A 115343-nucleotide genomic window follows, 5' to 3' on the forward strand; every position below is an offset into this window, starting at 1 on the left:
TCTTGGGGTGGTGGACGCTGATCAAGTAAAAGCAAAACTAAAATTTGATCCTAAAGGGCTTTTAAACCCCGGTAAATTAGAGGGTTGGTCAATAAAAGAACAATTTAATATTTAACCATTGTGCTTATTTGCAAATTTAATAAATTCAGCTACTAAATAAATAGAACCTGTTAAAACAGGATGATTAGTTGGCCACTTCTTAAGGGTAAATAAATACTCAATTGCAAATTCAAATTTTTCAAACTCAATTATTTTTTGAGAGTCAATTTCTTTAATATGAGGTAGATCCTTTAATTGCCAACTAGGGTGGTTTGGGACTGGCACAAGTAATAATGAATCATTTTTCTCAAGAAGTGTTTTTAATATTGAGTACATATCTTTTTGTCTTTGGACACCTAAAATCCAATAAATTCCTTCTTCTTCATTTTGCCAATTGCTTCGCTCGATTGAGAGTGCTTTTGCCGCTGGATAATTATGAGCACAATCTACAAGAATTTTTTTGTTTGAATAATTTATTATTTCTAACCTTCCATTCCAAGTTGTTTTTTTAAGACCTTCAGATATATATTTTTCTTTAATATTAAATCCAAATTTATTGAGAGCTTCAATTGCTCCAACGGCGACGGAAGCATTTTGTCTTTGGAAAATTCCTTTTAAACCAAGCTCATAGCTTTTTGAAATTGAATCCTTCCAGATAATTTCTGCTCCAACCTCTTCCACTTTTTTGTTAATTAAATTTTCAACTTTACTGTTTTGAAAGCATGAGATAACAATTGAGTTTTTTTCAATAACGGCTAATTTTTCCTTGGCAATTTTCTCAATCGTATCTCCAAGAAATTCTTTATGGTCTAAGCCAATATTCCCAATAGCAATTATTGGTCTTAATTTATGGGCTGTTGTCGCGTCTAATCGTCCTCCTAATCCAGCTTCAAGAATGAGTAATTCAACTTTTTTATCGTCAAAAAAATTCAGTGCGCAACAAATAATTTTTTCAAAAGGAGTTAATTCATATTTCGCAAAATTTTCTTCAATCAATGTATAGATTTTTTCAAAATCAGTTTTGTTAATATTTTTTTTATTAACCCTAATCCTCTCACATACATCAAAAAGATGCGGAGAAGTAGTTACTCCAAAAATTTTTTTTGATTCAAAAAGTATACTTTCTAAATATGCTGCGATTGAACCTTTCCCATTGGTTCCAATAATTTGTATTGCAGGTATATTTTTGCAAGGATTGCCTAGTTCTTGAAGTGCTTTTTTAATTCTAGATAAACCTAACTTGATATTATCCCTTTCATTTTTGGGTGACATTAATTCAAAAAATTTTAAATTTGCATTTTTCAAAATTAAAATCTTTATAATTTATCAAAAATTGAATTTAGCTTATCTAAAAGAATATTAATTTCTCTTCGAGATATAACTAGTGGTGGAACAATCCTTACAACATTTCCTCCTGCAGGAACTACTAGTAAGCCTTTATCAAAAGCTTCTAATGTAATTATTTTTGCATCAGCATAATTTTCATTGATAACAAGACCTTGTATTAAACCTAGTCCTCTTTTACCTCTAATAATATTTGGAAATTTTTTTGACAATTCTTCAAACCCAGCTCTTAATTGTTGCCCTCTTAGATAAACATTATGGATAAGATTTCTTCTATTTATTTCTTCCAATACAGTTAAGGCAGCTTTACAGGCGAATGGGTTCCCTCCAAAAGTGCTTGCATGATCTCCTGGAGTAAAAATGTTAGCTTTTTCTTTTACTAGTAATGCTCCAATTGCATGGCCCCCTCCTAATCCTTTGGCGAGGGTGAATCCATCAGGTTCAATTCCTAAATTCTCATAACCCCACATTTTTCCAGTTCGACCTACCCCACTTTGGACCTCATCTAAAATGAGAAGAGAATTATATTTATTACATATATCTCTTAGTTTTTTAAAAAATATTTTACTTCCTGGAATTACCCCCCCCTCTCCTTGTATTGGTTCAACTAATACACCTGAAATCTTTTGACCATTATTTTTACAATCTTCAAATAATTTTTTTACTGAATCAAAATTGTTAAATTCAAAAAACTTAAACCCTTTTATCATAGGTTCGAAACCTTGCTGATATTTGGGCTGACCAGTCGCACTCAAGGCTGCCAAAGTTCTACCATGAAAGCTGGATTTTGCCGCTAGAATAATAGACTCTTTACCCTCATTTGTTGTATTCCCAAATTTCTTAATTAATTTAATAGCTGATTCATTTGCTTCTGCGCCACTATTGCAGAAAAAAACGCTTTCGGCACAACTCATATTCGTTAGAGTTCGGCTTAATTGTTCTTGTTCTTCAATGTGGTAGAGATTTGATATGTGTTGAATCTTTTTTAGTTGCGTTGATAGCCTCCTTCTTAAAACTCTGTCGCTATGACCGAGGCTACAAGTCGCTATACCTGCAACTGCATCAAGATACTTTTTACCTTTTTTATCCCATAGCCAACAGCCTTTTCCTTTTTTAAAAGATATATCGAATCGACTATAGGTATCCATCAAAGTGGGAGCGGTCGGACTTGAACCGACATACCCGAAGGTGCCGCATTTTGAGTGCGGTGCGTCTACCAATTCCACCACGCTCCCAAGGCTTTTGAAAAATAATGAACTTTTCTATTATAACAAAAATCATTTTATTGACTATGCGCTTGGTAATGGAAGATCCACAAAATCTCGCTAGTTATTTTTTAAAATCTATTAGATTCATATTTATTGGATTTACTGATAAGAATAAGATAAAAATGAAAATGTAAACACTATTGATACATTATTGCGACTAAAAGCAAATGAAAGTCTTTTTTTTTAAGAAGTTTGCTTCATAATTAGTAATATTATGTTATGATAAATTTATATTTAAAAAGAACAATGTCTAAGACTCAAGCAAAAAAATTATCTTTAAAATTTGCACCTTATCTATTTATTGCGGTAACTGTTTTGACAGCATTTGGGTCTAATAATGGGATTTGGGTATGAATGGATATAAATTTAGTGGTTTAAATAAATTATGGTCTAGTCGCTTTTTAGTGTTGTTCTTACTTTTTTTAGGCTGTATTTCACTTATCAATATTGCTTACGTTTAGGTTAATTTACTGAGTTTAAAAGAATTTAATTGTTGTAAATTAAGCTGCTTTTACTTTTGAGATAGCTTCTGATCTAGGGTCAAGTATAATTTCATTCGCTTTAAAATTACTTTTACTTGTCTCTCTAATAATTTCGATACCTAATTTTTTTAGTTTTAATTCAAAATTTTCATAACCTCTATCTAAATGTTCTAATCCGTAGATCTTACTACTACCTTTTGCGATTATTCCTGCAATTATTAATGCGGCTGATGACCTTAAATCCGAGCCAAATAGATCCATTCCATTTATTTTTCTAACACCTTTGATGTGAGCGACGTTTTTGTTGAGTTTTATATTTGCCCCCATTTTATTAAGAAAATTAATATGATTCATTCTGTTTTCGAAAATTGTTTCAGTTATCTTTGATTCACCCTTGGCAATAGTCATCAAAACTGTAAATGGTGCCTGCAAATCAGTGGGAAATCCTGGGAAGGGTGCTGTGTCAATATCTACTCCATTAATCTCTTTACCCTTGATTGTTATTGAATTACCATTAATTGTTATTTTACTCCCACTCTCTTTAAGTTTTTTCGTTACCGCTTCAAGATGAATAGGAATCACAGGAGAAATTGTTATGGAAGAGAAAGTTGCGGCGGCAGCTATTAGAAAAGTTCCAGCCTCTATTCTGTCTGGAATTACTTTATGAGTACAACCACCAAGTTTATTAACACCATCAATAATTATTGTTTCTTTACCAGAATCGTAAATTTTTGCTCCCATTTTATTGAGCATTTGGCATAAATCCTGAATTTCAGGTTCTCTTGCAGCATTCTCAATAGTAGTTCTTCCCTCTGCTAATGATGCAGCCATTATTAAAGTTTCAGTTGCGCCAACACTAGGGCACTTTAATTTTATATGGGCACCATTTAATTTATTTTTCCTACCTTTTATTTTTGCTTTGACAATTTTTTCTTCAATAATTATTTCGGCTCCAAGTGCTTTAAGCCCATTTATGTGCTCAACTATTGGTCTTGAACCAATATCGCACCCTCCAGGCAAAGGGACTTTAGCCTTTCCAAATTTAGTTAATAGTGGACCTATACAAAAGAAACTAGCTCTTAGTCCATTAAAAAGTTCATCTGGAAGTTCCTTGAAAGAAATATTTTTCGAATCTATCTCTAATTTATTTTTTTCAAATAATAAATCAACTCCTAAATTTTTAAGGATATTCTCCATCTTTTCAATATCAGTAAGACGAGGAACATTTTCAAGAATTATTTTTTCATTAGTTAGCAATGATGCGGCCAATAATACTAATGCAGAATTCTTTGCACCACTTATTTCAACTGTTCCATTTAATTTACCTTGACCAACAACATTTAAGTTTTGCGATTCAGAATATGATTTATTTCTGCTTTCCCAAATCATTAATACTTAATTTTTTATTAGATTCATGATGACAAAATAAGAATACTTAGTCTACCCCATGTAACGTGGGGAATATTAATAAAAAATAAAAAATTTGTTTATTAAAAAAGCAAATAAACTTTTAAAAGTTATTGATCAAAACTTTTACGGAATTAAAATGTAGTTGATAACAAATTTTCAAATTACTCATAGAAAATACTTTTTTAAAAATAACTAGTAAAAACAATAATCTAGTTAAAAGATTTAGATCATTTAAAAGTGGATCGTCCCCAAAAGATCAAAACTTTTTTTGCATAGAGGGTACACATCTTATTGAAGAATTGTTGAAGTCTGGAAAAAATCCCTCTAAAATTTTAGTTACCGAAAAATGGCTAAAAAAGAATCAAAATCTAAGCAAAAAATTTAATCAGTCATTAATAAATACTGTCTCAGAGGATGTTTTGGCATCTGCGATTTCAACAATTAATCCAGATGGTATAGCAGCCTTGGTAGAGATTTCAGCAATTCCTAATTATCAATTTAATAGAAAAGATGATTTTGTTCTTGTTCTCGACAGGATTCAAGATCCAGGGAATATGGGTAATCTTTTTAGAACTGCTTTAGCTGCTGGTGTTGATGCAATTTTTTTAGCTGGTGGTGCGCACCCATTAGGCCAAAAGGTGTTAAGGGCATCTTCTGGTGCGGTTTTTCATTTGCCGTTTTTAAGATTTGATGGAACTGAAGAAGAAATATTAAAAACTTTATTAAATTCTTTATATGAATTGTCAAATCTTGGATTTAAGATTTTTTCTACTAGTAGCCATAATGAAAGTTCAAAAAACTCTTCAAAACCTTATTGGGAAATTGATTGGACTAAGTCCACTGCATTAATTTTGGGTAATGAGGGTCGAGGTATTCATAAAAAAATTCAAGAAGCTTTTAATGAAACAATTACAATTCCGCATAGTAAGCTTGTAGAATCTTTGAATGTGGCTTGTGTTGCAGTTCCGTTATTACTAGAACGAAAAAGAGTCGCATACACCTCTAATAAATAAATAAAAAAGTGACTGATTCAAGTTTTGATTTTGATTTAATCGTAATAGGAGCAGGATATGGAGGTTTTGATGCCGCTAAACATGCTGCTGGTAAGGGACTAAAAGTCGCAATTGTAGAATCTTCTGATATGGGAGGTACTTGTGTTAACAAGGGTTGTGTCCCCTCTAAAGCTCTTTTGGCTGCAAGTGGAAAAGTCAGAGAAATAGCTGATTATGAACATTTAGCTAAATTTGGTATTCATGCTTCCCCAGTAAGGTTCGAGAGATCAAAAATTGCAGATCATGCAAATAATTTAGTTTTAAATGTTAGAGAAAATTTGACGAAAACTCTTAAAAGAAGTGGAGTTGAAATTATTTTGGGCATTGGCAGAATTGAAGGAAATCAAAAAGTAGGTGTAAGAGATAAAAACGGAATTGATAAAATTTTCACATGTAAGAATATTGTTATAGCGACTGGTTCTTCGCCTTTTGTTCCTCGTGGAATAACTTTGGATAATAGGACTGTCTTTACTAGTGATGATGCGGTTAAACTTGAATGGCTTCCAAGATGGATAGCTATTATTGGAAGCGGATATATAGGATTAGAATTTGCTGATGTTTATACCGCGCTTGGTTGTGAAGTTACCATGATCGAGGCTTTGGAAAATATTATGCCAACATTTGATCCTGATATCACAAAAATTGCAAAGAAGAACCTTATTCAAGCAAGAGATATAGACACGAAATCAAATGTCTTTGCGACAAAAATAACACCTGGATGTCCTGTAAAAATAGAACTCACAGATGCTAAATCTAAGGAAGTTGTAGAAACTTTAGAAGTTGACGCTGTTCTAGTGGCAACTGGCAGAAGTCCTAATAGTAATAACTTAAATCTTGAGTCGGTTGGGATCGAAACAGTAAGAGGTTTTATTCCTATAGATGATCAAATGAGAGTTAAGAATAGTGATGAAATAATACCTAATATTTGGGCTGTTGGAGATGTAACAGGCAAACTAATGCTTGCTCATACAGCTGCAGCGCAAGGAACTATTGCTGTTGATAATATTTGCGGTGGTAACGTCGAAATTAACTATAAAAGTATCCCTGCGGCAACCTTTACTCATCCTGAGATAAGTTCAGTTGGTCTTTCTGAAGCCGAAGCTAAGGAGTTATCTGCGAAAGAAAATTTTAATTTGGGAGTTGTTAAAAGTTTCTTCAAGGCTAATTCAAAAGCGTTGGCTGAATTGGAGAGTGATGGATTATTAAAGTTGATTTTCAATAAAGATAATGGGAAAGTTTTAGGTGCTCATATTTACGGGTTACATGCAGCTGATTTGATTCAAGAAATTTCGAACGCTATTTCAAGGAACCAAGATGTAATTGAATTATCTAAAGAAGTTCATACTCATCCTACTCTTAGTGAAGTAGTTGAGGTCGCATATAAACAAGCGGCTTCTCAAATAAAATAATATCTAAAATTAATGGAGATAAGACGCAGGCCACCAAATCCAACTGTAAGGGTAGAAAATTTAGAATATGCTGTGCCTCATAGAGAAGCACAAGCAAAAAACATTCTGGAAGAAATTGTATGGCACAAGGATATCGAAATTAAGAATTTTAAAAAAATAGTTTCATTAGAAGATCTAATAAAAAAGATTGAAATACTTCCTGCACCTAAAGATTTTTATAAAAATATCTTGGGGTCAAAAATAAAACCAGGAGTAATTGCTGAAATAAAAAAAGCTAGTCCGAGTAAAGGAGTTATAAGAAAAGATTTTAATCCTGAAGATATAGCAATTCGTTATGAAAGATCAGGTGCATCATGTATCTCAGTACTTACTGATAAAAAATTTTTTCAAGGGAGTTATGAAATACTCGAAACTGTAAGGAAATCAACTAATCTTCCTCTACTCTGCAAAGATTTTATTATTTCTGCTTATCAGATTTATAAAGCAAGGGTATCTGGTGCTGATGCAATATTATTAATCGCTGCGATTTTAAGTGATGACGATTTAATTTATCTCAAGAAAATAGCTGATAATTTAAAGATGAGCGTCCTTGTTGAAGTCCATAATGATGATGAATTAGAAAGGATCCTAAAGTTAAAATCTTTTAATTTGATTGGAATAAATAATAGAGACTTAAAGACTTTTAAAACGGATTTAAAAACATCAATAGAATTGATGAATATTTATGCAGATATATTTCTAAAACAAAATATTCTTCCGATTAGTGAATCAGGAATTAATTGTGCCGAAGATTTAGATTCGCTTAGATCTATTGGAATAAAGGGAGTATTAATTGGTGAAACTTTTATGAGAGAAAGTAATATTGAAAAATCTTTCAAGAAATTATTTAACTCAATTTAATTTTGACTTCGAATCGTGCTATAAAATTGAGTAGACAAAGTTGTATTGAATATATATGCAGGCTGTAATTTTAACAGGTATTGTTGCAGGATTTGTGCATGTTGTTAGTGGTGCTGATCATCTAATCGCAATGGCACCAGCAGCGATTAATAATCCCCAGAAAGCTCTTAAAAATAGTTTCTCATGGGGTTTAGGACACTCCTCAGGTGTTCTCTTGTTAGCTTTCCTTGCGATTTTTATTAAGGATATTACGCCATTAAACAAATTTTCCAATATTGCCGAATTCCTAGTTGGAATTTCTCTTCTAATTGTTGGAGTATTTGCTATTAAAAATTCTTTTAAATTAAGTATCCATTCTCATTCCCATAAGCATGAGAATGGAATTGCCCATCGTCACTTTCATTTTCATGTTAAAGAACAAAAAAATAATAATAAACACTCACATGCTTTAACAGGTTTAGGCTTGCTTCACGGTATAGCTGGAGGTTCGCATTTTCTTGCAGTTCTTCCTGCTTTAGCATTACCTTTAACAAGTGCTTGCTTATATTTAATTTCATATTTGATTGGTTCACTAACAAGTATGAATCTTTTTACTTGTTTAATAGCTTTTACCACCTTTAAAGCAAGTCAAAAATTTATTAAAAGATTAATAGCTGTAGCAGGAGGGCTTTCTTTTTCTTTGGGATTATTTTGGATTCAAAGAAGTGCTTCTGTTTTTTTGAATTAAAAAATTTTTTAATTTAGGAATAATTAATTTAGAGGTGACTATTCCAATTATTTTTTCATTATTGATTAATCCAAATTTATTACTATCTTCGCTAAATTCAATATTATCTCCAAGAACCTCAATATTATTTTGATTCACTGTATTTATCCTTTTTATTAGGTTTTTATTTTTAAGTGGATGATTAAAAATAACTATTTGTCGATTTTTTAGTATTGATTTATTTTTTTTATATTTTTTAAAAAATACAATATCCCCTTCTTTTAGGTAAGGTAACATCGATTCACCACTAATAATGGCTGTTTTTCTTAAACCTAAAAAAAATAAAATAAAATCAAAAAAACTTTTGAAAATAATTCTGATTAACTAGCTTTTACAAAAGCGTCTGATCTTCCTTTTGAAGCCCAGAAAATATTATGAATCTTTTCGACATAACTCATGAGTTCTTCAGCTTGAGCTAAGTCAATATTAACTTTGCATGCACTGCATAATTTGGCGGCCTTCCAAATGGTTTCATGTAAGTCTGGATAAGTTTCTAAGTGAACTGGTTTAAAGTAATCTGTCCACAAAATTAGAATTTCTTTCTTTGTTTCTTTTGCTTGCTCTTCTTTAACTGCAACATATCTAGAAAATGTATTACTGTATGTAGCCCACTCTGCTGAATCAGTGCTTGAAGGAGCTTCTAGTGCAATAAGTTTTTTTGTCATTGATAAAACTGCTTCAGCAGCAACTCTTGTTGATGCTGGATCGTAAACACCACAGGGGCCGTCACAGTGAGCATGGACTGGCATTGGGGATTTTTTATCTAGAAAAGAATTGATGAATTTAATTAGCATTTCAAATATTTGGAGTTGTATACATTTTACTTGGAGATTTACTAAATTGAAAAGTCTTAGATAATTTTCTTACTTAATTTAACTGACTTTTAATAATTCAACTTCAAATATCAATGTTGCATTTGCAGGAATCACATTTCCTGCTCCTCTTGAGCCATATCCAAGCTCTGGAGGAATTGTTAATTTTCTTTTTCCTCCAACCTTCATGCCTGCGACTCCCTCGTCCCAACCTTTTATTACTCGTCCAGCCCCCAAGGGGAAGGAGAATGGTGCTCTACCGATACTTGTATCAAATTGTGTTCCGTCTTCTAGAGTACCTGTATAATTTACAGTAACTGTTTGGCCAGCTCTGGCTTCATCACCTTCACCAATAAAGATGTCTGCAATAATTAGACCACTTTCTGTTGTTCTTGAATTATTGTCTGATTGTGTTTCGTCTGCCATAGCAAATAAAATAGGATTTGGATCTGATGGGTCTAATTCAAATAAATTATTATTTGAAACATTCGTTGATTGTACAACAGGTGCTTCTTGAGATAATTCATTTTCGGATTCAATAGCATTAACAATTTGAGGAGAATTAAATTGACTGAAAAGAGTTAATGAAACGCAAAAAACAAAAACTGCAAAGCTAATAAAAACTTCTTTCACTTAAATCTTGAAAACTACTAGATCCAATACTACAGAATAAAGGTACAATAAATGGATGATTTTAAATTTAATTTCTAAAAATTTAGATTGTTAATTCCAAATCAAATCAAAAGTTTAAGACAATATTTATATCCGTGTTTAGGTGGCATATCTGGGGGTATTTCTGTTGCAACTAATTTTTGGCTGATTCTTATGCCGATATCTTTATTTATTTTATGGAAAGGCAGTGAAAGAAGAATAGCAAATTTTTGGTGGGGGTTTTTCTATATTTTTATAAGTCATTCATGGCTTTATGATCTTCATCCATTAACATGGCTAGGTTTTTCATGGCTTTCAAGTTTAGCAATTAGCATTTCAATATTATTAGTTTGTTCTTTTTTAGGTGGGCTTTTAGTTTATTTATGGGGGCTTGTAGTTGAAATAATTCTCTGGAGAGAAGATGTTTTTAAAATGAATATTATACCCTTAATCGTAAAAGTATTTTTTTTATCTTTAACTTGGGGTATTGGTGAATTATTACTTTCTCAAACACCTTTTTTTTGGATAGGTATAGGAGAGAGCCTTGTCCCAGGTGATATTTATCTTGCTGGTTTGTCAAGATGGATTGGTGCAAGTGGCTTATGCGTATTACAAATATTTATTGGATTTTGGATTTTTTTAATTCACGGTAAATGGAGAAGAAAACTTAAATTTAAAAAAACATTAATTTTTGGACTTTTGGTTATTATTTTTTTACATTTATTTGGAGGTTTAACAACTCAAATAAAAAGAAATCATGAATATCCAGTGGCGATTTGGCAAACCAACATACCAACAAGAGAAAAATTAAAAATAGATGATGAATATATCAAAGAAAAAATATCTGTCGCTCAAAATTACGCTTTAGCAAATAAAGCAAAACTTCTTGTTGCTCCTGAAGGAACACTATCTAATAACTTTTATTTATCTAAAGGCATTAAGGTTAATACTCTGGCAGGAGGTTTCAGGAATTTCGATAATGAGTTAAGAAGTTCTTTACTCGGATTTCAAATTGGAGATAAATCTTTTACCTCTTTCATAGATAAAAATAGACTTGTTCCATTAGGTGAAAAAATACCTAGATTACTGAATAGTTTTTCAAGAGGATTATCTGCAGTAGGAGGAATTCAACCAGGCTCTGATTCAAGATTTTTTAATCCTAAATTTACACCCCCATTAGCAGTAGCTATCTGTTACGAAATTAGTGATGGAGTAAAAATAAGAAAGGCTTTCAATAGCGGTGCAAAACTAATAGTGACTGTAGCAAATTTAGATCCCTATCCAATTAAGCTGTATAATCAATTCCTATCTCTGTCTAGACTAAGAAGTATCGAAAATAAGAAAAATAATTTACTTGTATCAAACACAGGCCCTTCGGGGTTAGTTCAGGATGATGGAAAAATAATTCAAATGCTAGATTTAAATGTTGAGCAAAATGAAATAGTGTTCCCTAATTTTTCATCCGAAAAGACTTTCTACACAAAATTTGGAGATAAACCTATTTTGTTTTTGTTTATATTTTTTATGGGATTAAATATTTTTTGGAAAATTAATTAATTAGTCCACCCCCTAATAAAATTTCTCCTTTATAAAAAACTGCAGCTTGTCCTGGCGTTACCGAACTTTGACTTTCTTCAAAAACCAATTTAAATATTTTCGTTGGATTATCTGAATTTTTTAAGGGAATTAAAGTTCCTTTTACTGGATTACTTCTATACCTAATTTGTGCTTCTACTTCTATCTCTTGATTAGGTTCTTCGATTGAAACCCAGTTAACCTTATTAATTGTTGCTTCTTTTTTAAAAAGATCACTTTTATTTGCTACAAATACTACGTTTTTTTCTCTATCTAAACTCTTAACATATAGTGGTTCCGGCCAAGCAATACCCAAACCCTTCCTTTGACCGACTGTAAAGTGCTGGATACCATTATGAGTTCCCAGAACTTTTCCATTTACATGTATGATTTCTCCTTCTTTGGGTTCAATGTGCTTATCAATAAATCTCTGCATCGATCCATAGTGCTCAACCAAACATAGATCTTGACTTTCTGGTTTTTCTGCAGTCCTTAGGCCTAATCTCAGAGCTTCTTTTCTTGTCTCTTCTTTTTTCATTTCACCAAGAGGAAATTCTAATCTGCTTAGTACTTCTTGTGAAAGACTATAAAGAAAATAGCTTTGGTCTTTATTTTCATCAGCACCTCTGAGAAGAAGGAATTTCTTAAATTTCAAATCTGCGCAACTATGAATTTCAGCAGTAGATAATTTTTTAATCCTTGCGTAATGACCAGTCGCAATATGAGTAAACTCTTTTTTGTTTATTGCGTAATTAAGCATCTCTTCAAACTTCACGTTCTTGTTGCACATAGAACATGGAAGGGGAGTAAATCCTTTCTCATAGCTTTCAGTAGTTTTTTTTATTACTTCTTTTTCAAAAATTTCTCTTGAATCTATTATTTGATGATGAATTCCTAAATCTTCACAAAGGCCAGCAGCATCAACTAAACCTTCAGAACAACAAGAACCTTGTCCTTTCATTAACCATAGAGTTAGTCCTTCAACATTCCAGCCACTTTCAACAAGCAGAGCGGCTGTAAGTGAACTATCTACACCACCAGAAAGGCCTACAATGATGTTTTTATTCTTATTGGTTTTATTATTAGTAGAAAAACAGTTCTCTAATTTTTTATCCTTTTGTGTTTTTAACATGGAAGTTGAATTTTTGAACAGTACTTAGATTACTCAGTACTAATTATGAATGAAATTGGTTGGCCAACAATTGATTCAAAACATTTGATTGTTGATTCAAAGCAAATGTTGATACTAGAGAAAGAAATGTTTTCAGATGGGATGCCCCAAGAAGCACTTATGGAGAAAGCTGGGATCCAAATTAGTTTATGGCTACAAAAAAGGAAGCCTCTTCTTAAGCACGGAATAACTATCGCAATAGGTCCTGGACATAATGGTGGGGACGGCGCAGTAATAGCGAGAGAGCTTTTCTTGAAAGGATATTTAGTCAAGGTATGGTGCCCATTTCCTATTAAAAAAACATTAACAAATAAACACATTAATTATCTTACATCTATTGGTGTCACAAAATTAGTAGAGCCTCCTAATGCAGATGGTAAAGAGCTCTGGATTGATGCGGTTTTTGGCAATAATCAGATAAGAAAGGTTGATGAAAAATTAATTAAATTATTTAATCAAAAATTTCATAACAAGTCAGGCAAGATAGTAAGTATTGATGTTCCTACGGGATTATGTCCTAATAGGGGAAAGCCATTCTTTGATAATGCAGTAAAAGCAAACTTCACTTTAGTTATTGGTCTTAATAAGATTGGTTTAATTCAAGATACTGCGCTTCCTTTCATTGGAGAATTGCATCATATCGATATAGGTCTACATAGTAGTACCTTATCTAAGGTCGAAAAAAAATTTTTAAAAGTTACTTTTAAAGACTTAGCAAATCTAGATTTACCTTCTCTTCCAAAAAATTTCCATAAATACAGAAGAGGAAGAACACTACTAATTTCTGGAAGTCAAAAATATCCAGGAGCTGCATATTTGGCTTTAAGAGGGGCTATATCAAGTGGTGCAGGCTGTATCTCTGCGGTACTTCCTGAACAAGTTGCTACATCTATTTGGCAAGTTGCCCCAGAAATAGTTCTTAAAGGAGCTATGCAATCTAATCAAATGGGAAGTGCCTCTTTATTCAGTGCATTAAAGAATATTGATTTAAGTGCATATGATTCATTAGCAGTAGGCCCAGGGATAGGTATAGATAATGATGATTGGCAAAAATCACAGGATTACCTTATTGGTTTTGAGGGGTTATTGATTTTGGACGCCGATGCACTCAATAGAATTTCGGTATCTAAACTAGGATCAAAATTCTTCCTTGAGAGAAAATTCAAAACATGGATTACACCTCATAGCAAAGAATTTTTTAGGTTATTCCCACATATAAAATGTGAAACAAATGTTGGGTTAGCTCTAAAAGCGGCAAAAGAATTTAATATTAGTGTTTTATTGAAGGGGGCTAACAGCATAGTTGCTGACGATAATACAGCATGGCAACTTTTCGGAACCGATTCTCAGACAGCGAGAGCTGGGTTAGGTGATCTTTTACTTGGATTTGTTGCTGGTAGTGCTGCGATTGATTTAACATGTCATAAAAGTATAACAACTGATTTTCTTGCGAAATATGTACTTTTACATTCATTTGCCGCATCAAAGTGCAAAAAGGGGTCAAATGCATCTGCTATTGGAGATGCATTATCAAGATTGATGAGAAAAAGGAAAACGAGGCAAATATCTTGAAAGAAACAATTTAATAGAGTTATTTTTAGTTTTAAACACATAAACTTACAAATGTTACGTGAAATCTGAAGCGCGCATTAAATATTTGGCTATTTCTTCAAAAGTGTAGGAAAGTTTTAGTACCTCAATTTAGGTAAAAATATGGTTTCGTCTATCCCAGCGCAAGCTGAACCACAAAAGAGAAGAGGTAATGATCCAATAAGTTGGTATCTACAAAACATTGGTAGGGTTCCCCTCTTAACCCCTGCTGAGGAAATCGAATTGGGTAATCAAGTTCAAAAAATGATGGTCCTTACAGAAGATGGCCAAGTTAATGAAAAAATTAAAGAATTTACAACACAGCAAAAAAGAACAATAAAGATTGGAAGAAGAGCAAAAGAGAGAATGATGAAAGCTAATTTAAGATTAGTTGTTAGTGTTGCAAAAAAATACCAAGGTAAAGGTCTTGAACTTCTTGATCTTGTTCAAGAAGGATCTCTCGGTCTTGAGAGGGCTGTTGAAAAATTCGATCCTACAAGAGGATACAAGTTTTCCACGTATGCTTTTTGGTGGATTCGTCAGAGTATGACAAGAGCAATTGCTTGTCAATCACGAACTATTCGTTTGCCTGTACATTTAAGTGAAAGATTAGCATCTATAAGAAAAGTTAGTAGAGATTTAGCTCATAAACTTGGTGCTATGCCAAGCCGAATTGAGATTGCAGAAGCAATGGAAATTGATGTGGAAGAATTAGATTCTGTTTTAAGGCAAGCCTTATCAACAAGTAGTTTAGATGCTCCTGTTAATGGGGATGATGGCAGAAGCTTTTTAGGTGATTTGATCGCAGATAGTAATAACGAAGAGCCTTTAGATCAAGTTGAACAAAAAATGCATCAAGAACAACTTGGTAAGTGGTTAAGCCATCTAAGTGAACAAGAACAGCATGTAATTAAATTAAGGTTTGGACTTGATGCTAATGAGAGACATACCCTCGCTGAAATAGGAAGATTATTAGAAGTTTCTAGGGAGAGAGTGAGACAAGTTGAACTTAAGGCATTAAGAAAATTAAGAAATTTAACTAGAAAATTACCCAGTAGTATTTAACTAATCTTCCGCCCATATATATTTTGTTAACTCGTCAGAGGGAGGTTCAGGTGCTTCTAGAGCATTTTTAACGGATTCTGATATCTCCGAATCTATTTTCTTTTCAATATTTTTTAATTCTTCTTGCGTTGCAAATTTACCATCAATAATTTCTTGAGCTAATTTCTTAATAGGATCTCTTTTCCCCCAAAATTCCTTCTCCTTCTCAGACCTTAATTCATCAGGATCTGCAAGAGAATGGCCTCTATATCGATATGTTAAACATTCTAGAAGAGTCGGCCCCTCGCCTGCTCTTGCACGTTCAATTGCTCTTTGAGCCGCACCTCTAACTGCTAATACATCCATCCCATCAACTTCTTCACCATGCATTCCGAAAGCGGAGGCTTTTCTCCAGATTTCAGGATTGCTAGTCGCTCTATCATGCGCCATACCAATAGCCCATTTATTATTTTCAACAACAAAAATTATTGGTAATTTCCATAATTGGGCCATATTTAAACATTCAAAAAACTGTCCGTTATTGCATGTCCCATCTCCAAAGAATGCTGCAGTTACAGCGTCACTACTATTATTGCCAGCAACTTCCCTTTTGTATTTACTTGAGAAGGCCGATCCTAAAGCCACTGGAATACCTTCTCCAATAAAGGCATAACCTCCTAATAAGTGATGCTCTCTTGAAAATAAGTGCATAGATCCGCCTCGACCTTTACTACAACCTGTTGCTTTACCGAAAAGCTCACTCATCACTTCAAAAGAGGGAACACCTGCACTAAGTGCGTGGACATGATCGCGGTAGGTACTACAAAACCAATCGTGTTTTTTTTTCATTGCGCCAATTACACCTGTGCTAATTGCTTCTTGACCGTTATATAAATGAACGAAACCAAACATTTTCCCTCTGTAATACATCTCTGCACACTTATCTTCAAATCTGCGTCCAAGTATCATATCTTCATAAAGAAATAAACCGGTTTCTCGATCTAAATCCGCTTTTTTTGTATCTTGAAGATTTGAAATTCTCTCTACGTGTGTTTCCAAGAAAATACCTTAATGAAGTTTTGATTTGATAACATTCTAAGACGTGAAGGTCGATTTTCATGATTTTTTTTAAAAACTCTGTAAAGCCATATGAAAAAAATTTTTTAACTTGATAAAATTTATCTAAGAATTTTCAATAGGATAATTGTTTGGAACTTCCCTTAGATCATTTTCGTTTAATTGGCGTAAGCCCCTCTGCATCATCTGAGGAAATATTAAGAGCTTTTCAATTACGTTTAGATAAAACCCCTGATGAAGGGTTTACTTATGAAGTTTTAACCCAAAGATCAGAATTGCTTCGCTTAACTGCTGATTTGCTTACAGACCCAGAAAGCAGAAGAAAATACGAAAATATGCTTCTTAATGGAGCCTCAGGATTGGAGTTTCCTTCAAATAGAGAAGTGGCAGGATTGATTCTTCTTTGGGAATCAGGTTCCTCAAAAGAAGCTTTTAAAATTGCAAGAAAAGCCTTGCAGCCCCCACAAACCCCAGCTTTAGGAAGTAGTAGAGAAGCTGATTTAACTTTATTGGCTGCTTTAACTGCAAGAGACTCTGCAATTCAAGAACAACAACTTAGATCCTATTCAAATGCGGCAGACTTTTTACATGAGGGTATACAACTTCTGCAAAGAATGGGAAAGCTTGTTGAAATGAGGAAAAGTCTTGAGGAAGACTTGGTTTCTCTGCTCCCTTACAGAATCCTAGACTTACTTAGTCGGGATTTAAGTGATAAGGAGTCTCATAAAAAAGGTTTAAGTATGTTGGAAAATTTAATAATTAAGAGAGGTGGTTTGGAAGGTAGTAATAAATCTGAATATGGAAATTATCTAAATCAGCAAGAATTTGAAGTTTTTTTTCAACAAATTAAGCCATATTTAACTGTTCAAGAACAGATAGATCTGTTTCTTGAATTACAAAAAAGAGGATCATTTGAAGCCGGATTTTTAGCTTTTCTATCCTTGATAGCAATTGGTTTTTCTAGAAGAAAGCCAGAAAAATTATTTGAAGCAAGAAAAATTTTAAAAAAAATCAATTTACCAGGGCTTGATTCAATGCCTTTAAATGGTTGTTTAGATTTGTTATTAGCTGATATTGATCAAGCCTATGCAAGGTTTTTAAGTAGCACAGATGAAAACTTACAAAATTGGCTAAATGATTATCGGGGAGACAAATTAGAGGCGATATGTGTTTTTTGTAAAAACTGGTTAGAAAATGATGTTTTAGTGGGTTATCGTGATATTGACGTAAAAGAGGTGAATCTTGATTCATGGTTTGAAGATAGAGAAATTCAAGAATTTATCGAAAAATTAGAAAAAAAATCAAATAAAATTAGTATTAATTCAAGACTTTATAATCAAAATAATTCCATAAACGAATCTTATCAAAATTCAGAAGGGATAAAATCTTCGAAGAGAAAAGGATATGAAGATGAAAATAGTTTGCCTTGGCCTGGAGGTATTAAGGTACAAGATGAAACGCAGATTACTCAAGAAAATATCTTTGAGGAAAAAGCTCTCAAAACTAAATCATTAGATTTTTATAGTTACTTAATTGAAAAAATTGCAGAATTTAAGTTTAGTATTGGAGAATTTTTAGAAAACAAAGGAATTTTCAAGTCTCCATACTTTACTTATTTCTATGCTTTTTTGATTTTATTTGGGGTTGGTATAGGCATCGGACTGCTTAGAAATAGTTTAAATAAATCTAATCAAGACAATACAACGATAGTGAAACCATCAAAAATTGCAAATAAAGATAAAGAACTAATTAAAGAAAATATAGTTCAAGAAAATAAAAAAATAGCTTCAAATCAATCAAATCAAACTGAATCTATCAGTTCAGGTAAAGTCGAAAATATGTCCCTGCAGGTCATAGCAATTACCAAAGCTTCACCTTCAATAGAAGAAATAAAATATTTAATAGATACATGGTTATCAAATAAGAGCAATTATATGGCAGGGAAAAAAGAAATTAATCTTTCCAAAATTGTTAAAGATGGCCTGATAAAAAGGACTATTGATGAAAGGCAAAAAGATATACAAAAAGGTTTATATAAAGAAATTAGCTCAAGAATAGATAAGATAGTTTTGAAATCACAAACTTCTTCGAGAATAGTTGCTGAAGCTGAATTGGAATATAAAGAGAAAATTTTAAAAAACTCGGGTGAGTTAGTTAATGAGACTATAATAAATCCCTTAAAAGTTAAATACATATTAGGTTTTTCTAATAAATCATGGAAATTAGCTGATTTCGTAAGTGGCTTGTAATTATAAACTTCGGGATCATCTATAATAATTAAAAATACTTTTAAATAATGTTTGATGAACTATCATCACGCTTTGAAGACGCAGTAAAAGGTTTAAGAGGCGAAGCAAAGATTAGTGAAAACAATATCAATAGTGCCTTGAAAGAGGTGAAAAGAGCATTACTCGATGCGGATGTTAGTTTATCAGTAGTAAAAGATTTTATTTCAGATGTTAAAGATAAAGCTGTCGGTGAAGAGGTAGTAAGGGGTGTAAACCCAGGTCAAAAATTTATAGAAGTTGTAAATAAAGAGTTGATTAATATTATGGGGAATGAAAATTCTCCATTAGAAGAAAATGAAAATAGTCCTACCGTTATTTTAATGGCTGGACTTCAGGGAGCTGGTAAAACAACTGCAACAGGAAAATTAGGTCTTCACCTGAAGGAAAAAGATAAAAAAGTTCTTTTGGTTGCAGCAGATATTTATAGACCAGCAGCTGTTGATCAACTTAAAACACTAGGAAGTCAATACGACTTAGAAGTTTTTTCGGCCGAAGGAAAAAATTGTAAACCAGAAGAGATAGCAAAGGATGCACTGAATTATGCGAGTGAAAATAATTTTGATTCGATCATTATTGATACTGCAGGAAGATTGCAAATTGATGAATCAATGATGAGTGAAATGGTTCGAATAAAAGAAGTTTCTAATCCTGATGAGGTTTTGCTTGTTGTTGATTCAATGATTGGGCAAGAAGCTGCTGACTTGACAAAATCATTTCATGAAAAAGTAGGAATCTCTGGAGCGATACTAACCAAGTTGGATGGAGATTCAAGAGGAGGTGCCGCTTTATCAATAAGAAAAATAAGTGGCAAACCAATAAAATTTATTGGAGTAGGAGAAAAAATAGAGGCATTGCAACCATTCCATCCAGAGAGAATGGCTAGCAGAATCTTAGGTATGGGTGATGTATTGACACTTGTTGAAAAAGCCCAAAAAGAAGTAGAGCTTGCTGATGCAGAAGCAATGCAAAAGAAACTTCAAGAAGCAACATTTGATTTTAATGATTTTGTTAAGCAAATGAGATTAATTAAAAGGATGGGATCGCTTGGAGGGTTGATAAAACTAATTCCTGGAATGAATAAAATTGATGATGGGATGATTAAAAATGGAGAAGATCAACTAAAGAAAATAGAATCAATGATCTCTTCAATGACTCTCGAAGAGAAACAAAAACCAGAGGTTCTCGCAGCTCAGCCTTCAAGAAGACAAAGAATCGCTAAGGGGAGTGGCTATGAAGCAAAAGATGTTGATAAAGTGTTAGCTGATTTTCAAAGAATGAGAGGTTTCATGAAACAAATGGCAAATGGAGGAATGCCAGGAATGGGAGGAATGCCAGGAATGGGAGGAATGGGAGGAATGCCAGGAATGGGAGGAATGCCAGGAATGGGAGGAATGGGAGGAATGCCAGGAATGGGAGGAATGGGAGGAATGCCAGGAATGGGAGGAATGCCAGGAATGGGAGGAATGGGTAGTAATAAACCTATGAAGAAACAAAAAACTAATAAAAAGAAAAAAGGTTTTGCGGATTTATAGTTTCTAAATTCTTACCTTTAAATGATATTATTATTAAAAACTCACTAAATTTAAGATGATTAAATTGCGCCTTAAGCGCTTTGGTAAGAAAAAAGAGGCAAGTTTCAGAATTGTTGCATGCAATAGTACTTCCAGAAGAGATGGTAGACCTCTACAGGAATTAGGTTTTTATAACCCAAGAACTAAAGAAACTAGACTTGACACGGAGGCCTTAAGAACAAGACTTACACAAGGTGCTCAGCCAACTAATGTTGTTAGAACCTTACTAGAGAAAGGAGGATTATTGGAAAAAGTAGAGAGACCTTCTATTGCTATAGGTAAGGCAAAGTTAGAAAAGGAAAAATTAGCAAAGGCTAAAACTAAAGACGAAGAAGGTGATAGTAGTAAAGCTGAAAGCGAAAGTAATCAAGCAGAAAGCTAGTTCTTTGATAAATTTTTATTCTTATAAAATAACTAAATGAAGGAAGTTTCCAAAACTGGTCACTTCACAATAGATTTGCCAAGCTCTGATGCTGCTACAGCATTATCAGGACCTGGAAATTCCTTTTTAAAAAAGTTTGAGTCTTTAACGGGAGTCTCTTTAACTATAAGAGGCTTACAACTTGAGATGAACGGTGTCATATCTAAGATTGAGAGAGCGTCAGCATTAGTCGAGCTGACAAGACCAATATGGGAACAAGGTTTAGAAGTTCCTGAGGTAGATCTTAAAGCGGCTTTAAGTTCTTTAAATATAGGAGAGTCATCTTCACATGCTGAACTTGCCAAAAAAGTTCTTGCGCGTTCCAAAGAAGGGAGATATTTAAGACCAAGAACTATCAAGCAAAAAGAATATGTTGAATCAATTGAGAACTTTGATCTTACTTTTGCAATTGGTCCGGCTGGAACTGGTAAAACATTTTTAGCAACTGTTTGCGCAGCAAGACTATTGAACGAGAAAAAAATTGAAAAAATCATTCTAACCAGACCAGCTGTAGAAGCAGGAGAAAGTTTAGGATTTCTGCCTGGCGATCTGCAACAAAAAGTAGATCCATATTTAAGACCCTTGTTTGATTCTTTACATAGTATTTTTGGATTTGATAGAACAAATTCCTTAATTGATAAAGGAACTATTGAAGTGGCTCCTTTAGCATTCATGAGAGGCAGAACCTTAGATAAATCCTTAGTTATCTTAGATGAAGCGCAGAACACAACTTGTTCTCAAATGAGAATGTTTTTAACAAGATTAGGTGAAAGATCGAAAATGGTTGTAAATGGAGACATAACTCAAATCGATTTAAAAAAAGATCAGGAAAGTGGCCTTATCGAAGCCGCAAGGATATTCACTGAAACTGAAGGTATAAAATTTTGTTATTTGACTGTTGAAGATGTAGTACGTCATCCTTTAGTTCAGAAAATTATTGAGGCTTATAAATAACCGAATTACTCTGGAGATCCGTACCCTGAAATTTTAAAAATCAAGTAGAATAGAATCATAATTAATAAAAAAAATGCCAGCAAGTAGTAATTTCAATCAAGCTATTCGTGAAGCACAAAATAGCTCAATTATTGGGCCTAACGTTGTTCAAAAAGCTTTACCTTACGTTGGTGGAGGTATGGTTCTAACTTCTTTGGGTGTTCTAGCGGGTGTCTCACTCATAGCAACAAATCCTGGGCTTTTCCAACCTCTTTCAATTCTTGCTTTAATTGCGGAATTTATTTTGTTTTTTATTGCCACAAGCGCTGCAAATAATGCAAATAATACAAAAGCCTTACCTTTACTAACAGGATTTAGTTTATTAACAGGATTCACCTTAAGTGGAATAGTTGCTTTAGCAATAGGAACAATTGGGATTGGTTCTGTCGGAACAGCCGCCTTGGCTACAGGTATAACTTTTGTTATTGCCTCTTATACAGGCCAAAGGATGAGTGATAGCGTCGGCCAAGCACTTAGTGGGGTAGTTGGACTTGGGTTAATAGGACTTCTCATAGCAATGTTTGTTCAATTAATTGGTGGATTCTTCGCTCCTGGAGTTTTCGGAGGTTCAGGGCTTGAATTGATAATTGCAGGATTTGGTACTGTTTTGTTTGTTGCAATGTCTTTTGTAGATTTCTACATAATGCCTAGAAGATACAATGATGATCAATACCTGGCAGGAGCTTTAGGTATGTATCTAACTTATATAAATCTTTTCGTTTTTATATTAAGATTAATGATTGCCCTTCAAGGCGGTGGAAGAAGAGATTAAAAAACTTTTTCAATTCATATTACAAAGCGTAGAATTTTTTCTACGCTTTTTTATTGTGCGATATCAAGAAATTGTTTTTTTATAAAATCCTTCTGCTCTGAGTCATATTTTATCGAATTATCAAAACTATTTCCCATATTATCTAGGTCTCTAAGGAATTGATTAATAGTCTTCGTAACCAACTTTGTTTCTAGCAGTCTCAAAATAGCTTTACATCTATCTGAAATGTTTTCTGATGTTTTCTGATATTCATGATTATTATCTCTTCGATGAATAATAATTTGGGCGGAACTCATTATTAAATTTTTTACTATTATTTCCGCTACAGCATCCCCACCTTCGTTCAGTTTGAAAATTAGTGAAAAAGGAAGTTTATCTAACAATAAACAATTTTTATCTGATAAGGCGTATGCAAAAAATCCTCTTAGCCCATTTTTTTTCTTAATTAGTTCTGCAATCCTATCTGCTAAAACCTCTTCGCTAAGTAAATCTTCTCCCCACTCTTTACACCATTGTGCTGATATATTTATTGCCTGAGTAAAAGAAGCTTCTTTTAAATTTATGGTTTTTTTTTCCATTTTTGATCAGAATTTTATTATTGATGTATTAAAAGTCTTTGAACAATTATAGATCTGGGTTTGTAACTTTACTAGGAAGGCCAAATGTGGGTAAATCTACTTTAATAAATAAGTTGATTGGAGAAAAAATAACAATTACTTCTCCAATAGCACAAACTACTAGAAATAAATTAAAAGGAATACTTACTACAAACAATGGGCAAATAATTTTTGTCGATACACCAGGTGTTCATAAACCTCATCATCGTCTTGGAGAGATATTAGTAAAAAACGCAAAATCTGCAATTAATGGGGTTGATATGGTGATTTTTGTAATTGATTCAAGTGAAGAACCTGGCAGAGGTGATGAATATATATTGAACTTTTTAGTCGGAAATAAAACTGAGTTTATTGTTGCATTAAATAAGTGGGATTTGGTTAATAAAGAATTTAGGAATCAACGATTAGATCAATATAGAAGATTTTTTGGAGTTAATAGAAATTTTCAGATTGTAAGTGCTTCTAAAGGAGAAGGATGTTCTGAACTGGTAGATATGGTACTTAACTTTCTTCCGGAGGGGCCAAAACTTTATGAGGAAGAGACGATATGCGACCAACCATTAGATAACTTGTTGTCTGATTTAGTAAGGGAGCAGGTATTAATAAATACAAGAGAAGAAGTACCTCATAGCGTTGCAGTCAAGATAGAAAAGATAGAGGAAATGAAAAGAAAAAATGGAAAAAGTTTTACAGCTATTTTGGCTACCATTATCGTTGAAAGATCATCTCAAAAAGGTATTCTTATTGGAAAGAAAGGTTCAATGTTAAAAATTATTGGTCAGTCATCAAGATCAAATATGTCAACATTAATTGATGGTCCAGTTCATTTGGAGTTGTTTGTGAAAGTTGTTCCAAATTGGAGAAAAAAAGAATCAAGGCTTATTGAGTTTGGTTATGAGGAAGATTTCTAGATGAGTAGTTTCAATTTTGATGTAATTACATTATTCCCAAAAGCTTTTGAACTATTAAATAATTTAGGAGTTATAACAAAGGCTCTAGATAAGAATCTAATTAATGTGAAATTACATGATTTAAGAGGATTTGGCGAGGGTTCATATAGGCAAGTTGACGATAAGCCTTATGGAGGAGGAGCAGGAATGGTTTTGAAACCAGAACCTATTTTTAAGGCGTATGAATCAATTAAAAAGTCATCTAAAAGTAAAACTTTGTTGATGACCCCTCAGGGTAAAGTCTTAAAGCAGGAATATCTTACGAGATGGTCAGCTTTGGATCAAATTATCATTATTTGTGGTCAATATGAAGGTTTTGATGAAAGGATTAGATGTTTAGCTGATGAAGAGATATCGATAGGTGATTATGTGCTTTCAGGAGGTGAAATACCTGCTATCTCAGTAATTAATGGTTTGACTAGATTATTACCAGGGACTCTTGGTGATCCAGACTCCTTAGTGGATGAAAGTCATAATTCTTCTTTATTAGAATATCCTCACTACACGAGGCCATTAATTTTTAAGGATATGAAAGTACCAGATGTTTTAGTTAGTGGTAACCATGAAGAGATTAAATCCTGGAGAAGGCAAAAAAGTATTGAAAGAACATTGGAGAGAAGAAGTGATTTGATTTCAAATGAAAACTATAAAAAATCGCCACAAAGTAAGACAATAATAAAAGAGTCTAATCAATTTATGAATTTCAGAATAGGTAATGGATACGATATTCACAGACTAGTAAAGGATAGAGATTTAATTATTGGTGGTGTAAAATTGCACCATCCGGATAAATTAGGATTAGATGGTCATAGTGATGCTGATGTTTTAAGTCATTCAATAATGGATGCATTATTGGGCGCACTTTCTCTAGGCGATATTGGAAAGTATTTCCCACCATCTGATGAAAAGTGGAAAAATGCTAATAGCTTGTTGTTGTTATCAAAAGTAATTGAATTGATAAGACAAGATGGTTGGGAAATAAATAATATTGATAGTGTTCTTATAGCTGAAAGGCCAAAAATCATGTCGCATATTAAACTTATGAAAAAAAATATATCTGAAACCTTAAATATCAATGAGAATTTAATTGGGATTAAAGCAACCACGAATGAAAAAATGGGCCCAGAAGGAAGAGAAGAGGGTATAAGTTGCCATTCAGTAGTGCTATTGGAGAAAAAATGAAATTAAATTTAAATTTGAAAAAAAATTTCCAACGATTTTATTTAGCATTAATATGCTTAATAGTTTTAATTTTTCAGTCTGATATTCCTAACTTAAAAGCTCTTCCTATGGATAATTATCAAAGTGAAATGGTCATAGAGGAATTAAGACTTAAAGTCCCTGCCGATGCAAAAGCAACATGGTTGAATGCTGAAAAAGAAATATGGGAGCCATGGTTATCTTCTCAAGATGGTTTTTTAGGGAGACAATTGTTTTGGGATAAAGAAAAAGAAGAAGCTTTAATATTGGTAAATTGGAAAAGTAAAAAATTATGGAAAAATATACCAATGTCAGAAGTAAATATAGTCCAACAAAAATTTGAAGATAATGTTAAGACTGCTCTAAATGTAAAAGTAAATCCTTTTAAATTAATTTATGAGGGAGAATTAGATAAGCAAGGATGAATTCTGACATAAGATTTGATTTCCAAAGAAGAGAGAGGCTTGGACTCATTGAAGCCATTTGGGGTCAAGACAAGAGTATCGACCAATTAAAGAGATTATCTGAAAGCGTATTAAGTAAAAATGAGGTTGTTTTCATTACAAGGATTAATAGTGAAAAGGCTAATTATCTTTTAGATTTGTATGATGATTCACGATTCTATGAAGAAGCAAGATGCTTAATAATTGGGAAAAATCTGAATAAAATAAATACAAATAAAAAAGTTGCCATAATTTCAGGAGGCTCAAGTGATGTGCCTGTAACACTTGAAGCTCAATTGGCTCTTGAAATTTATGGAGTTAATTGTCAATCTTTTATAGATGTTGGAGTGGCAGGACTGCATCGATTAATCAGTCAGTTAGAAGAGATTAATAAATGTGATGTATTGATAGTTTGTGCTGGAATGGAGGGAGCTTTGGCAACTGTTGTTGGAGGATTGTTGGCACAACCGATAATTGCAGTACCTGTATCTGTCGGATATGGAGTTAGCAAAAATGGAGAAAGTGCTTTAAATAGTATGTTATCAAGCTGTTCGCCAGGTATTGCAGTTATGAATATAGATAATGGTTACGGAGCAGCAATGGCCGCTCTAAGAATTATTAATAGTTTTTCTTAAATATTTACTTTTTTTCGATTTCTAATAGGTTTTCTATCCATAAATTGAGTTGTTTTGAAAGCATTCCTTCCTCTCTCATTTTTATCGCTTTAATCACAACTTCAGTGTTTACCCACTCTGGAAATCTTTTAGGCATTTATGTTTATATTCAGTAATTTTAATTTGGTACAAATTTTTATAAAAACAAGACCTAAGTAACAAATTTAATCTTTTAAGTTTGATTTGGTTCCTAATCTGGATAATTCAGAAGAGGTATGTTCACTTTCTACATTTTTTAATCTTTCTATTAACTCAGAAAGATCTTTATGAGCTAACTCCCCATTTTGCTCCCATTTAAGAGATCTTGAATTATTATCAATTTTTTCTTTCATTGGTTTAAATGATTAATAAAAATATAAAACGAAAACAAAAAAAAATTGGTTAATGTTTCAAGCTTAAACTTAAAAAATTATGAAGATTTTTAATAAGTAAAGATTTTATCTCTTATCCACCCCCAACTATTGAAACGATTTCTAAATTATCACCATCTTTAAGTTTCACTGTTTCCCATTTTAATGAATTAATAATTAGATTATTTAACTCGACAACAATTGTGTTGGGTTTATATCCCATTAAATTTAGTGCCGTGGAAAGTAGAGCATTTCCTTGATCAAGTTCTAATTTTTTTTCTTCTCCGTTTACCTTAATTTTCATGAGATAACTTTTTTAAAATCATAATAGCGTCTCCTTTAGGATCTTCAGAATTCATTAATTGTGAAACTAGGGCAAATTTTTTAATGCCATTACTTTTTAGATATGAAATATTATTTGTCTTAATTCCTCCGATAGCAAACCAAGGAATGATTAAATCTTTTGTTAATGTTTTGATCTTTTCGATCCCTAAAGGTTTTTTATTTTTTTTCGTGGCGGTTTCAAATACTGGTCCTATTCCTATGTAATCACAACCATCTTTAAGAGCATTAGAAATATCAATTTCATTATTTGCGCTAATTCCAATTAATTTTGAATATCCTAATAATTTTCTCGCGGTTTTTAAATCTAAATCATCTTGACCCAAATGAACACCATCCGCATTTGATTGCAGAGCTATATCAACCCTATCGTTAACTATAAACAACGAATTATACCTTTTACATAGATTTTTAATCTGAATTGCTTGTTGAAGATGATCTTTATCAGTTCCAGTTTTAAATCTATATTGAATTATTTTTACTCCTGCAATTAATATTGCCTCAATAATTTCCAATAAGTTTTCCTTGTAATCTGTGATGACGTATAAATCATTTTCTTTTAATATTTTCTCCGATTTTTTATATTTACTTAATCTTAATAATTCAATTTCTAGAGTATAAATTTCATATCTGATTTCTGAAGCAATTTTTGAAAGCTCAAAATTATGTTGCCTTGAAAATTCTTCTATGACCCTTAGCGCTTCTTGAACTCTTCCTGCATTAGAACTTATTATTTGATCAGGCGAATTTCTTTTATTTTGTTCTTGATGAGTTAATCCTTTGCATTCGTCTTCAATAAAATTTCTTGATTGCTTATAGACTTCCAAATGATTCTTTCCTAAAATTTGCCTAAAATTTTTTATCCTCTTAACAAAATCATTTTCCCCTAACCCAAATCTAGCCCAATCTTCAAGAACTCTCAAGCCTTCTCTTGCTCTATCAAGATTCGCGTCGATAATTTGATATATTCGGAAATCTTTAGCTTCTTTACGATTGTAATTCTGCATTTGAAATTTATTTTTTGTCAGTTTTAAAAATTCTTAGGGCATTTTCTCTATCTTTTTTAATTTGATTAGAGAGTTGATCTATATTCTCGAATTGGATTTGAGATCTCAGTTTTTCAATTGGTTCAACAGATAAATTTAAACCATATAGATTAATATCTTTATCTATAAGATGGACTTCAACTGCAGATGGAAGTAAAGGATTTATTGTTGGTTGAGAGCCAAGATTCATAACAGATTCAATCTTTTGATTGGAATTTTCTATAGTTGTCCAAGCCGCGTAGACACCTTCTCCAGGTAAAAATTTTCTGCCATCTATTTCAAGATTAGCTGTGGGCCACCCTATATTTTTCCCAATACCTTTACCCTGAACAACCTTTCCTTTAAAACTATAAGGCCTATTAAGAATTTTGAACGAATTCTTAAGATCACTTTTCTGTAATAAATCTCTTATTCTGCTGCTACTGATTCTACCTTCTTTGTCTTCTAAAATCGGAGTAATTTTTAGCTTTATATCCATATCTTTAATCGTTTCTTTAATAGTATTTATATCTCCGCTTCTTCTAAACCCAAATTTAAAATTAGCACCTACAGAAATGCTTTTTGCTTGTAATTGATTTATTAAGATATCTCTTATGAACCTTTCTGCACTTAATTCGGATAGTTCCTTATTAAAAGGAATCATAACTAATTGTTTAATTCCTAGATCTTCAAGAATAGGTAGTTTTTCACCAGGGAGATCAAGTCTAAGGCGTGTTTCTTTATAAAGAACTTCTCTGGGATGAGGCCAGAAGCTAGCAATCGTGGGAGTATATTGATTTTCTTCAACAACACTTTTTATTAATTTTCTGTGGCCAGCATGTAGCCCATCAAAACTTCCAATAGCTATTGAAGTAGGATTCTTAATTTCAGATGGCGATATTAAAGAGATCAAAAGATTACGTGCAATTTTATGATTTTGATGGCAAATTTGAATAGATTATAGTTATTCAATCAAATGAATGTCTGACAAAATTGATTTTCAGTCGCTTTCATTTGGAATGCGGCGCATTGGATGGATACGCTTTTGGATTCAATCTATTTTAGGTGTTGTTGTCGCTGCTGTTTTGCTTTTTTCAAATGTTGTAAATAATAGCGAAGGACAGCTTGGCTTAACTCCTGGTCTATCACTTACAACAATATCCCTAATTTTACTACTTTTTAGTCTTTGGCAAGGTTGGTTAATAGTTAGAACTGGTAGGGCAATTGCAAGCAACGCAAGACCCTCCAGAGGGCAAACAAGCAAATTAATTAAAAGAGGTTTGGTTGTTGATTTATTAGGAATTTTGTTTGGATTAATTGGATATCAAGCACTCATGGGTGCCCTATTCATACAAGCATCCTCTCAAACAACGGGACAATTAATAACAGCGACTTCTGATATCCCAATAACCGGGCTTGAGATTTTATCTGTACTAAGTAATACACAAGTTATTGCTGCCCACTTCTTGGGACTTTGCTTCTCGTTATGGCTTTTAAGAAGGATTTACAAATGAATTGTTTATTTTAGGCAATAACTCTAGACCTCCTCTCCAAAATAAATCTGGCTCAACGGGTGTAAGAGATATTTTATTTTCTTGTATTTGAGATACGTCACTAGGCCAATTTCTTGGACCATAACCTTTTGATTTGAGGTCTAAAACCACCTCCCCAGCTAACCAATAATAATCGTCACCTCTTGGATCGGCTCTTTTAGAGAATTGATTTTTATATTTTCTGATTGATAATCTTGTCCAAGATAACTCTTTTATTTTGTTTTTCTCACAGGGAGGGATATTCAGGTTTAATAGTAGTGAAGATGGCCAACTATCTTCAAGTGCTTGTTCTGCAATATTCATTGCAATTTCTCCAGCAAATTCAAAATTCTTCCATTTAAAACTTGCAACACTTATTGCCATTGAGGGAACATTTTCTAAAGTACCCTCCATTGCTGCAGCGACAGTGCCTGAACAAAAAATATCTGTCCCTAAATTTGGTCCATGATTTATTCCAGATAGAAGCAGATCAGGTTTGCTATCTAGAAGTTCAGATAGCGCTAATTTAACGCAATCAGCAGGCGTTCCTGAACATCCCCAAGCTTTTATCCCTTCTCCAAATAATTCGTCCGCTCTTTCAACTCTTAAGGGAGATTGCAAAGTAAGTCCATGACCTGTAGCTGATCTTTCTTGGTTAGGACATACTACTGTTACCTTATTTCCTCTTTTTTGTGCAGATTTTGCTAATGCTCTTATCCCCTCTGCAAAAACACCATCATCATTACTAATTAATATGTTTAAAGGTTTCATTAATCATTAAATTTTAATTATGGACGATATTTAAGTAAGATAAAAATAATACTTATTTTTACTATATCAGTGAGTCAAATTGAATCATTAAGTCAAATTGAGGAAAAACTAAATAATCTTTCTCAAACAGCAAAAAATAATATAGATGATGCTAATACTCAAGAAGAACTTGATCAATTGAGAGTCTCACTTCTGGGAAAAAAAGGAGATTTATCCATTATCCTCAAAATAATGGGTCAACTATCTCCTACTGATAGACCAATTGTTGGTCAGAAGGCAAATTCAATTAAGACAAGCTTGCAAAATCTAATAACCAAAAGAAAAAATCAATTAAATATTGAAGCCTTAGATCAGCAGATTAAAAATGAAAAAATTGATGTAACAATCCCTTCAATTGGTACACTGCCTGGAAGTAAACATCCTTTAATTTCAACCCAAGATGAGATAATAGATATTTTTTGCGGTTTAGGTTATGCAGTTGAGAGCGGGCCCGAAATAGAGACTGATTTTTATAATTTTGAGTCCCTAAACATACCCAAAAATCATCCTGCGAGAGATATGCAGGATACTTTTTACTTAGATGAAAATCGACTCTTAAGGACCCATACTTCTCCTGTTCAAATAAGGTACTTAGAAAATCATCAGCCCCCAGTAAGAATTATCGCCCCTGGGAGAGTGTATAGAAGAGATGCTGTAGATTCTACTCACTCTCCCATATTTAATCAGGTTGAGGTTTTATGTATTGATCAAGACATTAACTTTAGTCATTTGAGAGGAACAATACTTACTTTCTTGAAGACGTTTTTTGGTGATATACCTGTAAGGTTTAGAGCTAGTTACTTTCCATTTACTGAGCCTTCAGCGGAAGTTGACGTGCAATGGAAAGGCAAATGGCTAGAAGTAATGGGTTGCGGAATGGTAGATCCCAAGGTCTTAGAAAAATTGGGAATAGATCCTGAGAAATGGACTGGATTTGCAGCAGGATTAGGAGTTGAGAGATTTTGTATGGTAAGACACCAGATTGATGATATTAGAAAATTTTATACAAATGATCTTAGATTTTTAGAGCAGTTCAAATAGAATCGAATTTTTAAATTAGGATTGTATAACAAATTAGTTTAAGATAGTCCTAGTTTTAATTTTTTGATTGGTACGTAAAGCAGGACTAATCGTTAATGACGGAAAAGATTTAGCTGTTCAAACTGCAACTTCTGTTCAAAAAAAATTGGAAAAATCCAATTTTGAAGTTGTAAGAGTAAGTAGCTCTGGAGGTATGGTTGGGTTTGCTAATCCTGATCAACACGTCCGGCCATTGGGATATGCAAATTGTGTCCCAGAAGGTTTTGATTCGTCAATAGAATTTGCTATTGTCCTTGGTGGAGATGGTACTGTCTTATCTGCTGCTAGACAAACAGCTCCTGCAAATATTCCTATCCTCACCATCAATACAGGACATTTAGGTTTTCTTGCTGAAGCTTATTTATCTAACTTAGATGAAGCAATTGATAAAATTATAAATGGAAATTGGGATATTGAGGAAAGAACTTGTTTTATAATTAGTGTAATGAGAAATGATCAGAGAAGATGGGAGTCTCTCTGTCTCAATGAGATGGCACTTCATAGGGAACCCCTTACAAGTATGTGTCATTTTGAGATTTCTATTGGTAGACATGCTCCTGTTGATATTTCAGCTGATGGGGTAATTTTATCTACTCCAACTGGCTCAACTGCATATTCTCTGAGTGCAGGAGGACCTGTCATAACCCCTGATTGTCCAGTTGTGCAACTCACTCCAATTGCGCCACATTCTCTAGCATCGAGAGCATTGGTCTTTAATGATTCAGAGCCAGTGACTGTTTTCCCAGCAACTCCAGAAAGATTAGTAATGGTTGTTGATGGAAATGCTGGTTGTTATATCTGGCCTGAAGATAGAGTTTTGATTAGAAAAAGTAAACACTCAGTAAAGTTTATTAGACTCGAAGATCATGAATTCTTCCAAGTTTTAAGGAATAAATTAGGTTGGGGATTGCCTCATGTGGCAAAACCTAATAAATAATAAATATTTCAATTTATTTTTTCCCTTTTAATAAAAAGACAGGATTGTTTGGTTCTAATCTAATTCCATCTGCAATACTTAAGCTTTTATAAGTCTGAATTAAATTTAAATTTGTTTTAAAATTTTTATCTTCTAATTCCTTTTTCAATTCCTCAATGGTTTGAATATCTATTATTGGGATAACGATAATATCTCCGATATGCATATCTTTGGCCAATTTATTAATAATTAGAAGTTTAGTTGTTTTATCACATCCTCCGATCACCAATCTATTAGGTTTTTTTATAGATCTAAGATTTTGTCTTTTAAGGATAGTGTTTATGTCTTCCTCTAGAATCAATTTTGGTTTAACTCCCAGCCTTTTTGAGTTTTCTAAAATTAATTGTTTCGAGCCAATTCTTTTATCGATACAAAATAAATCTAATTTAGATCTTAATTTTAATGACTCTAAACCAATTGACCCACATCCTGCACCTATATCCCAAATAACACCAGTTTCTGGGAGCTCTAGATCAGCTAAGATTTGAATGCGAACTTCCCTTTTGGTTAACAAGTTTGGCCTATCTTCAAATGTGTTAAAAAAAATGTCACTGATTCCAAAAAGCGGCAAATTACTTCTCGAATATTTATCTTTTGTTTTTGCAAGAACACCAATGTTCAAACTCGATATATTAGATGGAAAAGATTCTTTTAGATTCAATTTCCTTATATTTTCATTATCGAAACCTATCTCTTCACAAAGCCAAAAATCATAAACATCAATAAGATTTAGTTCAAATAAGTTTTTCTGGATAATTTCTAAACTTTTGTTATTTGAATCTGTAATTATGGCTAAACTTGCAGGCTTGGTTTTAAGTACCTCAACTAACTTAGTTGAATCTCTTCCATGCATACTTATACTGATTGTATTTTGCCAAGGTATCTTTAACTTACTAAATGCTAATTGAACGCAAGTATTTGAAGGGTAGAAACTTAGCTCATCTTTTGAAAAATTTTCAAGGAGAATTCTTCCAATTCCAAACCATAGAGGATCTCCTCTTGAAATTAAAATAACGTCAGTTTTTTGTTTTCTAAGCCAGTTAATGAGTTCGTCATTACTTTTGCTCTTAAAAAATACCTGCTTTTGTTTTAAATCATTTTCTTTCCATGATTTTATTTTTTCAAAATATGAATTAGGTACTGCGATGTTAACTGTTTTTATAAATAGATTTTGTAATTTAAAAGGTAAATCTTCAAATTTAAAAGAATTAATCCCTATTACATGAATTTTTCTATTAACTGCAATCATAAATACTTAAGTATGAGAACCTATTCTATTTGAATGTTTTATTAAAATATCCTATTATTATCTGAGTTATCAAAATGAAGTAATTGTCTGACAGGAGAAAGAGATTGCATGATTTATTATTAAATCTAATAAATAAGGACAGTGAATTCGAATTTATTGAAGAAGATTCTAACGATTTAACATCTAGCTATTCTGAGAAAGATACTTTGAATTTATCTCGAGTTATAGAAAAAAATCGTAAAATAATCAAAAGATACCAAGCAATTGTCCGAACGGCAGTAACTCTTGATGCACTAATGGATTCAGAAAATGAAGAAAATTACAAAATCAAATAAAAATATACTTTCAATATTATTATTAAAATTATTTTTAATCCTGTCCTTTATTTTTTATCCTTTAAAAGTTTTTGCAGAAATTGCAGAGACAGAAATTAATGGAGACTTGATAAGTGCTAGTAGTGAGTTTTTAAGGGATTTGGACTTTGAAACTTGGCAGTTGGTGGCTTATAAATCACCTCTTTTGGAAGACGAATTAATTTTAAGAGTTATAGGATATCCAGGAAATCTCAGGATTGATCATCCCACAGGTTTAAACGTTGAATCTGGAAGAAAACAGTGGTTATTAGAAGATAAAACATTACTTAATGTCGAATTGGCAAATGACGGCAGACAAGCCGCTGCAGAATTTGATCTTGATGAGCTTGTTCAAAATATTGATAAAAATAGACCATTAAGATTGTCCTTGTCGGGTGTATTTTCTGAGTTACCTGTTCCTCCTTTCGTTGTTAAAGAATGGAGATCACTGAAATGATTTTTAAACTAATATGTCTAAAAAAAATGTAAGCCATATAAAATGGATGAAAAGAGCTATTTGTTTAGCATCATTGGGAAAAAATACAACAAGCCCGAATCCCAAAGTGGGAGCTGTAATTCTCGATAAAAATGGAAAACTTATTTCAGAGGGATTCCATTTAAAAGCAGGAATGCCGCATGCGGAAGCAATGGCTTTTGAAAATTTAAAAGATGATCCTAGAGGTGGATCAATGTACGTCAATCTAGAGCCTTGTTGTCACCAAGGTAAAACTCCTCCTTGCGTAGATGCAGTTATTTCTTCAGGTATTAAATACATATATATATCTATCAAAGACCCTGATAAAAGAGTTTCGGGGAAAGGTATTGAGCTGCTTAAAGCAGCTGGGATTAAGGTTCATTTAGGAATATGTGAAAAAGAATCTTTAGATTTAAATAAGTCATTTATTCATAGGATTACTACTGAACGCACTTATGGAGTTTTAAAATGGGCAATGAGTATTGATGGACGGATAGCTCTTCAAAATGGACAAAGTAAATGGATAACAAACCAAGAATCCAGATCACTTGTTCATAAATATCGATCTGAATTTGATGCAATAATTATTGGTGGAAATACATTAAGAAAAGATTCGCCGATTTTGACTACTAGAGGTCATAAAAGTCCTGAACCATTAAGAGTTGTCTTCACTAAGACTTTAGATCTGCCAAAGAAATCAAATCTGTGGGATTGTAGTGTAGCTAAAACTCTAGTTGTCTATGATGCCTCCTCTGCAAATGAGCAATATCTTAATAGGATTCCAAAATGTGTTGAGGTTGAAAAGTTACCCTCAGATAACCCAGAATTACTCTCCAAATTATTAGCTAAAAGAGGATGTAATAAAGCTCTTTGGGAATGTGGACCTCTTTTGGCTACTTCAGCTATCAAAGCAAGTTGTATTCAGGAGATAAAGGCTTTTATCGCGCCAAACATTCTAGGAGGAGAAAACTCTATGAATCCACTTGGGGATTTTGAATTTAAAGATATGGATGAAGTTATTAAATTAAGAGATTCTGAGGTTACTTTTATTGGCAATGATATTTGCGTTCAGACTTATTTAAAAAATTAATTTTCACTTATGTAGTTAATGGGTTAAATTACCGTACGGTTCTCACCCAAAAAAATTAATGCAGATACGGAAGCTCTTTGTTTAGTTTATAATAAGTTCAAAATGCAAAAACTATGCCAATAAGACAAGACGATAATCAACCTAGTAAAAGATTTGGAATTATAAATATTATTTTGATAGGTGTCGGAGCATTACTTCTATTTAGTAGCCTTTTTCCTAATCAAAACATGCAAATACCGAGAGTCCCCTACTCTTTATTTATAGATCAGGTTAATGATGGAGAGGTCAAGAGAGCTTATATTACTCAAGAACAAATTAGATATGAACTTAAAGGAGCTGAAGAAGGTTCCCCATCTGTTTTAGCCACAACTCCAATCTTTGATATGGATCTTCCCCAAAGGTTAGAAAATAAAGGAGTAGAATTCGCTGCTGCGCCCCCTAAAAAACCTAACTTCTTCTCAACTATTCTAAGCTGGGTGGTACCTCCTTTGATATTCATCCTTGTTTTGCAATTCTTTGCAAGAAGAAGTATGGGAGGAGGAGGTGCTCAAGGTGCTTTAAGTTTTACCAAAAGTAAAGCAAAAGTTTATGTCCCAGATGACGAATCAAAAGTTACTTTCGCTGATGTTGCAGGAGTTGACGAGGCTAAAGATGAGTTAACAGAAATAGTTGATTTTTTAAAAAAACCTGAAAGATATACAGATATTGGAGCAAGAATTCCCAAAGGTGTTCTTTTGGTCGGTCCTCCTGGAACTGGAAAAACTCTTCTATCTAAAGCAGTTGCAGGCGAAGCAGAAGTTCCTTTCTTTATTATTTCTGGATCAGAATTTGTAGAACTTTTTGTAGGAGCTGGTGCTGCGAGAGTAAGAGACTTATTCGAACAGGCTAAGAAGAAAGCACCATGTATTATTTTTATTGATGAATTAGACGCAATTGGTAAAAGTCGTTCTGGTTCAATGGGGGTAGTTGGCGGTAATGATGAAAGAGAACAAACTTTAAACCAACTTCTCACGGAAATGGATGGATTTGCTTCTGCAGATAAGCCAGTTATAGTTCTTGCGGCAACCAACCAACCAGAAGTCTTAGATGCTGCTTTACTAAGGCCAGGAAGATTCGACAGACAAGTTTTGGTAGATAGACCTGATTTATCAGGAAGAAAAACAATTCTTGAAATATACACAAAAAAGGTAAAACTAGCAGAATCTATTGATTTAGAGTCTATAGCTCAAGCTACTAGTGGGTTTGCAGGTGCAGATCTAGCAAATATGGTTAATGAAGCGGCTTTGCTTGCTGCAAGAGCAAAAAGAAAAAGTGTTGAACAACAAGACCTTAGCGAAGCTATAGAGAGAGTTGTTGCTGGTCTTGAGAAAAAAAGTAGAGTACTTCAAGATGAAGAGAAGAAGGTTGTTGCGTACCATGAGGTTGGTCATGCAATTGTTGGACATCTTATGCCAGGAGGTTCGAAAGTTGCTAAAATTTCAATTGTCCCAAGGGGTATGAGTGCACTAGGTTATACACTACAACTTCCCACAGAAGAAAGATTTCTTAACTCTAAAGAGGAATTAAAAGGACAAATAGCAACACTTCTTGGGGGTAGATCAGCGGAAGAAGTGGTTTTTGGTAAAATCACAACTGGAGCTTCTAACGATCTCCAAAGAGCAACTGATATTGCGGAACAAATGGTTGGTACCTTTGGAATGAGCGAGATTTTAGGCCCTCTAGCCTATGATAAACAAGGAGGCGGGCAATTCTTAGGTAATGGGAATAACCCAAGACGATCAGTAAGTGATGCTACTGCTCAAGCTATAGACAAAGAAGTCAGGGATTTAGTAGATGATGCTCACGAGACAGCTTTAAATATTTTGAGGAATAATTTGCATTTATTAGAATCAATTTCTCAAAAAATACTCAAAGAAGAAGTCATAGAAGGTGAGGATCTTAAAAATCTCTTAGCTGAAAGTAAAATGCCTGCATAGTAGAATTTAACTCTTCTTAATTAAATTGATGCTAAAACCAAACAAGCTGGTTAATCCAAATTTTTTATCAAGTTTGGATGCCTCAACGGAAGAAGTTTTTTATTTATTGAGCCTTGCGGAAAAATTTAAAAATAAAGATCTTAATATTGAACTAAAAGATAAAGTTTTAGGTCTAATTTTTGATAAGTCTTCTACTAGAACCAGAGTTAGTTTTCAAGTTGCTATGTCAAGACTTGGTGGTACAACTATTGATTTAAATCCAACTACCTCTCAAATTGGTAGAGGCGAGCCCATAAAAGATACTGCAAGAGTTCTAAGCAGGTATTGTGACGTGATAGCGATAAGAACTTTTCAGCATTCAGATTTAGAAGAGTATGCGAAGTGGTCCTCTAAACCTGTTATAAATGCCCTCACCGATTTGGAACATCCTTGTCAAGCTTTGGCAGACTTTATGACAATTAAAGAGGAATTTATTGATCTTAGTAATGTAGTTTTAACATTTATTGGTGATGGTAATAATGTTGCAAATTCCCTTATTTTATGTGGAGCTTTAGTAGGAGCGGAAGTGAGAATTGCTTGCCCAAAAGGATACGAACCAAATAATGATGTTATAAAAAGAGCTTTAGAGATAAATAAAAATAAAAAAGATTCTTTAAAAATTATCAATGACCCTTATAAAGCTGTAATTGGATCAAATGTCTTGTACACAGACGTTTGGTCTTCAATGGGTGAAGAAAATCAGAAAGAAGAAAAAGATAAAGATTTTGAGGGCTTTACTATTAATCATGATTTATTGAAGAAAGCTACAAAAGATGCAATTGTTTTACATTGTCTTCCAGCGTATAGAGAAAAAGAAATAACGAGTGAAATATTTGAAAGTAAGAATAATCGTATTTTCGAACAAGCAGAAAATAGACTTCATATTCAACAAGCTCTATTGGCTTCCCTTCTTGCTTAGAACTTGCAAGTATTCTATTTAAAGGGTACAAATGTATTAGAGTACATATGTTCCTTGGTTAATTATTCAGACGAAAAACTTACTGAGGCTCAAAATGAGCTTTATCAGTGGATAAAAGATTATGTAAGTAATTTTAAGCATAGCCCTTCAATAAGGCAAATGATGAGCGCTATGGGTTTAAAATCACCAGCACCAATTCAAAGTAGGCTTAAACATCTGCAAGATAAGGGCTTTATTTCTTGGCAGGAAGGCAAAGCGAGGACTCTTAAATTAGTTGATGAGATTATTGAAGGTATTCCAATTAAAGGATCTGTAGCCGCAGGGGGGTTAATTGAAACCTTTTCAGATGTTCAAGAAAATCTTGACATTACAGAAGTCTTTAAGAAAAAGGATATTTTTGCACTTAATGTTAATGGAGATTCAATGATTGATGCATGTATAGCTGATGGAGATATGGTATTGATGGAACCTATAAGAGATTCTTATTCTATTAAAAATGGAACAATTGTAAGTGCGTTGGTTCCAGGCTTGGGTTCAACATTAAAGTACTTTTTTAAAAGGGGGGGTAAAGTATTTCTGGAGGCGGCTAATCCAGCTTATGAACCTATCGATATTACTAATATAGAAGAAATTCTCTTCCAAGGAAAACTTTTAGCAGTTTGGCGAAAAGTTTAGTTGACATTTTTTTACTTAATTCTAAGTTTTAATCTTTAGTCCTAATCTTTAAAAATACTATGGTGATTTTAAATTGTTAGGAAAAATATTTTGTGATTTAACTAAAGTAATAAATTTTTAGCTTTAAAACTTTCTTACTTTCTCAGTTAGTGAAAAGAGTAAAAATAATAGTTTTTTTTTGAAATACAAAATTTATTTTTAAATCTTCTCTAGTGATTCTTCAAAAATACTATTGTGTCTGAGAATCCATTTTTTTATATCAAAAAACTCAGTTGCTCTAATTCTTGATGCCTCTGACATATTTATTTTGTTTTCTATTATTTCTTTCATCCCATTTGAGATTTCATATTTTCCTGGTACTTTATTTTTTTTCCAATTTCCTGATACCTTTAGCCCTACTCCGGAATTTTTATCAACTAATTCTGGGGTGCCTCCGCTTTTTGAATATAAAATTGGCAATCCACAAGCCATTGCTTCTATCACTGCAGTAGGACAATTATCTTGATAAGACATGGTTATATATGCATCTGCCTGTTGGTAAATTTTAGGAGCATCTTTTTGTGTAAAGTTTTTTAGAAAATTAATATGTTCTGATAAATTAAGCTCATTTATTTTAGAAAATAAATATTTCTCATCTTCAATATATCCTGCAATTTTAAGACATATATTTTTGTTTTCCCTTAATGTTTCTTTCAAAGCATATAGAAGAGATGTAATACGATAATTACTTTTTTTCCTGATATTACCTGTAACTAAAAATGTGAAACGCGAATTATTAGAATCCTTCGTAGGAACAAAAAAGGATGTATCAACTGCATTATATAAAACTTCTCCTTTACCCATTCTTTTGCCGAGGAACTTTTCGGAAGTCCTTTTGCAGAAATATGATTGCCATAATACATAGTCAGCAAGGTGATATATTTTGGACATTCTAAGATTTTGTTTCTGCCAATCACCTTCAAACCATGCAGGATAAAAAACCCCATTTTGATTAAGAATCACAGGCAATGATTTCTTCTTGATTAAATTAATCGCGGAATTATTTAAGTAAATTGAATTTGATAAAAGGTAAATTATGTTGAAATTAAATCTATGTTCTGGGAAAAAATTATTTAATTTTTGTATTTTTACCATTGGTCCTCCTTTATCACCTTGCCTTGCTCCTGCGTAGAATAATTTAGGGTACTTTTTTGAAAAATTTATCAAGCAATTTAAAAATATTTGAAAAGTAATGTATCTTTTCCATAAAAAAATAGTTAGCTTTTTATGGAACTGCCTCTTTAAAATCTTTTTTAAAATAGTTGTATTGTCCAAAATTTATATTATACGATTTTCCTTATAAGGTTACTTATATTTTAGATCATAGGAAGTTTATATTAACCATCTATTTTGATTCTAATGTTTATAGATTTATTTAAGGGCGAAGAATATCTAATTCTCTTGGTAAAAAACCCTTCAAGTCAAAAAAGAAGCCATTATGATCGATAATTTCTTCCCAATCATTTTTTTCTAATTTAAGATATTCTTGATGTGCTACGGTGCAAATTACAACATTATATTTGATATTAATTGGTACTTCATTTGAGACTTTAATTCCATAAGTTTTCATGAATTCTTTGCAGTCAGCAAGAGGGTCTACAACTGTTAGGTTTGTTTTGTATTTTTGAAAATTTTTAATTATATCTATAACTTTTGTGTTTCTTATATCGGAACAATTCTCCTTAAAAGTTATTCCAAGAATAAGAATTTCAGCCTTGTCGATATTTATACCCCTTCTGAAGATTTCAAGTATTACTTGTTCAGTAACCCATTTACCCATATTGTCATTAATTTTTCTTCCGGCCAATACAATTTCTGGACAATAACCTAATAATTTGGCTTTATAAGTCAAATAATAAGGATCTACCCCTATACAATGTCCTCCTACTAAACCAGGTTTAAATGGAAGAAAATTCCATTTACTTGAAGCTGCATCAATAACATCTAAAGTATCTATTCCCATTAATTTGAAAATAATTGCAAATTCGTTTACTAAAGCAATATTTATATCTCTTTGAGTATTCTCAATAATTTTGGCTGCTTCAGCAACTCTAATACTATTGGCTTGATATATTCCTGCTTTAATTATTGACCCATAGAGATTTTTTATCCAATTTGAAGATTCAAGAGTATTACCGCTAGTGATTTTTTTGATATCTACTAAAGTATGTTTTTTGTCACCAGGATTTATTCTTTCAGGGCTGTATCCAAAAGCAAAGTCTAGGATATTTTCTTCGGAACCAATTTTTAGGTCTAACTGTTTTTTAATGATAGGAATACAAATTTCTTCTGTAGTCCCAGGAAAAACTGTACTCTCAAATATTATGATAGGTAATACTTTTTTTTCTTTTTTATTTAAATTGCGTTGCTTGATTTTTAATGCTTTACCAACAGTAAGGCACGCTTTCTTTAAGGGATCCAAATCAGGCTCTTTCAAATCATTAATTGGAGTTGGTACAGAAATAATAAATACATCGGCAGTTGATAGAGAGAATATATCTGAAGTCAAATCGTGGAATTTTATATTTGAAAGAACTTTATTAGAAATCTCATTTGTTTTATCAATTCCTTTCTTTAATTCCTCTAATCGATCTTGATTAATATCAAAACCTATTATTTTTCTATCTAGAAAGTCTCCAGTTATATAGCAGTCTTTTTTCTTGGCCAATTCAATTGCCAAAGGAAGCCCTACATAACCTAAGCCAATAACAGCTATTGTACATTTATTTTTATCAGGGAAATGGTTTAATTTTTTTTTATTAGACATTATAAAAATCTCTATACCATTTTATAAACTTCTTAATGCCCTCTCTAATTGGTGTATTAGGTTTGAAGTTTATCCATTCTTCTAATTTAGTAGAGTCAGATTCAGTAGCTGCTACATCTCCTTGTTGCATTGGGAGTAAAAGCTTTTTAGCTTTTATCCCTAATTCATCTTCAATAGCTTCTATGTATTCCATTAGCTTTGTAGGATTTGAGTTTCCGATATTAAAAATTTTATGTGGAGCCCAGCTATTAGAAGGGTTTGGGTCGCTGGTATTAAATGATTTATCGGCAGTCGCAGGCTTTTTCAGAAGTCTTATTAAACTTTCAACAATATCATCTATATATGTGAAATCTCTTATCATTTCACCTTTATTAAAAACTTTTATTGGTTCATTATTTATTATTGATTTTGTAAATAAAAAAAGTGCCATATCTGGCCTTCCCCATGGACCATATACTGTAAAAAATCTTAATCCAGTAGCAGGAATATTATAAAGATGGCTATATGCATGAGCCATTAGTTCATTCGATTTTTTTGTAGCTGCATAAAGACTAACTGGATGATCTACACTTAATCTCTCAGAGAACGGCATGTTAGTATTACCTCCATATACTGAGCTACTACTCGCATATAATAAATGTTCTACCTTTGTATGCCTACAGCCTTCAAGTATATGACTAAATCCAACAAGATTTGACTCAATATATTCAGATGGATTTTCAATGGAATATCTTACCCCCGCTTGAGCAGCTAAATTGACTACTTTTGTGGGTAAGAATTTTTTAAACATCTCATCTATCTTTAATTTATCTCGTAGATCACCTTTTATAAAGGTAAATTTAGTTCCTGTCTTTTTTGAATTAATTTCTAATTGCTTTAATCTTGCTTTTTTTAGAGTTGGATCATAATAAGAATTTAAATTGTCATAGCCCACTAGATTAATACCCTCTTCTAGAATCCTCTTACCTAGATGAAAACCAATAAAACCACCTACACCTGTAAGAAGAATCGTCATATTTATCTAATTAGGAAATATAATTCTAAACTCTTATAGTTATAAAACATAATTTGGTATTTATTTTTCACTTAATTCTTTAAGAGCAGGTAAATAAACTTTTTCCCAATGCATGTCTGCAACAACTTTCCAATCGGCTTTCATTACATCTGATCGAGCTTGCTTGATTAAATTATCTTTGGATTGATTACTTAGTATTTTAATACTTTTTTTAGCAATTTCTTCAGGTTCAAAACTTTGTACAAGAGCGCCATTTATATTATCTACTAAAAAATCACTTGCCATGCCGACATTTGTTGAGACCAATGGCACCCCACTTGCCATAGATTCAACAATTCCTTTTGGCCCACCCTCCTCTCTTGAGGAAATAATATAAAGATCTAATGCATGATAATAATCAACAATTTCTTCATAACAATTTAAAAAGATATGTTTAAATTTAATGCGTCTATCTTTTAATTGATTTTTAACGTAACCTCTCGCAGGTCCTGTCAAAAGAACTACTACAGGAAATTCTTTAGAAATCAAATCTACTGAATTTATAAATAAATCGGGCCCTTTTATATATTTTGGTAAGTTGCCATCTGACCAACCAATTCCATCTTTTTGAAATGATCCAATGACAATCTCATGATCTTTAAAACCCAGTTTTTTTCTAATTCTCTTTTTTTTTGTAATTGAAGGGACCGAAAATAAATTAGTATCAACGCCTATTGGTATGAGAGTTAATTTTGAATTTGGTATGCCCCAATTTTTTAATCTTTTCAAGATTAGGGTAGAGGCTGTAATAACTCTATATAAAGAATCTTTTGTTTCAATAAAGTCATCTAAATGTTTACTTGCAGTTGTGCCATCTTCATATTTTCCATGAAAGAATGAAACCACATATTTATTTCTAGTAGAAATGAATCCCGACCAGTCAACCCACATGTATTGTGATCCAAAGTGAATTACTTTCTTTTTGGAGTTAATTAACGGTATGTTGCTCAGTTCAATTAGGTTCTCTCCATATTTTTTATTAAGAGATTTTTTCATATAAATACCATCCCATTTAATGGACCAATTAGCTTTCTCTACAACAAAGTTAATTTTTGAATTATTTCTTTTTTTTGAATTAAATTTTCTTGATAAATAATGAAAAAAAAGTTTAAGAAAATTAAATATTTTTCTTATTGATTTATTCTTTCTTATTGTTTGAATATATATTTTCATATAAGTTTCTAACCGTAGGAATTAATTTTATTTTTTTTATATTCCATCACTAAAATTATAAATTATTTAATGAATAATAAAATAGCTTTTAGAAAATAATCTTTATTATGAAATACGACCATAATTATCTTCAAATCTTTCAATATCATCTTCACCTAAGTAAGACCCGCTTTGAACCTCTATAAGCTTTAGAGGTATTTTACCTGGATTAGATAATCTATGTTTAGATCCTAAAGGTATATAGGAGCTTTGATTTTCATGAAGAGTGATTTCCTTTTCATCAATTTCAACTTTTGCTGTTCCACTTACAACAATCCAGTGTTCAGATCTATGGTGATGCATTTGAAGTGAAAGCTTTTCCCCAGGTTTTACATTTATTAATTTGACTTGCCATCTTTCTTCATCAACAATAGATTCATAAAATCCCCATGGTCTATAAATCTTTTTGTGATCCTGACCTTCTGGTATGGATTCTTTCTTTAGAACTTCTACTATATTTTTTACTTCCTGAGACTCTTTCTTTCTCGCGACTAAAATAGCATCGCTGGTCTCAATAATAATTAAATCTTCAATTCCTAAAGTTGTAATTAATCTTTTTTCACTTCTTAAATAACAATTTCTAGTATTTTTTGCTAGTACATTCCCTTTAATTACATTTCCATGTTCGTCTTTTTGAGAGATTTCCCAAACTGAATTCCAACTTCCAATATCAGTCCATCCTGCATTAAGAGGTAGAACTGTCCCTAAATGAGTCTTTTCCATAACAGCAAAGTCTATTGAAATATTAGGACATTTAGAGAAATCATTTTTATTTAATCTTTGAAAATCTAAATCAAAAAGATTATCTTTTAAGGCATTACCACAATGTTCAATGATTTCAGGAGAATATAGTTTTATTTCATCTAGGATTGTTTTTGCATGAAATAAGAACATACCACTATTCCAAGTATATCTTTTATCAGTTATAAATTGTTTGGCTTTTTTAAAATCTGGTTTTTCTACAAAACAATCGATTTTCGAACCTAAATTTAAAGTATTATTTATTGGATTTTCAGATTTTATATAGCCATAACCTGTCTCAGGTGATTTGGGTACAATCCCAAATGCTACTAATCTTCTCTGATTTACATAATCTAATCCTGCTTCTATTACTTTTAAGAATTCTTTTGTATCTTCTATCATATGATCTGAGGATAAAATTAATAAGATTGGATTTTCTTCTAACTCAAGAGATTTTATTGCGGCTAAAGTAATTGCAGGTGCTGTATTTCTTCCAAATGGCTCAAGAATTATCGCCCTGGGTTTAATATTAATTTCTCTCATTTGTTCTGCAACTAGGAATCTATGTTCTTCGTTGCAAATTACTATAGGTTCTTTGGCTATATTTGAATTATTAATTCTCTCCTGAGTAAGTTGTAATAATGATTTATTTGAATTAGAGCTTAAAGATAAAAATTGTTTTGGAAAACTTTTCCTTGAAAGTGGCCATAACCTAGTTCCTGAACCACCACATAAAATAACAGGAATTATTGTATTACTAGTCATAAGTATATATTAATCTAATCAGGCATTTATATTTTATCTTATTTGTTCTATTTCTTATTTTTACACTATTTATTTATTAACTCAAATGATTTTAAAATTACTTTTTAAACTATTTAGTATTCTTTAGGTTTAATATTAATTAAAATTAATAATGAATTTTCTAAAATAAACTTACAAAAAGCTTTTATCAATAATGGCATTTTTTAAAGAATTATATGATGCTTATCGACAGGGATTAAACATCAATAAATATATTCAGCAAAAGAATAATCTATCATCAGACTCTAAAATTTCATCTTTGGAAGCAATATCATATAGTTATGACTTGCAAGCAGGATCATATACAAGATCATTCTATAAAGATTATGAAAGATCAAAAAAATTTGTTGAATATATAATTAAACATATTGAAGATCTTGATTTATTTAAAATTTTAAATAAAAAATCTAATGAGCTAACTATTTGTGACTTTGGGACTGGAGAGGCAACTAATTATTCTTTATTAATTAATTCTTTTCAAAAAAAAGGATTTGATGTAATGCCTTTCGGTATGGATATATCGTTATCACGATTATCTATAGCTATGCATCTTTTATCAATTGAATGTCAAAACAAAAATTCATCTTTTTTCCTAGGTGATTTGACCTCTATCCCATTGGCTGAGAATTCGTTAGATGTTAGTTTCACAATGCATGCAATTGAACCTAATTTAGGGAAAGAAGAAATTATTTTAAACGAGTTAATAAGAGTAACTAGAAATTTTATTGTATTAGCAGAACCAATTTATGAGACTGCTACTAAAGAACAAGCAACAAGAATGAGAGAATTTAATTATATAAAAAACTTAAAAACTAAACTTTATGAAAATAATTTAGTAGAAGTAATTCATGATTCTTTATTCCCTATCGAACTTGTATCAAATCCAAAAAATAGAACAACTTTATTAATAGCTAAGAAAAAGCAAACTCACTATTTAGATCTTAACCAAAGCAAAAATATATATAATTGTCCAATTGAAAAAATAAATTTAACAAAAACCAATAATTTTTGGATATCTAAATTAGGTTCATGTTATCCAGAAATTAACTCTATTCCTATACTTCTTTCTTCCAAAGCATTACCTTATTATCATGCAATAAAATTAATTTGAAAATTAATAGAGCCTTATTTATTTGAGAATATAATTTTAAAATAATCTTCATCTCATTGGTGCAGTCAATTTTAATTCAAATTATTATTTAAAAATAATGTTGTATTTTTTGGATTTTGTATTCTGATTAATTTGATAGATTAGCTATCTTGTAAACTACAAACCTATATCAGTCTTATAATTAGATTTTTGAACTTAATCTAATCTAATTTACTGATATAAGTTAAATAATAAGTGGAGCCAAGCGGATTTGAACCGCTGACCCCCTGCATGCCATGCAGGTGCTCTACCAACTGAGCTATGGCCCCAGACCTCGAAACGTCATTAATATTATCAATCTAGAAATTTTTCTCTTGACGTCTCTAGTTCTTATAGTACTTTATAGCGTTTGATTATTGAAATTTGCACCTTAAAATGCTTGAAGAGATTTACAAGTATCCGTATTATTTATTGAGCCGTTATCAAGAAATTCCTCACCTACTTAAAATTTAGATTGTTCATTAATGGATTATGAAAGGAATTAAAATAGATGGAAACTTTTGAAAAGAGTCTCTTTTAGATATTTTTTTGGCTAAAAAAGTCTAGTTTTTTTAGATATTTATTTTGTTGCTGAAAATAAAGATTACATTTGAGAGATTTAAAGAAACTTGCAAATCTAATTCTTGAGAGAAATACTAATTATCAAAAGCAATAGAATTATTTTGCTTTGGAAAAATTGAAATTATAAAAATTATTGAGCACGTTAAAAATCCTTTTATAATATCTGAATTATTTTCTTAATGATCTTTTGAAGAGAAATTCTGCCAACTCTAGATCAAAAGGATCATCAATGTTGATGACCTCTCTATTAATTAAGATAGCGTGGCAAGACTCATCTAAAATCGTTTTTTCTTCTATTAATTTTTTTCTTGTCAATGCATAACAAATACCATTTCTGTAAAAATAAGGAGGTATTTTTTGTCTTGGGACGTAAGAATTATCATTTGGTAAGTAGAACCCTATTTTCCCATCATTTTTAATTTCTAGAGCTTTTTGAGGTCTATAATGAGCGGGCATTAAACTGACTGTTGCAACTGCTGGGTAATCATTTTTTATTAATTCAGTAAGACATAACTCAATATCTTTTGGAACTCTAAGTGGACTTGTGGGCTCAAGCAAAATCGAGATATCAAATTTCTTTTTCAGAATCTTTTCAGAAGTTATCCATGCATGAGTCCACATATCAACAGATGAAGCATTATCGGTTCCAAGAATTTCGGGACGTATGAAAGGGACCTCTAATCCACAATCTCTAGCTTCAGAAGCCATTTCTTTATCATCAGTTGAGATGATGGAATAGTCTAAAAAAGGAAGAGCTTTGCAGATTTCTGAAGCATGTTTTATGAGAGATTTCCCAGAAATTTTCCTTAAATTTTTTCTCGGTATTCCTTTACTTCCTCCTCTTGCGGGAACAACCGCAAGAATACTTTTACCAAATAGTGTCATATTTTCATTTTATTATTAATTAGTAAAAATCTGATTGCATTTATATATTTATTTCTGAATATTATTCAAGTTCAGCTAGTACCGAATACGCTATAGGAAATGATGTATATTTTCTTACTTTATTGGTATAATTTTGTTTTAAAGATGACCAATATTTAGTTTTAATAATATTATTTAAGTTTTTAATTTCATGAATTAAATCATCAGGTAGGTCATATTGAATAACTTGATCTATGGTGTAAATAAGAGATTCAACTGGAGACTTTGAAGTATTCACCTCTATAACTTTGAAACCACTACTCTCGAGAGAATATCTAATTCCATCTGCTGTAAATCTTAAAAAGTCATCAGGTTGTTGGTGATTTTCCCTTAAGGTGGCATCAAATATATACAAACGACCTTTTTCATTTAAAGCTTGCCTGCATATTTTAAATAGATCAAAGGGATTGGGATAATGATGAAGAACATTTGGAATAAAAATATAATCATATTTATTTTTTACAGATAAGATTTCCTTGATGTTATCTACGTTTATAGAGAAATCTGACTTTTTCATTCTACTTTTGGTAAGAGGTAGAAAATCTAGCTTATCAAGCTGTGCATTTTGCCTAATAGCCTCAGAGGAGTTTGGAGGGACATAATTATAGATAACAAGATCACCCACATAGAAAAGACTTGAAAAAATTGAAAACTCATCATAGATATAGCATCTTTCTAACAGTGCTGATCTTTTATTGGTAGTAATATTTTTTATAACTTTAATAATGTCATTAAAAAGAAGTTCATAATGCGGCCATTTAGTAAGGTCGTAAAGATTCTGAGTTAATTCATTTACAATTAATTGTTGTTCTTCTTTCATTTATTTTTTGGTATTTTGAGATTTGGAAACTCTTTCTCTATTCCTTTTGATCATGTTTGCATACCATTCAAGATGCCCTTCCTTCATGGTTTCGTTCAGAGCATGAAATTGCAATCTTACAACTAAACTTCTTTCTGCTGTATATGGTACTTCATCGGCAAAATGAACACTTCGCGCATGATGAATTGTGCAATCTCCTGGAGAATAATCAGGATCAAAAGTTTTATAAGGAATTGAATTAGGCTTTGCAACAGCTAGAGAAAACCCACTTGCATCTGATGGCTCATGTTCCAATTCATATGTATATGGATTCTTGTAGTATTTCAATCCTCCCATACTTGCAAACTCATTATTAATAGGAATATAAAATGTAAGAGCTTTTGCATTTTTCAATCCATAATATGCATTATCTTGATGGGGAGGTATTGGTGTACCTTTTGCACATCTGGAGTGAATTTCTACACTTTTGAGATAAACGCTCGTTCCAATTAAATGTTGAGCAACCTTAAAAATATCAGAAGTAACAAATTTTCCAAATAAAGAATGATTCTCTTTAAGAGGATATTCAAAATATTTTATATATTTTTTATTATCTACCAGATCAACTGTTAAACCTCTATTATCCTCTTCATAAAGATCAATTATTTTTTCTTCATTTTTATAAATATATTCGCAAGCCTCTTTGCAGATATTTTTGCTAACTATACTAGTTACCTTTATAGAAGAATATTCTAGAAAACTTCTTCTAGATTGATCATCGAATATATTTTCAATAGAGAAACATTGTTCCACTTTTAGAATTCTTTATTAATAGATTATATTTTATATTACATGATTTTTTAATAAATTCTCTCCTTGATAAAACAAACTTAAAAAGCACAAAAAAATACAACTGAAAGTAAATATTTCTTTCTTAATTATTTTATGATTTTTTTCTTTGAATTTATTTTTAAATAATACTCTGTAAATTTAATTTTTAATGTATATCATGAAATTTTTTCTTTAGAATAGAATTTAAATCTTTATCGAGATCAAATTCTTCTATTATCTCTAAAATTTTATTACTAGCTGAACCATTGCCATATGGATTAATTGTTTTCTTTAGTGAATACTGAAATTCCTTAGAATAAAGCTTTATTATCGATTTAATAAGATCTTTTTCATCTGGCTTACAATCAATAATACTTGAGGCTTTTAATCTTCCTTTTTGTCTGTCACCAATATTAATAGTTCCTTTAAAGAAACTTGGAACCTCAATTAAGCCACTAGATGAGTTTCCAATAACACCATCTACAATTTTTAAACATGATAGATACCTAAGTTGACCTAAAGACTTAAAGTAAATCGAATTTCTATTTGATTTACAAAATTCTTTGATTGATTTAATTATTATTCTTCCGTTGGTATCAGCATTGGGCATTGTAAAGATAAAATTTATATCTTTAAATTTTTCAATAGCTTTTAGTATTTGTTCAATTTGAGCTTCACTAGTATTTTGCTCTAACGTTACTGGATGAAAAGTTACTAATAAGTTCTTATCCCAAAATTTCACTCCTAGATTTTGCTCTAGCTTTTCTTTAGACAAAAGTTTCATTTTATTAATACTGTCAATTCCTAAACCACCTACTTCAAAAACAAATTGAGGATTCTCACCTAATTGCAAAACCCTTCTCTTGTAATCTTTTGCCGCGACAAAATGAAAATGAGACATTTTGGTAATACTATGTCTAATTGCTTCATCAATTACCCCTTCTGTGGATTCGCCTCCATGAATATGCGCAATTGGTGTTCGTGAAATCATTGCCGCTATTGCCGCCGAATAAATTTCATATCTATCTCCAAGTAAAACTAATAAATCTGGTTTATGACATTCAAATTTATCCGCAAAACCTATTAGACCTAGGCCAATTGATTTTGAAATTGCAGTTGGAGTATCTGAACTTAATAACATTTCAACCTTATCGCTAATCAAATATCCATCAGACTTTATTTCATTTACTGTTAATCCAAATTCTGGAGATAAGTGTGATCCTGTAACAATTAAAATTAAATCTAAATCTTTTGACTCATGAATTCCTCTTATTATCCATCTTAATAATCCATATTCTGCCCTAGTTCCAGTTACTACACAGATTTTTTTTCTTTTATTTACCATTTTATTAAATTATCTTTTTTAAAGTTATGGCGCGAAGTTTTACCAATTAATTCATCCCATAGAAGAGGAGATATCCCTGTCCCTGGCCTCTTTACACATAAATTTTCTGAATTAAAAACATCACCAATATTAATATTCTGTTTAGCAACAATAGATTTTCTTGCTACTTTCCGATTTTCTAATTCTTGATTTGATGGTTTTTTTATATTGCTGCCTAACGCAATCTCAACTCTCCTAATATTTTTTACCATTTCGGCAAATTTATTAGGTTCTATACTGGCTTTATGGTCCGGTCCTGGTAGCGTTCTGTCAATAGTAAGATGCTTCTCAATTATGACTGCTCCTAAGGCAACTGCTGCTACAGCAATATCAATCCCTTCAGTATGATCTGAATACCCTACTTTAACCCCAAATGCAGATTTTATTGTATTCATTGCTTTTAAATTTACAGTTTCTATTGAAGCAGGATACTCGGTAGAACAATGCAAAATAGTTATAAGATCTTTATTGGTACCATATTTATTTATTTCTTCTAGTGCAATTTCAATCTCTCCAAGAGTAGACATCCCTGTTGATAAAATTATAGGTTTTTTAATAGCAGCAATTTTTCTAATCAAAGGTAGATTAGTAATTTCACCAGAGGGAATTTTATTTCTTTTTAAGGAAAATTTTTTTAGTAATGAGAGACTTGCTAAATCAAAAGATGTAGAAAGAAATTCAATATTTTTTTCATTACAATGTTCAATCAACTCATGATGGTCACTCTCGCTAAGTTTTAAATTGTTCAACATATCTAGTTGAGATACTTGATTGCCAATATTACTTTTTTGGTATTCTGCTAGTGGAGCATAATCTGTTGAAAGTTCACTAGGTAAAAAAGTTTGAAATTTAACAATATCAGCACCAGCATTATATGCAGCATCAATTAATTTATGTGCAAGTTTAATATCACCATTATGATTTACTCCAGCTTCTGCAATTATCAAAGTTTTAGACATTTTTATTTGGTGAAAATCTTTCTTAGGAATAATTAATAATTTAGACCTATATTTTACAATACATCGTTTTTTGAGGCTTCAGCTGGCAATTTTTTCTTTAGTTTTGATTTTTCATTAGCGTAAGTTGAGGACTGCTTGGAAGACTTATGAGCCTAGCCTCTTGATCTTCTGCTACTTTTAACTTACTTCTTGGCGAATCTTTGTACATTTCTAATGTATGTAAAAGCTTCCAGACTGGCCTAAGTAGAATTTTTTCTGAATGTGCTTTTCTTAATAGGCTCTCCCTTTTTAATAATGCATTTTCTCTTTTCTTATCAAGAAATCTTAAATTTATTAACCAATTATTCTTTATGTTTTTGGTTTGATCTTCTATTATTTCGATTCCTTCAATGTTTAATAAATTTTTTTTATATGTCTGAAATAAATTCTTTTTTAATTCTAATTTTTCATTTATTGATTCAAGTTGAGATACTCCAAGCGCTGCATTAATGTTTGGCATTCTATCATTCCAGCCTATTTCAGTATGATTAAATTCCCATGGATGACTTGCTTTTGCTGTAGTAGAGAGATATCTAGATTTTTCTGCAACTTGTTTGTTATTAGTTATTAAAATCCCTCCTCCTCCTGTAGTAATAATTTTATTTCCATTAAATGAAAAAACACCTATCTCTCCATTTAAACCGCAATGTGTATATTCTCCATTTTTAAAATGCCTACTCCCAAGTGCTTCTGCAGCATCTTCGACTATGGGCAACCCCCAGTGATCAGCAACTTTTTTTATTTCTATGATGTCCGCTGGGATTCCAAATATATGAACTGGCATAATTGCAGTTATTCTTCTTCCTGTTTTTTTATTAATTACAAATCCAGATTTTTTTTTGGCGATACTCTCTAATCTTCTTTGGAGGCTTCTATGACACATTCCAAGATTCTCTTTATTGATATCAACAAAATGTGGTATTGCCCCAAGATGTGAAACTGCATTGGCTGTTGCTACAAAAGTTAAAGGTGGAATTATTACTTCATCTAAAGGTTTGACTCCAATCGAGTGGAGTGCCAATCTTAAACCTACTGAACCATTAGTTACTGCTATGGCATATTCCGCACCAGTAAATTCACATATCTTTTTTTCTAATCTTGAAATCCATTCTCCTGCTGAGCTAACCCATCCACTATCAATACAATCCTTTATGTAGGATAAGGCATTTGTGCCTTGGAAATAAGGCTCATGCAAACCAATATATTCATTAGAATTATTGTGTTTAATAGAAAGTTTAATCGCTTCAAATAATTCCTCAGTATATTTTCCCATCATTTAAATTTCATACATATTAGGCTTGTATTTAGACAAGTTTTTATGATCACTAAACCAATTAGAAGTTATCTTTAAACCTTTTTTAAAACCATTTAATCCAGAAAATTTTGGCTTCCAGTCGGTAATTTTTTTTATTAAAGTATTATCACCGTAGAGTCTTTTGACTTCAGAATCTTTAGGCCTCAATCTTATATTATCAGTTTCAATTTCAATGGTCGTATTCATTACTTCAGCAATCATTTTTGCTGTTTCGCCAATTGAGATTTCGAAATTACTCGCAACATTTAAAACTTTGCCTATAGACTCTGAACTTTTTGAAATAGATAAATAAGCTTTACATGTATCTTCAACGAAATTGAAATCTCTTGTAGGATTTATTGAACCTAGTTTTATTTTTCTTTTCCCAGAAGCTATTTGAGTAATGATTGTGGGGATAACAGCTCTGGCACTTTGTCTAGGCCCATATGTATTAAAAGGTCTTATAACTGAAATTGGTGTTTGGAAACTTCTCCAAAAACTTAATGCCATTTGATCAGCACCAATTTTACTCGCTGCATATGGAGATTGACCTACGAGTGGATGATTTTCAGATATTGGAACAAACTGCGCAGTTCCATATGTTTCTGAAGTCGAAGTATGGATTACTCTATCTACATTAAATTCTTTAGCAGCCTGAATAACATTTAACGTACCATGAATGTTTGTGTCTATATAACTAGATGGTGAAATATAGCTATAAGGTATAGCAATTAAAGCCGCTAGATGATAAATTTCATTGCAACCTTTTACTTCTCTTCTTACTAATTCTGGATCTCTAATATCTCCTAAACAAACTTCTACTTCATTTTTAATTTCCTCGGAAACTGAATCGAGCCAACCCCAATTACTTGTGGAGTTATAAAAACAAAAAGCTTTTACACTGTATCCTGATTTAATTAAAAGCTCTACAAGATGAGATCCAATAAATCCATCAGCTCCTGTAACTAAAACTTTTTTACTATTCATCGTTTCTTAAATATATTGACATAAAAAATACTTTAAAACTATATTCTCTATCCTAATTTATTGATACAAACTAATTTGTATCGTACAATAAAACGTTAAATTTGTTTTGAGATTTTTATTGATTTTCAATTATAAATCATCAAGTTTTAAATAAAAATTAAGTCCATGAAGATTAATTCTTGGCGGATATTCTTTAATGTAAGTTGCTCGAATGATACGATTAAGTTCTTTTTCTGAAATATTAATTGAGACTGTTTGAAGTGTATCTAACTCTTTTAATAATCTGGCATTACCTTTCCACTTTTCATCTTTGGATAAGCCAATCTTATCATTGATAACATTGTCTCCAAAAGTATTGATTTCTTTTATGAAGTCAGAGCATAAATTAAAAAGTTCTTTATGGGTTCTCGATAATAAAGTTGGCAAATCATCAAGAGAATCAACTGGAAATCTTCTAACTTCAAGTATCTCCCCATTATCAATTTTTTCATTCATAATATGAGCTGTAACACCAAAAACCTTGACATCATCGTATAAAGCAAAATTGATACAGCCGCTCCCAGGATATTCTGGAGGCCCCGGGTGAAAATTTACTGCTGCTACTTTTGCTTTTTCGATAAGTGTTTTTGGTAAGATCATTAAACTTCTAAAACAAAGAATAAAATCACCCTCCCATTTAAGAATATCCTTTGGTAATTTTTGACCTCTTTTACTTGATTGAACAAAAGTTACATCAAAACCAAAGTTTTTAAGTTGATTAAAAATAGATTTGGATAAATTACATTTTGTTCTTCCAAAAAATAAAATACGTTTTGAATTTACTTTGTCATTTTTCATTTATATATTATTTAAGAGTTTTTAATAAATAAAAAGTTATAATTTTATATTCTATCGCTAATTACTTTTAGGAAAAATACTTTTAAAACTTTATTAAAGTATTTTACCTGTTATCAATATTATGGGAGGTTAAATTGATTTGAAAATCTTTCTTGTGAATTAATATTATCTCTGTAAACTTAAATTAATCTTTAATTTGTAATACTATATATAAATATAATTTTAGAAAAAAAAGTGAATATTAATAGGATATGATTATGTTTTAAATTATTTTGGTCAAAATGGATATGCATCCCTATTTCCTAAGGCCTGAAGCAACTTTAAGAGAAGCTTTTAAAACAATTGAAAATAATCGTGGAAATATTGCACTTATTGTTGATCCTGATGATAAGTTGATGGGTTTAGTAACTGATGGAAATGTAAGAAGAGGACTATTAAATGGACTTGATTTAGACGCAAAAGTGTTGAATGTAATGACAGAAAAAATGATATTTCTTAAAAGCAGTCTTCACTCTTTGAAAGCTACAGCAGAAGCTTTAATGATAAAACATGATATTCAGCAAATCCCAGTAATAAATGAAAAAGGCATTGTAATAGATCTATTGCTTAGAAAGGATTTTAACAACCATTTTATTAGTCAATTACCTTATGTAGTTATCATGGCAGGAGGTTTAGGTTCAAGACTCCTACCTTTAACGAAGGAAACTCCTAAACCCATGCTAAAAATAGGCGAGACTCCGATGATGGAGATTGTCCTATCTCAATGTATACGTTCAGGATTAAAAAATTTTTATTTCGCAGTAAATCACCTGAAAGATCAGATTATTGAATACTTTGGAGATGGTACAAAATGGGGCGTTTCAATAAAATACCTAGAGGAAGAACAACCTTTAGGAACAGCAGGGGCTTTAAAACTTCTACCAAATAACTTAGATAAACCACTTTTAGTTTTGAACGGTGATGTCTTGACAGATTTAAATATAAATAACCTTATTAAATTTCATATTGAACATGATTCTCTGGCAACAATATGTGTAAGAGAATATTTGGAAAGCATACCTTTTGGAGTTGTCAGCCTAGATGGAGAAAAAGTCTTAGAAATCAAAGAAAAACCATCATTTAAACATTATGTTAATGGGGGAGTATATGTATTAAATCCTGAAATTACGAAATTAATTTCTCCTGGTTTAAAAGTTGATATGCCAGATTTAATAAATTTCGCAAGAGGTGAAAACTATAAAATAAGTGCATATCCCATACATGAATATTGGTTAGATGTGGGTATACCTGAAACATTTAAACAAGCAAAAAAGGATTGGAAAGATTTATAAATATAAATTATTTTTTTTGAAAGATTTTTTCGAAAAAAGTTCTCATTATTAGTTGGTAACATCTATATCCTTATTTATAGTATTCTTAAGCAATAGCTTGAGGAAATAAAAAATCATGAAAGATAAAGTTCTGATTTTTTTTGACAATGATATTGTTGTCAGGGCTTTTTACCAATCTGAAACTTTTAAAATATTAGAAAGAAATTTCCAAGTAGATTATGTTTTCCCTGTCGATGAATCTTCTGAAAAAAAATATTTGAATATCAACTTTGATATTTTTTCTAATAAAAAAATTCATTTTGTGAATATAAAAAGAAATAGAATGGGAATGTGGTATCACCTATTCATTGCGCAATTATTGTTTTATCACAGAGGTAAAAGCACATACAAAGCAACTCTTGAGACAAAAGTAAAACTGGAATTAACCCCTAAGTTGGTTATTTTGATGAGGTTTTTATCTAAAAGGGGAATTTTCCCTATTTTTAAATTCTTTTTTAGAAAGATATTGGGTAATAGCAAGGAGATTGAAAAACTATTAAAAGAACAAAATCCTTTATGCGTGATCTATCCTTCAGTTCTTACCGGTCCATTTATTTGTGAGTTGCCAAGAGAAGCAAAGAAATTAAATATAAAATCAATTGTCTGTATGAATTCATGGGATAATCCAATGTCAAAAGCTATTCCAAATGATTATCCAGATTATTTAATTGTTTGGGGAGAAGATAGTAAGAATCAATCTGCAGATTTATTAGGAATACCGGAAAAAACCATACGTAAATTTGGAGCGGCCCAGTTTCAGATTTATAAAGAAAAATCGACCTTGTCTAAAACTATGCTTCAGAAAAAATTTGACGTACCAAATGATAAAAGGATCATATTATATGCAGGAGTTGGTGAAAGTGAAATAGAAACTAAAATTTTAGATTTATTAGAAAATGCAATAGAAAAAGATTTTTTACAAGATACACATATTATTTATAGACCTCATCCATGGCGCGGAAAACTTGTTGGAAGTGAATTAAATTTTTTTGAGATGCAATATAAACATATAACAATGGATCCTCATATGAAGGATTTTTATCTGAATGCAATATTTAATAATAATAGAAAGTTTTTTATGATTGATTACTCCATAACAAGAGATTTACTCGAACTGGTTGATGGTGTTGTTTCTCCAAGATCTACAGTTTTATTAGAGGCTGCAATTCTCGGAAAAATACCATTTGTTATTTTCCCTGAACAAAATAAAAGATTTAATAAAAAAAACATTCATTTTCAAAATTTTTGTAAATTAAGTGATGTTATCACTTGTTTTAGTTGGTCTGATTTTGATAGCAAGATTAAGGTTTTCAGTAGAAATCTGAATAACTCATCCATTTCAGAAAACTTGAAAAATGATGTTAACTATATAGTTGATATGAGAGGCTTAAGCTATGGAGAACGATTAAACTCTTTAGTTGAAAGTATTTTGTAATAATGAAAAAATAAGATAATTATATTAGCCGAATTTAATAAAATTTTTTATTTTTTCTATCTTTATGTTATCTTGATTATTCATAATCTATTATGAGAAAGTATTATATAAAAGCCTTAGAAGCTTTTTTTTATTACTTATCTGAGATGATGCATTTGAGATTATTCTAGTATTCAAAGATCACAGCATAAAGAATGTATTTGAACTCTAAAAATAATTTTTACCACGGCATAATGTTTCATCATTTTCACGACAATGAGATTCATCCTAAAGGCCAAGGGTCCATAAATAAAGATGAATTTTATAAAATAATAAATTTTGTTGGAAGAAAAAATATCTTAGATGCTGAAGTATTTTTTGATAAATTCATGAAGAATAATCTCAAAGATTCAGATGTTTGTTTTACTTTCGATGACGCTATTAAATGCCAAATAGATATTGCCCTACCTGTATTAGAAGATCTTAATATTAAGAGCTTCTTTTTTGTCTACACTTCAATTTTTGAAGGTAATCCAGATAATTTAGAATACTTTAGATATTTTAGGATGAACTATTTCCCCAATATTGATTCGTTTTATGATTGTTTTTATGATGTTTTAGATGAAGATTTGGAAAATTTTTTTAAACTAAGTATTAATAAAATTAAATCAATAAAAATTAGATCTCCGCATTATTCAACTGCAGATATAAAATTTAGACTAGTGAGAGATTCTTATTTAACAAAAACAAAATATGAAAAAATTATGTTTTCTATGTTTAAGCAAAAAGGATTTAATTATAAAGATTTTACTGAAAAACTTTTTTTCCAAAAGAATGATTTAAAAAAACTTGATCAACTTGGCCATTCTATAGGTTTACATTCGCATAATCATCCAACTCTTATAGAAAATCTTAGTTTTGAGGAACAAAAAAAAGAATACGAAGCATGTTTGTCTTCAATATCTAAAATTTTAGAGAAGCCAAAGAAAGAAATTAAATACATGTCTCATCCTTGTGGTAGTTACAATGGTGATACCCTTATGATTTTAAAAGAGCTTGGAATTAAATTAGGCTTTAAACAGATAATGGAGATAGAAAAAGAAAGAGGTATGTCTAAAGTTAATAATTCTCCTTTAGAAATAGCAAGACAAAATCATTCAAAAATACATAAGGAAATAAATAAATGAGAATTACACTTTTCACCGCAAACAAAAACAGGCATAACTACCTCATAAATCTTTTAGCCGAGGTTTGCGAAGAATTATTTGTCGTTCAAGAGTGTGGAACAATTATGCCGGTCCCAAATAATTATTATCAATCTCCAATAATGGAAAAATATTTTGAAAATGTTCTAAAAGCTCAAGAAAAACTTTTTGGAAATTCCTATGTAAATAATAAAAATAGGAATATTAAAACTTTACCTATGCTTTATGGAGATTTAAATCAATGTTCAATTAATTTTCTAGAAGATTTTTTAGAGAGTGATATTTTTATTGTCTTTGGTTCTAGTTATATAAAGGGTGATCTTATTAATTTTTTAATTAAAAAAAAAGCTATAAATATCCATGCAGGAATATCCCCCTATTACAGAGGAAGTGCATGCAATTTTTGGGCTTTATATGATGATAATCCTCATTTAGTAGGTGCAACAATACATTTACTTTCAAAAGGTTTAGATAGCGGACCCATTTTGTATCATGCTATTTCAAAAGTAATAGAAGATCCTTTTATATTCACAATGGCAAGTATAAAATCTGCTTTTCATTCTATTGCCCATAGAATTAAAGATGAAACTATTTTGAAAATAAAACCCATAACTCAAGATAAAAGCAAGCAGTTAAGATATTCAAAAAAAAGTGAATTTAATGAAGAAATAATAGAAAATTATTTTAAAAAAGGTATCGACTTAAAAAAAATGGAATATAAAACATCTATCTTCAAAGATCCATATATCTTATAAATATCCTGCTATTTTGGTCATGATATTTGTTGTAATTTAAAAATTATAAAATTCTTTAAAAATTTATATTCTTATGCTCTCATTATCTATTTCTTTCTCAAAGTGCTTTAAGGTTAAGCTAATTCCTTTTTGAAGATTTGTCTTAGCTTCCCAACCAAGATTATTAATTTTTTTTGTGTCTAATTTTTTTCTTGGTGTACCATCGGGCATTTTTTGATCCCAAACTATTTCTCCTTCAAATTCAATTGTGTTTGCTATCACATTAGCTAATTCCTTTATGCTTACTTCAAACTTGCTTCCAACGTTTAACCAATAAATTTGATCCCCTTCGTTATCTAATGGGAGTAATTTTGTCTCTCTATTCCAAATCCCTAAAATAAACAGGCAAGCTTCTGCAAGATCATCAACATATAAAAATTCTCTTAAAGGGTTCCCTGACCCCCAACAAGTAACCTTTTTTAAATTATTTTTTTTGCCATCATAGAATTTTCTTATTAATGCTGGTATAACATGGCTATTCATTTTGTGATAATTATCTCCTGGACCATAAAGATTAGATGGCATTAGAGCAATAGCATTGAAATTATGTTGTTTTCTTAATGCCTGACAAAGCTTGATTCCTGCTATCTTAGCTAGCGCATAAAACTCGTTAGTTTTCTCTAGAGTATCTGTAAGTAAATACTCTTCTTTTATAGGCTGTTTTGCAAACTTTGGATAGATACAACTGCTTCCCAAGAAAATAAGACATTTAACTTCAAATTGCCATGATACCTCAATCAAGTTTGTCTGAATCTTTAGGTTTTCGAGCAAAAAGTCATATGGTTGGTTGTTATTAGCAAAAATTCCTCCAACTTTCGCTGCAGCTATAATTACAATTGTTGGTTTGTTTTCTTTGTACCAATTCCTAACAGAATAATAATTTTCAAGATCTAATTCCTTTCTTGTTGGAGTTAATAAATTTCCTTCTTTGTTGGTGTCATCATAGCCAGCTTTTATTAATTCTCGTTTTATTGCACTCCCTACCATACCAGTTGATCCGGCAATAAATATTCTTTCATTTAAATTAAATTTATATTTCATAATCAATATTTAATCAACAAACAAGTCATTTATTCTTTTCAATTAAGGCTAGTTTTCTATCCTGACAAATCATCTCTGAGACTAATTCTTCAAGCGTTATTTTGGGTTTCCAGCCCAAATGTTTTTTTGCTTTTCTCGAATCACCCAATAACTCTTCAACTTCAGTAGGTCTATAGTATCTTTCATCAATTCTAATAACTATATCGCCAGTATCTTCTCTTATCCCTACCTCTTTTTTGCCTTGACCTTCCCACCTAATTCCTTTGTCGCTGGGTTTCTTACACCAACCTAGTTCGAAAGCAGCTAATTCACAAAACCTTTTTACAGTTTCCATTCTCCCAGTTGCAATAACATAATCTTCTGGCTTTTCTTGTTGCAACATCAACCATTGAACTTCAACATAATCTTTAGCATGTCCCCAATCTCTCTTTGCATTCAAGTTTCCTAGGAATAGACAACTATCAATACCTAGATCAATTCTCGAGAGACCTCTTGTTATTTTTCTCGTAACAAATGTTTCCCCTCGCCTTGGACTCTCGTGATTAAAAAGAATCCCATTACATGCAAAAATGTTATATGCATCTCTATAATTTTTTGTTATCCAATAAGCATATAATTTTGCCACTGCATAAGGACTTCTTGGATTAAAGGGAGTGTTTTCGTTCTGCGGGGATTCTTTTATATCTCCGTATAATTCACTAGTACTAGCCTGATAAAACCTTGTCTTTTTTTCTAGTTCTAATATCCTTATTGCCTCTAGAATTCTAAGAGTTCCGATAGCATCACTATTAGCAGTATATTCAGGAGTTTCAAAACTTACTGCAACATGACTTTGAGCTCCTAAATTATAAATCTCATCAGGATTTACCTGCTTTATGATTCTAATTAGATTAGTACTGTCTGTTAGATCTCCATAGTGAAGTATAAAATTTGTACTTGATATATGTGGGTCTTGATAAATATGATCAATTCGATCCGTATTAAAACTACTTGAACGTCTTTTAATACCATGCACTTCGTAACCTTTCCCTAGAAGAAACTCAGCAAGGTAGCTTCCATCTTGTCCTGTAATACCAGTAATTAAAGCTTTTTTTTTACTCATATTAGTATTTTATGACTCGGATTAAGCCTAGAACTCTATCATAGATAATTTAGTATCCATATATCATTATTTCATTCTAAAGGGTTTGTTACCCTAGTTAATTATTTAAATTTAATCATTTTATGTAAAATCTTAATTTACATAAAGTTTTGAAAACGTTTTTTGTTCAATTTTTAATTGAATTTTTTAAATAGTTCGTAAGTTGATGCATATGCATTTTCTAATGAAAAATAATTTATGGCAGTTGATCTAGCATTAGTACAAATTTTCTCATAAATATCTTTACTTTCTTCTAAAAACTTAATAGCATCTTCTATTTCTTCTTTTTTATAAGGATTAACTAAGATACAGTTTTCAAAGCTCTTAAACAATTGCGGTGCCCATAATCCTTTTGTCAAAGTCAATATTACCGGTTTCCCGCAAGATAATGCTTGGAGAGTTACACTATATCCGCTAGGCTGATAAACATTTTTAAGTGGTACTACCACAACAAAAGATTTTTGATATAAACTTCTAATCTCTAAATCCGTTAAAGATTTTTTGTATTTATGGTAACTGCCATTAGTTATCTCAAATTTATTATCATTTTGAGCTTTAATTAGACTTGTATGAATGTGAATCCTTTTTTTAGTATTTACTTTCAATAATGTATTGAAATCTCTCCCAGGGTCTTGGCCAATTGAAAAAATATAGTTTGATTCAAAACTAGAATGATTAAAAGGTTTCCAGAAATCAGTATCTACTCCAAATTTGATAGTAAATGTTTTTTTTGTCTCAATATTAAAAGTTTTTATTGAATTTGTTCTGTCTGCTTCACCATAAAAGATAACGAAATCCAATCTTTTAAGAATAATTGTGAAAATTTTAAAATAAATATTTTTGAGAAACTTTGGCAACTTAGAGTCATAATCCGATAATTTATGGAATGCTCCTGCAAGCCTTATTTTGTTTTTTTTATTAATAAAAGCATAATAAAATCCTAAACTTATACTGAACCCATCTGTGAGGCTTACAACGTAGTCGGAAGAATTAATTATGTTGCTAAAATTAAAGACTGATAAAGGTCTTAACCCAATATTGGAAATTCTGCTAAAAATTTCTTCAATAGGTTTAAAGATCAAACATAGAGGACTTTTTTTGTAAGCAGATGTAGAAGATAAATGCTTTATTTTAAAACCATTCTCCCTTAAGGAATCTAAACTTTGAAGAAAATCTTTAGGAGCTTGATTTTTCTTTATAAGTTCCATTCTTTCTTTTCTTCCACCCTTATCAAAAACTAAGATCTTTTTTAACATTTATTTAAAATTTTCGTTGTACCAACCTATCATTTTTTTTAAACCCTCATCAATTTCGATTGTCGTAATTTTTTCACTATTAATTATTTTTTGAAGATGATCGGTATCGGAACTCTTTACAAATCTACCTTCTGGCTTTGAGGTGTCAAAAATTATTTTTGGATTATTACCAGAAATATTGCAAATTTTACTTACTAATTCAGAAACCGAAATCGTCTCTCTCGTTCCAATATTTACTACCACATTACCAATCGTATTATCCATAATCTTAATCATTAATCTTGCACAATCATATGCATGCATATAACTTCTTCTTTGATTTCCTGACCCCCAAGCATAAAGAGGATCTTCGCCATCTAATATCCTTTTGATTAGCATTGGTATAGCACTTGAATATTCGCCTACCCATCTATACCGTTCACCATATATATTAAAAGGTCTTACTATTTTTAAATTTACTTCATTTATTTCTGAAAACAATATGAACTTTTGTTCTAAGAAACGTTTAGCCCATCCATATCCTTTATTTGCTTCTTCAGGGTTTTCTTCAAATAAATCACGTTCTGAGATAGTATCTGGTCCTCCATCCTTGTAAACGCAGGATGAACTTGTAATCAGAATATTTTCAGGCTTTGACTCTGTAAAAACTTCTAGAAGATTATTTGTTATTTTTTCATTATGTAATAAAGTTTCGATATGATTTTTTGAAGAATAACCAATGCCATAAGCTCTACTTGCTAAGTGAAAAATATTTTTTGCTTGAGAAAGAGCATTACGTGCTTGAGAAATATCTTGAAGATCAGCTTCTATAATCTCTACTTTATTTTCAATATTCTTCAGATTTTTAATATGCCCTTTTGAAAAGTCGTCAATTATAAAAACCCTATGTCCTTTATTTACTAAAATTTCAGATAAAAATGAGCCAATTAATCCTCCACCCCCAGTGACAAATACTTCTTTATGATTTTTTGGCTCTAATTTCATTTTTTATTCCTTATTTGAGGTGAAAAGTTTCAAGAAGAAAGTTTTTTGAATAACTTACTTGTGGTTATTAAAGAATCATAATCACCTTTTGCTGTTATTTTCCCTTTATTAAAAAGAAAAATATAATCACAATTTTTTATAGTTGAGAACCTATGTGCAATAGAAATTATTGTGATACTTTTGCTTAGCTTTTTAATAGTTTTTTGAATTATTTTTTCAGTTTCTGCATCGAGTGAACTCGTAGCTTCATCTAAAATAAGTATATCTGGATTACTATAAAGAGCTCTTGAAATTGCAACCCTTTGCTTTTGCCCTCCTGAGAGAGTAATTGCATCATTGCCTAAATTAGTATAAATCCCACTACTTAATTGTTTAGCCATTTCGTAAATTTGTGTTTGTTTTAAGCAATAAATTACTCTTTCATCATCAATTTTTTCCTTATCATATCCAAAAGCAATATTTTCTCTCAGGCTTCCACTTGTTATTAACGGCTTTTGTGGAACATATTTAATTTTTCTTTGCCATCTTTTTGATCCTACTTCTTTTAAATCTTTATCATCAATAAATATATTTCCTTCAGTAGGTTGAAGTAACCCTAAAAATAAGTCAATTGCTGTAGTTTTGCCGGATCCTGAATAGCCTACAAAGGCGTAATGCAAGCCTTTCTTTATTTCAAAATTTAGGTTTTGGAAAACAATATTATTTGATTCTGGATAAATAAATTTGACTGAAGAGAATTTTACTTTATCCCAATTAAATCTATAATCTGCTATTTCGGTATCTTGGTTGAGGAAATCATTTGGCAATCTTAGATTTTTTTGTGTCAAATAAATTCTATCCATCCACTTTTCTAAATTCGCAATATTATTTAGTGAAGAACCTAGTCTATTAAACATTGGAATAACTCTTGAAAAAACAATAACTATGATTGCCATTATTGCAGCTAATTCCCCCCCTCTGATACCAACTGAAAATAGTATCAAGGTTGTGATTAGAATACTTAATTGACCTATCAGAATTACGGTGTAAGTTGGTAATAAATTCCATTTACTAGCTGAGGCATAATTTTTGATAATGGTGTGATTTAATTTATAGAAATTTCCTATGAAATTTTTTTCTCTTGAAGAAAGCTTAATATCCTTTATGCCATTCAGAGTTTCTGTCATGAAAATATTTATAAGTTCCTCATTCTCCCTTACCTTGCCCATGAGCTTAGACGTTTTTTTTCTAATAATTTTTAATAAAATTGATAATATAAATGTTGAAATTATTATTAAAACTAACCCAAGTTTTGGAGTCGTAAATAATAATGTCAATGTGGCGCATAAGATTCCAGAAACTTGTCCAGATATAAACGGTATTGATCTTATTACAGATTTATTCCAAAGCTGTAAATTATTTAAAAAAACATTTCTGATTAAATTAGGGTTATTTTTTATATGCCATTCATAGGGTGAATATATAATCTTTTTATATAATTCTTTTGCAAATCTTTCTTGCGCATTACTTGCTTCTTTAACTGCCGATGCTTGAGAAAATAAATTAATAAAAGTCGATGTAGCCAGTATTACTATAATTAAAATACTTAAACCATATATAAAATTAATATCATCAGGTCTTCCAAATATAACCCAAATATTATTTATTAAATTATTGGTTTTTATAACTTCTGGTTCAATTATCACGCTTACAAGTGGAAAAAAAATTGTGGCTGATAATATTTCTAGAAATCCAGCAATAAAAGATATTATTATGTTTATTTTTAGTTTATGTTTCTCATTTTTATTTAAAAGATTGTATGCTGTTTCAAAAACTTTGAAGTATATATTACGATTTAAAAAGGTATTTTTGTTTATCATAATTGTTTAGGATTAATAGTATTTTTTTTTATTATTGAAATTTTTAATCAATAAAATCATATTGTGTAATTTCTTGAGTTTATCATTTTAAAAGTATGATAATCTCTCATATCTGACTTAATCCAATCATTAATAAATTTGATTTCTCTTTTTATCTCAAGACTATTATCTTTCACGAAATTTGGAAGATATTTTCTTAAAAGTTTTCTATCTGCATCATCTGGTAGAACAGATTTTTTTTGCCAAGATGGCTTTCCAAAATATAGTCCAGCAAATAAATTTGCATCTCTTTGAATTTTTTTAATATTAAGTGATTTAAACCAATCTTTTTCTAGACAACTTAGATATTCTTCTTTGGAAACAGGATACTTTACAAAACCAAAATTTTCATACCATCCTTTATCAGAAACCAATACTGGTTTACCGTAAGCGGCATATTCAATTGCAGAAGTTCCATGTATTGTTATCAAAGCATCAACATTTTCCATGACTTTTTTACCAGAATAAATATTAGGAAGTATTACTATATTCCTAGGTAATTTTTCTTTTAGAATATCTTTCAAAGTTAATCCCCCATACCAATCAGTCAACGGATGAGGTTTGATTAACCATAAAATATTTTTATTTTTGGAAGCATATTTAATAGTCGATTTTATCCAATCAAAAACATCTATAAATCTTGACATGCCATACATATGGGGGAAATCAAACCAATTTCCAAGATATATTGCTACCACATTTTTATAATTGGAACTTAAATCAGAAATTTCTAATTTATCTTCTTTATTATTAAAAGCATTCCTTCCACCAATATCTTTAGTTAGACCTGAGGTCCTTTTTGTTAAATATTTTTGGCCTATTTTAATCAGTTTATCTTTCTTTTTCTCGTCAAGATTGTGGATATCTTTTTTGACGGGATGACCAATACCAAAGAATATATCTTTAGGGGCACTGATTTTCCAAAATCTTGGAGTCCCATATTGCCCATATGAAATAATGACTGGAATTTGTTTTTTTGATCCAATCCAAGCCAGAGGTGCACATTGATAGGATATTCCATGACTTAAGAGAATTAAATCTGGTTTAAATTCCTTTATAAGATTTTCCGAAAATTCAATTGAAGAAATGAATTTTAAAATATATTTATTTAAATTTTTATCATTAATGTTTACCGTTTCAGATTTCTGCGATTTTAATATTGCATCATATAAGAATGATCCTGGGACTCCATATTTAAAAGGATAATTGAGTATATTAATTTTTTTTTTAATTTTTTTAGCAATTAAATCAGCTTCAATAGCTTTTTCTTTTGAATAATTTTTATATACATAAGATATATTTTTAATGCCAATTGAATTTATTATATTTTTACATAAGTATTGATTGCAGTCCCATATATATGCGTGCTCATTAACTTCTTTTGAATATAATGATGCTCTTAGTAACTGTAATCTGTATAGGTATCCTAAATTATAAAATCCACCATCAATAATAATATTTTTATATTCTAAATCATTATTTTTAACTTTATATTTCAGGATTTCATTATATGAATTAATTATATTAAAATTCTTGTATACTTCTTTGTATGACTGTATTTTATTATAATATTTCCTTATATTTTTGTTAATATTATTTAACATAAACAATAAATATATTCAAAATATTATCATATTTTATAAAATCAAGTCAAATTAGTTTTTTTAAACAAAAATTTTATAAATTTTTGTAATTAGAAAAAGTTAAATTCTAATTTATTTTAAATATTATTATCGTTATATCGGATATATTCAACTAGTTTTTGATACTTAAATCCTGTTTATTATTTATTAATTCTATATTAATGTATTTTTCGAATATGTTTTCCCGTAATTATTTTGTTAGCTTTTATTACTAAATGACTGATATCATATTGGCTTAAATTTTTCAGAGAGATTTGTTTTTATTAAATCTCTGATTTGCTTAACTGTAAGATAAGGTTCATTTTCTTTAGAATTATATGATGATCCAATTTTCATTTGATCAAATTTTAAATTTAAGGACTGGAAATGTTCCTTATATTGATTTCTTTTAATATCATTTGTTGGATGAATAATTGCGTAGTATTCGCCTAAGTCAAAAGTATTATAACTATCTGCAGCAGTAATCATCTCTTCATGAATTTTTTCCCCACTACGAACCCCAATTATTGTTTTTTTACAACTTGGTCCAATAGCTTCTGCGAGGTCTGTGATTTGGTAACTAGGTATTTTAGGAACAAAAATTTCTCCTCCATATGAATTTCCCAAAACCCAAAAAACCATTTCCGTAGCTTCCTCAAGAGTAATATTAAAACGAGTCATATTTGGATCTGTAATATTTAAATTCCCAGTTAGGGATTTTTCAATGAATAATGGAATTACTGATCCCCTTGATCCCATTACATTTCCATATCTAACGCAAGAAAAACTTAAATTCCTATTACCTTTGATATTGTTTCCCGCTATGAAAAGTTTATCTGAAACAAGTTTTGTAGCTCCATAGACATTTATTGGTGCAGCCGCTTTATCTGTACTTAGCGCGATAACTTTTTTAACTTTAGTATCCAAGCACGCACGTACTATATTTTCTGATCCAATAATATTTGTTTTTATAAATTCAATAGGATTGTATTCTGCAGCTGATACTTGCTTTAGTGCAGCGGCATGTATGACAATATCAATTTTTTCTAATGCATTTTTTAATCTTTGAAGGTCTCTAATATCCCCAAGGAAAAATCTTAAATTTGGATATTCATCTTTGGGATATTTTTGTTGAAGTTCCCATTGTTTTAATTCATCTCTGCTGTATATAACAATTCTTGGAATATTTTTATATTTTTCAAGTAATTTTTTCAAAAAATATTTCCCAAAGCTCCCTGTCCCTCCAGTTATTAAAATATTTGATTTTTGTATGTTCATTAAAAATTATTTTTTTGATTTTTTGATTTAATTTTAATTAAAAGTATATAAAATCCAAGTAATATTTATCCTGGGATTTTAAGTTTAATACATTCAATAATACCAAATAAATGATTCATGTTATCAAAAATCGAATAGTTATTTATCAATACTAATTTGTTAGTTTATTTCCCAAAGCCTTCTAAGAAAAGTTAATTCTTAAAAATCATAGGCATATATGTTACTATTTTCGACAAAATAGTTTTTTTAGCTTTTGCTATAAAATATTATTAGCAACTTTAAATTTAATTTATATTTTTTGATTATCATTGAAAATTATTTTAAATAATTTTTCTGCGATTTCAAAATCCTCTAAAGTATCTATATCGTTTGCATAAATGCGAGGTATTTTGTAACCAAATATATCTCCGCCCTGCGAATATATTTTTAGATTAAAAAAATAGCATTGTCCGGCATCATGCAATAACTCGGGTAAGTCTTGACTTCTTGAATTGGAATATTTTGGCCATTTAAAATTAATTGCTCCATTCTCATTTTGTTCTAATGCTCTTTGAACGGGATACGGAAAACTTGTAACTGTATGAACTGAAAAGGAACCAGATTTTAAAAGTAGATTTCTGCAACCACATAATGTTTCTTTTGTAATAAATGGAGCAGTTGCGTAGAGATAACAGAGAATTTCAGCTTGCATATTATTTTTTTTCATCCATCTAAGAAAATGATCCCTTACATCTTTATCGTTAGCATAATCATCTGATATATCTTTGGGCCTTATAAAAGGAATTTTAGCCCCATAGCTCTCCGCAATTTCTGCAATTTCTAAATCATCAGTTGAAACATATATTTCATCAAATAATTCAGATGCTTTTGCTTTATAAATAGACCAATATATGAGAGGTTTTCCATGAAAAATTTTAATATTTTTCTTTGGAATTCTTTTAGAACCTCCCCTTGCTGGTATTAAACAGATATTTTTCATCAAATAAATTATTCAACATTTTCATTATATGAAATCAATGTTATTAAAAAGTTTATTCAATATAAGATTTTGTTATATAGAGTTTTTTCCCGTCAGAACATTTTATAAATGCATTTGGATATGGATCATTAAGCATTCTTATTTTGTTATGAAGGTATAAAGCACTGCATTCATTTATCTCTTCTTTAGTAATTTCACTCTCCTCAGGCTTTCTTCTGTTGCAATAAGTTGGATTGCCAATTTGAGGTTGAGGATTAAATCCATTTATTAGGAATTGTAATGAAAGTTTTGTTCCTATTAGTTCAATCCTTTTAAAGATTTCTTTTAGATCACCTGTTAGATCTAATTTGGCTCTTTTTATAATCTGTCCTGAATCAATTTCTTTTTCCATTTTAAAAATACAAACTTCAGATTCCTTAATTCCATCAATAATTTGATTTTGGATCGGACTTCCACCTCTATATTGTGGGAGAGATGATGGATGAAGCATTAAACAACAGAAATTTTCAATTATCTCATGATCAATAATCTCGCTCCAACCATAAAATAAAATCATATCGGGCTTTAAAGAATTACAAAAATCGTAGTCAACTAGTTTTTTGTTATTTATTAAAATAAATTGATGATTCTCTAGTTTTTGATTATCAGATAAGGATCTATAAATATTTTTTGACCATTCTCTATACCCAAAACAAATAATCTTGAGGGAATTCTTCTTTACATCAGGATACATAATTAATTGACCTAACCAATTTAAATGCCTCTGCATATTCTAATGCTGATTGCATCCCTCTAAAACAAGAATAAGCTTCTATTCCTTTAAATGATCTGGGAAAAGGAAAAGGTTTGATTTCACTACTGTAAAAGGATAAAGCTTCAAATTTATTTTCAAGATCTGATTTAGACAACTCAACAAAAAAATTAGGGGAAAATTGACCTTCTTCTGAAAAACTACACTCGCTACTTGATGGTACTTCGTATGTAAATATATTAGATACATTTGTTGCCGAATTAGGTCTGGTACTCATTATTGTTGAACGATATATAATTCTATGATCGTTATTAACATCATGGGGATCATGGGTAAAAACAATATCAGGATTAAATTTTGAAATTCTTGATTCTATTATTTTATTAATATCTATTATTGGAACTTGGTCAAATCTCCCACATGGTAAATTAAAAAATTCTATTTCATGTAAATTGAACTTTTTGGATACTTTTTTTGATGCAGTTTCTCTTTCTTTAATATCATTATCTATTTCTTTTGAATTTAAATTTTTATAACGACAACTACTACCTTCGCCAATAAAAATGATCGAAATTTTTGATTTATTACATATCTTACTTAGTAATCCTCCACAACCTAATACTTCGTCATCAGGATGGGCTGCAATAATAAGAATGGAACGATTAATTAAATTAATCAATTTTTAAGCCGTAGGGATGATAGCAGTTTACTTCATAAGGCATTTTTAATAAATTATTTGTCAATTCGTTTCCATAGTTCAATATTGATATCCTTTTCTTTTTAGACATATTTTTTGAATGTATTCTGTAATTAAAAAGAGAATACGGAATGTGAAGGCCTTTGCATCCATTAATTAATAGTCGCAAGATTAATGAAAAATTTTCTAAACCACAATTTTTCCTTGAAATGTCGTATCTACCCACTGAGTCGATTTTTTCCTTTTTATAAAGTGTTCCAGTAGCAAGAAAATCTCCCCTTCTACAAATCTCTTCCTTATCAAAACTAGGTAAATTTATTTCTTGAACAATTTCTGAAAACTCATTTATTACACTATAGTCTGAATAAAAAAAATCATTATTATTTTTTAATTCTAATTGTTTGTTAAATCTAGATAAGTATTGAGACTTCAAAGTATCATCTGCGTCTACCCTAACAAAATATGGCGAATTAATTTTGTTAATCGCGTAATTGGATGCAACTTCAATTCCTGAGTTTTCTATTTGAATATATTCAATGGATGGTATAGAAAGTCTATTCTTAATTATTTTATAAGTATCATCTTGACTGCCATCATCAATAATTATGATTTTATTCCCTTCATATTGATCTTGATTTAATATCGAATCTAAACATTCTTCAATATATTTTGAATAATTATAGGTTGTAATTATGAAAGAGATATTTGGCATATCAAAATAAATCTTTCATTAGAAAATGAGAATCGGAATCAATATCTCTGTTAGCTTTTCTGCCTATAAGCTTATTTTTAACAAAAGGGGTTAAGGCATCATTTGGACACGGTCTTACTGTTTTTATATATTCATCTAAAATGATTTCACCTTTATTAATCTTTTTTGTAGTCATTAAGGATCTTCTCTGTAAAATTGCAGTTTCTTTTTCATTATCTTCAATTTTTTTTATACCATTGCCTAAAGAGAGTTCTAACTCCCTAGTCCTGAGAACCATTTCCTTCCAAGATTTCGGATTCATAGAGAATTTGTGATCTGGACCCTCTCTTTCATTATCATCAGTAAAATGTTTTTCTATCATTTTCGCTCCTAATGTTACCGCTCCAAGTACCGTTGTTGCCCCAGGGGTATGGTCACTAAGACCAATTATCAAGCCAGGAAATATTGATTGATAAGATTTGATTACGTTTAAATTTATATATTGAAAATTTTCGATACTGGCAGTGTAATTAGTATTACATTGCATTAAACATAGTTTATTATTTGATTCTATGCCTGTTTTTACAGCCAAGATAACCTCCTCAAAATTTGAGGCACCACTGGCTATGAAATATGGCTTATTTTTATTAGCCACTTTTTTAATCATTTCTAACCAAGTAATATCTCCTGATCCAATCTTATAGGCAGGGACGAATTTATCGATGTAGTCAACTACTTCTAAAGAATAAGGAGTAGTAAAAAAAGGGATATCAGCTTTTTTACAGGTTTCAACAAGTTCTTTAGTCCATTCCAAATTAACGGATGCATCTTTATAAACTTCATAAACGCTTTTCTTCCAATTTTTTTGATGTGATAATTGATCTCCTAAATTTAAGAAACCCTTATTGCTTACTATCGTTTCAGCTTGGAAATGCTGAAATTTAGCAGCATCTGCTCCAGCGTCTGCTGCTTGATAAATAAGATCCTTTGCTCGTTCAATATCACCATCATGATTAGCGGCTATGTCTGCAATAAAATAGGTTGGTTGACCTAATCCAACTTTCTTGTTTGCAATTTTAAAAGAATCAGGAAACATTTAACTTTGATTTTTTTTTAAAGATTTTACTAGGTTATTAATTACCTCGCTAGCTTTTGGCATTTTTTTTTGCAAAATATTCTCAACTTTCGAACAGTCTAGTCCAAGGCTATCAGCCCTATTAGGTTGTAAGCTCTTCACAGATGCATTTTCGTACCAATCAAAATTTATTGATAAATTCTTTGCTAGTAACAAGGCAAAATCTTTTTTTGATATACATTCTGAGGATGCGATGTTAATTAAACCTTTTATATTTAATTGCGAGATAAGGATTGTATATTTAGCTAATAATTCAGCACTTATAGTTGATGTGTAGAAATCATTAAATAAGGAAATATTTGATTTTTTAATTAAACAAGAATAAAGCCATTCAAAGAATGTTGGTTTTGATATATTGCCTCTTAAACCAGTAATGTTTGTTCTTATGACGATAGAATCAGGATTTTTCAAAGCGTTAATTTCACCTACTCTTTTTGTTTTTGCATATTGATTTACGATTTTTATATCATCAGTTTCCTTATGAAGTTTTTTTTTATCATTTATATAAAAATGATCAGTAGATATATGTATAAATTTTTTATCAAATTTTAAACAATTTTCGGCAAGTACATCTACTAATTCAGCATTGATTTTATTGGCAATCAATGGTTTTGCTTCGCATTCTTTTAGAGAGACTATGCCTGCGCAATTTATTATTACATCAGCCTTAGATTCATTAATTATTTTTGGAATGATTTCGAAATTCTTTAAGTCTAAGCAATAGTTTGCATTTTTTCTGGCAATTCCAATTGGTTCTACATTGATTGCTTCAAATTCTCTGGAAAAAGCTTGACCTAACATTCCATTTGATCCGATTATGAGGGCTTTTTTATATTTCATTTAATAAAAGATTATATTTATTATCTATAGTTAAATATTATAATAATTAACTTTGATTATGTTTTGAAATTCATAACTGGCATAAAAAATGTAATTAAATCAAAGTTAATTTTAGATGATTGATATTGATATGTTGTAAAGAAAATAGTTTTATTCATAAAGTAAATAAATTAAAAAATATTTAAAAAATTAAGATGTAGGATTAATTTAAATAATAATTTAAAAATTATCTTTATTAAAAATTGAAAATTGCAATCAACTATAAATTAAAAAAAGGATCATGGGGAGGTGGTAATCAATTTGTAACTTCTTTAGTCAAGGCTTCTTTGAAAAAAGGATTTGTAATCACTTTTGATCTGAAAGAAAGAGATATCGATATAATTCTTTTAATAGATCCGAGATCATATACTTCAGAAGTTACATTTGGTTCTTTCGATGTAATTTTATATCTACTTTTTAGGAACTATAAGACGATAGTTGTTCATAGGATAAATGAATGTGACGAAAGAAAAAATACTAAATATATTAATAGATTCTTAAAATGGACTAATTACTGTTCTGACTTTACAGTCTTTATCTCTTCATGGTTAAAAAGCTTAGATATTTATCAGCAGGATAAGCCACATAGGGTAATTCTAAATGGTGGAGATACTAATTTTTTCCAAGTTGATAAAGAAATTTCATGGAAAGGTGATGAACCTTTGAAGCTTGTTACACATCATTGGAGCCCAAACCTAATGAAAGGTTTTGATGTCTATAGGGATATTGATGCTTTATTAAATAATGAAGAATTTATGAACAAAATTGAATTCACTTATATCGGTAATCTACCTTATGGATTCAAATTTCAAAACTCCAGGCATATTGAACCAATAAGTGGGAAGAAATTAGGATTAGAGCTTTCTAAGAATCACGTTTACATATCTGCATCTATAAACGAACCTGCAGGAATGCATCACATTGAGGGTGCATTATGTGGCTTGCCGATAATCTATAGAGAAAGTGGTGCTTTGCCTGAATATTGCATGAATTACGGGATTTCTTTTAAAAAGAATAATTATTTACCAGCAATAAATGAAATGTTTTTGAAATATCCACAATTTAAGCGGAAAATCACTTTTTATCCTTATACTGCAAAAAAAATGACGGATGAATATCTAACTTTATTTACTGAATTAGTTGGCAAAAGAAAAGAAATTATAAAAAATAGAAATCTTTTCAGAAAACCTTCTTTGTTAATAAAAAACTTTTTACTAGTATTTTTAAAAATAAATAATATAGTAAAATTTTTAAAGAAAATGAATTCGAAAAGAATTATGAAATGAATATTATTTCGCTAATTAAAAGGGAATTAAGAGACTGGTTGGAATTTTTTGTTAGGTACATTCCAGGAAAAGTTGGTTTTTTTACTAGAGAACTATATTTAAAAACAAGAATTTCTTCCCCCTTTGAAAATAATCGTTTTGAATGCGGTATAAGAGTCGATTATCCAAGAAATATCGAATTTGGTTCAAATTCTTATTTTGGGATTGATTGCAAAATTTATGCTTCAGAATACAGCAATATAAAAATTGGCTCAAATGTAACTTTTAACTCTAATGTAATGATAAATGCTAGAGGTAAAGGAAAAATAATTATTGGAGATGAAGTATTGATCGGTCCTAATGCTGTTTTGAGATCAAACAATCATTCCTATGAAAAACTTGATGAACCAATAATCTCGCAAGGTATGGCTGAAGGTGAGATAATAATTGAGGATAATGTATGGATTGGCTCTAATTGTGTTATTTTGCCTAATTGTCGAATTGGTAAAGGAGCAATAATTGCTGCGGGAGCAGTTGTTACAGCAGATGTAGAAACTAATTGTGTAGTTGGAGGAATTCCTGCTAAATTTATAAAAAGAAGGTGAGAGGTACAAATAATAAATTCAAGTGAAAATAAAAGAAGGTTTTAAATTGCCAATAAGAAATTCAACAATAAAAAAAAGAGTTGAAATACTTCGGGGATACTTTTTAGATTTATCAAAGATAAAAAAATTTTTTATATCTCTTTTTGTAGATTCTTTATTATGTTTAATTACAACATGGCTTTCTTTTTGTCTACGACTTGGAGATGTTATACCAATTGAAACCGTTTTATTTTTGCCATCATATTTATCAATTTTATGTGCCATACCAATTTTCTATTTGAGTGGATTATATAAGACAATTTTTAGATATTCTGGTTGGCATGCAATGTTGACAGTCTCAAAATCTATATTCCTGTATGGATTGGTTTATTCATTTTTTATTACATTAATTACAATAACTGATGTCCCAAGAACAGTTGGCATAATACAACCTTTATTGTTATTTTTTGCGGTAGGTGGATCAAGGGCTTTTATTCGTTTTTGGATTGGAGATCTCTATCGGACAAGACTTAAAAAGTCGAGTTTGCCAAAGGCGGTAATTTATGGTGCAGGAGATTCAGGAAGAAAATTGCTTTTAGCATTAGAGAATAATAATGAATGGGAAGTCTCTTGTTTCCTAGATGATGATATAGATAAACAGGGTAGAGTTTTGTCAGGGAAAAAAATTCATTCTCCGGATTATTTAGAATTCTTATCAACCCAAAAAAATATTTCTTATCTTTTGCTTGCCTTACCGAGAATATCAAGATCAAAAAGAAAGGAAATTATTAATAAGGTAAGTAAATATAATTTGTCAGTTAGAACCTTACCCTCCTTAATAGATATTGCAAAAGGGAAAAAGGCAATAACTGACTTAATTGAACTTGAAATTGATGACCTTCTTGGAAGAGATAAAGTATCTCCCAATGAGGAATTAATGAAAAAAAATATTCATAACAAAATTGTTCTAGTTACAGGCGCTGGAGGTTCTATAGGCAGTCAATTATGTAGAGAAATTTTTAATATTGGACCTAAAAAGATCTTATTACTAGATTCTAATGAATATGCTCTTTATTCCATTCTGAATGAATTAGATACTTTGAATCAAAATAAATCCATTAAAATAATCCCACTTCTTGCTTCAGTTCAGAATAGAAAAAATATTAGAATTATTTTGGAAACTTGGAAGCCAGATACTGTTTATCATGCAGCCGCTTATAAACATGTACCAATAGTTGAACATAATCTTGCTGAGGGTGTTAAAAATAATGTTTTTGGGACGTTAACTCTTGCTATTGAGTCATTGGAGTTGGGTATTTCTAATTTTGTATTAATTTCTACTGATAAAGCTGTCCGTCCTACAAATGTTATGGGTGCGACCAAAAGACTTAGTGAGATTTGTCTTCAAGCACTTTTTGCTAGTAAAACAAAAAGTCAAATTACTAAGTTTTCTATCGTTAGATTTGGAAATGTTCTTGATTCCTCTGGATCAGTAATACCAAAATTTAGAAAGCAAATTAATGATAGAGAGCCGTTGACTGTTACGCATCCAGAGATAAATAGATTTTTTATGACAATAAAAGAAGCTGCTGAATTAGTTATTCAGGCTGGGGCTATGGCAAAGGGCGGGGAAGTTTTTTTACTAGAGATGGGAGAACCTGTTAAAATTTTGGATCTTGCAAAAAAAATGATCCAATTATCTGGTTTGAAACTTAAAGATAAAAATAACCCCAATGGCGATATTGAAATCATTATTACCGGTTTAAGACCTGGGGAGAAATTATATGAAGAACTTTTGATAGGTAGTAATTCTGTTGAAACAATTCATCCAAAGATTTTTAAGGCTCAAGAAGAATTTATACCTTGGTCTGAATTAAAAATAGAAATAAATAAACTTGAGGAATTTGTTCAAATAAATGATTTAGAGAATATCATTAAAATTTTTAAAAAGCTTGTTGTTGGTTTTAGTCCATCCAAAAAGATTGTTGATTATATTTTTAATGAGAAATTAAAAAAAGATATCTATTAAGGAATAATATTAAATAGCACATGTAAGATAAGTTTAATATTAAAATTACCAAAATTTAAAAATACAGTTTTATGAATCGTATTTTACTTACTGGAGGATTTGGTTATATCGGATCGCATACTGCTGCAATATTATCAGAATTAAAAGAAGAATTTATAATATTTGATGACTTTAGTAATTGCAAAGAAAATATTGTAGAAAGATTAGAAAGAGTAATTGGCAAAAAAATTTCTTATGTTAAGGGTGATATAAGAGATACTTCTAAATTAATAAAGACTATAAAAAATAATAAAATTTCATCAGTTTTACATTTTGCGGCTCTTAAATCTATACAAGATTCAGTAAATAATCCTCTTAAATATTACGAAGTTAATGTTTTAGGAACTATTAGCTTGCTCAATGCGATGAAAATAAATGGAGTCAAAAATTTTTTATTTAGTAGTAGTGCCTCCATTTATGGAGAGCCAAAGTATTTGCCAATTGATGAAAATCACCCACTAATGGCAATAAATCCTTATGGAGAGACTAAATTAATGATAGAAAAAATACTTAGAGATTTAGTGAAATATGACCAAAATTGGTCTATCTCATGTTTGAGATACTTTAATCCAATAGGAGCGCATCCATCTGGCCTGATTGGAGATGATCCAATTTCAGGAAAATCACAAAATCTAATGCCCTCTTTAATTGATGTTGCAAAAGGTCTTAAAAAAAATATTGATATCTATGGAAATAATTATGAGACTAAAGATGGTACTGGTGTAAGAGATTATATTCACATTATGGATTTAGCATCTGCTCATGTGAAGGCTTTAACACATTTAAAAAAATCATCAGGTATAAATATATTTAATCTTGGTACTGGTAGGGGATATAGCGTAATGGAATTGATAGGTACATTTGAAAAAGTAACGGGTAAAAAAATTCCCAAGAAAATAATTAAAAGAAGAGAAGGGGATGTATCATCTTGCTATGCAGACCCTACTAAATCAAATAGAGTTTTGGAATGGAAAACAAAAATGGATTTAAATCAAATGTGCTCAAGTGCATGGAAATTTTCAAAAAATAAAGACTAATTTCTTATGAAAAAGAAAATTATTTTAGGTTTGGCAAGGTTTGTGTCACTTTTTTGGAAATGTATCCCCTTTACTATTAGAGAATTTTTGTTTACTTCTTTTTTTATTATTGAATCAAGGGGAAATAATGCTAATGAGGGATTAAAAAGAATTTTTTTAATACAAGATAAGTTAAATTGGGTTATAAACGAAAGAGCAATTAAATATGATAATGGTATTCATCCTAAGCATAGGTTAACTGGTTATCATGATTTTTTTATTGATAGAATCAATGATGGGGAGTCCGTCTTAGATGTTGGATGTGGGATAGGTGTTGTTGCTATGGATATTGCTTCACAAAGAAATAAAAGTTTAATAATAGGAGTTGATATTGATAAAGAAAATATAGAAATTGCCAGGAAATTAAAAATTAAGAATTCAATTAATAATATTAATTTTATATGTGGGGATATAAATTCCAAAAAAGATATAAAATCAGACGTTGTTATCCTTTCTAATATTCTTGAACATATTTCAGATAGAGTTACTTTTATGGAGGATATTATTAAAAAATCAGGGGCTAAAAAATTTTTAATTAGAGTCCCCCTTTTTGAAAGAGATTGGCAAATTGCTCTTAGAAAAGAATTAGAAATTTATTACTATTCAGATAAAGATCATAAAATTGAACATTCTATTGAGGAGTTTAAAAAGGAAATTAATTCTTGTGATTTGAAAATTAAAGAACTACAAACAATTTGGGGAGAAATTTGGGCTCACTGCTTTTATGAACAATAACAATCTTGAATTGATTTCCATAATTATCCCTTGTTTTAATAGTGGAGAAACACTTGAGCGTACAATTAATTCAGTTTATAACCAAACTTGGAAAAATAAAGAAATCGTTCTAGTTAATGATGGTTCTTCTGATAAATATACATTAGAGATTATAAAAAAATTAAAAGATAATTTATATATTAAAGTTCTAAATCAAGAGAACTTAGGATTGCCTGCTGCTAGAAATAATGGCGCAAAGTATGCTAGTGGTAATTTTCTTTATTTTATTGATTCTGATGATTGGTTAGAATTAGATGCATTGGAATTAATGTATCAATTTTATAAATTGAATCATCAAGATGGATTTGTTTTTTCGGATATTATTATTGAAGGTAAAATAAATAAAATTATTAAAAAAGAATATAATTTTTTTGAACAATTATTTCTTAATCAATTACCTTATAGTATTTTTATTTCTAGAGAAAATTGGATTAAATATGGCGGTTATGACGAAAAAATGAAATTAGGTTATGAAGATTGGGAGTTTAATATAAGATTAGGTTCTCAAAATCAATATGGAATTAGGCTACCACAACCACTTTTTCATTATAACGTTAGCAATTCAGGGATGCTCTTATCAAAAACTAGCAAATATCATGCTCAAATAGTATTTTATATAATGAATAAAAATAAGGAAATATATAAATTAAAAAATTTACTTAAAATTTGGTTTAAATGGAGAAGGAAAGAATCTAGTTTTCCAACATCAATTTATTTCTTGTGGTATTTGATACTAAAATTAATTCCTAATGCCTTAGTTTCAAAACTTTTTATAATTTCAAGAAACTTTAAATGGTTTTTTACAAGAAACAAAATTTTGCATTCTATTAAAAATTTTCGGATTTTATAACGTAATCTCCAATGAAAAAAAAATTACTTTTTAATATTACAGAAGATTGGTTTTTCTGCTCGCATTTTGTTGATAGAGCTCTGGCTGCTAAAAGAGCTGGATATTCCATTTTTGTTATCTCTAAGATGAATAATCATAAAAGTTATATTGAAAATCTGGGGATAAAATTTTTATCTGTACCTTTTAATAGAAAGAGTGTTAATCCAATTTATGAGTTTTATATATTTTTGAGGATTATTTATTTTTACTTAAAAATTAAACCTGATATTGTTCATCATATCGCTGCGAAACCTATCATCTATGGTTCAATTGCAGCCAAAATATGCAAAATCAAATCAGTCATTAATGCACCTGTAGGAATGGGCTTTGTTTTTTCTTCAGATAGTTTTAAGGCAAAAATGCTTAAGCCATTAGTCAAGTTTTTCTTAAAACAATTTCTAGACTCTCATTATGGACCAAAAAGAAGAAATAAAGTAATCTTCGAAAATAGAGATGATTTAAATTATTTTATCGAAATAGGAGCTTTAAAACCCTCTAATGCAATTGTTATAAGAGGCGCTGGAGTTAAATTACAAGTAATTAGTGGTAAAAGAAATAGTAAACAAATACCCATTGTCGCATTAGTTGCAAGGATGCTTAAAGATAAGGGCATTTATGAATTTGTAGAGGCAGCGAGAAAGCTAAAAAATGAAAAATTGAATGCAAAATTCTTATTAGTTGGTGATATCGATCCATTAAATCCTACATCATTAGATAGAAAAACTTTATCTGCTTGGCAGTCTGAAAATGTAATTGATTGGCTTGGGTGGGTTGATGATGTTGGAAGTATTTTAAGAGAAACGGACATATTGTGCTTACCTTCTTATAGAGAAGGATTACCGAAGGCTTTAATAGAGGGTGCGTCTTACGGGATACCTTTAATAACTACTGATGCAGTAGGCTGTAGAGAGGTAGTAGAGGATGGTGTAAATGGTTTTTTAGTTCCAATTAAAGATGTTGAAGAGTTAAAAAATAAAATTTCAATTTTAATAAATAATAAGGATCTCAGAGAAAAAATGGGAAAGGAAAGTTATAAAATAGCTTCTTCTAAGTTTGCATCAAAAAAAATAAATGCCCAAACCTTGAAAGTATATGATGAATTATTTTTCTAAGATTTTAATTCAATAAAAAATTATCTTTAAAATTATGTTAAACTTAAAAGAAATTCATGATAAGGATTACAGATATTTTAATTTCTTTTTTTGCGCTAATAATTCTTTTACCCTTAATTTTCTTGATATATTTTTTAATTTATCTTCAAAATAAATCACCAATCTTTAAACAAGTTAGAATGGGAAAAAATATGAAAAGATTTACATTAATAAAATTTAGAACAATGAATATTGGTACTGAATCACTAGCAACACATTTAATAGACGATACTAAAGTAACAAATTTTGGAGGGATTTTAAGAAAAACTAAATTAGATGAACTCCCTCAACTTTGGAACGTTTTGAGAGGAGATATGAGTTTAGTTGGTCCAAGACCATGCCTCCCCTCGCAATTTGAATTGATTGATTTTAGACAAAAATATGATTTGTATAAATATTTACCTGGTATTACTGGTCTCGCTCAAATAAACGGTATAGATATGTCGGATCCGATTCTGCTTGCAAATACTGATTATAAAATGATGAAAAACTTGAATTTGAAAAAATATTTCTATTATTTATTACTGACTTTCTTTGGTAGTGGCTTTGGAGACAGAGTGAAAAGAATTTAGTCTAAAAATTAATGCTCAATCTAAATGAATATACAAGATTCAAAGTAATAAATAATATTGTTTTTGGTGGAGCTGGATTCTTAGGCTCTCATCTTGTTGATAAACTTTTAGATAATGATGAAAATGTATTTTGTATTGATAATTTATCTTCAGGAGATTTGTATAACCTCAAGCACTTAAAATATAATAAGAAATTTATTTTTATTAATCACGACATATTAAACCCATTAGTTTCAGAAATACCAATTGAAAAAATATGGCATCTAGCTTGCCCAGCTTCTCCTAATATTTATCAAAGTGATCCCCTTAAGACAATTAGAGTTAATTACGAAGGGACTTTCAATATATTAAATTTAGCAAAATTATTTAAATCAAAAATGCTTTTCACAAGTACCAGCGAGGTTTATGGAATAACTAATAAAAATCCTCAGAAAGAAAATATGCCAATAACTTTATCAACTTATAGTCCCCGAGCCTGCTACTCAGAAGGTAAAAGAATTGCCGAAACACTCATAAACTCTTTTAGAGAAACTAACAAAATGGATATTAAGATAGCAAGGATTTTTAATACTTATGGACCAAGATTGAATCTTAGTGATGGCAGAGTTATAGGGAATTTTATAAAACAATGTTCGAAAGAAGATAAATTGACTATATATGGGAATGGAACTCAAACTAGATCATTTTGCTATGTAAGTGATTTGATTGAAGGCCTCATAAAACTAATGGATAGTAATTTCATATACCCAATTAACCTAGGCAATGAAGAAGAAATCACAATTATTAAATTGGCAAAGTTAATACAGACTAAAATAAAAAGAGAGGTAAAACTTGAGTATCTTAACTTGCCTCTAGATGATCCAAAAAAAAGGAAACCTTGTTTAGATAATGCAAAAAAATACCTAAAATGGAATCCAAAGGTATCATTATCAGACGGTTTAAATGAAACTATCAATTATTTTATATAAGTATCCTAATGGAGAAAAATTAATAACTAGATGTTAGAGTTAATCTAATTTTATAGTTCAATTTGTATTCAATAAAAAAAATTTGTTGTATTGGTGCAGGATATGTTGGAGGTCCAACAATGGCTGTATTCGCTAAAAATTGTCCTGACATTGAATTTGAAGTTGTTGATATAAATCAAAATAGAATTAAAGCATGGAATAGTGAAGACCTTGAAAAGCTTCCTGTTTTTGAACCTGGATTATCCGAAATAATAAGCTTTTTAAGAGGTAAGAATATTATTTTTTCTACAGACTTAGATAATGCAATAAGGAGTGCTGATATGATTTTTATATCTGTTAATACCCCAATAAAAAAGAGAGGATTAGGAGCTGGTGAAACAAGCGATTTAAGGTGGGTCGAATCATGTGCAAGACAGATAAGCGAAATTGCTGAGGGTCATACTATTGTTGTTGAGAAAAGCACTTTGCCAGTAAGAACTGCACAAACCATTAAAGATATACTACTCTCTAAAGATTGTCATCTAAAAAATAAAAGCTTTTCTGTATTATCTAATCCAGAATTCCTTGCAGAAGGTACAGCTATAAATGATCTTCAATGTCCAGATAGAGTATTAATAGGTGGGGATGATATAGAAGCTATGGAGGCGCTTAAAAAAATATATTTAAATTGGATTCCTCAAGAAAAATTAATACTCACAAATTTATGGAGCAGTGAACTTTCTAAATTAACTGCAAATGCTTTTTTGGCCCAAAGAATTAGTTCCATAAATTCAATCTCCGCAATTTGTGAAGTTACTGGTGCTGATGTGAATGAGGTTGCAGACGCAATTGGGAAAGACTCCAGAATTGGATCTAAATTTTTAAAATCAGGTCCAGGCTTTGGTGGAAGTTGTTTTAAAAAAGATATTCTAAATCTTGTTTATTTAGCAAAATATTATGGACTTTATGAAGTCGCCGATTATTGGCGAAATGTAGTTGAAATTAATTCTTGGCAACAAAAGAGAATTTATGAGATTATTGTTAGAAAGCTATTTGGCAATCTTGCAGATAAGAAAATTGCGATTCTTGGATTCGCTTTTAAAAAGAATACCAATGATACTAGAGAATCTCCTTCTATAGAAATTTGTAAGAATCTTTTGAATGAAGGTGCTTTTTTATCTATTCATGATGTACAAGTTACTAGTGAGATTATTGAAAGAAATCTTTCAAATAATAATAATGTGAATTCAGATTTAGATTTTGAATTGAATCAAGGAAAATGGGAATATCAAACTAACCTATACGATTCTATAAAGAATTCAGATGCTGTGATCTTGTTAACAGAATGGGAAATCTATGAGAATATTGACTGGGAATTTGTTTCCGTAAACGTTAAAAAACCCTTCTGGATTTTTGATACGAGATCAATAATTAAAGATAAAAAGATAAAAGATTTAGGACTTAACATTTGGCAAATAGGCAATAGTAATAAAGAATAAAATTAGAAAATTTTTTTCAAAGAGCTATCTCTTATAATCGATCTTTCTCTAATTATTGATCTCATACCTGCTAAAAGTATCCAAGCTAAAGTACTTATCCTGCCATCAAAATAAGTTATGTCGAAAATATGAATCATTAAAAATACTATAAATGAAATGATCCATGCGTTGTCAAATACTTTCATTTTATCTTCTGAAATTGATGATTTATTTAATGGAATATTTGATTTTTCTTTGCATGCATTCAAAACTATAAAAATTATTGTTGCAGAAATTATTAATGATGAAGTTAAGCCATGATTTATTGCAATCTCTAGAAAAATATTATGACTATGTTGAATCTCACCAAATGCACCGTTTGAGAGTTCATATAAAGATTTAAAAGATCCAGCTCCATAACCTGTTATTGGGTTTGATTTTATAAGTTCTAAAGATTTTCTCCAAATTTCAATTCTTGGAAAATGATTTAAATCTGACAAATTAATTAAAAAAACTTTTTTAATTAATTCGTATGGAATGAAGTTAAAAATTACAGATTTTGAATTTAAAGAAAGTTTTGCGATTAATTTAAAAAATATCGGTAATGACAATAAAGAACATAAAATAAAAAGTTTATTTTTAATTGATTTTGTAAATAAAAAAATAGTAATGAATATTGATAAGATTGCTCCCCTTGAGCTTGTAAGCACAATCATATAAACAAAACTCAAACAAAGCAAAAATACTAACAAGGTCCTAAAATTATTTTTATTTTTTTCTACTAAAAATATCAAACAAAGAGGAAGGATAATGCATAGCCATGCGCCAAAATAATTTTGGTTATTAAATAGCCCTGTTACTCCACTTTCATTTGCAAGTGGACGTTGGTACCAAATAATTAAATTATTAAAGAAGTAATATGGTCCGTACATTTTTAGAAAGTATTGACAAAATCCACTTAAAAGAACTGGTAACGAGCCAATTATTAATAACTTTGAGGTATGAATTCTTAATTGTCTACTTTCTAAATATGGTTGAAACCCCCAAAAACACCAAAAGAAGGGCAGCCAGTTGGATAGACCAATCCAAACATTTGATATATCTAATAAAAAGAAATTGTTTTTATTTAATGTTAAGAAAATACAATTAAATATCATCAAAATAGTAACTACTAAAAAAGGATAATTATATTTATCCTTGAAATAATTATCTCCCCTTTTAAAACTACTTAAAGCAGATGACATTAATAATAAAAGAAAAGATATAGCTGGTGCCACTGATAATATTAAGACTCCTAATTGAAAGAGTCTTAAACCAATATTTTTGAGAAATATTGGGTTCGAATAATAATCTGCAAAAACTGAACTTTTTAATTTTGCAATAAAATTCATTAATATATTTTTTCTGTTATTAGATATTCAAACGCTCCCTGCAAGATTCGAACTTGCGGCCCACTGCTTAGAAGGCAGTTGCTCTATCCAGCTGAGCTAAGGGAGCATTATTTTATTATATCTGAGAGGTATGGCCTAATCAATGTAAGTATTTCTTTTTAAAATATTTATTAAGCTAAAGATAAATTAATTAAAAAAGATTTTTATTCAATATTTTCCGATATCTTCCTAGAATAAGAAATATTTACATTCTTCATTTTGGCTAAAAGAATAACGGAAGAACAAAAAAATAACATTTTAAAAGATTTTATTGACAACAAAACAATAGAAGAGATAGCTAAAAATTATAGCTTTACAAAGCTAACAATTTCTAGACATTTAAAAAAGAGTCTTGGTGAGAAAAAATACTTTGAAATTGCAAAAAAAACAAAACAAATTAAAGAAAATCCTAAAACTTCAAATTTTTTAGAATCCCAATTAAGTAATCAAGAAGAGCTAAATTCATTAAATGAGAAATCCTCTATTGAAAATTCATTTTTCGAGATAGCGCCTCTTGACTACCAAATAGACAATATACCCCAAAAGGATTTATCTTCTGTTTCAATAACTGAAGTAGATCTACCAAAAGTTGTCTATATGGTTGTTGACAAGCAAATTGAATTAGAAACTAAACCTTTGAAAAAATATTCAGAGTGGAGTTTTTTATCAGAAGAAGAATTAAAGAGAATAACTATTGAAATCTTTTTTGATATTAAAATAGCAAAAAGATCTTGTTCAAAAGATCAAAAAGTTATTAAAGTGCCTAATAGTAATGTTTTGAAAATTGTTGCCCCAATACTTCTTTCACGTGGAATATCTAGGATTGTAAGTGAAGATATTTTGATAGCTTTATGAATTATCTTCATTATTAAAATTAACACTTAACAAGCTTCCCAAGATTGACCCTGTTATGAAGCTACTTCCAATAATAAAACTTATTGGGAGTTGTATTGTTTCAGCAAATATAAGATTAATTTTCTCTTTCCTAGAACTATTTTGAATTCCAATGATCAAAATCAAAAATAAACAAGAATTGAATGTAATATTAAAAATTATTTTTTTATAGGGGATCAGCATTAATTTTTGGTTCAATTATTGTACTTGCTTAATATAAATTATAAATAATTTTTTTTGAAAGATTTTTCTTTTTAGCAAGATATTTTGATGCAGCAGATAAAGATAAACCAGCGTTAATTAATTCATGCAATTCTTTTTTTAATAATGATTTATTAATTTCAGGATTTTCTTTGCGCTCTATGCCTTTAAGAACAATTGTTATTTCCCCTATAATTTCTCTTCCTTTTAATAATTCAATGACATTATCTAAATTATTACTTATATTTTCCTCAAACTTTTTAGTCAATTCCCTTGAAATACTGACTTCTCTATTCCCCCCGCAATATTCTCTTAATTCATTTAAAAGTTTATTGAGCCTATGAGGTGATTCAAAAATGATTGTAGTCTTTTCATTTAGACTAATTTCTTTAAGTATGGATTCTCTTTCGATCTTCTTTTTTGGAAGAAAACCCTCAAAGATAAATTTTGAAGCTGGATAACCGCTCGAAATAAGCGCGGTTAGTGCGGCACAAGGACCTGGAACACAGATAATATCAATTGAACTCAATTTTACTTTTTTTACTAGATCTTCTCCTGGATCACAGATACTTGGCATGCCTGCATCACTTACCATTGCTATAGATTGCCCTTTTTTGAGATTATTAATTATTGTGGGAATCTTATTTAGGGAATTATGCTTATTAAAACTAATCATTTTATTGCTTATTTCGTACCTACTCATAATCTTTTTTGTTTGCCTAGTATCTTCACATGCAATTAAAGAGACATTTTTAAGAATATTTAATGCTCTAGTTGAAATATCATTTAAATTACCAATCGGTGTTCCTACTAAATATAAGACACCGCTTTCAGGTTCTTGACTTCTATGAGAAGATGGATAATTAATATTCATTTCGTGTTCGATTTACCTACTGGCGTATTTAAAGATAATCTTATCGATCATTTAAGGATTGTAAGCTGGGAAGCATCTGAAATTTTGCTTAATTTTTCTCAAATGTTGAAAAGTCCAGTTTATAAAAAGGAGATTATAACAAGTAAAAATAATGAGGACCCCGTAACTTTAGCTGATTTAAATGTAAATAATTTAATTATTCAAAGTTTAAATAATAATTTTAAAGATTTTGAGTGGAATATTTTAAGTGAAGAGAATGTGAAAATCAAAACTTCTAGACTTAATAAAATTACTAATACCAAGTGGCTATGGGTTCTTGACCCATTGGACGGCACTAGGGACTTTATTCAAGGTACAGGCAATTATGCAATGCATTTAGCCTTGAATTATAGGAACAAACCCTACATTGGGATTGTGCTCATACCAGAGAGAAATGAATTATGGATTTCTGACGGTGAAAAAGTAATTTGCGAAACCAAAGATGGTTCTACAAAAGATATTAAGTTTTCAAGAAAAAAGAATTTAAATGATATGACAATAGTTACTAGTAAAAATCATAGAAATGAAAATTTAGAGATCCTAATAAATAAAATTAATTTCAAAGAAAAAATTATTATGGGAAGTATTGGGTGTAAAATAGCCTCCATTTTAAGGGGAGAAAGCGACATTTATATATGTTTAAGTATGCCTGGTAAAAGTTGCCCAAAAGATTGGGATTTTGCCGCCCCTGAAGCGATTTTAAAAGCTGCAGGAGGGGCGATTACAAATTTAGATAATGAAGAACTTTCTTACAACAAATCTAACTTCAATCAAGGCGGTGTAATAATTGCATCAAATAACAAGCAATCACACAGCATTTTATGTAGGCAAATTAAAGAATTAATTGAAAAGCACGATATCTATCCACTTTTAAATTAACTTAGAGGTGCAACTGGAGTTGGAGTTGGATCTGGGTAAGACATTCCTCCATTTTGGGCTACTCCTCTTAGTGTTAAATTAATTCTTCCTCTACTGTCTATTTCGCGAACTCTAACAGTTACCTCATCACCTTGCCTTACTACATCTTCGACTCTCTCGACTCTTGCCTCAGATAATTGTGAAATGTGAACCATCCCCTCTTTACCTGGAAGAATTTCAACAAATGCCCCTATTGGTATTATTCTTGTGACAACTCCTGAGAAAACTTCACCTTCGTGAACTTTCCTCGTCAGTCCCTCAATAATTTTTTGTGCCTCTTCAGCAGCCGCTCCATCATGGGAGGCTATAGTAACTATCCCGCCATCTTCAATATCTATTTTTGTATTTGTTCTTTCTGTAATACCTTTAATAGTCCTTCCGCCAGGGCCAATTACAGTTCCGATTAATTCCGGATCTATTCTGAAGCTTAACAACCTTGGAGCATGAGGGGATAATGATTCTTGAGGCTGATTTATGGCTTCTTGCATTTTTTCTAGTATATGCAGCCTCGCTGGACGAGCTTTTTTAATCGCATCAGAAATAACTGATACTGGAAGTCCTGTTATTTTCATATCCATTTGCAGGGCAGTAATTCCTTTCTCGGACCCAGCAACTTTGAAATCCATATCCCCAAGGAAATCTTCAATCCCTTGAATATCAGTAAGTATTCTTACCTCTTTATCTTCTTTAATTAATCCCATTGCAGTACCACTTACCATGGCTTTTAAAGGGACGCCTGCATCTAGAAGTGAGAGAGTACTACCACATACAGACCCCATAGAGGTAGAACCATTAGAACTTAATACTTCACTTACGACACGTAATACATATGGGAATGTTTCTTTGCCTGGCAGGACTGGAATTATAGCCCTTTCAGCTAATGCACCATGACCAATCTCTCTTCTTCCAGGAGTTCTCATAGGTCTGGTTTCACCTACTGAATATGGCGGAAAATTGTAGTGATGAAGATAAGTTTTTTCAGTGCTTGGATTAAGATCGTCCATCTCTTGTGCATCGCTTGGCGTGCCAAGTGTAGTAGTAGATAGAACTTGTGTAAGTCCTCTTTGAAATAAGGCTGAACCGTGTACTCTTTTAGGTAATATTCCTGCACTTGCAGATATTTTTCTCACCTCATCTAGATCGCGCCCATCAACTCTTTTGCCATCAGTAATAATTTGAGCCCTCATTAACTTCTTAGTTAGTTTTTTAAAATCTGAGTGAATTAATTTTTCGTTCTCTGATATTAAAACTTTTAATTGATTGTCATCTTTTAAGGATTCAATTTTGCTTTGAGCATCAAGTTTTATTTTCTCAAGTTCTAGATCTCTTTCATCTTTTGTTTGGTCAAATTTCTTTAAAACAAGATTAATAGGTTTAGTGCAGTTTTTTTCCAAGTATGAAACTAAAGTTTTGTCATCTTCTTGTTCTGATGGCTTAATTTGAGTTACTCCTAACTCTTTAAGCAAATCTTCTTGAGATTTAATCAGTTCTGTAACGGCTTCATACCCAAAATCTATTGCTTCAATAGTATCTTGCTCGGATAATTGATTAGCACCTGCTTCAATCATTACGATACCGTCAGGTGAGCCTGCTATAACAATGTCTAGATCACCTTTTTCTATTTCTCTATAACTTGGATTTAGTATGAAATCATCCCCTATAAGACCAACTCTGACAGCAGCCATTGGTCCATAAAAAGGTATTTCTCCAAGTAAAGTCGCAATTGATGCTCCTGTCACTGCAAGTACATCTGCGGGTACTCTTTCATCAAGAGAAAGGCATGAAGCAACAATTTGAATCTCATCTCTCATCCAGGCTGGGAAAAGAGGTCTCATTGGTCTATCTATTAGTCTTGCAATTAAAGTTGCTCTTTCTGGAGGACGACCTTCCCTTCGCATGAATCCGCCGGGAATTCTTCCCGCTGCATAAAGTTTTTCCTCGTAATCGCAAATTAGAGGTAAAAAGTCTGAAACTTCTTTTTTAGTAGTTTTTGTTGCTGTAACTAATAAGGAGGTGTCTCCACACTCAATCATTACTGATCCATTTGCTTGAGGAGCATATAGTCCTGTTGTTAGTCGTATCTCTCGTCCGTCAAACGTGATCGACTTATTTTGTCCTTCCACTTTTTAAATTATAATCTATACATAATTTATTCTTACATCTTACAGGGACATATTGAGTAAATTATTTAGATAAACTATAAAAATTCTTAAAAAAGTCCAGAATTAATCTTTAATATCTATAAATTAGTAAATTTTGCTGTTAAAAAATTAAGTTAAAATTTACCTACCAACTAGATTTAACTAAACCTGGAAGTTCGCCATTGTGAGCTCTTTGTCTCAACTGATTCCTGCAAAGGCCAAAATCTCTGTACACCCCTCTTGGTTTGCCAGTCGCCCAACATCTATTCCTAACTCTATTAGGTGCAGAGTTTCTTGGAAGGCCTTGGATTTTTCTATGTATTTCTAACCTTTCCATTGGATCATTTGCAGCTTTAAATTCATCTAATAATGATTTTCTTTTTGCAGCATATTTCTGTACTAGCTTTTTGCGTTTGACTTCTCTCGCAATCATGGACTTTTTCGCCATCTATCTATAAAAAATTTAAAATAATCTCTATATCTTAACATCTAAGTAAACAATTTTTATATTTTTTATTGGTTAAATAATCTTTGTACTATTAAAAGTTGACTAGTATCTCTAATAATGAGTAGCACACTTAATCCTACCAAAAGAAAAAAGCTGGATTGAGTCACAACCATTTGGACTTTAATTGGGACTGGTTTTCCTCTAAATCCCTCTATCAAAGTTAAAACTAGTTGTCCTCCGTCTAATAGTGGTAAAGGCAATGAATTCAGAACCGCTAAATTAATAGAAATTAAAGCCGCAAATAATAATATTCCTGTTCCTCCCTGTTGAGATAATTGAGCTCCAATTTCTACAATTTTTACTGGCCCGCTTAGTTGTTGAGCTGTTGAGGAGAAGTTTGTTATTAACCCTTTGTAACCTTGAATTGTTTTAACCAAAAGTGATGAAAACTCATTATTAGTGTATTTAAAAAGTTCGAATAAATTTTTTGTCTTCTTAGTTTCTTTCTTTATATTAGGCTGTAATTGAGCACCTATTGTCCCTTTCCCATCAACTTTTTTTGGGACTAAAGTTAAATATTTAATTACTCCATTTCTCTCTATTCTTAATGAGATTGATTCATCGGATGATTTTTGAATCTTCTTTACTAGCGTGGAAACGGCCTGATCACCCACTCCTAAAGTTATATTTTCAATATTTAAAATTTTATCTCCAGGTTGTAAGTCTGCTATTGCCGCAGCTTTGTCTGGCTGAGTAGCTAAAACTAATATGCCTGGCTCAGGGGCATATGGAATGCCAACGGTACTTACATTAATAATAATGATAGTATAAGCAAGAATTAAGTTAGCAAAAACTCCAGCAGAAATTACAATAGCTCTCTGGATTATGGGTCTATTTTTAAGAAGATTCGGATCTTTAGCGTCAATATTATTTAGTTCTTCATCAGGAAAGGAAACAAAACCACCTAGAGGAAAGGCCCTAAATGAATAAGTGATATCTTTATATTTTTTTTGTATTATTGCGGGTCCAAAACCAATTGAAAATCCATCAACGTATATACCTTGTAAAATTGCGGCAAGAAAATGTCCCATTTCATGAAAAAAAATGAGAAATCCCAGAACTGTTATTGAAGTTAAAACATTCATTTTTTTATATTAAGCAGTTTTTAAAAAATTTGACCCGAAATATGGAACTAGAGCATCTGGAAGCTTAACGCTCCCGTCAGTTTGTTGGCCATTCTCAAGAATCGCTGCCATTGTTCTTCCAATAGCAAGACCACTACCATTTAACGTATGTAAATATGTATTTTTTTTATCAATTTTTGTTCTTATTGAAGATCTGCGTGCTTGAAAATCTAAACAATTACTGCAACTTGAAATTTCTCTATAAGATTGACTACTGGGTAGCCAGACTTCAAGATCAAAAGTTCTACTAGAAGAAAATCCTAAGTCTCCTGTACAAATATCAACCAATCTGTAAGGGAGATTGAGCTTTTTTAAAATACTTTCAGCATCAGCAGTAATCTTCGCATGAGCCTCAAGAGATTTACTCGGATCGCAAAACCAATAAAGCTCTACCTTATTAAATTGATGAAGTCTTATTAAACCTTTAGTATCCCTTCCATAGCTTCCTGCTTCTCTTCTGAAAGAAGGGCTATATGCAACGTATCTAATAGGTAAATGCTTAGAATCAATAATTTGATTTTTGTGAAAAGCAGTTAGTGGAACTTCGGCTGTTGGAGAAAGCCATAAATCGTCATTAGCACACTTAAAACTTTCATTTGAGAACTTGGGTAATTGTCCAGACCCTTTAAGACTTTCTGAATTTACTAAGGCTGGGGGCATTAACTCTAAATAACCGTTTTTAGTATGTGTATCGAGCATAAAGTTGATTAATGCCCTCTCTAACCTAGCGCCATCACCAATAAGAGTAATAAAGCGACTTTTTGATATTTTTGTTGATTTTATTGAGTCAAAAAGATTGAGACTTTCGCCTATTTCCCAGTGCGATCTAAGTTTGCCTGTCAACAAGGGTTCGCCCCAGGTTTTTACTTGAACATTATTACTTTCATCTTTTCCAATAGGTGTATCTTTGCTAGGAAAATTTGGTAAGTTAGAAATCTCATTATTTATTTTTTGATCCAGTATTCTTTGTCTCTCTTCAAATTCAGAAATTTTTGTCCTATATTCGTTTCCTTTTTTCTTTAAATTATTTAGTTCAAGAGAATTATTGTTTTGAGATTTGCTGATTTCTTGACCAATCAATTTGCTTAATTTTTTGCTCTCAGATTGTAGGTTAGATATTTCTATGTCTAATTCTTTCTTTTGAATAGTTAATTCATGTATGTTTGAAATCTTAAAAACTTTTCCTCTTAGGGATAAACTTTCTTCAACATATGTTGGATTTTCCCTTATTAATTTTTGATCTAGCACTCTTTTTTTTCTGTAACTTAATTAAGATAGTTAATCTAGATTCATTATTAGGTATTTTGGACGAAAAATTAACTAAATTAATGAATCCTAACTTATGCAATATTTTATAAATTAAAATTTACTTACGATGCGGAACGGGCTCGCCCTGTTGATGCCCACTCTTTTAGGAAATCGATTTGTTCTTTAGCTGTTCGAGATAAGGGAATCAGTTCAGAAACAGCTTTTATTAAATCTTTCTCCATAAGCTCTCTATTCTCAGAGAATGAAATATGCATTCCCTCTATTACTGCTTGTTCAAGTTCTGCGCCTGAAAATCCATCTGTTCTGTCAATAATTGTAGAGAGAGGAAAACTATAACTTGGTCTTCTTTTTTTTAGGTGTAAATCAAGAATACTTGACCTTTCTTCTGAATTTGGCAGATCAAGAAAAAATATCTCATCAAACCTACCTTTCCTTAATAATTCAGCTGGAAGCTTATCTATGGCATTAGCGGTGGCAATAACAAAAACAGCAGATTCTTTTTCGGCCATCCAAGTTAACAAACTTGCCAAAACCCTTTGACTGGTTCCTCCATCACTCCTAGCGTCCCCCCCAAATCCCTTGTCAATTTCATCGATCCAAAGGATGCAAGGTGACATTGCTTCAGCTCTCAATATTGTTTCTCTTGTTCTGGCCTCGCTTGAACCAACAAGGCTTGAAAACAGTCTTCCAACATCTAACCTGAGAAGAGGCATCGACCAGCTTTTGGAAATTGATTTTGCGGTCAGTGATTTGCCCGTTCCTTGTGCTCCCACAAGTAAGACTCCTTTAGGAATGGGTAGTCCATATTCTCTAGCTTCTTTAGAAAAAGCCCTGTACCTTTGATTCAGCCAAACTTTTAAAACATTTAAACCACCTATATCATCTTGACTTGATTTAGCTTCGAAAAATTCTAAAATTTCACTTCTTGCGATAACTTGTTTTTTCTCTTCTAGGATATCTTGGATATCTTCTTTACTAATTTTTCCTCTCTGTGTAAGTGCCTTTGCAGTAACTTGCTTTACTTTTATTTCGGTTAATCCACTTGAAGCTATAGAAAGATCGTTTAAGTCTTGTTCGTCAAGATTTGAGTTAGTATTGGTAGCAATATTTTTTATTAGATTTTTTAACTCTTTTTGATCAGGTAAGGGCAGGTTCATAATTGTCATTAATTCTTCAAGCTCTTCAGATGAGGGGAATAGATGTGAACTAATAATTAAATTATGATTAGTTTCTCTAAGAGAGGAGGATAGTTCTTTAATAGTTCTATTTATAGATGGATCATCATAAAATTTATGAAAATCTTTCAATAGTAAAATTATTGCTACATTAGGATTCTGATCTTTAAGCCAATTAAGTACGCCCAATGGGTTATTAGAAAAATTCCCCTCTTCGTTTACTAACCCCTTAATACCATTAACATAATCCCAGCGAACATATCTTTTTATATTAAGTCTTTCAGATGAGAAATTAATAATTTTTTCTAATCTTGCCTCTTCTTTAGTTCTTATCCAAATTAATGAAGTTCTTGATTTTATAAGTAATTCTAAATTTTTACACCAAGAATTCATTATTTAAAGTTAAGGCTATTTTTTACTATTAGGTTCAAAAGGTAATCTTTTCTCTGAAATAGTTGACGAAGTAGTTGTTATTGCTTCATTTTTCCCTAATAATTGTTGATCTAAAATTTTCTGAAGATTCTCTGGGAGAGCTTCTCTATTTAAAAGAAAGGTCTGAAATGCTTGGAAAATGTTTGCAACAACCATATAAAGCAATACTCCTGCAGGAAGTGGAAAAAACAAAAACATACCTGTAATCATTACTGGTGTGATTTTGTTCGCTGTGGATTGTTGAGGATTTGATGGCATCCCTTGGCTAGATAAAACTTGCGAGAGTAGTAAAGTTAATCCAAAGGCACCTACAAGTGCAGCAATATCCCAGTTGATAGAGCCATCAACATAAAACCCAACTTGGCCAAGTGCTTTAATAAAAAGAAATCCACTTTTAGCAGCTAAACCTGGAATTTTTGCTTCAATTGTTGCATCACCTGGTTTAATAGCAGTTACTGTACCGTCTTGGGTTACTTTTATATTTTCGGATCCTTTTGAAACTTTCCAGGTAGGAAGAAAATTTGAGCCATTATCGTAATTAGAAAGTACTTCCGAATAGCTATTACCATTTGTTGTTTGCAGATTTATTTTGATTGATTCTTCTGTACCCAATTTCGTTCCATTAGGAATTGTTGCTACTACAGGGAAATGTGATTTTTCTGTAATAAAAATAGAGTGTCTTGGTGATTTATATGGCTTTGGATCTATAGCTGCAATTTGATCCTGAGGAACTACTTTGAGATTTATGTTGTAAGGGACATCTGCAAATGGTGAGCCCCTAAGTGTTGCAAATAAAGCAAACAAAACAGGCATTTGAACAATTAACGGAAGGCAACCAGCAAGAGGACTGCCAAATTCGCCCATTAGTTTTCCTAATTCTTCTTGTTGTTTCTTTGGATCACCAGAAAACTTAGATTTTATTTCTGCTTGTCTTTTTTGCATTACAGGTTGTGCAATCTTCATCCTTCTGGCGCTTCTAATTGAGCCAGCACTTAAAGGGAAAAGTGCTATTCGAATCACAACTGTTAATGCAACAATTGCTAAACCATAACTTGGGACTAAACCGTAGAAAAAATCTAGAATCGGGATAAGTAGTTTTTCAGAAATGAACCCTATCACGATATTAAAAAGAGAGTAAATTTAGTAGACATTTTATTTTACAAGAAAATAAGTTTTTTGTAATTAATTTATTTAGGATTTAGTTGCAAATCCTTCAACCTCATTAAGGTTTAGTGTTTGTGATCTTTTATTTATATTTTCTTCAATAAATTGTTGCTTTTCTCTGAATAGGGATAATGACTTCATCTCAACCTTTGATCCGTCATTGAGAATTAGAACCATATCTCCATATGATCCGAACCCTCTTGGAATAGATCTGATTTCTTCAATATTATTTAAGGAAACTTGAGTTTTATTCTTCCCAAACCAACCACCTTCAATTGTAATTCTCTTATTGGTAATTTTATACCTCAACCACAAGGCTCTTACTATTGCCGCGAAGGTAAAAGGTAAACCAAGAATAGTTATCCCTGCTATTAAATTTATAAATAAATCACTTTTAGCAGGCCCACCTTGGTAAAAGGTTTCTTCATTCATGTTAATCATTTGATAAGACTAGATTTGAACATTAAATTTTGAAATTCCTCCAAAAGTTTATTTTTATCATTGCAGAAATCTCCAAATTTAAGGTTAACAAGTAACCAATAAGGTTTGTGGTTATTAATTTTTTTTATATTTGTTAGTAACCACTCTTGCAAAATCCTTCTAATTTTATTTCTATCTACAGCTTTTTTTGAAACTTTTTTACTAATAGCAATAGCAACTCGCAAATTGTTTGAAATATTTTTAGGTTTATGAGATAAAAGAATTTCAGGATTTGGTTTTGCTAGTTTGAAAGTCATTAAAGTTCCATGATATTTCATGGAATTTTTATGGATATAATTAAAAGTCCTATGACCTTTTAAACGCATATCTTTAGGTAAGGCCATTTTAATTGCTTTTAGACGGCTACTCTTTCTCTACCTTTTTGCCTTCTGCTTTTAATCACTCTTCTCCCAGTATGAGAGCGCATTCTAACTCTAAAACCAGATACACGTTTTCTTTTTCTTGAAGTTCCGCCAAAAGTTCTTTTAGTCATTTTTTTTATTACTCATAATTAATTTATCATTTAATCGATCACTATAGTCCAGCTTCCTAAATAACTTGAAACTGATTGTCCTTTAGGTTGCCCATATGAGTGGAATTGGTAAAGGCCTGATTTTTTTGGATTAAAGACTCTGAGAACAATTGCATAACTATCTTTATTCGAGGGTATTGGCTTATAGGGGTATACATCTATTGATCGTAATGATGATTCATCAGTTTTTATTTCGATATCTGCAGGTATATTTTCTAGGCATTTAGTTCTACTGTCAAACCCTCCTATTTTTACTTTGCAAAAACTTATTTTTTCATTTTTTAGAGTTGATTTAAAAGTTTTTGGGATGGCTAGATTTATTTTTAAAAGCTCAGCCTTTCTATCAGATGGTCTAAAGAAAAAATATATTTTATTTTTAAATCTTTTTCTATTTTCTTTTTGAAACCATTTTAATCTTCTGAAGCCAGAGTCTTGGTCCCACTGGAATTCTAAACCAGCATAAGCTTCCTGCTTGTTATTGAAGAATGGAGTTAAAATTAAAATAGTAGGAATAAGAAGAATCCTTAAAATTTTAAGATTTAAAGCAAATTTCTTTTTCTTATTAAACATTGATTAAATTAATTTTTAAGTGTTAGTTGAATCTATCCAAATTTAAATTGGAACAATAGTCGTATTAAGGTTAACATCTATCGGTTCTTAATTTTGAAGCTCCTCTTAAGTACGGATGCTTTACAGGAAAATTTGAAGGTAATAAAACTTGTGCCATTAATCTTATACAAAAATCTACATCATTAGACACGTACATTTGTTGACAGTCTAAAAATGCCACTGAATTAAGTCCGTTATATTTTCTTGCAATTGAAGCAGGGAAACATGCATCCAAATCTTTAGTTGTGGTAAAAGTAATGGATAATATGTTTGCCTCAATAAGATTATTTCGTGAAATCAACTCATCTATTAATTCCACTACAGCATCTTCAATCTCTTTAATAGAATTTCCAGTTGCTGTTGTAGCCCCTCGAATAAAAGTAATTTTATATTCATCTTTCATTATTTCATACATGTAGATTTAGGGCTTGTATAACCAAAGTATTTTATTGGATGAATCAATTTCAAAAAAGATGTAATTAAAAACTCTTTCAATAATTTTACTACCAGGTATTATGCCGAGTATTTTCTTTTTTTTCTTCCCAAATGTTAGGGGCTGTATTTTAGGATCAATATCAACCATTTTTGCAGCAAGTTCCCTCGCAACAAATTCATCTCCGATCTCATCTACCAGTCCAAGTTCTTTTGCTTGTGTACCGGTGAAAATCCTTCCATCTGCAAATTTTCTTACTTCTTCAACAGGTAAACTTCTTCCTTCAGCAACAGCTTCAGTGAATTGTTTATAGCTTTCATCTATTAGACCTTGTAGGAGTCCTCTACCTTCCTCGCTTAGCGGTTTATCTGGAGATAAGATATCCTTAAATACGCCACTCTTAACAGTTTCGAATTTTATTCCAATTTTATCTAATAATTCAGATAAATTATTACCTCTTATAATCACACCAATAGATCCTGTAATTGTGCCTGGATTTGCAACAATTTTGTCAGATGCAACTCCAATGTAAACTCCTCCAGAGGCTGATATGTTTCCAAAACTAGCGATAACTTTACATCCTTTATCTTTTAGTCTTTTAATAGCAGAGTATATTTCTTGACTATCGCCTACCGTGCCACCTGGGGAATCAATTCTCACGATTAGAGCAGGAAATTCTCTATCCTCAATTTGTTTAAGAGCTTTAAGGACGGAAACTCTTGTGGAACTAGTAATGGGCTCATCAATTACAATACGAGCCATTCTTTTTTTTGACTTTCGTCTAAAAGGCCAAATCATTCTTTTAAGGTAAATACATAAAACTACTTTAAAAAGATTATCAGCAGACCTAATGAATTCAATCCTAAATTGGTTTTTAATGATACTCCCTTTTGCACTTTGGGGTACTTCAATGGCGGCGATGACGCCATTAGTATCTAGTGCTGGGCCTGAGTTTGTCGCTTCTCTAAGATTACTTCCCGCAGGAATTCTTGTTCTAATAACAACATATTTGTTTAAAAGAGATTTGAAAATTTATAAGTGCGATTTGAAGTGGTTTTTTGTTTTTACCATTATCGATGGGACTTTGTTTCAGCTGTTTTTGACTTATGGTATAGAAAAAACTGGAGCAGGCTTAGGTTCTGTATTGATTGATTCTCAGCCACTTTTAGTAGCGATTTTGGCAAGAGCAATTTTTGGGAATTTAATTAATCCAATAGGATGGTTAGGATTGTTGTTTGGCTTAGGTGGAATAGTGTTCTTAGGAATTCCTCAAGAATTTTTAGAAAAATGGTGGTTAATGTCAGATAGGGCTATCAATGATGTAGCTTTTAACTTTGGAGAACTTTGGATGCTGGCAGCTTCTCTCACAATGGCTCTAGGAACAATTTTAATAAGGTTCACTTGTACCAAAAGTGATCCAATAGCAGTTACTGGATGGCATATGGTTTTAGGTAGTTTCCCCTTAATTATTAGGCATTGCTTACAATCAAATTTTCAAATAATCCCCAACTGGTCAATCTTTGATTGGGGACTCATGTCATTTGCAAGTATCTTCGGAGGAGCAATAGCTTATGGCTTGTTTTTCTACTTTGCAAATAATAAAGAAATAACTGGATTTAGTACTCTTGCTTTTTTAACTCCCGTTTTTGCTCTTCTAAGTGGAGGTATTTGGTTAGATGAAAGACTTACTATTTTGCAATGGATAGGAGTGGTTTTTGTTCTTATCTCGGTATTTTTTGTTAGCCAGAGAAGGTCTTTGTGGGAGAATAAATTTACAGACACTACTATTTAATTAGTATCTTGGTGTAAAAAGTCTAATAATGCGTATAGTTTTGATCAGTACTCCAATAGGTTTCCTTGGAAGTGGCCTAGGCGGAGGGGTAGAGTTGACATTGAATTCTTTAGTTTCGGGTTTGCTCTCTTTGGGTCACTCGGTAGATGTGATAGCCCCAAAAAATTCTAAATTATGTGATAGCAACAATAAAGCAAAATTACATTTTTTAGAAGGTGAAGATCAAATTAGTTGGCAGCATCAAGATTTCAATTCTCCGGTAATTATTCCAGATAACTCACTCCTAGCAGAAATGATAGAAAAGGGATTAGACATCGTAAAACAAGCAGATGTAATGTTGAACATGTCTTACGATTGGTTACCTATTTGGATGACTCTTAACATAGATAAACCTATCGCTCATATTATTAGTATGGGTTCTGAGAGTTTAGTAATAAATAATTTAATTTCTAAAGTATATGCTAAATATCCTCATAATTTTGCCTTTCATTCAAAAACACAAGCTAATGATTATCACTTTATAAAAAACCCAACAATAATTGGGAATGGTTTTAAACTGGATGATTATATTTTTCAAGATTCAATGAATGGACCTTTGGCTTGGGTTGGAAGAGTGGCGCCGGAGAAAGGTTTAGAAGATGCAGTTTACGTAGCAGACCAACTTGGTGAAAAACTTAATGTTTGGGGGGTTTTAGAAGATGAGCCTTATGCTTCAAAGATAGAACAATCATTTCCTAAAGGAACTATAAATTGGATGGGGTTTTTAGCAACTGATGCATTACAAAAAGAACTGGGTAAATGTAGGGTATTGTTAAATACTCCAAAATGGAACGAAGCTTATGGGAACGTTATAGTTGAGGCTTTAGCTTGTGGGGTACCAGTTGTAGCGTATAAAAGGGGTGGTCCCAGTGAAATTATTCAGCACGGCCAAACAGGATTTCTCGTTGATGCTGATGATAAAGAAAACATGCTTCACTATGTAAAGATTATTTCAAAAATTAGGCGTAAAAATTGTAGAGAATGGGTTGAAAAAAATGCTTCCACAAATATATTTGCTAACAAGGTTGTGAACTGGCTTAATAAGGTAATCAACGCGTATAAGTAGAATTAATATAGTAAATGATTTTTTTTAACTCAAAAAAAAGGGTTATAACCTCTTTTATAATTTTAATTTCCGGGATTATTATATTAATTTTGGATTTAGGGACAACAGGGTTGGTAGATGAAACTCCTCCTTTATTTGCCGCTACTGCTCGAGCAATGAGTGAATCTGGTGATTGGTTAACTCCAAAAGTTAATGGGATGTTCCGTTTTGATAAGCCTCCACTGATTTATTGGATGATGGGTTTTTTTTATTCGTTACCAGGAAATGAGATTTGGGATAGTTTAGGGACACTTTCAGCAAGACTCCCGTCAGCTTTGGGATCATTATTTGTAATGTTGATGATTGGAGATACATTGTTTTGTTGGCCACAGAAAGGTGATAGGGAATTGCTTACCCCAATTGTCGCTTCATTAGCTTTTGCTCTTTCTCCATTGATAATTGTCTGGAGTAGAACTGCTGTAAGTGATGCTCTATTAACTGGAACTTTAGGGATTAGCCTTCTTTTATTTTGGAGAAGAATGGCAAGTAATAATAATGATCATTGCATCTCAGCATGGGTATTTTTAGGTTTTGCAATTTTAACTAAAGGACCTGTAGCATTTGTTTTAACATTTTTTACCATTACCTCTTTTTTATTAACTCAAAAGGATTGGAGAAGTTTGCTTTACAGGATAAATCCCAAGAAAGGATTGCTTATAACAACTCTTATAAGTTCTCCCTGGTACATTTTAGAACTAATAAAGGAAGGCAAGCCTTTTTGGGACAACTTTTTTGGTTATCATAATTTCCAAAGATTTACATCAGTTGTTAATAATCATGCAGAACCTGTCTGGTTTTTTCTTTACATAATGATATTGGCTTCATTACCATTCACACCTTTTCTTTTTCACGGTATATTTGAAGCTTTTAAGGATTTTTTGGATGGTCTTAAAAAAACTCGTCCAGTTTATGAAACTTTAAATATATATTCTCTATGCTGGTTAACTTCAGTTTTAATATTTTTTAGTATTTCTGCTACTAAATTACCAAGTTATTGGCTGCCTGCGATACCAGCAGCCTCAATTCTGATAAGTAATAGTTTTATAAATTTAAGAAAACAAAATAAAACTTATAGGTATTTATGGATTTTTTATATTTTGATTTTGTTTGGAGTCGCACTAGCATTATTTTTCTCAAATAGTTGGTTAGGTTCCATAAACGATCCCGAAATGCCAAATTTAGCTTCTGATCTACTAAGCTCTGGAATAATTTTCAAAGCTAAGTTGTTTTTCTCTTTATTTACAATTCTTTCTATAATTTTATTTTCTTTGAAATTTAAAAATATCTTTATTTATCTTCAAATATTACTTTTAATTGGACAATCTTTTTTAATGTCTCCAATTAGAAAATTAGTAGATACTTCAAGGCAATTACCTTTGCGTAATATCTCAAAATTAATTTTAGGTATTCGTGAAGGTAAGGAAACATTAGCAATGATTGGGATAAGAAAACCTTCTTTACATTATTATTCTGGACAAATAGTTTTTTATGAACCAAGTACCAAAGAAGGATTAATTAATCTGTCAGAAAGATTAATTACTGATAGGAGAATAAATTATAAAGATCAACCTAATTATGAATACAAATCTTTATTGGTTGTGATAGACAATTATTCTTCAAAAAAACTTCATTGGTCAAATATTAATCATCAAGAATTGGGGGAATTTGGGATTTATAATTTATGGCGTATTCAGAAAAGTGATTTGAATAAATATTCGGATTTTCTAATTCAAAACGGTTATAAATCAGATTGGAAAAATAGAAAAGTTGAGAAGTTTTAACAAAGCTTTTTTTTAAGAATAGCGTTTTTCAGATCATTAAGGCTACATTTACTTGGGATTTCAATTTCATTCAAATCTTCAAGTAATTCCAGATCAATAACAGAATCTTCAGCTAAAAAACTAAAAACTTCATTAATGCTTATCCCCATATCGTCAGCCATCTCTGAGATGAGTCTTAAAGTATCCCTCCTCACAGATATCCTTAGCTCTAAAGGAATATATTCATTTTCAGGATTTGCTGACTTCATAACCTAAATCTTAAGACATTATGTAGTTATCAGGATAAAATCTTTACAATTTTGATCAATTATGCATTTTTATTTAATTAAATGCATTCATGAAAATTGTCAAAAGTGGAATAGTCACTATTGAAGTTAAAGTTGTAGTAAAAAGAATTTTTGAAGCGACCTTTTGTTTCACTCCATAGGCTTCTGCCATTAAGATGGTTGATATTGCAGTTGGAGTTGCAGCTTGTAATATCATTGCCGATGATTGATAGAAGTCATAATTTAAAAAATTACTTAATAAAAAAACAATAAAAGGAAGAATAAATAACTTTAGTAAAATTGAATATTTAATTTCTTTATTAAGATCAAAAGTCTTACCTTTTTGATTGGTTATTAATCCAAGTCTTGTTCCAACGATTATTATTGCCAAAGCAATTACTATTCTTGCAGGTACCCAAAGATAATTTCCTAATATCCCATCTATTTGGAAAATATATGCTACGAGTACACCAATGATTCCTCTTGATGCGGGACTATTTATCAAAGCATTAAATAACCCTTTGATATATGGCAAGTTGTTGTTTTGGGATTTTCCTTGAAGAAAAAAAGGTCCAAAAATCCAAGCGAATAGTGTGGTACCTAAATCAAATCCAATAGTAAAGTTTATAGTCGTAGATGGAAGAAGAGCTATTGCAATTGGTATTCCAAGAAATGATGTATTACCAATTAAGCCTGCAAGTTGAAAAGTGTAATTTGGAAGTCTGTTTTTAAATGCTGGAAATATATTTATAAGAACTAATAAAAATCCTATTAATGAAAATGCCAGGGTTGCACTTTTTATAAGGTTTATATCTATTCCCTCTTTTAATAAAAGGCCCATCACACTTAACGGTATCCCAAATCTTATTAAAGGTCTTGCAATATATTCAGATATCTTGGGATTCTTTTTCCCAAGGGAAAAACCCAATATTAAGAAAGGGATAATATTTATAAATAGAGAGTAGATAGTATTAATTAAATATTTAATAAAGCAATATTAACTCGTCAGAGCGCAGTCAAAAAGTTTTTAATCATGCATGGGCAATTTAAATTATTTTCCATATTGCTTTTTCGGGAATTATTGGTGATTTATATAAATCTTCAGGTTCTCTAGTCGAAACTCTCCAATTTGGAACTCTACAAGTTACATATGAAGGACTTTCAATTAAAACCCCAGGATTTTCATCAAAAGTACAAGTAAAGCCTTCTTTCCAATAACCACCCTTATTGAGAGAGCCTCTAAACCAAACCCAGCATTTTGAAGTTTTCAAGACAGGTAATTTTTATTACATCATAATTAATTTCAAGTAAATTATTAGTAATTTATTTCTATGAGGTATTTTTATTTAAATTAACTTTAAACTCTTGAAAAATATATTTTGGAGAATAATATTAATAGATTTAAAATTAGGGTAATTAAATTTGCTATCAATATTGGTATGGAAGAGATCTTATATCCGTAAATAATCCAAGAAAATACTCCAATAATAAACATTATTAAAGTTGTCAAAGAAACATCATCCGCTTTTTTTGTTTTTAATGTCTTAATTAATTGAGGCAAAAACGCAGTTGTTGTTAAGATTGCCGCAAAATATCCGAATATATCAATATTCATGAAAATTTCTTAAAAACTATCCTTTAATTAATTTAGACAAAAAGTCTAATGGATCCCGCATATTTGAGGAATATCCAAGTACATCACTTGAAAAAAATTTATAAATTACTTCGTTAGCGTCATTCAACAAAAATGTAGCTCCTCTTTGAGGTAGGTATTCTTCTTGAAGAATATAATCGTCCCAATTTTGGATTATTTCTTTCATGTTATTTAATCTAAATGTGGCCAATTCAAATGGTCTTAAGTAACCATCCCCAAATACCTCTTTAAACGAGTTACCTGAAAATTTTAGGAATTTTAGAACGTCAATTTTGTCAAATTCTGAATAGATTTGCTTTGCTTCACGGTCTCCTGTGTAACCTCTAAAAACTTCTTTGATTGTTTTTAGAGAATTTATTCCAGAAAGCATCAAAAGCATATTGATCCATCCACCTAAACCTACATCCAAACCTCTTGAAAGGTTGAGATTATTGTGGATTTGGTTATCTGAGACAACTATTAAGTTGTTTAAAGGAAAGCCAGTAAATTTACAGAATTTTTCTTTCCCTTTTTGATTGCCAATAGCAACGCCAAAAATATCTAAATCAACAATTCGTTGACTATCGATAAGATTTTTTAAATTTATTGCATATTCAAAGCTATCGAAATCTCCCAATAAACCAAATAAAATAATTAATTTGAATTTTCTATTCCCTTTAAAGTTGAATTCTTCAACAAGACTATTGATATCTTTTTGAAAATTGTCAGTCACGATGTTGTAATGTTTTTGATAATTTATCTTCAAAAAATTTTTCTTACTTTAATTAGTATAAAATCTTACATGAAAAAGTTTTTAAAGAAATTTATTTATCTTTTTTAGATTTTATTATTTTAAGGTAAACATTTTGAAGTTATGACTGTAGGAATTTATTACGCAACTACAACTGGAAAAACTGAAGACGTAGCTGATCGTCTCCACAACTTTATTTCATCAGCAGAAGCTCCTAAAGATGTATCTGATGTGGATGATCTTTCAGAATTAGAAAGTCTTGATGGAATCATCTGTGGGATACCTACCTGGAATACTGGAGCAGATGAAGAAAGATCAGGAACTGCCTGGGATTCAATATTGGAGGATATTGGTGAACTAAGTTTATCCGGTAAAAAGGTTGCAATTTTTGGTTTAGGAGATTCTTCTACTTATACAGAAAATTATTGTGATGCTATGGAAGAACTTCATAGCTATTTCATTAAGGCTGGTGCTGAAATGGTTGGTTACGTAGATAAATCAACTTATACATTTGATGAGTCGAAAAGCATCATTGGAGAAAGATTTTGTGGATTGCCTCTTGACGAAGATAGTGAATCTGATTTGACTGATTCACGTCTTGAAACCTGGGCTTCACAGCTAAAAGTTGAAATTCCATCATTGGCATAGGCTTACCTAGATATTGATTTCCCAATTTGTAACATTTGTTCTTCTTCAATATGTTTTATTTACATAAGTAATTAAATCTGTAAAGAACATGTAAAAAAACACACTGATTTGGAATAAGTTCAATTTGCTGTTTATTTAAATCAAGTGTTACAAACTTACGGAAAATCTGATGTCACCTATGACTGGTACGCAGGGAATTCTGGTGTTGTTGGCCGTTCAGGTAAATTCATAGCCGCTCATGCTGCCCATGCAGGATTAATGATGTTTTGGGCAGGAGCTTTTGGATTATTCGAATTAGCTCGTTACGACGCCACTATTCCTATGGGGGCACAAAAAGCTATTGTTTTACCTCACCTTGCTGGTATTGGTATTGGTGGTATTGAGAATGGTGTTATTACAGAGCCATACGGAATAGTAGTAATTTGCACATTACATCTAATTTTCTCAGCGGTATTAGGTGCTGGGGGACTACTACATTCCAATAAATTTGCAGGTGACCTAGGAGACTATCCAGAAAATAGTAAGCCACAAAAATTTGATTTTGATTGGGATGATCCAGATAAATTAACTTTTATTCTTGGTCATCATTTGATATTCCTTGGACTTGGAGCAATAATGTTCGTTGAATGGGCTCGCATTCATGGAATATACGACCCAGCGATAGGATCTACAAGAAAAGTTCTTTACAATTTAGATATTGCTGCTATCTGGAATCATCAATTTGATTTTTTGAAAATAGATAGTCTTGAGGATGTTATGGGTGGACATGCTTTCCTTGCTTTCCTAGAAATAATTGGAGGAGTGTTCCATATTTGTACCAAACAATTTGGAGAATTTACTGAATTTAAGGGAAAAGGATTACTTGGCGCTGAGGCAATTTTGTCATACTCAGTAGTTGGTGTTTCTTATATGGCTTTTGTCGCTGCTTTTTGGTGTGCTTCAAATACCACAATATATCCAGTTGATCTATACGGAGAGCCTCTAAAACTTCAGTTTGAATTTGCACCTTACTTTACTGATTCTTTAGATTTAGGCTCAGGAACATATAGTTCAAGGGCTTGGCTTGCAAATACTCATTTCTACTTGGGTTTCTTTTTCTTACAAGGTCATCTTTGGCACGCACTAAGAGCGATGGGATTTGACTTTAAGAAAATTGGTCAAGCATTTGACAATATAGAAAATACAAAAATTACTCAAAATTAGATCAATTTAAAAAAACCTCTCCTCTAACAGGGAGGTTTTTTTTTGTAGAATCATTCCACTTACATAAAAAATTAATGGATAATCTAAAGGAAATTAATTGTAAGGAGATTTTCAGAAATGCTTATGAAAATAGGTATACCTGGAAGAATGATTTTCATGGTTACCAAGGTAAATGTATTTTTTTTGCTAATAATCAAATTTATAAAGGCGACTTCGTATTAGGTAAAGACTTTAAACCAAATATTCAAAAAATAGAAGATGAGAAAGTTGTTAAAAGTATTGCCTCTCAGTTATTTGAAGTGTGCATACATAGAGTCAGGAGAGAATTTGAATCAGTGCACTCAGAAAATAATTTTAATTTACTAAAAAATTCTGAAAGTGGTATTGAAATGAGTGTTTCAGGTAAAAATCAAGGCGATAAATATAGAGTTAAAAATGACTATATTAATATGGTCTATAGAAAAATTCATGGAACGATAATTGAAATTTTTGTTGAAGAATTTTTAGATACAGGAGCAGGTTCCCTTAGTACAAAATATAGTAGTCAACAAATTGATCCAGATACACTTGAAAGAAACTCATGCAAATTGGAATACGAGGATGAATTCCTAAATATGGGTAAAAAGGATTATTGGATACTAAACTCGAGGACTATAAAATACCTAAACCAAAATCAAGAAGAAGAAACACAAAAGTTTATTTTTGAGGATCTATGCCTATTAAATTAAGTTTTTATTCAACCAATCGGAACCCTTTATCAAGTAGTTTTTGATATAAGAGTCTTGCTCTAAAAGCTAGAATTTGTTCTTCATTTTCATTACTAATTACATGAAAATAATTATTATCTAATTTATTTTTGCTAAAGCATACATTTGCTTCTCCTAATCTTAAAGTCCAATTCTCTTCTTTGGCTAAATGTTGATTAGGACCAAGATCCCAAGGACATTTTTCAGGATATTTTTCTCTTTTAGAACCCATATGATTAATTTTAACTACCCAATATTAGACAAAATTTATAAGTATGGCTATGAAAAATAGTTGACAACTTATTCATAGAATTGTTGTTCAATACAAAGCAATTAAAAAATTACTCTTTGTTAGCGATTAGACAATAAAATGGGTCTTTATTTAAAAAATTAAATATATTAAGTGATGGTTCAGTAAACTTTTTGATAATTTTTGGCTCAGTAAAGCCGTTTGAGATTAATACTTTTCTTACATATTTGACTCTTTCTTCTTCATTAGATGAAGTCCATATATTAGGAGCTTTATGCCAAAATGCTCTGTTTGAAAAAGCAATAATAAACTTACCCTCTCTACTCAATATTCTTGCAATTTCTTTGGTTAAATTCTCTGGATATTGTAAATATTGCCATGCGGCCACCATCAAGCAATAATCAACGCTTTCTGTAACTAGAGGAATTTGTTGATTTAAATTAAAGTTTTGTATCCAATAAGAATCAAAAATTGTGTTTTTTTCAAGTTCTTGTTTGTTTAAACCATGTCCAATAACTCTTTTATATTTTTTCTCTTTAGGTAAATAACTATCCCAACTAGACATTAAATCAAGTACAGTTGAATGATTATCAATTTCTTTTTCATATAAATTTGATAGATTTTGCCTGAAGTTTGCATCTAGATGATAAACAAATTTCGGATTAGTATAAAATTCTTCATCATTACTCTCATCTATTTTTTTTCTCTGATAATTATTTAAAACTTCCAAAACAACTAATTTAGAATCTATATAGCAAATCTAGTAAAAAGAAAGACTAATTGTGTATTAGTGATTTGTTTTCATTTAATAAATTAAAAATTCTCTAAAAAACTAGACATCTATTCAAAAAAAGTTAAATTATTAATTAATGATTTCATAATTATGATTGAGTTCAAAAGGAGCAAAAAAAACAGATCTAAAAATGCTCTTTTCAATCCCTATAAAAACGGAATAAGTTCATACGATATGGCATATCTTTCATCTAAAAGAAATTTAAAAAATAAAAACGTTTATCTACATACTAATTCTAAGAAAGATTATCTTGCTTCATAAAAATGCCTTATATTAATATTTCTACTTCAGCAAAAGTAATTGAAAAAGGTAAATTACTCGAAGAAATATCAATTCTTATTTCGTCTTTAACTAACAAATCTAGAAGATTTGTTATGGCGAAAATAGATGAAAATTGCCAAATGTATTTTGATGATGAGACACCTTGTTGCTTTTTAGAAATTAAATCAATAGGTTCTTTAAATCCTTCAGCAATGGCAAAGCCAATATCAGATTTTATATATGAAAAAATGGGGATCCCAATAGATAGGATTTATATTTCTTTTGAAGATGTGCCAGCTTCATTGTGGGCTTGGAATGGCAGAACATTTGGTTGAGAATTATTTAGATATAAAGCTAATGAAAATAAATAAATTAGTCGACTTGAATAATCTAAGGACTGCACCACAATTAACTAATAGACAAGAAAAAAAACTTTTAGAGGAATTAGAAGCAAATATTTTTAATGCCGATTGGATAACAATAGGCATAATGGCATCTAGTGATAATAGAGCTATTGAATCTTTACAATCAATTTCTAAGAAATATTCCTCAATAAAATTTGAGAATCTACGTTCCCTTCATGCTGATGGAAGTGTTTTTTTAAAAGCTAATCAAAAAACTAGTAATGTTTTTGTCAGATCTGAAAATGGTCTAGGAGAGGGAATTTTAATAACATGTCAGTATGACGAAGGCGCTGAAGAATCTAATACTTTTGGGCCATTGCCATTAGATTTTTTTACATAATTAATTTCTCATTTATTTTTTATCAAGTATCTATTTTAATGAAAGCTTTTTATCGGATGATATTTTTTAGAACTTGGATTTCAAAAAATTTTTTTACTTTAAAGCTTTGTTATTATGTCTAATGGCATTAATCTAATTTTTCCACTAACTTAATTAAATGTTTTTTCAGGATATAATTAAAAATTTAAATGATTTTTGGTCAGAACAGGGTTGTTTGATTATGCAACCATATGATACCGAAAAGGGAGCTGGAACGATGAATCCGCATACCTTTTTAAGGGCTATTGGACCAGAGCCTTGGAGTGTGGCATATGCCGAGCCATGTAGAAGACCTACAGATGGACGTTTTGGTGATAATCCAAATAGGGCCCAACATTATTTTCAATATCAAGTAATAATTAAGCCATCACCAGATGGAATTCAGGAAAAATATCTTATATCTTTAGAGTCTCTTGGAATTAATCCTAAAGATCATGACATAAGATTCGTTGAAGATAATTGGGAGTCACCAACACTTGGAGCTTGGGGAGTAGGCTGGGAAGTCTGGCTGGATGGAATGGAAGTTACTCAATTTACTTATTTCCAACAATGCGGGGGTTTAGATTGTAATCCAATTCCTATTGAAATTACATATGGATTGGAGAGGATCGCAATGTTCTTGCAGGATAAAGATAGTATTTGGGACTTAAATTGGAACAAAAATATGAAATATAGTGATATTTGGCTTCAATTCGAAAAAAGTCAATGCTCATATAATTTTAATGATTCTAGTCCTGTTAATCTCAGAAAATTATTTGAGATTTATCAAGATGAAGCAAATACCTTGATTCAAAAGAAATTAACTTATCCAGCGCTTGATTTTGTTTTGAAGTGTAGTCATACTTTTAATTTGCTGGATGCAAGGGGAGTTATTTCAGTTACAGATCGTGCTCAATATATAGAAAAGATTCGAAAATTAGCTAAAGAAGTTGCATCATCTTGGGTAGTGGAAAGAGAATCGCTGGACTATCCATTAAAAAGTAAGTCTTTTTAGACAATTTTTGTAAAGGAGTGAGAGAAGGTATCAAAAGTTACACTCTATTGAAACTTATATTTCTTTCTTTTTTGGTTACTCCCGATACAGTATAAATACCCTAAAACTTAGGGTTATTTTCGTGTGAGGTAAAATGAAACTCTTCCAACAATTGTTGGTAGTTGGAGCATCTTTGGGATTCATAGCTCCCATTAGTGCTCAAGCTGCCAATATTGTCGACTTAGAAGAAATGAGTAGCTATTCACGTAGCAAAAAAAAATCTTCGAAACTCGACAGCACAACATTCACTAATACAGTTAGTGGAAATACTTCAAGTCTTAAAAAATCTTCCAGACTTGATAGCAAAACATTCATTAACGATGTTAGTGAAGATACTGCAACTATTAAAGGGCCTTTTGATGACCATGGTGATCAACTAAATAAATTTGAAGCTGGGAGCTTTTCAGACACTACTGTCATGGGTGGAACAGCTGTTATGTGGATTGGTTCAATTGATGGTGGCGATGAAATAGGTGAAAGCGAATCCACATCAACAGGTTATACATACAAATGGGACTTGAATACAAGTTTTTCAGGCGATGATAATCTTTATGTTCGTCTTAAGACTGGTGAACAAGGTGACATATGGAAAAATAAATATACATATCACATAGAGACTAAAGATAATAGCGATCTTATGGAAGTCGATAAAATGTGGTATACCTTTCCTATTGGGGAGAAAATTACTGCTTTTGTAGGCCCAAGGATTGAGAACTATTACATGTACATCACTCCTTCTATTTATAAACCAGGAGCACTTAAATCTTTCAAACTTGGTGGAAATAGCAACTTTGGAGCTAGTACAGACGTAGGTTACGGATTAAAGTATGAACATGATAATGGAATTGGTTTCGCTACCAATGTTGTTGACAAGGGTGCTGATGAAAACGCAGGTTGGTTTGCTCCTGCTAACGCAATTAAGTGGGATTCGCAACTAGCCTATACCACAGAAAGATGGCACGTTTCAGGAACACTATCAAATGCCCGAAACTGGAGTGCTCATGAATATAATGCAACGACATTGGGTCGCCAAGTAGCTAGAGACTCTATAGGTTATGCTCTAAGAGCTTATTGGATGCCAGAGGAGACAGGCACTACAGTACCTGAAGTCACGGTCGGTTATGACACTAAATCTTATGGAGGAGTCGTTAACGATGGAGACACAACTCAAGCAAACAGTTACATGCTTGGTTTGACCTGGAAAGATATGATTCAAGCTGATGACAGAATCGGTATTGCATTCACCCAACCTTTATCAGCTACTGAAGTTCAAGGTGGGGGAGCCACTGGAGAAGTTGGCGCTCAAGTTTGGGAAGCTTATTATTCTTTCAGGCCAAATGATGCAATGGAAATAACACCTGCAATTTTTGGTGGAAATGACATTGCTTCAAGTGAAGACGACGACATCTTTGGTCTTCTTTTAACTTCAAAGTTCAAATTCTAATTATTAGTTCTACTTAAAACTAATAAGTCATAAAAAAACACCCTTTAAGGGTGTTTTTTTATGTATGCTAAATTTACCAACAATTCTCTCCTTCACCGATGGGAATGCAGACACTTGATTTTTCTGCCTCATCAGCTAATTCCTGAGCTCTATCATCTAATTTAAATTCAGCATCTATTGGCATATCAGTATTCCATTCTTTTAAACCACCTAAATCATTCTCAGCCGCTTTTAGGTCTGTATTTTCAGCAGATGAAATAGCTAGAGCGCTTGTTGCTGCTAAAAAAATTGTAATTGAACTTTTTTTCATTTAGATTCTAAATTATATTCTTAATTGTAGGTATTTAAAAATAGTTTATCTTCTTAATGTATAAAATGATCCATAACTAATCACCTAATCTTCTTAAAAGATTCGAATATGATTTAAAAATAAGGTCAAGTTCCTCAGATCTACCATGCTTATTAAGTAATGATCTAGCTGCGGCATCTAGATCAAATAAATTTTCTCTTTCTTCTATGCTTTTAATATAGCTTTCAATCCAACCAATAAATACTAACCTTTCACCAGCAGTAACTTCTTCTACTGCATGTAAAAATGTACTTGGATAAATTATTATTTCCCCCGCATCTAATTTAAATTTTTTTTCTGAATTGAAACTCTCAATTGATAATGCACCTCCTTCATAATTGTTTTTGCAATTTAAAAATATAGTAAAAGATAAATCTGCTCTCCCTGAAGACATATAAGCATTATCAATATGACGTCCATATCTCATTCCAATCGTAGATTTTGAGAAGATTGTTCCATGAACTTTTTTGGGTAAAGCGAAGCTTTTAATTAAATCATTACTTAGTATTTTT

General features: G+C 31.0%; 119 protein-coding genes and 3 tRNA genes (2 of these 122 only partly in view). 54 read left to right on the top strand and 68 right to left on the bottom strand.

Features of this window, described 5'->3' with window-relative positions:
- Positions 1-115, top strand: the 3' end of a protein-coding gene (locus tag JJ847_04515; GenBank protein MBO6960146.1) for an FAD-binding oxidoreductase. It extends 1241 nt beyond the left edge of the window; 115 of the gene's 1356 nt are visible here — the last part of the coding sequence; its start codon lies beyond the left edge, outside the window; the stop codon is at positions 113-115.
- Here JJ847_04515 and JJ847_04520 read toward each other — a convergent pair.
- From JJ847_04520 to murA, 4 genes are all read right to left on the bottom strand, one after another.
- Positions 112-1344: a bifunctional folylpolyglutamate synthase/ dihydrofolate synthase gene (locus tag JJ847_04520; protein ID MBO6960147.1), complete on the bottom strand. Its 1233-nt coding sequence runs from the start codon at positions 1342-1344 to the stop codon at positions 112-114. The genes JJ847_04515 and JJ847_04520 overlap by 4 nt on opposite strands.
- A gap of 11 nt (positions 1345-1355) precedes the next feature.
- Positions 1356-2531: an aspartate aminotransferase family protein gene (locus JJ847_04525; protein ID MBO6960148.1), complete on the bottom strand. Its 1176-nt coding sequence runs from the start codon at positions 2529-2531 to the stop codon at positions 1356-1358.
- A 5-nt stretch (positions 2532-2536) separates the two neighbouring features.
- Positions 2537-2618, bottom strand: a tRNA-Leu gene (locus JJ847_04530).
- A gap of 533 nt (positions 2619-3151) precedes the next feature.
- Complete coding sequence (gene murA, locus JJ847_04535; GenBank protein MBO6960149.1) at positions 3152-4522, bottom strand: UDP-N-acetylglucosamine 1-carboxyvinyltransferase; 1371 nt, start codon at positions 4520-4522, stop codon at positions 3152-3154.
- Between the two features lie 293 nt (positions 4523-4815).
- Here murA and JJ847_04540 point away from each other — a divergent pair, with 293 nt between their 5' ends.
- Genes JJ847_04540 through JJ847_04555 form a run of 4 tightly spaced genes read left to right on the top strand, consistent with a single transcriptional unit; the run spans position 4816 to position 8631 of the window.
- Positions 4816-5556: an RNA methyltransferase gene (locus JJ847_04540; protein MBO6960150.1), complete on the top strand. Its 741-nt coding sequence runs from the start codon at positions 4816-4818 to the stop codon at positions 5554-5556.
- Positions 5557-5564: 8 nt separating this feature from the next.
- On the top strand, positions 5565-7004 hold the full coding sequence (lpdA, locus tag JJ847_04545) for a dihydrolipoyl dehydrogenase (protein MBO6960151.1): 1440 nt from the start codon (positions 5565-5567) through the stop codon (positions 7002-7004).
- Positions 7005-7016: 12 nt separating this feature from the next.
- Positions 7017-7904, top strand: a complete 888-nt coding sequence (trpC, locus tag JJ847_04550; GenBank protein ID MBO6960152.1) for an indole-3-glycerol phosphate synthase TrpC — start codon at positions 7017-7019, stop codon at positions 7902-7904.
- A 55-nt stretch (positions 7905-7959) separates the two neighbouring features.
- The gene (locus JJ847_04555; GenBank protein ID MBO6960153.1) at positions 7960-8631 is read left to right on the top strand and encodes a hydantoin utilization protein A; all 672 of its coding nucleotides are present in this window, start codon (positions 7960-7962) and stop codon (positions 8629-8631) included.
- Here JJ847_04555 and sodX read toward each other — a convergent pair.
- The 3 genes from sodX to JJ847_04570 form a co-directional block, all read right to left on the bottom strand.
- Positions 8590-8982 (bottom strand): nickel-type superoxide dismutase maturation protease, encoded by a 393-nt coding sequence (sodX, locus tag JJ847_04560; protein ID MBO6960154.1) that lies wholly within the window; start codon positions 8980-8982, stop codon positions 8590-8592. The genes JJ847_04555 and sodX overlap by 42 nt on opposite strands.
- A gap of 8 nt (positions 8983-8990) precedes the next feature.
- Positions 8991-9464: a superoxide dismutase, Ni gene (sodN, locus tag JJ847_04565; protein MBO6960155.1), complete on the bottom strand. Its 474-nt coding sequence runs from the start codon at positions 9462-9464 to the stop codon at positions 8991-8993.
- Between the two features lie 78 nt (positions 9465-9542).
- Positions 9543-10115, bottom strand: coding sequence for an FKBP-type peptidyl-prolyl cis-trans isomerase (locus JJ847_04570; GenBank protein ID MBO6960156.1), 573 nt, complete (start codon positions 10113-10115; stop codon positions 9543-9545).
- Positions 10116-10202: 87 nt separating this feature from the next.
- Between JJ847_04570 and JJ847_04575 the strand changes: the two genes are divergently transcribed.
- The gene (locus tag JJ847_04575) at positions 10203-11690 is read left to right on the top strand and encodes an acyltransferase (protein MBO6960157.1); all 1488 of its coding nucleotides are present in this window, start codon (positions 10203-10205) and stop codon (positions 11688-11690) included.
- On the opposite strand, the gene mnmA is transcribed toward JJ847_04575, so the two are convergent.
- The gene (gene mnmA / locus JJ847_04580; protein MBO6960158.1) at positions 11683-12840 is read right to left on the bottom strand and encodes a tRNA 2-thiouridine(34) synthase MnmA; all 1158 of its coding nucleotides are present in this window, start codon (positions 12838-12840) and stop codon (positions 11683-11685) included. The genes JJ847_04575 and mnmA overlap by 8 nt on opposite strands.
- Before the next feature lie 45 nt (positions 12841-12885).
- Here mnmA and JJ847_04585 point away from each other — a divergent pair, with 45 nt between their 5' ends.
- Positions 12886-14451, top strand: a complete 1566-nt coding sequence (locus JJ847_04585; protein ID MBO6960159.1) for an NAD(P)H-hydrate dehydratase — start codon at positions 12886-12888, stop codon at positions 14449-14451.
- Between the two features lie 141 nt (positions 14452-14592).
- Entirely contained in the window at positions 14593-15534 is a 942-nt protein-coding gene (locus JJ847_04590; GenBank protein ID MBO6960160.1) for an RpoD/SigA family RNA polymerase sigma factor, read from the top strand.
- On the opposite strand, the gene pdhA is transcribed toward JJ847_04590, so the two are convergent.
- Positions 15535-16572: a pyruvate dehydrogenase (acetyl-transferring) E1 component subunit alpha gene (gene pdhA / locus JJ847_04595; protein ID MBO6960161.1), complete on the bottom strand. Its 1038-nt coding sequence runs from the start codon at positions 16570-16572 to the stop codon at positions 15535-15537.
- Positions 16573-16721: 149 nt separating this feature from the next.
- On the opposite strand from pdhA, the gene JJ847_04600 reads away from it, so the two are divergent.
- From JJ847_04600 to JJ847_04620, 5 genes are all read left to right on the top strand, one after another.
- On the top strand, positions 16722-18839 hold the full coding sequence (locus JJ847_04600; protein ID MBO6960162.1) for an ARC6/PARC6 family protein: 2118 nt from the start codon (positions 16722-16724) through the stop codon (positions 18837-18839).
- A 47-nt stretch (positions 18840-18886) separates the two neighbouring features.
- Complete coding sequence (gene ffh / locus JJ847_04605; protein ID MBO6960163.1) at positions 18887-20410, top strand: signal recognition particle protein; 1524 nt, start codon at positions 18887-18889, stop codon at positions 20408-20410.
- A gap of 55 nt (positions 20411-20465) precedes the next feature.
- Positions 20466-20831, top strand: coding sequence for a 30S ribosomal protein S16 (gene rpsP / locus JJ847_04610; protein MBO6960164.1), 366 nt, complete (start codon positions 20466-20468; stop codon positions 20829-20831).
- A 36-nt stretch (positions 20832-20867) separates the two neighbouring features.
- On the top strand, positions 20868-21824 hold the full coding sequence (locus JJ847_04615) for a PhoH family protein (protein MBO6960165.1): 957 nt from the start codon (positions 20868-20870) through the stop codon (positions 21822-21824).
- Positions 21825-21897: 73 nt separating this feature from the next.
- On the top strand, positions 21898-22635 hold the full coding sequence (locus JJ847_04620) for a US12 family protein (GenBank protein ID MBO6960166.1): 738 nt from the start codon (positions 21898-21900) through the stop codon (positions 22633-22635).
- Between the two features lie 50 nt (positions 22636-22685).
- On the opposite strand, the gene JJ847_04625 is transcribed toward JJ847_04620, so the two are convergent.
- Positions 22686-23213 (bottom strand): hypothetical protein, encoded by a 528-nt coding sequence (locus JJ847_04625; GenBank protein MBO6960167.1) that lies wholly within the window; start codon positions 23211-23213, stop codon positions 22686-22688.
- Positions 23214-23251: 38 nt separating this feature from the next.
- On the opposite strand from JJ847_04625, the gene era reads away from it, so the two are divergent.
- Genes era through larB form a run of 4 tightly spaced genes read left to right on the top strand, consistent with a single transcriptional unit; the run spans position 23252 to position 26480 of the window.
- Entirely contained in the window at positions 23252-24163 is a 912-nt protein-coding gene (gene era, locus JJ847_04630; protein MBO6960168.1) for a GTPase Era, read from the top strand.
- On the top strand, positions 24164-25384 hold the full coding sequence (gene trmD / locus JJ847_04635) for a tRNA (guanosine(37)-N1)-methyltransferase TrmD (protein MBO6960169.1): 1221 nt from the start codon (positions 24164-24166) through the stop codon (positions 25382-25384). It begins immediately after the preceding gene.
- A complete protein-coding gene (locus JJ847_04640; protein ID MBO6960170.1) occupies positions 25381-25827 on the top strand; it encodes a TIGR03792 family protein in 447 nt (148 codons plus the stop codon). Before trmD ends, JJ847_04640 begins: the two co-directional genes overlap by 4 nt.
- Positions 25824-26480: a nickel pincer cofactor biosynthesis protein LarB gene (gene larB, locus JJ847_04645; GenBank protein MBO6960171.1), complete on the top strand. Its 657-nt coding sequence runs from the start codon at positions 25824-25826 to the stop codon at positions 26478-26480. The genes JJ847_04640 and larB overlap by 4 nt, the downstream gene beginning before the upstream one ends.
- A gap of 203 nt (positions 26481-26683) precedes the next feature.
- Here larB and JJ847_04650 read toward each other — a convergent pair whose 3' ends face one another.
- The 4 genes from JJ847_04650 to JJ847_04665 form a co-directional block, all read right to left on the bottom strand.
- The gene (locus JJ847_04650; protein ID MBO6960172.1) at positions 26684-26851 is read right to left on the bottom strand and encodes a hypothetical protein; all 168 of its coding nucleotides are present in this window, start codon (positions 26849-26851) and stop codon (positions 26684-26686) included.
- A gap of 112 nt (positions 26852-26963) precedes the next feature.
- Positions 26964-27173 carry a sulfur carrier protein ThiS gene (gene thiS / locus JJ847_04655; protein ID MBO6960173.1) on the bottom strand — a complete coding sequence of 70 codons (210 nt, stop codon included), beginning with the start codon at positions 27171-27173 and terminating at the stop codon, positions 26964-26966.
- On the bottom strand, positions 27163-28218 hold the full coding sequence (locus tag JJ847_04660) for a thiamine phosphate synthase (protein MBO6960174.1): 1056 nt from the start codon (positions 28216-28218) through the stop codon (positions 27163-27165). The genes thiS and JJ847_04660 overlap by 11 nt, the downstream gene beginning before the upstream one ends.
- Positions 28219-28225: 7 nt before the next feature.
- The gene (locus JJ847_04665; protein MBO6960175.1) at positions 28226-29149 is read right to left on the bottom strand and encodes a bifunctional riboflavin kinase/FAD synthetase; all 924 of its coding nucleotides are present in this window, start codon (positions 29147-29149) and stop codon (positions 28226-28228) included.
- Positions 29150-29216: 67 nt separating this feature from the next.
- Here JJ847_04665 and JJ847_04670 point away from each other — a divergent pair, with 67 nt between their 5' ends.
- On the top strand, positions 29217-29750 hold the full coding sequence (locus JJ847_04670) for a DUF3611 family protein (GenBank protein MBO6960176.1): 534 nt from the start codon (positions 29217-29219) through the stop codon (positions 29748-29750).
- On the opposite strand, the gene surE is transcribed toward JJ847_04670, so the two are convergent.
- A complete protein-coding gene (surE, locus tag JJ847_04675; GenBank protein MBO6960177.1) occupies positions 29730-30539 on the bottom strand; it encodes a 5'/3'-nucleotidase SurE in 810 nt (269 codons plus the stop codon). The two genes, JJ847_04670 and surE, sit on opposite strands and share 21 nt — an antisense overlap.
- Before the next feature lie 69 nt (positions 30540-30608).
- On the opposite strand from surE, the gene pheS reads away from it, so the two are divergent.
- Together pheS and JJ847_04685 are read left to right on the top strand one after the other, a co-directional pair.
- Complete coding sequence (gene pheS, locus JJ847_04680) at positions 30609-31619, top strand: phenylalanine--tRNA ligase subunit alpha (protein MBO6960178.1); 1011 nt, start codon at positions 30609-30611, stop codon at positions 31617-31619.
- Between the two features lie 67 nt (positions 31620-31686).
- Positions 31687-32595, top strand: a complete 909-nt coding sequence (locus JJ847_04685; protein ID MBO6960179.1) for an NAD(+) kinase — start codon at positions 31687-31689, stop codon at positions 32593-32595.
- A 13-nt stretch (positions 32596-32608) separates the two neighbouring features.
- Here the strand turns inward: JJ847_04685 and cbiE are convergent, their stop codons facing one another.
- A complete protein-coding gene (gene cbiE / locus JJ847_04690; protein MBO6960180.1) occupies positions 32609-33883 on the bottom strand; it encodes a precorrin-6y C5,15-methyltransferase (decarboxylating) subunit CbiE in 1275 nt (424 codons plus the stop codon).
- An 83-nt stretch (positions 33884-33966) separates the two neighbouring features.
- On the opposite strand from cbiE, the gene JJ847_04695 reads away from it, so the two are divergent.
- The 6 genes from JJ847_04695 (at position 33967) to lexA (ending at position 39410) form a co-directional block, all read left to right on the top strand.
- Positions 33967-34218 carry a hypothetical protein gene (locus tag JJ847_04695; GenBank protein ID MBO6960181.1) on the top strand — a complete coding sequence of 84 codons (252 nt, stop codon included), beginning with the start codon at positions 33967-33969 and terminating at the stop codon, positions 34216-34218.
- Positions 34193-34693 (top strand): DUF3122 domain-containing protein, encoded by a 501-nt coding sequence (locus JJ847_04700; protein ID MBO6960182.1) that lies wholly within the window; start codon positions 34193-34195, stop codon positions 34691-34693. The genes JJ847_04695 and JJ847_04700 overlap by 26 nt, the downstream gene beginning before the upstream one ends.
- 13 nt (positions 34694-34706) lie before the next feature.
- Complete coding sequence (gene ribD, locus JJ847_04705; GenBank protein MBO6960183.1) at positions 34707-35801, top strand: bifunctional diaminohydroxyphosphoribosylaminopyrimidine deaminase/5-amino-6-(5-phosphoribosylamino)uracil reductase RibD; 1095 nt, start codon at positions 34707-34709, stop codon at positions 35799-35801.
- A 113-nt stretch (positions 35802-35914) separates the two neighbouring features.
- Entirely contained in the window at positions 35915-37777 is a 1863-nt protein-coding gene (ftsH, locus tag JJ847_04710; GenBank protein MBO6960184.1) for an ATP-dependent zinc metalloprotease FtsH, read from the top strand.
- Between the two features lie 28 nt (positions 37778-37805).
- On the top strand, positions 37806-38735 hold the full coding sequence (argF, locus tag JJ847_04715) for an ornithine carbamoyltransferase (protein MBO6960185.1): 930 nt from the start codon (positions 37806-37808) through the stop codon (positions 38733-38735).
- A gap of 54 nt (positions 38736-38789) precedes the next feature.
- Complete coding sequence (gene lexA, locus JJ847_04720) at positions 38790-39410, top strand: repressor LexA (GenBank protein ID MBO6960186.1); 621 nt, start codon at positions 38790-38792, stop codon at positions 39408-39410.
- 198 nt (positions 39411-39608) lie between these two features.
- Here the strand turns inward: lexA and JJ847_04725 are convergent, their stop codons facing one another.
- The 5 genes from JJ847_04725 to JJ847_04745 all read right to left on the bottom strand — a co-directional run bounded on the left by JJ847_04725 (position 39609) and on the right by JJ847_04745 (position 45988).
- Positions 39609-40616, bottom strand: coding sequence for a glycosyltransferase family 4 protein (locus JJ847_04725; GenBank protein ID MBO6960187.1), 1008 nt, complete (start codon positions 40614-40616; stop codon positions 39609-39611).
- Between the two features lie 208 nt (positions 40617-40824).
- Positions 40825-42216, bottom strand: a complete 1392-nt coding sequence (locus JJ847_04730) for a nucleotide sugar dehydrogenase (GenBank protein ID MBO6960188.1) — start codon at positions 42214-42216, stop codon at positions 40825-40827.
- Entirely contained in the window at positions 42209-43231 is a 1023-nt protein-coding gene (locus JJ847_04735) for an NAD-dependent epimerase (protein MBO6960189.1), read from the bottom strand. Before JJ847_04735 ends, JJ847_04730 begins: the two co-directional genes overlap by 8 nt.
- 60 nt (positions 43232-43291) lie before the next feature.
- The gene (locus tag JJ847_04740; protein ID MBO6960190.1) at positions 43292-44443 is read right to left on the bottom strand and encodes a glycosyltransferase family 4 protein; all 1152 of its coding nucleotides are present in this window, start codon (positions 44441-44443) and stop codon (positions 43292-43294) included.
- Positions 44444-44548: 105 nt separating this feature from the next.
- Positions 44549-45988: a mannose-1-phosphate guanylyltransferase/mannose-6-phosphate isomerase gene (locus tag JJ847_04745; protein ID MBO6960191.1), complete on the bottom strand. Its 1440-nt coding sequence runs from the start codon at positions 45986-45988 to the stop codon at positions 44549-44551.
- Positions 45989-46181: 193 nt separating this feature from the next.
- Here JJ847_04745 and JJ847_04750 point away from each other — a divergent pair, with 193 nt between their 5' ends.
- On the top strand, positions 46182-47138 hold the full coding sequence (locus JJ847_04750; GenBank protein ID MBO6960192.1) for a class I SAM-dependent methyltransferase: 957 nt from the start codon (positions 46182-46184) through the stop codon (positions 47136-47138).
- 235 nt (positions 47139-47373) lie between these two features.
- Here the strand turns inward: JJ847_04750 and JJ847_04755 are convergent.
- From JJ847_04755 to JJ847_04795, 9 genes are all read right to left on the bottom strand, one after another.
- Positions 47374-47446 (bottom strand) — tRNA-Ala (locus JJ847_04755).
- A 460-nt stretch (positions 47447-47906) separates the two neighbouring features.
- On the bottom strand, positions 47907-48623 hold the full coding sequence (locus JJ847_04760) for an acylneuraminate cytidylyltransferase family protein (protein ID MBO6960193.1): 717 nt from the start codon (positions 48621-48623) through the stop codon (positions 47907-47909).
- 61 nt (positions 48624-48684) lie between these two features.
- A complete protein-coding gene (locus JJ847_04765) occupies positions 48685-49482 on the bottom strand; it encodes a hypothetical protein (GenBank protein MBO6960194.1) in 798 nt (265 codons plus the stop codon).
- Entirely contained in the window at positions 49483-50274 is a 792-nt protein-coding gene (locus JJ847_04770; protein ID MBO6960195.1) for a hypothetical protein, read from the bottom strand.
- A 184-nt stretch (positions 50275-50458) separates the two neighbouring features.
- Positions 50459-51637 carry a UDP-N-acetylglucosamine 2-epimerase (hydrolyzing) gene (gene neuC, locus JJ847_04775; protein MBO6960196.1) on the bottom strand — a complete coding sequence of 393 codons (1179 nt, stop codon included), beginning with the start codon at positions 51635-51637 and terminating at the stop codon, positions 50459-50461.
- Complete coding sequence (gene neuB, locus JJ847_04780; protein MBO6960197.1) at positions 51631-52635, bottom strand: N-acetylneuraminate synthase; 1005 nt, start codon at positions 52633-52635, stop codon at positions 51631-51633. Before neuB ends, neuC begins: the two co-directional genes overlap by 7 nt.
- Positions 52636-52732: 97 nt before the next feature.
- Positions 52733-53947: a LegC family aminotransferase gene (locus JJ847_04785; protein ID MBO6960198.1), complete on the bottom strand. Its 1215-nt coding sequence runs from the start codon at positions 53945-53947 to the stop codon at positions 52733-52735.
- 3 nt (positions 53948-53950) lie between these two features.
- Complete coding sequence (locus tag JJ847_04790; protein MBO6960199.1) at positions 53951-54955, bottom strand: SDR family oxidoreductase; 1005 nt, start codon at positions 54953-54955, stop codon at positions 53951-53953.
- Positions 54956-55084: 129 nt separating this feature from the next.
- Positions 55085-55792, bottom strand: a complete 708-nt coding sequence (locus JJ847_04795) for a hypothetical protein (protein ID MBO6960200.1) — start codon at positions 55790-55792, stop codon at positions 55085-55087.
- 281 nt (positions 55793-56073) lie between these two features.
- Here JJ847_04795 and JJ847_04800 point away from each other — a divergent pair, with 281 nt between their 5' ends.
- The 4 genes from JJ847_04800 (at position 56074) to JJ847_04815 (ending at position 60536) form a co-directional block, all read left to right on the top strand.
- The gene (locus JJ847_04800; GenBank protein ID MBO6960201.1) at positions 56074-57123 is read left to right on the top strand and encodes a nucleotidyltransferase family protein; all 1050 of its coding nucleotides are present in this window, start codon (positions 56074-56076) and stop codon (positions 57121-57123) included.
- Positions 57124-57238: 115 nt separating this feature from the next.
- Positions 57239-58597: a hypothetical protein gene (locus JJ847_04805; protein MBO6960202.1), complete on the top strand. Its 1359-nt coding sequence runs from the start codon at positions 57239-57241 to the stop codon at positions 58595-58597.
- 233 nt (positions 58598-58830) lie between these two features.
- Positions 58831-59763: a polysaccharide deacetylase family protein gene (locus JJ847_04810; protein MBO6960203.1), complete on the top strand. Its 933-nt coding sequence runs from the start codon at positions 58831-58833 to the stop codon at positions 59761-59763.
- On the top strand, positions 59760-60536 hold the full coding sequence (locus JJ847_04815) for a hypothetical protein (GenBank protein MBO6960204.1): 777 nt from the start codon (positions 59760-59762) through the stop codon (positions 60534-60536). Before JJ847_04810 ends, JJ847_04815 begins: the two co-directional genes overlap by 4 nt.
- Before the next feature lie 63 nt (positions 60537-60599).
- Here JJ847_04815 and JJ847_04820 read toward each other — a convergent pair whose 3' ends face one another.
- The 13 genes from JJ847_04820 to JJ847_04880 form a co-directional block, all read right to left on the bottom strand.
- On the bottom strand, positions 60600-61616 hold the full coding sequence (locus JJ847_04820) for a GDP-L-fucose synthase (GenBank protein ID MBO6960205.1): 1017 nt from the start codon (positions 61614-61616) through the stop codon (positions 60600-60602).
- Between the two features lie 25 nt (positions 61617-61641).
- The gene (gmd, locus tag JJ847_04825; protein ID MBO6960206.1) at positions 61642-62718 is read right to left on the bottom strand and encodes a GDP-mannose 4,6-dehydratase; all 1077 of its coding nucleotides are present in this window, start codon (positions 62716-62718) and stop codon (positions 61642-61644) included.
- 173 nt (positions 62719-62891) lie between these two features.
- Positions 62892-64013: a glycosyltransferase gene (locus tag JJ847_04830; GenBank protein MBO6960207.1), complete on the bottom strand. Its 1122-nt coding sequence runs from the start codon at positions 64011-64013 to the stop codon at positions 62892-62894.
- On the bottom strand, positions 64014-64997 hold the full coding sequence (locus tag JJ847_04835) for an NAD-dependent epimerase/dehydratase family protein (GenBank protein MBO6960208.1): 984 nt from the start codon (positions 64995-64997) through the stop codon (positions 64014-64016).
- A 29-nt stretch (positions 64998-65026) separates the two neighbouring features.
- Positions 65027-66856, bottom strand: a complete 1830-nt coding sequence (locus JJ847_04840; protein MBO6960209.1) for an ABC transporter ATP-binding protein — start codon at positions 66854-66856, stop codon at positions 65027-65029.
- 56 nt (positions 66857-66912) lie between these two features.
- Positions 66913-68499, bottom strand: a complete 1587-nt coding sequence (locus JJ847_04845; GenBank protein MBO6960210.1) for a hypothetical protein — start codon at positions 68497-68499, stop codon at positions 66913-66915.
- A gap of 264 nt (positions 68500-68763) precedes the next feature.
- Positions 68764-69795 carry a UDP-N-acetylglucosamine 4,6-dehydratase (inverting) gene (gene pseB, locus JJ847_04850; protein ID MBO6960211.1) on the bottom strand — a complete coding sequence of 344 codons (1032 nt, stop codon included), beginning with the start codon at positions 69793-69795 and terminating at the stop codon, positions 68764-68766.
- 289 nt (positions 69796-70084) lie between these two features.
- Positions 70085-70774, bottom strand: a complete 690-nt coding sequence (gene pseF, locus JJ847_04855) for a pseudaminic acid cytidylyltransferase (GenBank protein ID MBO6960212.1) — start codon at positions 70772-70774, stop codon at positions 70085-70087.
- Between the two features lie 52 nt (positions 70775-70826).
- On the bottom strand, positions 70827-71543 hold the full coding sequence (locus JJ847_04860) for a hypothetical protein (protein MBO6960213.1): 717 nt from the start codon (positions 71541-71543) through the stop codon (positions 70827-70829).
- Positions 71497-72204, bottom strand: coding sequence for a PIG-L family deacetylase (locus JJ847_04865; GenBank protein MBO6960214.1), 708 nt, complete (start codon positions 72202-72204; stop codon positions 71497-71499). Before JJ847_04865 ends, JJ847_04860 begins: the two co-directional genes overlap by 47 nt.
- Entirely contained in the window at positions 72197-72934 is a 738-nt protein-coding gene (locus JJ847_04870; protein MBO6960215.1) for a glycosyltransferase family 2 protein, read from the bottom strand. Before JJ847_04870 ends, JJ847_04865 begins: the two co-directional genes overlap by 8 nt.
- 1 nt (position 72935) lies before the next feature.
- Complete coding sequence (locus JJ847_04875; protein ID MBO6960216.1) at positions 72936-74009, bottom strand: N-acetylneuraminate synthase family protein; 1074 nt, start codon at positions 74007-74009, stop codon at positions 72936-72938.
- A complete protein-coding gene (locus tag JJ847_04880) occupies positions 74010-74888 on the bottom strand; it encodes an SDR family oxidoreductase (GenBank protein ID MBO6960217.1) in 879 nt (292 codons plus the stop codon). It abuts the gene before it with no gap.
- A 242-nt stretch (positions 74889-75130) separates the two neighbouring features.
- Here JJ847_04880 and JJ847_04885 point away from each other — a divergent pair, with 242 nt between their 5' ends.
- The 10 genes from JJ847_04885 to JJ847_04930 all read left to right on the top strand — a co-directional run bounded on the left by JJ847_04885 (position 75131) and on the right by JJ847_04930 (position 85752).
- On the top strand, positions 75131-76213 hold the full coding sequence (locus JJ847_04885) for a glycosyltransferase (GenBank protein ID MBO6960218.1): 1083 nt from the start codon (positions 75131-75133) through the stop codon (positions 76211-76213).
- Entirely contained in the window at positions 76210-76797 is a 588-nt protein-coding gene (locus JJ847_04890; GenBank protein MBO6960219.1) for an acyltransferase, read from the top strand. The genes JJ847_04885 and JJ847_04890 overlap by 4 nt, the downstream gene beginning before the upstream one ends.
- Positions 76798-76819: 22 nt before the next feature.
- Positions 76820-78805 carry a polysaccharide biosynthesis protein gene (locus JJ847_04895; GenBank protein MBO6960220.1) on the top strand — a complete coding sequence of 662 codons (1986 nt, stop codon included), beginning with the start codon at positions 76820-76822 and terminating at the stop codon, positions 78803-78805.
- A 71-nt stretch (positions 78806-78876) separates the two neighbouring features.
- Positions 78877-79881 carry a UDP-glucose 4-epimerase GalE gene (gene galE, locus JJ847_04900; GenBank protein MBO6960221.1) on the top strand — a complete coding sequence of 335 codons (1005 nt, stop codon included), beginning with the start codon at positions 78877-78879 and terminating at the stop codon, positions 79879-79881.
- Between the two features lie 6 nt (positions 79882-79887).
- On the top strand, positions 79888-80655 hold the full coding sequence (locus tag JJ847_04905; protein ID MBO6960222.1) for a methyltransferase domain-containing protein: 768 nt from the start codon (positions 79888-79890) through the stop codon (positions 80653-80655).
- Positions 80645-81544 (top strand): glycosyltransferase family 2 protein, encoded by a 900-nt coding sequence (locus tag JJ847_04910; protein ID MBO6960223.1) that lies wholly within the window; start codon positions 80645-80647, stop codon positions 81542-81544. Before JJ847_04905 ends, JJ847_04910 begins: the two co-directional genes overlap by 11 nt.
- Before the next feature lie 11 nt (positions 81545-81555).
- Positions 81556-82695 carry a glycosyltransferase family 4 protein gene (locus JJ847_04915; GenBank protein MBO6960224.1) on the top strand — a complete coding sequence of 380 codons (1140 nt, stop codon included), beginning with the start codon at positions 81556-81558 and terminating at the stop codon, positions 82693-82695.
- Between the two features lie 56 nt (positions 82696-82751).
- Positions 82752-83306 carry a sugar transferase gene (locus JJ847_04920; protein MBO6960225.1) on the top strand — a complete coding sequence of 185 codons (555 nt, stop codon included), beginning with the start codon at positions 82752-82754 and terminating at the stop codon, positions 83304-83306.
- Between the two features lie 11 nt (positions 83307-83317).
- Positions 83318-84274, top strand: coding sequence for a GDP-mannose 4,6-dehydratase (locus tag JJ847_04925; GenBank protein ID MBO6960226.1), 957 nt, complete (start codon positions 83318-83320; stop codon positions 84272-84274).
- A gap of 62 nt (positions 84275-84336) precedes the next feature.
- The gene (locus tag JJ847_04930) at positions 84337-85752 is read left to right on the top strand and encodes a nucleotide sugar dehydrogenase (protein MBO6960227.1); all 1416 of its coding nucleotides are present in this window, start codon (positions 84337-84339) and stop codon (positions 85750-85752) included.
- A gap of 2 nt (positions 85753-85754) precedes the next feature.
- On the opposite strand, the gene JJ847_04935 is transcribed toward JJ847_04930, so the two are convergent.
- Positions 85755-87122, bottom strand: a complete 1368-nt coding sequence (locus JJ847_04935; protein MBO6960228.1) for an O-antigen ligase family protein — start codon at positions 87120-87122, stop codon at positions 85755-85757.
- A gap of 32 nt (positions 87123-87154) precedes the next feature.
- Positions 87155-87228, bottom strand: a tRNA-Arg gene (locus tag JJ847_04940).
- A 152-nt stretch (positions 87229-87380) separates the two neighbouring features.
- Here JJ847_04940 and JJ847_04945 point away from each other — a divergent pair.
- Positions 87381-88016, top strand: coding sequence for a hypothetical protein (locus tag JJ847_04945; GenBank protein ID MBO6960229.1), 636 nt, complete (start codon positions 87381-87383; stop codon positions 88014-88016).
- On the opposite strand, the gene JJ847_04950 is transcribed toward JJ847_04945, so the two are convergent.
- Together JJ847_04950 and rsmI are read right to left on the bottom strand one after the other, a co-directional pair.
- The gene (locus JJ847_04950) at positions 88011-88238 is read right to left on the bottom strand and encodes a hypothetical protein (protein MBO6960230.1); all 228 of its coding nucleotides are present in this window, start codon (positions 88236-88238) and stop codon (positions 88011-88013) included. The two genes, JJ847_04945 and JJ847_04950, sit on opposite strands and share 6 nt — an antisense overlap.
- A gap of 28 nt (positions 88239-88266) precedes the next feature.
- Positions 88267-89130, bottom strand: coding sequence for a 16S rRNA (cytidine(1402)-2'-O)-methyltransferase (rsmI, locus tag JJ847_04955; GenBank protein MBO6960231.1), 864 nt, complete (start codon positions 89128-89130; stop codon positions 88267-88269).
- Between the two features lie 3 nt (positions 89131-89133).
- Between rsmI and JJ847_04960 the strand changes: the two genes are divergently transcribed.
- Positions 89134-90048 carry a 3'(2'),5'-bisphosphate nucleotidase CysQ gene (locus JJ847_04960; protein ID MBO6960232.1) on the top strand — a complete coding sequence of 305 codons (915 nt, stop codon included), beginning with the start codon at positions 89134-89136 and terminating at the stop codon, positions 90046-90048.
- On the opposite strand, the gene JJ847_04965 is transcribed toward JJ847_04960, so the two are convergent.
- The 12 genes from JJ847_04965 to sppA all read right to left on the bottom strand — a co-directional run bounded on the left by JJ847_04965 (position 90045) and on the right by sppA (position 100752).
- A complete protein-coding gene (locus JJ847_04965) occupies positions 90045-92210 on the bottom strand; it encodes a polyribonucleotide nucleotidyltransferase (protein MBO6960233.1) in 2166 nt (721 codons plus the stop codon). The genes JJ847_04960 and JJ847_04965 overlap by 4 nt on opposite strands.
- A gap of 163 nt (positions 92211-92373) precedes the next feature.
- Positions 92374-92676, bottom strand: a complete 303-nt coding sequence (gene rpsN / locus JJ847_04970; protein ID MBO6960234.1) for a 30S ribosomal protein S14 — start codon at positions 92674-92676, stop codon at positions 92374-92376.
- 65 nt (positions 92677-92741) lie between these two features.
- Positions 92742-93821 carry an RIP metalloprotease RseP gene (rseP, locus tag JJ847_04975; protein MBO6960235.1) on the bottom strand — a complete coding sequence of 360 codons (1080 nt, stop codon included), beginning with the start codon at positions 93819-93821 and terminating at the stop codon, positions 92742-92744.
- Positions 93822-93830: 9 nt separating this feature from the next.
- A complete protein-coding gene (gene serS / locus JJ847_04980) occupies positions 93831-95108 on the bottom strand; it encodes a serine--tRNA ligase (protein ID MBO6960236.1) in 1278 nt (425 codons plus the stop codon).
- A gap of 122 nt (positions 95109-95230) precedes the next feature.
- Entirely contained in the window at positions 95231-96697 is a 1467-nt protein-coding gene (locus JJ847_04985) for an AAA family ATPase (protein MBO6960237.1), read from the bottom strand.
- A gap of 15 nt (positions 96698-96712) precedes the next feature.
- Positions 96713-97855: a membrane protein insertase YidC gene (yidC, locus tag JJ847_04990; protein ID MBO6960238.1), complete on the bottom strand. Its 1143-nt coding sequence runs from the start codon at positions 97853-97855 to the stop codon at positions 96713-96715.
- A gap of 72 nt (positions 97856-97927) precedes the next feature.
- Complete coding sequence (locus tag JJ847_04995) at positions 97928-98341, bottom strand: PH domain-containing protein (GenBank protein MBO6960239.1); 414 nt, start codon at positions 98339-98341, stop codon at positions 97928-97930.
- Positions 98338-98724, bottom strand: a complete 387-nt coding sequence (gene rnpA / locus JJ847_05000; GenBank protein ID MBO6960240.1) for a ribonuclease P protein component — start codon at positions 98722-98724, stop codon at positions 98338-98340. Before rnpA ends, JJ847_04995 begins: the two co-directional genes overlap by 4 nt.
- A gap of 11 nt (positions 98725-98735) precedes the next feature.
- Positions 98736-98873 (bottom strand): 50S ribosomal protein L34, encoded by a 138-nt coding sequence (gene rpmH, locus JJ847_05005; GenBank protein ID MBO6960241.1) that lies wholly within the window; start codon positions 98871-98873, stop codon positions 98736-98738.
- Between the two features lie 30 nt (positions 98874-98903).
- A complete protein-coding gene (locus JJ847_05010) occupies positions 98904-99482 on the bottom strand; it encodes a DUF2808 domain-containing protein (protein ID MBO6960242.1) in 579 nt (192 codons plus the stop codon).
- Positions 99483-99552: 70 nt separating this feature from the next.
- Positions 99553-99936: a chorismate mutase gene (gene aroH, locus JJ847_05015; protein ID MBO6960243.1), complete on the bottom strand. Its 384-nt coding sequence runs from the start codon at positions 99934-99936 to the stop codon at positions 99553-99555.
- A 6-nt stretch (positions 99937-99942) separates the two neighbouring features.
- Positions 99943-100752: a signal peptide peptidase SppA gene (gene sppA / locus JJ847_05020; protein MBO6960244.1), complete on the bottom strand. Its 810-nt coding sequence runs from the start codon at positions 100750-100752 to the stop codon at positions 99943-99945.
- A gap of 52 nt (positions 100753-100804) precedes the next feature.
- Here sppA and JJ847_05025 point away from each other — a divergent pair, with 52 nt between their 5' ends.
- Genes JJ847_05025 through JJ847_05035 form a run of 3 tightly spaced genes read left to right on the top strand, consistent with a single transcriptional unit; the run spans position 100805 to position 104671 of the window.
- Positions 100805-101746, top strand: a complete 942-nt coding sequence (locus JJ847_05025) for a DMT family transporter (protein MBO6960245.1) — start codon at positions 100805-100807, stop codon at positions 101744-101746.
- A gap of 28 nt (positions 101747-101774) precedes the next feature.
- On the top strand, positions 101775-102851 hold the full coding sequence (locus JJ847_05030; GenBank protein ID MBO6960246.1) for a glycosyltransferase family 4 protein: 1077 nt from the start codon (positions 101775-101777) through the stop codon (positions 102849-102851).
- A 14-nt stretch (positions 102852-102865) separates the two neighbouring features.
- Positions 102866-104671 (top strand): glycosyltransferase family 39 protein, encoded by a 1806-nt coding sequence (locus tag JJ847_05035; protein MBO6960247.1) that lies wholly within the window; start codon positions 102866-102868, stop codon positions 104669-104671.
- On the opposite strand, the gene JJ847_05040 is transcribed toward JJ847_05035, so the two are convergent.
- The 5 genes from JJ847_05040 to JJ847_05060 form a co-directional block, all read right to left on the bottom strand.
- Complete coding sequence (locus tag JJ847_05040) at positions 104668-104919, bottom strand: CopG family transcriptional regulator (GenBank protein MBO6960248.1); 252 nt, start codon at positions 104917-104919, stop codon at positions 104668-104670. The genes JJ847_05035 and JJ847_05040 overlap by 4 nt on opposite strands.
- Positions 104920-104992: 73 nt before the next feature.
- Positions 104993-105778 carry an AEC family transporter gene (locus tag JJ847_05045; GenBank protein ID MBO6960249.1) on the bottom strand — a complete coding sequence of 262 codons (786 nt, stop codon included), beginning with the start codon at positions 105776-105778 and terminating at the stop codon, positions 104993-104995.
- Positions 105779-105983: 205 nt separating this feature from the next.
- The gene (locus tag JJ847_05050; protein MBO6960250.1) at positions 105984-106208 is read right to left on the bottom strand and encodes a hypothetical protein; all 225 of its coding nucleotides are present in this window, start codon (positions 106206-106208) and stop codon (positions 105984-105986) included.
- Positions 106209-106294: 86 nt separating this feature from the next.
- A complete protein-coding gene (locus JJ847_05055) occupies positions 106295-106552 on the bottom strand; it encodes a SemiSWEET transporter (protein ID MBO6960251.1) in 258 nt (85 codons plus the stop codon).
- A 16-nt stretch (positions 106553-106568) separates the two neighbouring features.
- The gene (locus tag JJ847_05060) at positions 106569-107303 is read right to left on the bottom strand and encodes an AhpC/TSA family protein (protein ID MBO6960252.1); all 735 of its coding nucleotides are present in this window, start codon (positions 107301-107303) and stop codon (positions 106569-106571) included.
- Between the two features lie 141 nt (positions 107304-107444).
- Between JJ847_05060 and fldA the strand changes: the two genes are divergently transcribed.
- From fldA to JJ847_05075, 3 genes are all read left to right on the top strand, one after another.
- The gene (gene fldA / locus JJ847_05065; protein ID MBO6960253.1) at positions 107445-107969 is read left to right on the top strand and encodes a flavodoxin FldA; all 525 of its coding nucleotides are present in this window, start codon (positions 107445-107447) and stop codon (positions 107967-107969) included.
- Between the two features lie 144 nt (positions 107970-108113).
- Positions 108114-109172 (top strand): chlorophyll a/b binding light-harvesting protein, encoded by a 1059-nt coding sequence (locus JJ847_05070; GenBank protein MBO6960254.1) that lies wholly within the window; start codon positions 108114-108116, stop codon positions 109170-109172.
- Positions 109173-109246: 74 nt separating this feature from the next.
- Entirely contained in the window at positions 109247-109900 is a 654-nt protein-coding gene (locus JJ847_05075) for a DUF3386 domain-containing protein (GenBank protein MBO6960255.1), read from the top strand.
- Positions 109901-109904: 4 nt separating this feature from the next.
- On the opposite strand, the gene JJ847_05080 is transcribed toward JJ847_05075, so the two are convergent.
- Complete coding sequence (locus JJ847_05080; protein MBO6960256.1) at positions 109905-110150, bottom strand: hypothetical protein; 246 nt, start codon at positions 110148-110150, stop codon at positions 109905-109907.
- Positions 110151-110259: 109 nt separating this feature from the next.
- Entirely contained in the window at positions 110260-110898 is a 639-nt protein-coding gene (locus tag JJ847_05085; protein ID MBO6960257.1) for a methyltransferase domain-containing protein, read from the bottom strand.
- Positions 110899-111051: 153 nt separating this feature from the next.
- Here JJ847_05085 and JJ847_05090 point away from each other — a divergent pair, with 153 nt between their 5' ends.
- The 5 genes from JJ847_05090 to JJ847_05110 all read left to right on the top strand — a co-directional run bounded on the left by JJ847_05090 (position 111052) and on the right by JJ847_05110 (position 114482).
- Complete coding sequence (locus tag JJ847_05090; protein ID MBO6960258.1) at positions 111052-111222, top strand: hypothetical protein; 171 nt, start codon at positions 111052-111054, stop codon at positions 111220-111222.
- Positions 111223-111224: 2 nt separating this feature from the next.
- On the top strand, positions 111225-111557 hold the full coding sequence (locus JJ847_05095; protein MBO6960259.1) for a hypothetical protein: 333 nt from the start codon (positions 111225-111227) through the stop codon (positions 111555-111557).
- 22 nt (positions 111558-111579) lie between these two features.
- Entirely contained in the window at positions 111580-111966 is a 387-nt protein-coding gene (locus JJ847_05100; GenBank protein MBO6960260.1) for a DUF1824 family protein, read from the top strand.
- Positions 111967-112123: 157 nt separating this feature from the next.
- Positions 112124-112999, top strand: a complete 876-nt coding sequence (glyQ, locus tag JJ847_05105; GenBank protein MBO6960261.1) for a glycine--tRNA ligase subunit alpha — start codon at positions 112124-112126, stop codon at positions 112997-112999.
- 133 nt (positions 113000-113132) lie between these two features.
- Positions 113133-114482 (top strand): porin, encoded by a 1350-nt coding sequence (locus JJ847_05110; protein MBO6960262.1) that lies wholly within the window; start codon positions 113133-113135, stop codon positions 114480-114482.
- 73 nt (positions 114483-114555) lie between these two features.
- Here JJ847_05110 and JJ847_05115 read toward each other — a convergent pair whose 3' ends face one another.
- Together JJ847_05115 and JJ847_05120 are read right to left on the bottom strand one after the other, a co-directional pair.
- Positions 114556-114792 (bottom strand): hypothetical protein, encoded by a 237-nt coding sequence (locus JJ847_05115; GenBank protein MBO6960263.1) that lies wholly within the window; start codon positions 114790-114792, stop codon positions 114556-114558.
- Between the two features lie 76 nt (positions 114793-114868).
- Positions 114869-115343: the 3' portion of a Fe2+-dependent dioxygenase gene (locus tag JJ847_05120; protein ID MBO6960264.1), read on the bottom strand. Its footprint extends 191 nt past the window's final position; only the last 475 of its 666 coding nucleotides appear in the window; its start codon lies off the right edge, out of view; it ends in the stop codon at positions 114869-114871.

The organism is Prochlorococcus marinus CUG1438 (assembly GCA_017644325.1).
Classification (GTDB): domain Bacteria; phylum Cyanobacteriota; class Cyanobacteriia; order PCC-6307; family Cyanobiaceae; genus Prochlorococcus_A; species Prochlorococcus_A marinus_AA.

Coding starts and splice junctions, on each gene's coding strand:
- JJ847_04525 (MBO6960148.1), bottom strand. CDS start 2,531: ATGGATACCTATAGTCGATTCGATATATCTTTTAAAAAAGGAAAAGGC.
- murA (MBO6960149.1), bottom strand. CDS start 4,522: ATGATTTGGGAAAGCAGAAATAAATCATATTCTGAATCGCAAAACTTA.
- trpC (MBO6960152.1), top strand. CDS start 7,017: ATGGAGATAAGACGCAGGCCACCAAATCCAACTGTAAGGGTAGAAAAT.
- JJ847_04555 (MBO6960153.1), top strand. CDS start 7,960: ATGCAGGCTGTAATTTTAACAGGTATTGTTGCAGGATTTGTGCATGTT.
- sodN (MBO6960155.1), bottom strand. CDS start 9,464: ATGCTAATTAAATTCATCAATTCTTTTCTAGATAAAAAATCCCCAATG.
- mnmA (MBO6960158.1), bottom strand. CDS start 12,840: ATGTTAAAAACACAAAAGGATAAAAAATTAGAGAACTGTTTTTCTACT.
- JJ847_04585 (MBO6960159.1), top strand. CDS start 12,886: ATGAATGAAATTGGTTGGCCAACAATTGATTCAAAACATTTGATTGTT.
- JJ847_04590 (MBO6960160.1), top strand. CDS start 14,593: ATGGTTTCGTCTATCCCAGCGCAAGCTGAACCACAAAAGAGAAGAGGT.
- ffh (MBO6960163.1), top strand. CDS start 18,887: ATGTTTGATGAACTATCATCACGCTTTGAAGACGCAGTAAAAGGTTTA.
- rpsP (MBO6960164.1), top strand. CDS start 20,466: ATGATTAAATTGCGCCTTAAGCGCTTTGGTAAGAAAAAAGAGGCAAGT.
- JJ847_04615 (MBO6960165.1), top strand. CDS start 20,868: ATGAAGGAAGTTTCCAAAACTGGTCACTTCACAATAGATTTGCCAAGC.
- JJ847_04620 (MBO6960166.1), top strand. CDS start 21,898: ATGCCAGCAAGTAGTAATTTCAATCAAGCTATTCGTGAAGCACAAAAT.
- JJ847_04625 (MBO6960167.1), bottom strand. CDS start 23,213: ATGGAAAAAAAAACCATAAATTTAAAAGAAGCTTCTTTTACTCAGGCA.
- trmD (MBO6960169.1), top strand. CDS start 24,164: ATGAGTAGTTTCAATTTTGATGTAATTACATTATTCCCAAAAGCTTTT.
- JJ847_04640 (MBO6960170.1), top strand. CDS start 25,381: ATGAAATTAAATTTAAATTTGAAAAAAAATTTCCAACGATTTTATTTA.
- larB (MBO6960171.1), top strand. CDS start 25,824: ATGAATTCTGACATAAGATTTGATTTCCAAAGAAGAGAGAGGCTTGGA.
- JJ847_04650 (MBO6960172.1), bottom strand. CDS start 26,851: ATGAAAGAAAAAATTGATAATAATTCAAGATCTCTTAAATGGGAGCAA.
- thiS (MBO6960173.1), bottom strand. CDS start 27,173: ATGAAAATTAAGGTAAACGGAGAAGAAAAAAAATTAGAACTTGATCAA.
- JJ847_04660 (MBO6960174.1), bottom strand. CDS start 28,218: ATGCAGAATTACAATCGTAAAGAAGCTAAAGATTTCCGAATATATCAA.
- JJ847_04670 (MBO6960176.1), top strand. CDS start 29,217: ATGTCTGACAAAATTGATTTTCAGTCGCTTTCATTTGGAATGCGGCGC.
- surE (MBO6960177.1), bottom strand. CDS start 30,539: ATGAAACCTTTAAACATATTAATTAGTAATGATGATGGTGTTTTTGCA.
- cbiE (MBO6960180.1), bottom strand. CDS start 33,883: ATGATTGCAGTTAATAGAAAAATTCATGTAATAGGGATTAATTCTTTT.
- JJ847_04700 (MBO6960182.1), top strand. CDS start 34,193: ATGAAGAAAATTACAAAATCAAATAAAAATATACTTTCAATATTATTA.
- ribD (MBO6960183.1), top strand. CDS start 34,707: ATGTCTAAAAAAAATGTAAGCCATATAAAATGGATGAAAAGAGCTATT.
- ftsH (MBO6960184.1), top strand. CDS start 35,915: ATGCCAATAAGACAAGACGATAATCAACCTAGTAAAAGATTTGGAATT.
- argF (MBO6960185.1), top strand. CDS start 37,806: ATGCTAAAACCAAACAAGCTGGTTAATCCAAATTTTTTATCAAGTTTG.
- JJ847_04730 (MBO6960188.1), bottom strand. CDS start 42,216: ATGTCTAATAAAAAAAAATTAAACCATTTCCCTGATAAAAATAAATGT.
- JJ847_04735 (MBO6960189.1), bottom strand. CDS start 43,231: ATGACGATTCTTCTTACAGGTGTAGGTGGTTTTATTGGTTTTCATCTA.
- JJ847_04740 (MBO6960190.1), bottom strand. CDS start 44,443: ATGAAAATATATATTCAAACAATAAGAAAGAATAAATCAATAAGAAAA.
- JJ847_04745 (MBO6960191.1), bottom strand. CDS start 45,988: ATGACTAGTAATACAATAATTCCTGTTATTTTATGTGGTGGTTCAGGA.
- JJ847_04750 (MBO6960192.1), top strand. CDS start 46,182: ATGGCATTTTTTAAAGAATTATATGATGCTTATCGACAGGGATTAAAC.
- JJ847_04760 (MBO6960193.1), bottom strand. CDS start 48,623: ATGACACTATTTGGTAAAAGTATTCTTGCGGTTGTTCCCGCAAGAGGA.
- JJ847_04765 (MBO6960194.1), bottom strand. CDS start 49,482: ATGAAAGAAGAACAACAATTAATTGTAAATGAATTAACTCAGAATCTT.
- neuC (MBO6960196.1), bottom strand. CDS start 51,637: ATGGTAAATAAAAGAAAAAAAATCTGTGTAGTAACTGGAACTAGGGCA.
- neuB (MBO6960197.1), bottom strand. CDS start 52,635: ATGTCTAAAACTTTGATAATTGCAGAAGCTGGAGTAAATCATAATGGT.
- JJ847_04785 (MBO6960198.1), bottom strand. CDS start 53,947: ATGGGAAAATATACTGAGGAATTATTTGAAGCGATTAAACTTTCTATT.
- JJ847_04790 (MBO6960199.1), bottom strand. CDS start 54,955: ATGAATAGTAAAAAAGTTTTAGTTACAGGAGCTGATGGATTTATTGGA.
- JJ847_04795 (MBO6960200.1), bottom strand. CDS start 55,792: ATGAAAAATGACAAAGTAAATTCAAAACGTATTTTATTTTTTGGAAGA.
- JJ847_04800 (MBO6960201.1), top strand. CDS start 56,074: ATGGATATGCATCCCTATTTCCTAAGGCCTGAAGCAACTTTAAGAGAA.
- JJ847_04805 (MBO6960202.1), top strand. CDS start 57,239: ATGAAAGATAAAGTTCTGATTTTTTTTGACAATGATATTGTTGTCAGG.
- JJ847_04810 (MBO6960203.1), top strand. CDS start 58,831: ATGTTTCATCATTTTCACGACAATGAGATTCATCCTAAAGGCCAAGGG.
- JJ847_04815 (MBO6960204.1), top strand. CDS start 59,760: ATGAGAATTACACTTTTCACCGCAAACAAAAACAGGCATAACTACCTC.
- JJ847_04820 (MBO6960205.1), bottom strand. CDS start 61,616: ATGAAATATAAATTTAATTTAAATGAAAGAATATTTATTGCCGGATCA.
- gmd (MBO6960206.1), bottom strand. CDS start 62,718: ATGAGTAAAAAAAAAGCTTTAATTACTGGTATTACAGGACAAGATGGA.
- JJ847_04830 (MBO6960207.1), bottom strand. CDS start 64,013: ATGTTAAAAAAGATCTTAGTTTTTGATAAGGGTGGAAGAAAAGAAAGA.
- JJ847_04835 (MBO6960208.1), bottom strand. CDS start 64,997: ATGAAATTAGAGCCAAAAAATCATAAAGAAGTATTTGTCACTGGGGGT.
- JJ847_04840 (MBO6960209.1), bottom strand. CDS start 66,856: ATGATAAACAAAAATACCTTTTTAAATCGTAATATATACTTCAAAGTT.
- JJ847_04845 (MBO6960210.1), bottom strand. CDS start 68,499: ATGTTAAATAATATTAACAAAAATATAAGGAAATATTATAATAAAATA.
- pseB (MBO6960211.1), bottom strand. CDS start 69,795: ATGAACATACAAAAATCAAATATTTTAATAACTGGAGGGACAGGGAGC.
- pseF (MBO6960212.1), bottom strand. CDS start 70,774: ATGAAAAATATCTGTTTAATACCAGCAAGGGGAGGTTCTAAAAGAATT.
- JJ847_04860 (MBO6960213.1), bottom strand. CDS start 71,543: ATGCAGAGGCATTTAAATTGGTTAGGTCAATTAATTATGTATCCTGAT.
- JJ847_04870 (MBO6960215.1), bottom strand. CDS start 72,934: ATGCCAAATATCTCTTTCATAATTACAACCTATAATTATTCAAAATAT.
- JJ847_04875 (MBO6960216.1), bottom strand. CDS start 74,009: ATGTTTCCTGATTCTTTTAAAATTGCAAACAAGAAAGTTGGATTAGGT.
- JJ847_04880 (MBO6960217.1), bottom strand. CDS start 74,888: ATGAAATATAAAAAAGCCCTCATAATCGGATCAAATGGAATGTTAGGT.
- JJ847_04890 (MBO6960219.1), top strand. CDS start 76,210: ATGAATATTATTTCGCTAATTAAAAGGGAATTAAGAGACTGGTTGGAA.
- galE (MBO6960221.1), top strand. CDS start 78,877: ATGAATCGTATTTTACTTACTGGAGGATTTGGTTATATCGGATCGCAT.
- JJ847_04905 (MBO6960222.1), top strand. CDS start 79,888: ATGAAAAAGAAAATTATTTTAGGTTTGGCAAGGTTTGTGTCACTTTTT.
- JJ847_04910 (MBO6960223.1), top strand. CDS start 80,645: ATGAACAATAACAATCTTGAATTGATTTCCATAATTATCCCTTGTTTT.
- JJ847_04915 (MBO6960224.1), top strand. CDS start 81,556: ATGAAAAAAAAATTACTTTTTAATATTACAGAAGATTGGTTTTTCTGC.
- JJ847_04920 (MBO6960225.1), top strand. CDS start 82,752: ATGATAAGGATTACAGATATTTTAATTTCTTTTTTTGCGCTAATAATT.
- JJ847_04925 (MBO6960226.1), top strand. CDS start 83,318: ATGCTCAATCTAAATGAATATACAAGATTCAAAGTAATAAATAATATT.
- JJ847_04935 (MBO6960228.1), bottom strand. CDS start 87,122: ATGAATTTTATTGCAAAATTAAAAAGTTCAGTTTTTGCAGATTATTAT.
- JJ847_04950 (MBO6960230.1), bottom strand. CDS start 88,238: ATGCTGATCCCCTATAAAAAAATAATTTTTAATATTACATTCAATTCT.
- rsmI (MBO6960231.1), bottom strand. CDS start 89,130: ATGAATATTAATTATCCATCTTCTCATAGAAGTCAAGAACCTGAAAGC.
- rpsN (MBO6960234.1), bottom strand. CDS start 92,676: ATGGCGAAAAAGTCCATGATTGCGAGAGAAGTCAAACGCAAAAAGCTA.
- rseP (MBO6960235.1), bottom strand. CDS start 93,821: ATGAATGTTTTAACTTCAATAACAGTTCTGGGATTTCTCATTTTTTTT.
- JJ847_04985 (MBO6960237.1), bottom strand. CDS start 96,697: ATGAATTCTTGGTGTAAAAATTTAGAATTACTTATAAAATCAAGAACT.
- JJ847_04995 (MBO6960239.1), bottom strand. CDS start 98,341: ATGATTAACATGAATGAAGAAACCTTTTACCAAGGTGGGCCTGCTAAA.
- rnpA (MBO6960240.1), bottom strand. CDS start 98,724: ATGGCCTTACCTAAAGATATGCGTTTAAAAGGTCATAGGACTTTTAAT.
- rpmH (MBO6960241.1), bottom strand. CDS start 98,873: ATGACTAAAAGAACTTTTGGCGGAACTTCAAGAAAAAGAAAACGTGTA.
- JJ847_05010 (MBO6960242.1), bottom strand. CDS start 99,482: ATGTTTAATAAGAAAAAGAAATTTGCTTTAAATCTTAAAATTTTAAGG.
- aroH (MBO6960243.1), bottom strand. CDS start 99,936: ATGTATGAAATAATGAAAGATGAATATAAAATTACTTTTATTCGAGGG.
- sppA (MBO6960244.1), bottom strand. CDS start 100,752: ATGATTTGGCCTTTTAGACGAAAGTCAAAAAAAAGAATGGCTCGTATT.
- JJ847_05025 (MBO6960245.1), top strand. CDS start 100,805: ATGAATTCAATCCTAAATTGGTTTTTAATGATACTCCCTTTTGCACTT.
- JJ847_05030 (MBO6960246.1), top strand. CDS start 101,775: ATGCGTATAGTTTTGATCAGTACTCCAATAGGTTTCCTTGGAAGTGGC.
- JJ847_05035 (MBO6960247.1), top strand. CDS start 102,866: ATGATTTTTTTTAACTCAAAAAAAAGGGTTATAACCTCTTTTATAATT.
- JJ847_05040 (MBO6960248.1), bottom strand. CDS start 104,919: ATGAAGTCAGCAAATCCTGAAAATGAATATATTCCTTTAGAGCTAAGG.
- JJ847_05045 (MBO6960249.1), bottom strand. CDS start 105,778: ATGGGCCTTTTATTAAAAGAGGGAATAGATATAAACCTTATAAAAAGT.
- JJ847_05055 (MBO6960251.1), bottom strand. CDS start 106,552: ATGAATATTGATATATTCGGATATTTTGCGGCAATCTTAACAACAACT.
- fldA (MBO6960253.1), top strand. CDS start 107,445: ATGACTGTAGGAATTTATTACGCAACTACAACTGGAAAAACTGAAGAC.
- JJ847_05075 (MBO6960255.1), top strand. CDS start 109,247: ATGGATAATCTAAAGGAAATTAATTGTAAGGAGATTTTCAGAAATGCT.
- JJ847_05080 (MBO6960256.1), bottom strand. CDS start 110,150: ATGGGTTCTAAAAGAGAAAAATATCCTGAAAAATGTCCTTGGGATCTT.
- JJ847_05090 (MBO6960258.1), top strand. CDS start 111,052: ATGATTGAGTTCAAAAGGAGCAAAAAAAACAGATCTAAAAATGCTCTT.
- JJ847_05095 (MBO6960259.1), top strand. CDS start 111,225: ATGCCTTATATTAATATTTCTACTTCAGCAAAAGTAATTGAAAAAGGT.
- JJ847_05100 (MBO6960260.1), top strand. CDS start 111,580: ATGAAAATAAATAAATTAGTCGACTTGAATAATCTAAGGACTGCACCA.
- glyQ (MBO6960261.1), top strand. CDS start 112,124: ATGTTTTTTCAGGATATAATTAAAAATTTAAATGATTTTTGGTCAGAA.
- JJ847_05110 (MBO6960262.1), top strand. CDS start 113,133: ATGAAACTCTTCCAACAATTGTTGGTAGTTGGAGCATCTTTGGGATTC.
- JJ847_05115 (MBO6960263.1), bottom strand. CDS start 114,792: ATGAAAAAAAGTTCAATTACAATTTTTTTAGCAGCAACAAGCGCTCTA.